The organism is Bacillus sp. sid0103 (genome assembly GCF_019219025.1).
Genome location: NZ_JAHUWN010000006.1, coordinates 1 through 115343 on the forward strand (window position 1 = coordinate 1; position 115343 = coordinate 115343).

The window sequence follows — 115343 nt, forward strand, 5'->3', positions numbered from 1 at the left end:
TCATCCGAACCAGCAATCCCTACAGAGCGAGCTCCCTTGATATTTGCAATTTGTCCTACTACCGTACCTACGGCACCCGCTGCACCAGATACGACCACGGTCTCCCCCTCTTTGGGTTTGCCAATGTCAAGCAATCCAAAGTAGGCAGTTAGTCCTGTCATCCCTAGAACACCGAGATACGTTGTAATAGGTGCGATACTTGCATCGATTTTGCGCAAACTGTCAGCGCTCACGACTTCATATGTTTGCCATCCATAACCGCCGAGTACGATATCACCAACATCGAACACTGGTGATGCAGTCTCAATTACTCGACCTATAACCCCCCCGAGAATAACACCATCGATTGGATACGGAGCTACGTACGATTTTCCGGCATTCATTCGTCCGCGCATGTATGGATCAACCGAAATGTATAGACTTTGGACAAGCACTTGCTCATTTTGAAGCCCAGGAATTTCTACTTCTTCCATCCGGAAGTTCTCTGCGGTAGCCGTCTTTTCCGGTCTGGATGCCAGCACAATTCGTTTCTTGTAGGCTGGGCGTACTAAACTCATTTTCCACCTCTTACTGGGTTCTTTACCCACTTTTTTAGTGCAGCATCGATACATAGATCGATCTCAGCATACCACACGGAATGTCAAAATCTCACAATATTTTATATAACCTTGTGAATTGAATTTTTCCAATCCACTCCTCATAGGGTACTCTGATTCACCCTCAACCATACGGGTTGCCTTTTGTCTCTAACCGATTTAAATTAGTACTTTTTTGAGTTATTATAATTCAAGAATAACTTACTTAAAGAATTATTCGGAGTTTACAAGCAAAGAAAGAAAAATTTTCAAAGAAATGAAAATGAAAAGATGGAAAGTAAATAAAAATTTTTAATCATCAGAATCATTTGAGAAACTTAGAGTTCTAATTTCTAACCGTGATGTAATTGTTAAACGTCTCGTGATGTCTATTAATCAAGTAAATCGATGGGTGGATGTTGTTTTTCCAGAACTTAGACAAGTGTTTAAAGATGTTTCTTGCAAAGGGGCCATCGCAACCCTTCGTTTATTTCCTACACCGGATGAAATATCTTCACTAGAAACTCTAGATGTCATGAGGGGGTGGAAGTCTTTAATGAAACGACAACTAGGACCCAAAAAGGCTCAATTACTAATCAATCTAGCAAAAGCCTCTATTGGAACCGGACAAGCCCTTGATACTTATAAATTCCATTTAGAACAATTATTAGAGGAATATGACCTCGCTGTAAAACAACTCGAAAGAGTTGAACAACAAGTTAAAGAAGTTCTCTATACAATACCATTTGCAAAAAAACTACTCATGATTAAGGGAATAAGTGAAATTTCATTAGCCGGGATATTAGGTGAATCAGGCGATCTAAGTGGTTTCTCTCACGGAAACTCTCTATTACGTCATGCGGGATTACATATAGCTGAAGCAAGTTCAGGCAAATGGAAAGGTCAGATTGTCATTTCAAAACGTGGAAGGTCTAGACTACGACGATTCCTCTACTTAGCAACTATGAGCCTTGTGATGAATAACCCTGAATTTAAAGCCCTCCATTCCCAAAATGTGAAAGTAAAGAAGTTAAAGAAAATGAAATCAATCATGAAATTGATAGGTAAATTAGCAAGGATTTTTGTAGGAATAGCACGACGAAACGAGTCTTACTGTCCAAATAAAGTCCAAGTATTAATCCCTTTAGCAGCATAGAGTTAAAACATTATTTATATTAAATGTATCTTTTAAAAAAGGTAACTTTAATTTTGAATGTTGTCTTATTCGTAGGATTTCAAATATGTACGGAGTACCATTATTTATTCAACAAAAGGGCACAGTGACCCATCAGGATAGCATAACTGGCCTCCACCCCTTGGATAGGCATGACGAAGGAATGAGAGGGCAATTGACCCGTTGAGACATGGGAGGGAAAGCCTCCAGGGGCGGCGTGGAGATGTACATCATATGGTAAAATATGGAGTGGTAGCTGACTCCTTTATTTAACTATACCTTCACGAAGCCAAAATGATCTGGACTCATTTCATTTATCCGAAAATCCAATTAAAAGGGTTATGAAATCCTCCGAATTAGGGAGCATTCGAGAGATATTCGTATTAAACTGAGGGAGTTGAATAAGAACAGGGACATTTAATAAAATATTGAATAATAATTTTGTATATAATTTCTTAATTAGTTCATCAACTAACTTAGTGAAAATGATGTATATTTACAAAAATACCATCAACGGGGTGTATTTATCTCAATAATCGAGTGCAATTTAAAATATAGTTAAGAACAAAAAGGGGATTTTGATATACAAATTGAAGAAAGAAAGTAGGTAAATTAAAAACCACTCTCTTGACATATCATCTCGAATTAAATACAATATTTCTAGAAATACTGAAATAAGAAAATAAGAATTACTGAAATGAGGTTTTTAGTGGTGAACGATGATAATGCAGTAAAAATCTATAAGGCACTAGGTGAATCAACTCGATTACAAATCGTAAAATTACTTGCACAGCAATCAGAGTTAGCTTGCCTGGAAATGGCAAATCAATTAAAAGTTCCTGCCAATTCGACATTAACGCATCATTTAAAACCATTGCTTGATTGCGGATTATTAACAGTTCGCAGAGAAGGAACCTTCAGATATTACAGTTTACAACGAGAAGTACTTGCACAACACGCACCCGCTTTACTTTAATGATAAAGCGGTCAAATTATATTTTTAATTTCAGTATTTATAGAAATATAGAATAACTAAAATGAATGGAGGAAGAATAAATGAGTCAAATTAGCAATGAAATAAATTCTTGGGGTTATTTAAAAGATAGTTTAGAAAGTAAATTGTTTGAACCGATAAAAATCGGAGCTTGGAATTTAAGATCACGTATCGCAATGGCACCTTTAACAAGAATGTTTGCAGATGATCAAACAGGAGTAGTAGGAGAGGATATTGTTGAATATTACCGAAAACGTGCTGCCGATGGAGTTGGTTTAATCATTTCAGAAGGAACGGTCATTAGTTCACGTGGAAAAGGATATCCTGGAGTTCCAGGCATTTATTCGGACGAACAAATTAAGGGATGGAAAAAAGTGACTGATGCCGTGCATAAAGAAGGAGGAACAATGATCGCTCAAATATGGCATGTTGGTCGTTTATCACATCACGAGCTTGCTGGAAATCTGCCTCCTCAAGCACCATCAGCTATTCCAGCTGAAGGTCTTGTCTCACGATTCCGTAAACCATATGATATTCCCGAAGAAATGACAATCGAAGATATTAATGAAGTAATCAATCAATATGCGCAAGCTGCGAAAAACGCAATAGCAGCAGGGTTTGACGGTGTTGAAATTCACGGTGCCCACGGATATTTAATTGACCAATTTAATTCAGATATAACTAATCATCGAACAGACAAATATGGTGGCGACCTTGCTCAAAGATTAACGTTCATGAAGGAAGTAATTAAAGCTGTTATTGACGCAATCGGTACAGAACGAACAATGATCCGATTCTCTGCTTTTAAAGTAGATATACCTAATTACATGTGGGAAGATCCAGAAACGGCTATTCGTACATTTGTTGAGGCATTTAAGGAAGCGGGTGCAACAATGATTCACCCATCAATTATGCAATTTGATCGAGTGCTTGCAGATGGAAAAACGATGCATCAATTAGTCCGAAAATACTGGGATGGTATCTTGATTGGGGTAGGTGGATTTAATCCAGAATTGGCGAATCAGGCGATTGAAGAAGGAATAATTGATGTCGCTGCTTTTGGACGTCCATTTATATCTAATCCAGATTTTATTCATCGTTTAAAAAATGGTATTGAAATAGAAGAATACGATGTTAAGAAGCATCTTTATACATTAATTTAATGCACTAAAACAGAAAGAAACTTATAAAGATTTTTCCATGTTCGAGTTGCAGGGAAATGCGTAGCTCATTCTATTGTAATTCCGATATATGCATCGCAGTAAATCAATAACGTCAAGCATCTTGCCATGTTAAGACAGTAACGGACAGAGAAAAATTACGCCAAATTATTGAAATGAACATGTTAGTCTTGGAATGAATATTTGTTTTTTCATTTGATAACGATAAAAGAATCAACAATATAGAGAAGAAAGAAATGATGAAAGCAGTTTGGATGGGTTTTAAATTTTAAATTAAGGAGGTGTCGGCATGATTGAACACGTTGTAATCATCAAGTTCGATAAAATGACCACAATGGAACATAAGGATAATGTGATTCAACAGCTTCGAAGTTTAGCAAATTCCATACCAGGCATTGTTGATTTGCGTTGTAATCACAATTTTTCCGAACGGAATCAAGGATTTGATATTGGTCTAACCGTTCGATTTGAAAGCATGGAAGCACTAAAGGCCTATGGTCCTCATCCAGAACACCAAAAGGCAGTTTCGTACATGATTGAAGCTGGAATGACTGACAGTATTATGGTCGATTTTGAAATTTAGCTGTATTAGCTTCCATAGTAATGAAAAATCGGTATTTTATGAAGTTTACCAAAAGCTTCTAAATTGCAGGACATAATGAACCAACAAGGAGGGATTAGCTTGAAAACATTAGTCATCGTTACTCACCCTAACATCAAACAGTCCAGAATTAACAAGACTTGGATGGAAGCCGGACAAAATCAAGATAATGTTACGATTCACCAATTGTACGCAACTTATCCTGACCAAAAAATCGATGCTGCTAAAGAACAGGAGCTGCTTTTGGCCCATGACCGCATTATTCTTCAATTTCCGTTCCAATGGTACAGCACACCGGCTTTGTTGAAGGAATGGTTCGATGTCGTACTTCTTGGGGATTTCGGAATACGCGGCGACAAGTTGCGCGGCAAACAACTGGGAGTAGCGACTTCTACGTTCGGTCCTGCGGAATCGTATCAGCCTACCGGTTACAACCGTTACACGATGGAGGAATTGTTGAAGCCGATTCAGGCTACGAACAATATACTCGGTATGACCTTTATGACACCGTTTATTTTGCACGGGGTTAGTAACGTAACCGATGAGCAATTGGCACAAAACGCTGCCGAATATGTAAAATACGTAACAAAGATGTCAGTAACGGTTTAAGCTGAAGTAATTGTAATAATTAACATAAAAAAGATCATTCTTTTGAAAAGGATTTTTGTTTTTCTTGTTCAACTAACGCATGCTTTAGTTGAACAAGACATTTGTATTTTATGTCGTCAAAAAGACTATATAAACCAGAAAATGGCTTGCCAAAACTGATGTCAGTTAGCAAGCCATTTTTATTGTCATTTATATGATATGCAACTCAAAACGGAACCCTTTTTTTTTCTATAAGGATGGGTTTTTTGATAAAAATTCGAATAAAACAATGATGTCAAATTAAAAAACGTTCCGTCACCTTTAAGTCTTTAACTTTGACATCCCTGTATTCGTAATCTCAACTTCCACTTGAATGTCTCTTAGTGAATTCTGTGTGAAGGGGAATGACTTTCTGCTTGTCAACCGCTTCCAATCTGCATATCGATGGCGGAACATGGTTTCCTCCAAATGGTAGACGTCTACATTATTTTTCAAACCTGCGGTATACGTTGAGCGAATCTCAGCCTTGATTCTTGCTTCGGCTTCTGCTTTCAACTTTTTAGTTGTCATTGGGACGTTCAACTGGTTTAATTCACCGTGAACTTTGATGTGCAGGTTGTAGACGGGCTCTCCATTCGCCGAAAGCTTAGATTTCACGCTTACCTTAGGCTTCTCAAAGTACAGGACTGCTTTAATGTCCCCTTTGTCATCATTCAAAGCAAGTGGTGTATGAGTGGTATTCTCTTCCAACCACCGCACCCCCAGTAAATCATCCTTGGACATCCAGCGCGGCTTCTTCTTTGTATGGTAAATAATCGCTCCGTTAATTGTCATCTCAGGCATTTTTTTCTTTTTTTGTTTCCAATTATTCTTGTCGATTGAAAGTGTCGGCACAATAATTGAGGTACTTGGTTCCGAATAAAGTGCTATAAATTCCAAAAACTTCAGCGGCCGGATCATGGAATGCTGCTTGTAATTGCTTTCTGGGGAGTTCAGTTTCGTAAAAAGCGGAGACGAAGGAAACATTGGTGTGATGGAGAAAAGATCATCCATCGGTTCCTCTGTTGTAAAAATCCAAGGCGTTAACCTTGCCTCAGAACGTTCAAACATATCTATTGTTTGATTCAGATGCATTTGCATCGCTTTCTGTGTGAACACCACCGACGATACTTGCCCAATATGAACTTTTTGCTGTATGCTATTGTACAAATTATTCCACGCTAACAAAAATGTGGAGCCAGTGGCCTTGCCCACCCATATGTTGGAGGAAGCTTCCTCACTGCTGGCACCTTCCACTTTACCTACAGAAGCAAAGTCGACCATCTGGGTGTACACGACAAACTGATTATCTACGTAATCAATGCCAACTGATGAGACGTATGACATGTCTTTCAACACCTTGTAATCCCAGCACCCAGTCAAACTAGGCACCACGAATAGCAAAATCAGCAAGAGCAATAGGCGATACTTTTCACGCTTCATTCTGAATCATCCCCTTGCTTATGCGTTTTTTTCGTCCGCAGAAACTTCGGTGGCGTTCGTTGAAAAGGTTTCGGAAATTGAATGAGCGATTTGATCGAGTCAGCGTCGAGTGGATCGATCAATTCAGAAAAGAAAGGCATACCAAACGATTTTAACGTCGACATGTACAGTATGATAGAATAATTAGCTATTAAAAACCCAAAAAGGCCGAGAACGCTCGACAACAGCAGCACGAATTGCCGCATAAAAATGATCGCCGATGAATATGATTGGTTGACTAGTATTAACTGCGCCATAAACGATATCGCTACGATTACAATAATGTTAGGAGAAGTAAGTCCTGCACGTATAACTGCATCGCCGACGATTAATCCTCCGACAACCGAGACGGTTTGTCCTACCTGCTTTGGCAAAAGTTTACCAGCCTCACCAAACAGTTCATACAAAAAGAGCATAGCAAATAGTTCAAAAGGTGGAGAAGTCGGGATACCAGAGCTATTTAACGATATTGTTGCCATTAGAGGAAATGGAAGATGCTCCGAATGATATGATACTAGCGAGATGTACAATCCCGGTAGCATCACAGTTATGAAATAGGCGAGATATCTCATCAACCGCTCAAACGTAACAAAAAAATACGGCATGTACATATCTTCAGCCGATTTTACCAAATACTGAAAATTGATTGGGGCGACCAAAGCGGCAGGTGCCCCATCAATCAAAATGCAGAACCGCCCTCGCTGTAACGATTCCACCACATAGTCGGGCCTCGTACTGTAGGAAATTAACGGCAGAAACGAAAAAGGCGAGTCGGCAAGCAAATCCTCTAGCGGGGAGATGCCGTTGACAATGTCCACGTCAAGGGAATTTAGCCGCTTTCTTGCCTCTTTCAACACTTCCTCGTTCAGTACATCGGAAAGGTACATCAGGGAGATTTTGGTCTGGCTTCGTTTCCCGACCACAAACGATTCATTGCACAGTGTCGTACTCCGTACCCGCTTCCGAAGCAGAGCTACGTTGGTCTCCACTGACTCCGTAAACGAGTCGCGTGGTCCTTTCACTGACACTTCATAGGTGGATTCTTCCGTCTGGCGCTGAGGAAGTTTAGCGACATTCAGCGAGAACAACTCGCCTGACCCTTCAAAAAGCAGCAAAAGTTCCCCCGCAAATACCTTCGTAACAATCTCCTGCTCTACCGCATATCGACTCCCTTCCAGCGAGATAGGAAGCAAAGGTAACGATTTGTTTTGCTCCAACTGTGGAAACACCACTTGATTAATTTGCACAGGATCAGCCAGTCCTGTGCAAAAGAGGAGCAGTACCTTCTCGACATGAGGCTCTGTTCCATATTCATGTAACTGGACTTGTACATCGGCACAAGCGGTGAACAGGCTGCGTAATTTCTGCTCTTGAATTATAAAAGACATGGAGATTCACCCTCGTTTAAATTGGATTGTGTAGCTAAAGATCAGGAGAACTAGTGAGATTAGAATGACCATAGCAATAAGTAATGGAAAATAATGATTTTTCAACATGCCATAGTATTCCGTATCGGAGATCGGTACCAAAGCAAGTACCAACACTGCACAGCTAATTACCCACAGCGTACTATTCCTTACTCGTTTACTCTTGAAATTTAGCACATCCACACATAAATACAACGACATTGCAATGCGGATTACTGCCCCTGACATCCATTGGAATAATGATATAAAGTCAAAATGTGAAATATATGTAGTTAGTTCCGCCAAACGCCATTCCTCATAAGCCGGGTGTCTTTGCTTTATGGCGAGATGCGGCCCGAACTCCGCAATGGCTGCAAGAAGCGGTCCAAGTGTAAGCCCCACAAGGATTATTCCAATCATAACTAAATGCCAAAATTTTACCTTCTGTTTTATGTGATGCTGAAATAGTAGAAGAAACAAAATCTCCACTAGGCCGCCAGCCGAGTACAAACTGCCTTTCCAGACCGGACCCCAGCCGTTTTGCATCATAGGCAGCAACCAAGAATAATGCTTGTATGGCATGTTAGTCAACATGACAAAAAAACCGAACAAAACCACCATTGGCAGGAAGAGAGCAGACATTTGTGCAATCGAGGAAATCCCCGCAAGAGCTGTCATTGAACAGAGGAGCATGATGCAAAATGCAATGACAAAGATCGGTGTCGCTTTCAAAAAGTCGATGGAAATCCAATACGTTGTTTCTTTTAGCGTTATTATCGTAATGGCCAGCAGGAAAAGCTCTAACGGGATAACAATCAAAAGAAAAGCCAAATTTCCAAATTTCTGTTGAATCAATAGCATTAACGATTGCTGATTCGTTTTTCGCATGATGTAATATAGGACACCAAGCCACAAAAAAAAGGGCGGAATGGACACGAGTACCGAGATCCACGCATCTCTTCCTGCTTGGTCGAGAAGAAGTGGTAACACGAATACATGATTCATCAATCCAGTCGAGAGAATGACGATCATCAAAGCTGGACTTATGAAAATTTTCGTAGTATTCATTGCTTACAAATTTTCATTCCCTTGCATCAGTTTTAATAATGGTAGATTTTCCTTAAAACTTCCACTTTATTCCTTATACCGAAAGATAGTTTTTTTGTTCGATATTACTTAGAGGGATGACCGTACATACAAAAGTTTCCAGACATGATTTCTTACCACTAAAGGATCTGTTATAGGCTGATTCGGACAGAAAGTTGAATGAAAAACCATCTTTTGTAGCTGAATAAAAATAATCAGAATCTTGTTACTATAAAAACAGTTAAAAAACTCAATAAATTGGAGAATTTCATCGAAAGATTCTCTCTCCTTTAATTCGAATGCCCAATTAAGGGTGGAGAGAAGGACGGAGAAGATAGATGTTACCTTCAAATGAACGAGGGTTTATCTTATCTAAGTTCACCAAATCTGAGCTTGCGGCTAATTCAAAGAATAAATAATTATCAATTGGAGGGCTATCCATGCAAGAAAGTATTGATTCACGATTCTTTCGTAATGCCTGCGGTCAATTCTTAACGGGTGTAACGATTGTGACTACTACCGGGGAGAATGGAAAGCCCGTGGGAATAACGGCAAACTCATTTACGTCGGTTTCTTTAGGTCCTCCACTTATATTAGCTAGCTTGGATAAAAAACTAGGATCCTATAGTGCGTTTATGAATTCCGAAGGGTATGCCGTCCATGTACTGGCAGAAGAGCAACAAGAATTATCAGGACACTTTGCCAAACGTGGTATAGATAAATTCCAGGAACTTGACTATAAGGAAGGATTGTATCATGTGCCTGTTATTTCGAATGCCTTGGCTGTGTTTGAATGCAAGGTAGACCAAAAAGTGGATGTAGGAGATCACACATTATTACTCGGCAGAGTGGAGAGAGTCCAAATTAACGATCCAACTCGGCGCCCATTAGGTTATCTACGTGGACGTTATACCGTACCGGAACAGGAAAAAGTGCTAACAAAATAAGGTATTTTAAATCCTGCCTCATCAAAGCATTCTCCTCTTTATTTCAGGTCTAAATTTTAGGAAATGCATGTCTATGAAAAAATTTTTGATAGAGGAGCGTATCGTTTATGAATACTAGACTATCTGACATTACTGCAAAACTGACCCGTCACCTTCATGATGTCATACAGGAATTTCAGGTTTGCCTTATGCATTGCTTGATGTTCGGCAAGCAAACGAACATGGAAATTATGAAAATGAAGACCCGGAACAGCCGGACTATAATCTTAGGGGCCGAATCCAATGCGATATGAATGGTCGATTTGAAATACAAACCATGGTCCCTGCTGCTTATGAAATTGGAAAACGAGGACCAGTTGGACAACTATTAAAAAGTACCGGCAGGCATTCCTGGCGTCCGGCACATATTCATTTTAAAGTAACGGCTGCTGGATTCGAACCGGTTACCACTTAGTTATTTATTCCAGATGATCCATGGATCGAATCCGATTCAATTGGTGCAGTAAAGGAATCACTTATCTTAAAAAAGGGCAAATGCGACGACCCTAGAGAAATATTAAATCGAGGTTTTGACAAACCTTTCAATACCTCACATTATGATTTTATTCTTCGTCCAAAAGTACTTTCACCAATGAATACGGAGACGTTTTCCAAATAGTATTTTAAATCTACCACGACCTAAAAATATTTGGTTATTGTGATCAATGCTAGATTTCTTAAGGAGAACAGTTTTAGGGTCTGTTGGAATGGCTTTGCATCATAAGTTATGTCATGTATTAGGTGGAAGTTTTGGGCTTCAGCATGCTGAGACCCATACTGTCATTTTACCTTATGCGGTTTGGTATAATGCAAGTTCTATTCCTGAAGCCATTAAGATCATGGCACGTGCACTTGGTACGGATTAAGAGGATGTAGCTGGATTCCATTTTGACTTCAGTAAATCTCTAAATGCCCCAACTTCTTTAGCGGAAATTGGCATGAAAGAACAGGATTTGAATCGAGCTGCAGAGCTTGCTTTAAAGAATCCTTATTATAACCCAAGGTCGATCACAAAACAGTCCATTAAACAATTACTCGAAAGTGCATTTAAGGGTGAGCGTCCTCCTAAAGGAATGGAATCTCAAGTTGGAGCAGATCATTGGATGTTGGATCTGCCATTCTAAATTTTTTCGGGGATTCAATCAAAAAAATAATGTTGTCCCATAAACTGGCAAAACTTATTTATGGTACGAAAGTCTAGCGCTTGTTTAATATAGCGGTAGGATAAGGAATGGCCGCGATTATCAAGAGAGTCGATATTTAATAGAGGAAAAGTGCATTGTTTTATTAATACTCTACTTGTACATCGGAAAAATTTTTAAGAAGTTGCAATAGAATATGGTGCAAGTACTAACACCACTGAATAAATCAGATATTGAATTTCATCCGGGCCAAATCAGGATTATAGGGGAACGTTTTATTCTGATGAATGCCGAAGCATTAGGTATGTCAGTCGTGACCTTATTTCTACCTTAGGGCGTGAAAGAGCAAGGCGTTTTTCCCAATGTTAGGAATGAAATCATTTCGAACGGCCTAACAGATTCGTACCGGTATTGAAGCCATGCATATGCTCAAAAAAGAACAACTGGATATTCAGGATCAGTCTGCCCAAAATCAGAAAATATTTATCCATCAGTTGTTGGGACTTTCAGCATAAAGTACTTTCAAGCTAGAAATAGATTTTATTTTTCGTATTTCGTGTATTTTTGCACCTAAAGCCATGAAAATCATGAAAATAGGTTTCCCTGACTTGAAAAGAGGCAACCTCCCCAATCATATTTCATTCTCTGTCGTGCGGGGATGGTTAATGGAAGTATCATTTTTGCAATTGTTGCATCTTGCAGTAAGTCATCGTTTCGCATATGGAGGAATTGACACTTACCTATTAGTAAGTTAGAATTGCCCTAAGGAAAATTGAAAAATACAAATTATTGATTTAGCAATACAGTTAATTCAATAAAAAGGGTATGTAGAGTTTAACAACGCTAAATTGGGATATTTATGAAAAAAGTGATTAAGCTAATTATTTTAACTTTATGATATTGTATAATAATTTTATTTGTTCCGAATGTTATCTGAATATTTAGATTATTAAGCAGTACATTAGTCCAATTTATTAAAATGAATAGAAAAAGGGGAATGAAAACTTGGAAAAAATTTATTCTATGAAGGAAGCACTTATTTTTAGTCAAAGAGTGGCTCAATTAAGCAAGGCACTTTGGAAAGTGATTGAAAATGATTTACAACAATGGATAAAACCATTTAACTTGAATATTAATGAATACCATATTTTATGGGTTGGCTATCATTTACACGGTGCATCTATCTCCGAAATTGCGGAGTTAGGAGTCATGCATGTTTCTACCGCATTTAATTTTTCCAAAAAGTTAGAGGAACGAGGGCTTCTACAATCTCTAAAAAGAGAAGATAATAAAAGAAATACGTATATTCAACTTACTGACAAAGGAAAAGAAATTATCACTAGCTTGCTCAAATCTTACCAGCCAGAAGAAAATGACCTTGTTTCAGCAAGCCTCCCATTAAGGAATATATATGGGAAATTCCCTGAGCTGCGTGAACTAAAGGCCATTATTCGAAATACCTTCGGTGAAAAATTTATTAATACTCATGAACAGATGTTTCAGCATTTTGAAAAAGAATTTATTGATGAGAAGGAAAAGTGTAACCTCAAGAAGATTGAAGGAGCGCGCATAAGAAAGGTTTGGCATTCATGAAATGGATGTTTTTTTACTAACTTTTAGATGCAAATTGAATTCATTTTGCCATTCTTACTCGTAAGTAATGGTTGTTGGTATAAAATTTTCTCGGATTTCATGAACGGGTAAGCCAATATTATAAAGTATGGATAGATTGTCATTAAAACTTACCCACTAGTAGGTGATAACTCTAATTTCCTTTTCATTCTATATTTTATTGAAATGAAGAACCATCCTACAAACAATTTTACCTATTAGTAGGTAGATGCCTGTTTTAGTTTAAACTTCCATTACTTTGAAAAAGGGGAAATCACTCTATTTTTTCATTGTAAGTTTTTATGATTGGCTCAGAAACTAAAACTCACTTAATAAGGCGGGAGAATATGGAGCAAGTACTAACATCACTGAATAAATCAGATATTGAATTTCATCCGGGCCAAATCAGGTTTAAAGGGGAACGTTTTATTCTGATAAATGCCGAAGCATTAGGAATGCTCAGTCGTGACCTTATTTCTACATTAGGGCGTGAAAGAGCAAGGGCGTTCCTCCTTCGTTATGGGTGGGAATGTGGATATAAAGATTCGATTTCAATTAAAAAATTATTTCCTAATGCTTCACTTGAATTTCTCCATCAACAAGCTCCAATTTTTCATATGCAAGAAGGCTTTGTTCAAGTTGATTTACAAGGTCTTAATGTGGATTATGAACAGAATAAGTTTTATATGGAAGGAGTTTGGTTAAATTCATTTGAAGTAGATCAACATATTCAACATTTCGGTATAGTCAAAGATCCGGTGTGCTGGACATTAATAGGTTATGCAAGCGGGGTCTCAACGGGAATTTTTGGAAGGAAAATATTGTATAAAGAAGTGACTTGTGTTGGTAGAGGGGATGCTGAGTGCCGGTTTATTGGAAGAACTGTAGAGGAATGGGGAAATGAAATTGAACAGGAACTATCTTATTATGGTCAAACCAAAATTGCCGAAGAATTAGAAGAGGCACATCAGCACATTCAAAAACAGCATACGATGTTACAACGAATTATGGACATACATGAACAGCTTAACAGGATGGTTCTTTCAGGGCAGAGCAGGCAAGCTGTCATAAATACAATCGGGCAAATGCTTCATTCACCTGTAATTGTTCAAGATAAATATTTTCGTCCGCTTTCTTGGTGGCTGCCAAACAAGGAAAATTCAGGTATAGACCCATACCTTATCAAACCGGAAAAGGATCCTTCTTCAGAATTTTATCTGAAGCTTAGACTGTTAGATGAGGAAAAATGTGCGAAGGATTTTATTGTTTCGGATGAGCCAACGTTTCTAAACAGGACAATTGCCCCAATTGTTCTTGGCGATGAGATAATGGGCTATTTATCGGTCATCCATGTTGAAGGAACAGATAGTGAACTAAGACAAATAATTACCGAGCGAGCTGCTGCTGCAATGGCAGTAGATTTATTGAAAGAAAAAACGGCATTGAATACAGAACATAAATTAAAAGGTGAATTTCTTGATGAATTGTTATCCGGTACAACACCTATTGAACAACTAGGTAAACGAGCAAATTTTATGGGATATGATTTTGGAAAGCCACACCGATTTATGCTGGTGAAAATTATTCAACCGGGAACAGGTAATGGCTTGATAGAAGATCAAGATCTGCCTATGAATCTTTGTAATGAATTATTAAATATTGTTCAAACCAAACTTCACTCTTCTTCGAGAAATGCTTTAATTGTAGAGCGAAGAGGGGAGATTGTCCTTTTGGGGCCCTCAGATCCACAAGGATTAGATTTTCAAAAGGTAGCAAAAATCCTACAAGACCGGCAACAGCAATTATTTGTAAATATTAAAACTACCATTTGTATTAGTCGTGAGGCGATGTCCATTGAGGTACTTCAAGCCTTATTTGAAGAATGTTCAAACATGATGAAGGTCATGACGCGCTTAGGACGGACAAGTGAAATATTTTTAGTGGAAGAAATGAACATATTTGACTTACTTTATGCAGGCTCTGCACAGGAACAACTTCTTACGTATGCAACACGAACGCTCGAAAAGCTTCTCAAATATGATGAAGAAAGTGGTGGAACTACTCTTATCTCTACTCTTCACATCTTTCTTGCAAATGAATGCCATCTTCAAAGAACAGCAAAAGAACTGAATGTTTCGCTAAGTGGGTTGAAGTATAGAATTCAGAGATTAAAAGATATCGGAGAGATTGATTTTAAACATGCCGATCAAAAATTTAATCTTCAGCTTGCTTTAAGAATTCTGAATGCCAATGGGAAGATCAACTTATTAGAAGTATAAATCATATGGATCAGGTTAAAAGGAGAAAAATTTTTGTTTTCTCCTTTTTGTCTGTGCGCCCAGCATGGGTGCAATCTATAGGGTGCAAGTCCCGAACCGTGAGGGTAGAAGTAACGGTTAGCTTAACACAAGGGTGTCCATGGTGACGTGGAATCTGAAGGAAGTGAGCGGCAAACCTCCGGTCTGAGGAACACGAACTTCATATAAGGCTAGGTATCATTGGGTGAGTCTGCAGAACAAGACAAAACCCTTTCTACCGAAGGTGGTACAGAGTAAATGAAGCAGATAGATGGAGGGAAAGATTGCACTCTTACCTGGGGAGGTCTGATTGTCATGCCAAGTACACTTGGTAACCTATCTAGCGATAGATAGCTGAACAGTCAGAAGTCAGCAGAGGTCATAGTACCTTACCTACTCGAGATGGTAAGGGAAGGACTGAACAATTAGGAAGAACGAGAACTAGGCATACAATTCCTGTATAGAAGCAGACAATCCGAAAGGACTTACTTGAAGGAGGAAGTGGTGAACCCCACTGGGGACTTCATGAGGGTGGAGCAGGAATAACATAAATAGATTTCTACGTTCACGTCGAAAGGAAATATCAAAATGTTAATGGATAGGGTTTTGTCACGGGAAAACTTAATAGAAGCACTTAAACGTGTCGAGAAGAATAAAGGGAGTCACGGCATAGATGGAATGTCCGTAAAATTCCTACGAAGACATCTCTATGAAAACTGGGATTCACTTTGTACTTCTATAAGAATTGGAACCTATGAGCCGAATCCAGTCCGTCGGGTCGAAATCCCAAAACCGAACGGTGGAGTAAGATTACTAGGTATACCTACCTGACAGATCGTTTCATTCAACAAGCTATTGCTCAAGTGTTAACATCACTATTTGACCCAACCTTTTCAGAATATAGTTATGGATTCAGACCAAATAGGAGAGGACATGACGCAGTTCGAAAAGCAAAAGAATATATAAGTGAAGGTTACAGTTGGGTTATAGATATGGACTTAGAGAAATTCTTTGACAAAGTGAATCATGATAAGTTGATGGGGATATTGGCTAACAGAATTCAAGACCGTATGGTCTTGAAACTAATTAGAAAATACCTTCAAGGAGGAATCATGATTAATGGTGTAACCTATGATTCTGAAGAAGGAACACCACAAGGAGGTCCACTAAGTCCTCTTCTTTCCAATATACTGTTGGATAAACTTGATAAAGAATTGGAAAGAAGGGGTCATAAGTTCATCCGCTACGCCGATGACTGTAATATCTACATGAAGTCAAAGAAAGCGGGAGAAAGGGTTATGAACTCTATTACAAACTTTATAGAAGTGAAATTGAAACTTAAAGTAAATAGAGAGAAATCCGCAGTTGACCGTCCGTGGAAACGAAAGTTTCTGGGCTTTAGTTTTACTTTCCACAAGAAACCGAAGGTTCGGATATCTAAGGAAAGTATCGAAAGACTAAAATCGAAAATACGTGAACTAACTTCACGTTCAAAATCCATCCCAATGGAAACAAGAATACAAAAATTAAATCAATACCTAACGGAATGGTGTGGTTACTATGCTTTAGCGGATACACCTAGTAAGTTTAAAGAATTTGATAAGTGGATAAGAAGAAGACTCCGTATGATTGAATGGAAACAATGGAAAACCCCAAAAACAAGAGTGAGAAAACTCAAAGGTTTGGGAGTACCAACAAACAAGGCTTACGAATGGGGAAACTCCAGAAAGAATTACTGGAGAATATCTAATAGTCCGATTCTACACAAAACCCTCGATAACTCTTATTGGAGTAACCGAGGGCTCAAAAGTCTATATCACAGATATGAATTTCTTCGTCACACTTAGTTGAACCGCCGTATACCGAACGGTACGTACGGTGGTGTGAGAGGTCGGGGGTTAGTCACCCCCTCCTACTCGATTATTAAGGCGGATTTTTTCATTAAGAACAGTAGGAAATGGCTAGTCCTAACTGTAGCGGTAGAATGTTATGATAATAAAAATATCAAAATAAAATAAGGAGATACAGTGCAATATAGTATTTAAATCAAATAAAAAACAGTCATTATATTATGAGTGGAAGGACAAACACGATGAAAAAGTTGATAATGAAAATGATCTCCATTTTGATTATATTATTACTTATTAATGGTTGTTCACAGAATATTACAAATAATATTAGTAAAAAAATGGATAAACAAAAAGAGATTAATATTAGCCAAACTAAAGGTAGCCAAAATACCCATACTAAAGGTACCCAAAAGACCACATTACCACCTAAGATAGATCCCATTAAAGAGCAACTAAAAAAGATGACTTTAAATGAGAAAATCGGGCAAATGATCATCGCAGGATTTGATGGTACCACTGTTAACACAAATACACAAACTCTTATAAATAAATACAAGGTGGGCGGGTTAATCCTATATCAAACGAATGTTAAGGATGCTGCTCAATTAGTACACTTAACAAATGCAATTAAGACTGCAAACAGCAAGAATAAAGTACCATTATTTATATCCGTCGACCAGGAAGGCGGCAGGGTACACCGAATGCCAACATCAATCAAAAACACACCAAGTGCAAGAATCATTGGTAATAAAAATGATGAAAAATACGCATATAATATCGGTAATGTAATCGCCTATGAATTGAAATCATTCGGATTTAACACAGATTTCGCTCCCGTTCTAGATATCCAAAGTAATCCTAATAATGCTGTTATCGGGGACCGTTCATTTGGATCAAATTCCAGTATTGTTTCAAGACTAGGAGTTAGCATGATGAAGGGTATTAGTTCTGGGAATATCATTCCGGTTGTAAAACATTTCCCTGGTCACGGTGACACTTCCGTTGATTCTCATTTAGAACTTCCATTAGTTCGGAATAATCTTACAAGACTAGAAAAGGTTGAATTAGTTCCTTTTAACAATGCTTTCAAAAATCACGCTGATATGGTGATGGTCGCACACATATTAGTTCAAAAAATTGATCCTAATTATCCTGCCTCTATGTCAAAAGCCATTATTACAAATCTATTGCGTAAACAATATGGATTTGGAGGGGTTGTCATTTCAGATGATATGACAATGGGTGCGATTGCAAAACACTACAAGTTGAAAGACGCAGCCGTAAGGGCGGTAAACGCGGGGAGCGACATTATTTTAGTTGGTCATGGAATGGATAATGTGGCTACTGTCTACAACAGTATTTATTCAGCAGTTAAAAATCATACTATTTCTGAAGATACGATAAATAACAGTCTATACAGGATATTAACTTTAAAACATAAATATAATCTTAATAATAATAAAGTTTCACTTGTAAATGTAAGTAATCTAAATAATCAAATAACCAAAGCAATATCAAATGCTTCAGTGCCTGCGACAAATAGTACAAAGAATAAATTGCTAATAAATATAAGAACTAAAGCAAAAGTAGGTTCAATAATAAACGCTGATTTTCATATAAAAAGCACTACAATTGATGAAGTAAGAAAGAGTTGGGGAAAAGAAGATAAAAGAGAGTATGTTGCTGCAGCAAAAGGCACCTATTGCACATATAGTAAAAAAAATGTAGTTGTGGCTTATAATAAAGGGCAGCAGCTGTTTGAGATTCGATCTTATGATCCGAGTTTAAAAGCCTTAACCATTCAGGATATTAAGTATTATTTTGGTTCTCCGAAAACAGATGTTAAAACCACTAACAAGGAAGAAATTATCAGCTATACAGTTGGAACCAATACCTTAAAGTTTGTATTTCCTTTAGGGACTCAAAAGATGTATCTTGATCATTACTCTATCTATAACGCATCCTTAGCTAGTAATAATATGGCTGGTTAAAAAAAGATTGGTAAAACATTTTGATGTTGTAAGTTAATTTTAGAAAAATTTTTATTAATTAGCAGAAAATGTATGAAAGGGTTTTTTTAAAATGCTATAAATAGTTCAAGGGTAAGGGGGCTATGTTATGGGAAACCACACAGAATTGAATACTGTACTTGTCACTGCATATTCTAAGGCACCTCAAGGAAGTGCTATGTACGAAGCATATAAACATACAGGAATTATATTGGAAATTGATCCTGCTACTAATGGAATTATTAATGTGGAATTCACTTTTTTGGCAGATTTAACAAAGGATTTTTTTAGACGTATGATGGTCGGTTATGACTTATCCAATGGGATTGATGAACTAATTCAGAGAGTTGAGAAGCATTACTTTGCTCCTTCTACGAATTCCGTAATTGTGGCATTAAAAGCAGCCTATAAAAGGTACATGGAAAGACTTAATCAAGTAAAATAAAAATTAATTGCCTCATTCTAAATTCTGACGATACCGGCTCTTGCGTTTTAAAAGTTAAAAATGAAGAACATTAAATAGAATACCGTTGTTATGAAGTTAAGAGATGGGAATTCTTTCTACTTGTAAGTTATTAATAAAGTAGTAAAATAAATTCAACGGTAAATTTTATAAATGTAAATTCTTAATCAATTACTGATTACGATGGTGGAAAGATGAAGTCTTAATGTTGAAAACTCACCGTTTTCATTAAATTTAAGGTAGCCCAGTCTTTCCAAAGGAAAAAGCACTATGCTTATTTCCTTTGGATTGGCTGGGCTTTTTGCTTTGTCAAAATAAGTAGGGAGTGAAATCTATGCAAAAAGTAAAAAGTGCAAAAGAAATCATTACAAAAGTAAATTCAAGTGACACCATTATGGTTGGAGGATTTGGTTTAGTTGGTGCTCCATTAAGTTTAATTGACGAATTGACACACCATGATGTGAATGAACTTACCGTAATCAGTAATAATCTTGGTGAACAAGGAAAAGGCCTAGGCATTTTATTACGACAAGGAAAAATTAGAAAAGCTATTGGTTCGTATTTTACTAGTAATAGGGAAGTGGGAGATCAGTATATTCAAGGTAAACTTGAAATTCAGCTTATGCCTCAGGGAACGATGTCTGAATCAATAAGAGCTGGAGGAGCCGGTATTGGCGGCTATTATACAAAAACAAGTGTTGGGACTCAATTGGCAGAAGGGAAGGAAGTACGCGAAATTAATGGAGAATGGTATGTATTTGAAGAGCCGCTGCGAGCAAATGTTTCACTGATTAAAGCTGCAAAGGCAGATACTCTCGGGAATTTAGTGTATTACAAAACGGCTCGCAATTTTAATCCGTTAATGGCCACAGCAGCTGACTTCGTCATTGCTGAGGTTGACGAGATTGTTGAGGCAGGCGAGCTTTCACCCGAGGAAATTGTCACCCCTCATTTATTTGTCGACGCCATTGTAGAAAGCCATCTGATTCTAACTAAGGAAGGAGTTGTAGCAAAAAATGCAATCAAATAAAGACGTTCAAGAGTTAATAGCGAAAAGGGCAGCGGCTGAACTGCAACCAAATTCAGTCATTAATTTAGGAATCGGAATACCCACACTCATTGCCAAATATGTGGAGTCAGAGTTCGTTTATTTCCATACAGAAAATGGAATGCTTGGGGTTCAAGAGTTGAATAGGGAAGAAGATTTTGATCCAAACCTAGTCAATGCGGGAAAGCTGCCAATTAGTGAGGGAATGGGTGCTTCCTATTTTAATAGTGCAGACTCTTTTGCCATGATCCGCGGGGGACATGTGGATGTTGCCATACTGGGAGCACTGCAGGTTGATGAACAGGGGTATATTGCAAACTGGGCGATACCTGGGAAAAATATCATGGGAGTAGGAGGGGCTATGGATCTTTTAAGCGGGGCCAAAAAGATTATTGTTACGACCAATCATACCGCCAAAAATGGAGATTCTAAAATAGTTAAAAATTGCACATACCCGATTACATCCATTCGTAAAGTTGATTGGATTATTACAGAATTAGCTGTTTTTGAATTCCAGAATGATCAGTTAGTATTAAAAGAATTAATGCCTGGTGTCACTTTGAAAGAAGTTCAAGAAAAGACGGATGCAGACTTTAAAGTTATGTCAGTAAACGATGGAGGACATCATGAATAATAAAGTTTATATAGTAAGTGCACAACGGACAGCGGTGGGAAAAATAGGCGGAGCTCTAAAGGACTTACAGCCGGATGATCTATTACTTCCATTATTTCAGAATTTAAAAGAAAAGAATTTGCTGCCTGAAGAAGTGATTGATGAAGTGATTATTGGTCAGGCAAAACAGAGCCAAGACCAAGCTAATATTGCTAGAGTGGCTCTTTTAAAGGCAGACTTGCCGGAGTCAATTCCAGGGTACACCGTAAATCGCCAATGTGGATCGGGTATGCAGTCTATTCATAATGCTTTCTTGGCAATTCGAGCTGGTCTAGGTCATGCCTATATTGTAGGGGGGGTAGAAAGCATGAGCAATGCCCCTTATTATATTCGAAATGGACGTTATGGCTTTCTTTCAGGAAACAGTGAAATTCTCGATCCGAATAAGGAAAGTCAACCGGGTTCCCAGCCTGTAGAGAAGTACGGAAAGCTTGTAATGGGAATGACAGCAGAAAATCTGGCTGAAGATTATTCGATCTCCCGTGAGGAGCAAGATTTATTTGCATATGAAAGTCAGCAAAAGGCACTTAATGCCAATGAAGATGGCGGTTTCCAGAACGAGATTGTTCCTGTAAAAGTTCCACAAAAAAAGGGAGATTCTATTATTTTTTCTAAAGATGAACACCCAAGGAAAACAAATTTAGAAAAATTAGCGGCTTTAAAACCTGTGTTTAAGAAGGACGGAACAGTCACAGCGGGGAACTCATCTGGATTAAACGACGGTGCCTCTATGTTGTTACTGGTTTCCGGTGAAATGGTGGATCGATATCAATTAGAGCCTTTAGTAGAAGTTGTAGGACTTGGAGTTTCAGGGGTAAAGCCAGATCGGATGGGAATTGGGCCTGTTGAGGCAACAAATAAAGCGTTAAGCATGGCAAATATACAAATTGAGGATTTAGATTTAATTGAACTTAATGAAGCATTTGCTGCTCAATCGTTAGCTGTCATAAAAGAACTGGGTTTACCAATGAATAAAACGAATGTAAATGGCGGAGCCATTGCACTAGGGCATCCGATTGGAAACAGTGGTGCTAGAATTAGTGTGACACTTATACACTCCATGTTGAAAAGAAAGGCGAAGTGGGGGCTTGCTACCCTTTGCATGGCTGGTGGACAGGGTATCGCAACAGTATTTCGGGCGCCGGTTTCCCCACAAAATTAGGTTTAAAGTGCTGTTAAATACCGGTGGAATTCACTCCCTTGCAATCACTGTATCAATTTAAAATGAATTCCAACAAAAATACAAATTGAGACTATTGTTTTCGGATCATTTAATAAAACGAAACACATACATCTGGAGGAACTATCATGCGTAAAACGAAAAAAATATCATTTCTAGAATTAGTACAGGAAAACAAAAAGAACCTTCTTAACAATAACGAGGAAATAGAAAGAATTGAAAAACGTATTGAAAAACGCCATGAAATAAAACGATATAAGCAAAAATAATAAAATAATATGGATGGTCATTTATGATATTTAGGGTAAGAATATTTGATCAAAAAGGACAAGAACTTGAAATTGAAAATAAAGTGATTGGTGGTATCCTATTTGAATCTGAAGAGGCAATTGAATTTTTTATTAATGCAATAAGAAGTAGTTTGCCACCAAATTTCCTGTATAAAGTGATTCCCGAAAACCAGGCTGATGTTCACTAAAAAAATGGATATGTTACCATTTCCCAAAGGAGGAATATATGATGCGAACAATTTTTTTGACATTCTGTAAATCATTTTATACAATTGTCTCGAATTAAAAATAATAAAATCCGAGAATTATTATTTATTTTATTTTTGATTCAAAATAAAATTCTGGCTTTCGAAGGGCTATTTGTAGAAGGACATAATGCAATGCCAGATAAAGCACAGGAAATAAAAGAAAATGCTATTGCCCGTGCTAAAGACCTTGCTCATACTTTCTAGTTTTATAAAGTCGAAGAGATAGACCCATGTCGGGTCTGTCTTTTTTAATAGTGTGAAAGGGTATTAGTTAACAATATAAAGTATGAAACTAAAAAAACGTGAGCCATTTCGATAGAAACGGCTCACGTTTTTTTTACTTCTCAACTTTTTGGGGGGAATGGCCACAAATTACTGGCTTTTCATATTGAATATTGCGGCGAATTCATCCCATCATCAATCATTCTAAATGGACATTATTTAATTAGGTTTAACGATAACAGGAATAATGATTTTAAATCCCCCATATTCCGCAATGATAACAGCGGCTCCTTCAGACTTCGTTAGGATCTTATGATCAGCGGTCACTTCAGCTACTTCCGAATTAGAACTATTCCATTTGACATCAGCTGTAACGTCTTTTATCGTTCCATCGCTGGACATAGCATTTATGACTACCTCATTTGTTGAGCCTGCTGAATTTACGATATAACCCGGCGAAGAACTTATCCCCCTAATAAATGTAGGATACTTTGCTACAACTTCAACATCAATTGTCTTTGACATTCCAAAAACAGTAGCAGTTATTGTCGTTTTTCCTACAGAGTGAGCGATGATATGTCCATCAGCAGAAATCGTTGCAACCGATTCGTCCGCCACCGTCAATTTTGCTTTGCTAGTAAGATTATAACAATCACAATTTCCATCTCTGCCATGATGACCAAAGAAGCCATTAATTGAGATGTCAGTGGACTTATTAGGTTCTAACATTACATTTCTAGTTGTCCATTTATTGTTTTCAGCCCAATATAAATCTACAGGTTTAGTGTTTCTTACCCAAATAGCATCTCTCAAACCATAATAATTGAACCAGATGTATGCTTCACCAGGGCCGACCCATGTAATGACTCCGTTCTGGTCAACAGTTGCTACACTTTCGTCGGAAGATTCCCATTTCCCTTCTGTATCAACCTGAACGATATTATGATCTGTATATTCAGCAAACGCGTTCGCATCAATAGTTCCTTCTTCAGGGTGTAATATCATCCCATTGCTATTATTAGTTATCGCTTCTACTATATTTCCTGCTTCAGGCTGTATTATCATCCCCGCGCTAACAATTCCTACTAAATTTACTGGTCCAGCTTGATCTTGTACTTTTACTGGAATTTTAATAGAAGAGAAACCTGCAATTGTTGCACTAACCGTCGTTTTTCCAGTATTCATTCCAATAAATTTCCCGTCTTTAACACTTACAACTGTAGGTTCATCTGTTGTCCATTGAATTGAATTCGTTATTTCTCTTTGAGTTCCATCATTGTATTGAGCAAAAACATGTACTGGATAAAGCTTATCTTTTTGAACAACAACATCCAATGAGGAAACAAGTAATGACTCAATTTTTAAATCTTTAATTGATGCATCATTCCCAGAAAGGATTGAAACATTCAAGATTTTTGTGCTTGTACCGTAATCGATAAGTACCTGTGTTGTTCCTGCTGCTACTGCTGTAAGAACACCATTCTTAACTGTAACTTTGTCTGGGTCTAATGATGTGAATCTTGTGTCTGATGTAACGTCAGCTGTTGAACCATCCTTATATTTTGCTTTTACAGAGAACGAATGCGTGTGCTCAGATAAACTAAAGGTGATGTCATTTTCACTAGGAATCAGATCAACAATTTTATTTGCAAAATCTATAGAAGGTTCATTTGAAACGACAATTGAAACCTGCTTTGAGTATCCAGAGCTATCTACGGTAATGATTGTTGTACCAGTACCTACAGCAGTAAGCAGACCATCCTTATTTACTTTAACAACATCAGGATTAGATGATTTATATACCGCATATGAAGTCGAATTTGATCTGTCTGAATAGGTCGTTTTTACCTCTAATTGCTGCTGTTGATTTACTACCATATTTTTCATATCTGGTGTAACAGAAATTGATTCAGGGTTTGGAGCCTGCTTCTGACCGTCTTTATCCGTGACTGCCACCGGGATATCTACAAAGTAACGAAAATTATCATAGATAGCATGCAAAACAGTTGTGCCACTCAATTGACCAATAACCTTTGGTGCTCCACCATATTTTCGCTGAGTTGAAGCTACTTTGGAATTTTCAGAGTAAAATTCAACGGAACCTGAGACATCCTCCGTGCTCCCATCACTGTAAATCGCTGTTATTGCAACTGGCGATTCATCTCCTACACCTAAAGAGAGATTTGATGGAGAAGCTGTCAAACCAATCACTCTTGGAGTAGTAAGCTTATTGGTGACAGTAACCTCAATTTTAACTGGAGGAAGAACATCTGAACGATAGGAAGCTGTCACAATGGTTTTACCGGTCTTACCTCCAATGATATTTCCTGAATCAGTAACCGTTGCAATGCTGTTATCATCGACTGTCCATTTGACATCATAAGGATATACATTTTCACGTAAATTCAAATTACCTTCTGATATTCCGTTTGTGAATACTTCGGTTAAATTAACAGGCCAATTTTGACCTGGCAATAATTCAACTGTAGGTTCATCAGTTACAAGCTTTGTAGGCTTAACAACATTAACAAGTACAGCACCAACCAATTTATCGTATTTAAAATATATATATGCTTGGCCTATTCCAACTGGGGTAATCTGACCATTATTACTAACGGTAGCAACATTACGATCTGACGTTGTCCAACTTCCTGAAGAAGTAACCGCTTTATTCCCCAACATGGGGTTCTTTATAAAGGCTCCTACTTGAACCGGCTTATCTGAGGTTTCTAACCTAAAACTGTCAGCCGAAAGGTACAGCCCCGTTATATTTTCAGGAATATCTCCTATCGAAGCAAAGAAGTTTATTTGTGGAAAATTTGCGTAAGTTACCTTCATTGGAACATTACCTGGTGATATTCCTTTTATTACGCCCTTTTCAACCTTTGCAATCGACGGATCTCCTGATTCCCATTTAGCTAATTTAGTTACGTCTTCCATCGAACCATCGTTATAAAGCGCTTTCAAAGCGATAGGACGCTCTTGCCCTTCATCTATGTAGGTAATTTGTTCAGCCTCTAAAACAAGCGATACAATTTTTTTACTTTCTGAAGGATTTGACAATTGACTTAAAACACGCGCATCTTGTGTAGTAACATTTACTTCAACATTTAACACCGTATTACGGAGACTGAATTGTACATGTGTAGAGCCTGCATGCACAGCTGTTAGCATTCCACTAGCAACTGTTACAACTTTCTCATCTAATGAAGTCCATTTTCCTTCTGCTGTAACATCCGCTTTGGAACCATCCTTATACTCTGCTTCAGCCTTTAATACGTGTTTGCCTTTAGACAGAGAGAACGAGACTTTCGATTCACTTGGAGTAAGTTTTACGATCTCCTTTGAGGGCGGTTCCTTTGTTACCTTTTCTGCCTTTTCAGATGAGGCAGAAGCCAAACTGCTGAATAGAGACAGTATTACGGTAAAGATGAGAGTTAATGCTGTAATTCGTTTTTTCACCTTTGTTGTCATTTGTAAACCTCCTATTTTTTTTTATATTAATCAACCTGTAAATACAGAGCTGCTAATATCAATCTACTAATACTAGAAATCTTCATGTGATTTCATCTTTCACACTGAACTTGTTTAGTGAAAAAGATATCCAATGAAAAAATGACGTAATTTTCATTGGATGTGTATTTTTCATCATTAAAAAATTATTAGATTTTTTCCAATTTTCTCAATTCAAATACTAAATTATGACTAATAAATTGACAACAAAATATTTTTTTAAAAAAGTAACTTTGAACACGTAATCCGCCCATTAAAGGTGGAATTCATTATAAAATTCAAACCATTATTATTGCCAAAGTGCCTTTTTGTTCACTCTTTTCGACCGATTCATACATACATTTATTTAAAATTCGGTCTTTATTATTCAAATAGGAACTTTGATCATTTGATATGCACAAATAAGTGCAATCTTTAATAAAATTTATGCTAGTATTATTGCTCTATCGGCTTTTAATCTAATCTTTTAGGCCGATTCATACATAGATTGTTTAATAATTCAGTCTTTACTGAAGCAACTTCGGTTTTTTATGAGAGAAGAACCTTCTGTAAAACGCTCTGTTTCCTTGGCGGCTTGGCCGGAAACTATTCTAGGTCTGGCGCGGTTAAATTAAGTGCCACCCCTGATATTTGCAAAACCTGTAAAGTGCAATCCTGTTACAGAGGGACCGAGAAGGTAGAAGGCTGTCCAATGTTTCAATTTCCACGGACCATGGATTCCAGTGCGGAATGTAATCTTTGTGCAAACTGTGTGAAAAACTGTCCAAACAACTCTATTAAAATTTCGACCAGAATTCCGTCAAAAGAGCTATGGGGGTTAAAAAATCCAAAGCTTGAGCATGCTTCTCTAGCCGCCGTTATCATGGGGATTGTGTTTGTACAGAACATTACGATGCTTGAACCATGGAAGGATATTCTAAATGCGATCGGAACTGTTACTGGAACGGCAAATTATACCGTTAACTTTACTGTTGCTTTTATTATTGCAATGGCAATACCCATTCTATTATTGTTAGGAACTGCAAAGATTGCCTCATACTTCGGAATGGAAGGTACTGTGAAAAAGAACTTTACCCGATTTGGCTATGCGATTATTCCATTAGATCTAGCCGGCCACTTAGGCCATAACCTTTTCCATATCATCACCGAAGGAAAGGCGATTTGGTTTAATTCGATTGGTTTATTCGGAGTAGAATCCAATCCGGAAAGCTTGAGCCTTGCTTCTACACCAACGGTTCAATTGATTCAGTATAGTATTATCTTAATTGGCTGGATTGGTACCACTTATGTGGTGTACAGAATGGGCAAAAAGTCAAGCTTTAAGGCAGTTTTGCCTTATTATCTGCTCATGGTTGCATTAGCGATCATCAATATTTATTTATTCTCATTACCTATGAGTCACAGAGTCTAGTGATATCATAATAAAAACATTTTGAGAGGAGCCTTTAAAAGGTTCCTCTCAAAATGTTTTTATTATGTATGAGGCTTATGGAAAGAGCTCTGATTATACTCAACATTTTTTAGGTTGTGACGAAATAATGAACAATGAAGGATTTAGTGAAAATAAATATGATATTACATTGGCTCAGCCCAATTAAAAAAATTTTTCTAAATTCCTTCACATACAGTAGGGGGGTATAGTATAATATAAATGTGGAGGCGATATAATGGATCAAAACATAAATCATGAATGTCACCTACCAGAAGGAAGAAAAAGCCATCATTCTGATAAGGTCAAGAAAAATTTGATTACTCGTTTAAATCGAATTGAAGGTCAAATTCGTGGAATTAAAGGATTAATCGAAAAAGACACTTACTGTGATGATGTCATTAACCAAATTGCAGCTACACAGTCTGCATTGAACAGTGTGGCTAAGATCCTTCTGGAAGGGCATTTGAAAACATGTGTATTGGAACGAATTAATGAGGGAGATACAGAAGTATTAGATGAAGTGCTTTTAACAATAGAAAGATTATTGAAAAAATAAAAGGAGTGTTTATAAATGGAAAAAGTAACATTAAAGGTAAATGGAATGTCTTGTGGTCATTGTGTGAATGCTGTTGAAGGCAGTGTAGGTAAATTAGAAGGTGTGAAATCCGTAAAAGTTCATTTAAAAGAAGGAAATGTAGATGTAGAATTTAATCCATCAGAAGTTTCATTAGGTACAATCAAAGAAACAATTGATGACCAAGGTTACGATGTTGAATAAAATGAAAAAGATAACGTGCTTTTAAAAGCACGTTATCTTTAACAAAAAAATATACCCCCCACCAGTATAAGAGGTGATTTTATATGAGTAATGAAGTAAAAGAAACAAATTTTCAAATTACAGGAATGACCTGTGCTGCATGTGCAACAAGAATTGAAAAAGGGCTCAAAAAAATGGAGGGCGTAAAAGAAGCGAATGTTAATTTAGCGCTTGAAAAGTCCACCATCAAATATGATCCTGAAGTGGTATCAGATCAGGATTTTCAAAAGAAAATTCAGGATTTAGGCTATGATGTTGTAAAGGAAAAAAAAGAATTCTATATTACAGGAATGACCTGTGCGGCTTGTGCGACAAGAATTGAAAAGGGATTAAATATACTGGAAGGTGTCGATAAAGCCACAGTTAACTTAGCATTAGAAAGTGCAACAGTAGAATTTAACCCTTCCTTAATTGGTCCACAAGATATTATTAAAGGAGTAGAGAAATTAGGATATGGGGCTATTCCAAAGGAAGAGAAAGAAGAAAATGTTGATCATCGACTTAAAGCAATAAAGAATCAGCAAGGTAAGTTTATATTTTCTTTAATCCTTTCCGTGCCGTTATTATGGGCCATGGTTAGTCACTTTTCCTTTATGTCGTTTATTTATTTACCAGATATGCTAATGAATCCATGGGTACAACTTGCACTTGCTACTCCTATCCAATTTATTATTGGTAAGCAGTTTTATGTCGGGGCTTACAAAGCATTGCGAAATATAAGTGCGAACATGGATGTACTAGTGGCATTAGGTACATCTGCTGCTTACTTTTATAGTTTATATATGACCATTAAATCCATTGGTTCGCATGGACATATGGTTGGACTGTATTATGAAACGAGTGCAATCCTGATTACCTTAATCATTTTAGGTAAACTTTTTGAAGCTAAAGCAAAAGGTCGCTCATCAGAAGCCATTAAAAAGTTAATGGGACTTCAAGCAAAGACTGCTATTGTGGTTCGAGAAGGTATTGAAAAAGAAGTGCCTCTCGAAGAAGTAGTGGTAGGTGACATTGTTTACGTCAAACCAGGTGAAAAAGTACCAGTGGATGGTGAAATTATTGAAGGACGTTCAGCAATAGATGAATCCATGTTAACAGGTGAAAGTGTCCCCGTTGATAAAACAGTGGGTGATTTAGTTATTGGAGCAACCATCAACAAAAATGGTTTCTTAAAAATTAAAGCGACAAAAGTTGGAAAAGAAACAGCATTAGCACAGATCATCAAAGTGGTTGAAGAAGCGCAGGGTTCTAAGGCTCCTATTCAGCGACTAGCTGATAAAATTTCAGGCGTATTTGTTCCGATTGTTGTGGGTATCGCAATTGTGACGTTTTTGATTTGGTTTATCTGGATAAGTCCAGGAGACTTTGCAGCAGCTCTAGAAAAATTAATTGCTGTATTAGTTATTGCCTGCCCTTGTGCACTAGGCCTTGCTACACCAACGTCTATTATGGCTGGCTCAGGAAGAGCAGCTGAATTCGGTATTCTTTTTAAAGGCGGGGAACACCTTGAAACAACACATCACATCGATACAGTGATCTTAGATAAAACGGGAACAGTCACAAAAGGAACTCCACAATTAACCGATGTTATTTTACACGAAAATATAGAGGAAGCAGAGGTTTTATCTCTTATAGGTTCTGCTGAAAATCAATCGGAACATCCATTAGCACAAGCTATTGTTCAAGGAATAAAAGAGAAAAATATTACTTTTAAAGAGGTTCAAGAATTTGAAGCTATTCCTGGTTATGGGGTAAGTGCTGTTGTAGAGAATAAAAGGATTCTAATAGGAACTAGAAGGCTTATGACAAAGGAAAATATCGATATTACAAACGCAATATCAACTATGGAAACCGTTGAAGATAACGGAAAAACGGCAATGTTAGTTTCCATAGATGGAAATTACATTGGTATTGTAGCAGTAGCAGACACTATCAAAGAAACATCAAAAGAAGCCATTCGCCGTTTATTAGATTTGAATATTAAAGTTGTTATGATTACTGGTGACAATAAGAGGACTGCTGAGACTATTGGTAAAGAGGTTGGGATTGACCATGTAATTGCTGAGGTCCTTCCAGAGGGAAAAGCAGAGGAAGTAAAGAAACTTCAAAAAGAAGGAAGAAAAGTGGCAATGGTGGGTGATGGAATTAATGACGCCCCAGCTTTGGCTGTCGCTGATAGTGGTATGGCTTTAGGAACTGGTACGGATGTTGCAATGGAGGCTGCTGATATTACATTAATAAGTGGTGATTTAAATACTATCGCAGATGCCATCATTATGAGCAAGAAAACCATTCGAAATATAAAGCAAAATCTATTTTGGGCTTTTGCTTACAATGTTATTGGAATTCCTATTGCAGCAATCGGCTTTTTGGCTCCTTGGCTTGCAGGGGCAGCTATGGCTTTTAGTTCAGTATCAGTTGTGTTGAATGCCTTGCGTCTCCAACGGGTTAAGCTATAGGCTTTATGACAATTACAACAGGGGAGAAATAAAATAATATGGTGAATGATGATAAAAAAATAAAGATCGCCATTAATGGAGGAATTGGGTTTGGTGCAAAACTCAACTCGAAACAACTTTTTACCATCATTAAATATATGGACGAAAATGAGGAGCTTGAACAAACCACATTTCAACAAATCTATTTAGAAATTCCAGAACATAAAAAAGCAGAAATCATAGAAGAATTCCATAGTGTTGGATTAGAATGTTATCCTGTGGGAAACTTCGTAAAGAGCTTGAGGACCTGTAATTTTTGCAAAGGGGAAGAAGAGGAAGGGATGCCAGTGGCGAAAGAATTAAATCGCCGAATGGCTGGTAAATCTGTCCCCTTCACCCTAAAGGTTTCTTATACAGGATGCCCTATTGGTTGCGGAGAGCCGATGTTAAGCGACATTGGAGTTATGAAAATTGGAGAACATTATAACTTATATGTTGGAGGGAAAGCAAAAGGAAAAGATGCAGAAGTTGGCTCCTTACTATTGGAGAATCTAACACCAGAAGAGTTGTACCATGCCGTAGAAAAGATAATTGCTTTATTTTCACAATTGGGAAAGAAAAGGGAGACATTCTATAAATTTTTGAAACGGATAGACACAAATCAATTGATTAGTATGTATATCTCCTTGAAGTAAAGCAATTTCCTTTAATAGGACTTAATTGAGTATAGATGAATAATCAATACGAGACCTCGGATTCCTTGATTAAACAGGCTGATATGGCTATGTATCACGCAAAGAATCTAGGAAAAAACAATTATCAAGTTTATTATCCTTACAATGAGCTAATCCGAAAAGAAGGTGTTAAGCAATAACACTGACTTTTAGTTAAAAATAATAGCTTGGCCTCCGTGGGCCAAGCTATTTTACTTTTTTATTATTTCTCTCTTATTTTAAGTTTAGATCCGCTTCAGCTATAGCGATGGATAAATCACCAAGTGGTTGACTCAATATTTCTCCATGTCCAACAGCAAGTATGGATGGACTATAGCTCTTTATTTTTCGAGCGCTTTCTAGTGCAATCTCCTTATTCCACGTTCCCTTGGCAGGGAATGGAAACGATGGTCTAATTTGACCAGCCACCGTCAGACCTCCTTCCGTTTGAAAAGCATCTCCTGCTATCAACGCGTTATTACGAGTGTCTATAAATGACATGGAACCTGGTTGTCCTGGTGTAAATAACGCTAGTAGGGAACCAATACGTTCACCATCTTGAAGCAAAATGTCAGCTTTAATGTTATTCTTTTATGGAATATTCCACGAATTGGGGTTTTTGGTTCGTCTGCATATAATGATAAATCTCCACTCATTAATGGCGCTTCTCGCCTAGAAATATAAACTGCACTTTGAGGTATTAATTGTTTAATTGCGTCTGATCCTCCATTATGATCATGATTTGCTTCACTAACACGCATATTCCCCATTTTTACTGGTGCTTTTTTGTATTTTTATTTTGCTGAAAGTTCACTTTCAGTTACCCATTTATGATTTGTCACTTTTTCTCCAGTTGTAGAAGTGTAATCAACGATATACACAGTTGTTTGTTGGGCTGAATCGATTACAGCAGTTGCACCCTTCATTCCTTCCATGTGGTATGCCTCTACGACCACTTCATCACCTGGTTTATAAGGTTTGTCACTTGCATCTTTAATCTCTTCATGAATAATCCATTTATGATTTGTCACTTTTTCTCCACCAGTTGTCGGAGTATACGAAATTGTGTATACAGTAGTCTCGTAGGCTTCTACAATGGTTGCTTCAGCACCTTTCATGCCTTCCATGTGGTCAGAATTAATAATAGCATGGCTTCCAACCTTAAATTTTGGATTTTCTGCTACTTTTAAACCTTCTGGTACATCACCAGAACTGGAATGATTCATGCTACCATGATCCATGCCTTCCATACCTTCTTGGTTATTGCCTGAATTATTTTCTTGCTCTGTCATTTTCTCACCGTGATTCATATTTGAATGTTCATTGTTATCATTAGAACATGCTGCTAAAAATAAGGCAGTAATCACGGTCAGAATAAATAGGATCGTGCGTTTTTTCACTATATTTACCTCCCTAATCTTAGTTACCCAATTATAGTACAATAAGAATGTGCAGAATTTATGCAGAACGCATTAAAAACTCTTTAAGCATAGTCCAGCTTCTCTAAAAATTATTTTTCCTAATAAAAGACAAAGGATGTCACCTTGGACATCCTTTGTCTTTTATTATTATTGAATTTTCCCGTTCTTTATTAACTCTTTCCAGGAACCACCTTTATCTTTGGTTTGATAGATGTCTTTTTTATAAGTAATCACTGTAATTTCGTCTCTGTTTTTAGGGTTAGAAGCAATAAACATAATTGGGTTTTTAGAATTAATTTCATCTGGTATGGAAAGCTTAGTCGCATTTTGGGTGGTTAGGTCCTGTTTGTAAAGTGAAGGGTTATCTCCATCCGTGGTAAAATAAAGCATCGAATCTTCTTCAAATTCTAAAGTGGTAATTGGAGCAGCTTTAGAAACGATCTTAAATTGGTCTCCATTATTGTCTGAAAAATACAAGCCTTTATCTGTTGAGATTCCAATCATATTTTTCTTAGTAGGATGGGTTGCAATATTACCAATAGATTCTGCTGAAAATCCTTGCATTTTACTTTGTTCCCACGTCTTTCCTCCATCTTCAGAGTTATATAATCCAGTGTCTAATTTTGAATTTGGAGTTTCATTAATGGCATAAATCATATGGCTATTAAATCCTGCGGCCAAATAATGAAAATCTGTTTCGCCGTAAAAGGTAAGTTTCTTGAATGATTTTCCCTCATCAGTGCTTTTAATTAAACCAAGAGGGTTTTTTAAATCGGAACCTGGCTCAGGATGGCCACTGGAATAGAAACCTGTATCTACTGCCTGGAATCCCATATAATCATGCTTGTTCCTCGTGATTTCATACCATTTATTATCAGAATAACGTACCAATCCATCATGGGTAGCAAAATACAGTTCATTCTTGTTTTCTGCATATCCTAAACCATGGGTATGCTCAATTTTCACGTCTTTTACTTCTTCAAAAGTTTTTGTATTTTGTGTCTCTTTACCCGTACAAGCAGCCAGAATAACACTGGTTAAGGTAAGCGAGACAATCCATTTAAAATTCTTCACGCTGTTTCCTCCGAAATGTTTTATTCAAATTTTTTTCTTCTTATTTGAATGAGATAAATGAAAAGAATAAAGAGTGCAATTATTGCTAATATCCACTTTACATCATTTGATGATTCCAATACTCGATTAACAGAGTAGGCTTCAATTAAGAGTGCAGGAAGCTTCCCAAAGGAACTTGCAAAAATAAAAGTGATAATACTTGTTTTACTGTTGGATGCTGCTAGATTAATCATCCCAGAAGGAATAAAGGGAAGAATTCTTAACACTAAAATAATGTAAAAAGTATCACAGCCTTGTGTTTTTTGAAGTCTTAATAACCATTTATTTTTGTTTAATATTGTGGGATTTAAAGTTTTAATCCCTTTTCGATATAACCAAAAGCTAAATGATGCACCAACACACTCGCCGATGTAAGAGATGATTAAACCAGTATTAAAGCCAAAAAAAGTGATATTGGCAGCATAATAAAAAAACTGGGTACCATACCTGTAACACTTATTGCAATGTTAATGATGATACTGACAATCATGGCAAAGGGCCCACTGGATATTAATAAATTTTCAAAACTTCAGTCATTGCTCACTCTCAGAACTCCATTTGTATCCGACTCCCCAAACGGTTTTCAGGTGCTCGTCAACTGTGAAACCAACATGACGAAGTTTTTCCCTAATATTTCGGATATGAGAATCAATTGTTCTGTCCTCAACATCCGACTTATAATTCCATATAGTTGTTAATAAATGGTCTCTAGTAAAAACCTTATTATGGTTACTAATAAAAAGAGCTAATAAGGAATATTCCTTCGGTGTTAATGAAATATTTTGTTTTTCAAATGTGAATTCATAGGCTTTTTCGTTCAAAACTAATCCTTTAAAATTCAAATTTTCATCCTTATGACTTTTTGTCCTTCGCATGACAGCTTCCATTCTTGCTAATAGCTCTTTTTCATTAAACGGCTTGGTAACATAATCGTCCGCGCCCATTTTTAATCCCTTTATAACTTCATCTTTGTCATCACGTGCCGTAAGCATGATAACGGGGACATCTGATGTTTCACGAATTTTTTCGCACGTTTTCCACCCATCCATGTCAGGCATCATAATGTCCAAGATAACAAGATCTGCACTTTCATTCCCCAAATACTTAATGGCATCTATGCCTGTTTGTTTCTTAATACACTTATAACCGTGAGGGGCGATATATAATTCTAATAGGTCAAGCATTCTTTTTTCGTCATCAACAAGTAAAACGGTTTTCATCTTATTGCTCCTTCAATACAATTTTAAAACAGGTACCTTCCCCAACTATACTTTCAACGGAAATATTTCCTCTATGAGCTTCCACTATCTCTTTTACAATGGCTAGACCTAAACCAAAACCTCCAGTCGCTCTTGAACGTGATTTTTCTACTCGATATAATCGTTCAAATATATAAGGTAGATCCTCTTTTGGTATTCCAATACCCTCATCTTTAATGATAATGTGAATACTTTCGTCCTTTTTAGCAACCTTTATCTGGGTTGTTGTATTTTCATTTGAATACTTTAGAGCATTATCCAATAGGTTTAGTAAAACCTGGTCGAACCGTTTTGGGTCTATGGAAAAAAATAAGTCATCTGCACAGTCCAATTTTAGTTGTATTCCCTTTTCCTTAAAAGCAGGTAAGACCCTTTCATATATAGCTTGTAAATACGAAGCAATATGAACCCTTTCCTTATCGATGGTAAAAGAGTTTTGGTCCAACCTTGCCAGATCAAATAACTCCTTCACCAAATGGCCAAGATGTTCAGATTCCTCATGTATAATATCGAAATATTGAATCCTTTCTTTTTCCTCAAGAGAAGGTCTTCTTCCAATATCGGAGTAGCCTTTAATATAGGTTAAAGGTGTCCGCAATTCATGAGATACACTCGCTAAAAATTCATTTCTTTCCTTCTTCAAATGATTGAGGTCATTGGCTAATGTTTGAATAGATCTTGATAACTCGCCAATTTCATCTTTTGACATATTAGGTAAGGATACAGAGAAGTCTCCATTACTTAATTTCTTAGTGGCTTCTTTCATGACTATTAGAGGTTTTGTTAAAGCCCTTGATAAAAAGAAAACTGTAATCAACATAAAAAACAAGATTAGAAGTGAGGCTAAAATAAAATGTTTGTTTAACTGTGAAATCAAGGTTTGCACCTGATCGGTGCTTTTAAACATATAAACGTATCCTCTTGATTCATTTCCTCCGTTAACAGGAGATACAGTTGCTATATATTTTTCATCGTTTAAATCTGACTGTAAAATGAGTCCATTTCTCGGTACCATTGAAAGAGGTTGGTTTATTATTTTTTTTATACTTGGATCAATTGGACCAGAGGAGATAGCAATTTTCCCATTTTCCTTTTTAATGACAACTTCTGTATCAGTTTTGGATTCCATCAGGGCAATGTGATGAAGTGTAGAAGGATCCGATGAAATCTCCAAAACATCACGATGGCTATTACCCCTTTCCTTCAGTGAATTGAGCTCTTGCATCGCACGTGAATGAATAACATGGCGATGTAAGTAAACCATGGAAGTGGTTTCGATGATCAAAATACATACAAAAAACCATAACCCAAATTTAAGAGAAATTTTCATGACGAGCTCCTGTTTGTTTTTATAAGTTCATAGTAAAGAAAAAATGTGCAGAAAATATGCATATTAGTAACATTGTACACATTAATACAAGATATTAATTAAAATGAAAAAACAGCATCGGTTAATTCCAATGCTGAATGTTACGAAAATTGACCCTAGTTAAGGTTGTTAATGTTTGGAGAAATTCACCCCAATAAAAGAGACTATCAACTAGTCTCTTTTTTATTCTTTAACATCAATCGTGGTAGAGATGTTACTGACATCCAGTCGTCATTGGGCAATCAGGCGAAGTGGCACATTCCGAAACGCCACGGTTCATTTCTTTTGCACACATTGAAACACATTTACCTTTCTCCAAATGTGCACAATCAGCAACATTTGTACCAGCAGCGAAAACAGAAGTTCCTAAAGCCATTGTTGAAACAAAAGTTAATGTTGCAATGATTTTTTTCATAACAATTGTCCTCCTAATTAATTAAATCCTTATCTTCTCTTATAGACTACAAGAAAAAATTGCAGAAAGTATGGAGAACCTGTAAAAGTAGATATTGTTCACAAAAAATACTCAAATAAGCAAATTCAATTATTTTTCAATAGTTTCCACTAGAACCAAGTTATATAATCTTAGTAAAATTATATTATTAATTTTACTAAGATTTAAAGATAGAGCTATGGAGGAAAACAATTTATGTTGCTTTACGTCAGAATTACTTTAATTGCTCTTTTGACAAGTTATGTCATTTATTACACTTTCAGAAATAAACAAAGGCTTACCTGTATGGCTGGAATGATGATTGCGATGACAAATGCCATGATGGCGAGTATTTTACTAGGTGCTATTCTAGGGACCTTTATCCAGGATAAAGATTTAACTATTCCAACTATAACTTCGATGTCAATTGGTTTGATAGTGGGTATTTAACAGGTAGGCAAGTTTCCCTTATGGCTTCAATTGACGGATTAACTGCAGGAAAAATGGGTGGAATGATGGGGTCAATGTTAGGTGTTATGCTGCAGCCTAAATCCATTGATGTGATGATTTATTTTATAGACGTAGTATTTGTACTGGTAATAGTTTTGCTTATTGGTATGATTGATGAGGAAACAAAATCGCAGAAACAAGAAACTTTGGTTAAGAAGCCTTTAATTGCACTGGTACCATCCTTTCCGATGAACTTGGGTTTAATGTTGCTTTAAAGGAAAATACAAATAACTATGTTAACATCAAAGCTCTAAAACCTGGAACATACGATTATTCATGTGGAATGGGCATGTTCAAAGACACTGTAACAGTAATGGAATAAAAAATTAAAACTCAAAAAGCAACTTTTTTTACTACGGTTGCTTTAGTTGAACAAGTTGTCTATCACTGTGAATGTATTAACAATAGCTCTTTAATAATTTTAGGCGGTGCTTAACTCGCTTTAGTTAAACAAAATTTTGAAGTCGATTCCAATTGGAAGTCGGCTTTTTTGACTTCCGAGTGTCATAACTTAAGGGTTAAGACTATGGTGGTGGACGTCTGTTTCTGGTAAAAACATCATTGAAGAATTGCTTGAGGGGGAAAAATTTAAAGGCACGAGTTCGTCAGAGTGGCTTAAGATCAAGAAATCTTTAGTTATTATGCATCAGTTAGGTAAAGTGACTAAGGCAATGGCGGAGGAAGTTGACAAGTTAAAAAAATATCTTCTTGATTCGAAAGTGAACACTCTAAAAACAAGAATATCTGATGGTGATATTCCGTTAAATGAATTAGATAATATGGTGGAATACATCCATCGTGATTTTGAAGAACTGCAGCTAATGGATGTATTTTGGAATCATTGCTCTGAGGTTGAGAAGAAAGTGATTCTTTTCCTACAACAGAAAACAGCAAAGAATGAATTGACGCTTTCTGATTACTGGGTATGATTTATTTCAGAACTCCGCCTACGTCCAATGGATTGATCAAACGGAAAAGAAACATCCACAGGTCCAGAAAATTTCAACCAATGAATTCTTAAATGCAGTCCGAGCAGCAATCCTAGGACCAGTATTGTTAAGACTACTATCCAAGCTATAGCTAATCTAATATTAAACGAGGTAAACGACCAAACCGACAGGATGCACTATGATAGAAGCACTTACTAGGGAAAGTGAGAAATCACATCCAGAGTAAGTGCTTTTTCTGTATGCTGAGAAATCCTAATTAGCATTAGAAATGAAATGTTATGTTGCTAAATTTTCGTTTTGGGGACAGAGTAAACCACAATGGCGTGTTACTAGTTGACTTACTGCCTCTGTTATCAAAGTAAAACTTACGTTGATTTTAGTTAAACTAAATATTTTTTCTTTAACCACATTTGGCTTTTTTTAATTTATCAAGAAGATATAATGATAAAAATCCTTTTTTCCTATAAGAATTTCCAGTATGATAAAAATAGGTTTAATGCCCATAAAATCAATTAAGGTCAGATAGGTGATTGTGATTGAAACATAATGTAACAGTATATGATATTGCAAAAGAGGCGGAAGTATCGGTATCGACGGTTTCTCGCGTTTTGAATGGGACAGCACCTGTTAAAGAAAGTACACGAGAAAAAATCATGGCTCTGATTAATAAATACCAATTTCAGCCAAATGCGTTAGCCCGAAGCCTTACAAAAAAGGAAACCAAAATGATTGGTGTTATTCTCCCTGACATTACCAACCCCTTTTTCCCCGAAGTTTTTTGGGGGGTGGAAAATGAGGCGAATAGTAAAGGATACACATTTTTTTTATGTAACACTTCTGGCCAGCCTGAATTAGAATCGCAAAGTCTAACTATTCTTAGAGAAAAACAAGTCGATGGGATTATTTTTATGGGTGGACGAATCAACCTGTCCAATTGCTCACAAGAACTGGCAAAAGAAGTGGAAGATATCGCCAAAAAGATTCCAATCGTACTGGTCAATGGAAATCTTCCTAGTAGCTCCTTACACAGAGTAATCATAAATGAGGGAAAAGGTGCCGAAATGCTGACGCAGCATTTAATTGATTTAGGTCATAATGAAATAGCGTTTTTTGGTGGATATGATTATGTGTCTACCACTACACAAAAGGTTAAAGCGTTTAAAAAAATGATGAAAGCCAATGGATTTAAAGTACCAAATGAATGGGTTTTATATGGAGATTTTACTATGGATGCGGGAAAAAAGATGATGGCTGAAATTTTAAAAAGAGAGAAAAGACCAACTGCCATTTTTTGTGTAAATGATGTAACGGCCGTTGGGGCCGTCAAAGTAGCAGTAGAGGCTGGTTTAAAAATTCCTGAAGATATGGCTATCGTTGGCTTTGATGATACGATTCTTGCCAGTACAGTCATTCCCGAACTAACGACAGTCTCACAAAAGAGCTTAGAACTTGGAAAAAACGCGGTGAATGTCCTGCATAAATTAATCAATAATGAAAAAGTAAAAAAGTTAACCGTGATAGAACCTGAACTTGTAATTAGGAATAGTACGTTACCAAAAAGTCGCTAAAATAAACCAAGTTGGATAAATGATATTGACACATCAAAAATCAGCATGTACTATTTACTTATTATTTATTTGAAAATTATGTATATTTAAATCGTGTGTTTGATTTTTTTTGCTTATCAGTGAAACCGGTTTCATGAAATGGGTTTCATTAATAATAGAAAACTAACTTGAAAAGGGGGGGGATACTATAAAGTTGGTCCTAAGGAATTGAACAATAGAAATGGATAAAACATTCCAATGTTGTGGTCCTCTTAGAATAAACATCTATGAAACAATCGGTCTATCGAGGTTTATTGAGAATTGTAAGGAGGGGTACTGTTGTTAAAGATAAACAAAATAATTTCAACTCTTTTGGCTTTGATCCTCATCGTTTTACCCGCGTTGTCAACTAGTAAACCTGTTTCTGCTGAGACTGTGAATATGGATTCAGACGTTCTGTATTTTGTAAATGCAGGTGATGGTACACCTGGCACCGTTGAAGGAACTGACAAAATGGGTCTATATTCTAGTAAAACGGAGCAGATGTATGGTGAAGATGAAGTTACAGGGAAAAAGTGGGGTTTGGTAACCACTACTAGTGGTACTAGTGGTTCTAGTAGCAGTGATAAATTAGGATCTCTTCGATATTATAATGGTCCGCAAGTCCGTGATAAGGCATTAGTATATAAATTCGAATTGCCGAATGGTGACTATGACCTTACTCTAGGATTCAAAAATCCATGGAGTGGACGGAGTGTCAATATTATCAGTGAGGGACAAAATCTATCAAATGGAGATTATGATATTGGAAGCTATTCCACGGTAAAAGAGGTCGATTATCAACAAATTACTGTTAACGACGGAGAATTAGAAGTTAAGATCCAGGGTCCTTCAACAGGCAGCTTATCAAACTATAATGATCCACTCGTTAATTACATGATTGTCAAGAAGTACCAAGCGATTCCTCTTTTTGATTTGGAAACAAAATTAGCTTCTGCAAAAGAAGAAGCGCAAAAAACAGAAACTTACACGAAATACAGTTTAGCGGAACTTAATAAAGCTATTGAACAGGCAGATAATTTGGTTGAAAATATCAATGAAAATGGGTTAGATATTAACACGAAAACAGTTCAGTCACAAATACGGACTAGTTTGAAGAACTTAGACTCTGCACTAGCAGGACTTATCGTATTCACTCCAAACGATTCTTTTCGACCAGGACAGGTTTGGACAGATACATATGGTGCTCCAATCCAAGCACATGGCGGCGGTATCATGTATGACGAGGAAACGAAAAAATATTATTGGTACGGTGAAGATAAAACCAACGGATACCTTCCCGCTAGAGGTGTTAGGGTTTATTCATCAATAGATCTTTATAACTGGAAAGACGAAGGACTCGCTCTAACAGCAATAGAATCGATGGACCAATTTGAAACAGATCCACTTATCTCCAAACTTTATGAAGGCAGAGAAGATAAAGCTGATATTAAGAATGATATCGGTACAGACAGGATTATTGAAAGACCAAAAGTAATCTATAATGATAAAACAAAGAAATATGTGATGTGGATGCATACCGATGGTCCTTCTGCTACGTCAAATGCAAATTATGCAAAGGCGGAAGCCGGCTATGCCTTAAGTGATTCTCCTACCGGACCTTTCGTCTATCAAGAAAGTAACCGTATGGACCGAGTTCCTGAAGGTGCGGAATATAATGGGCAGCCAAACCAGCCTGGTATGGCACGTGATATGAACTTATTCAAGGATGACGATGGTACAGCCTACCTAATTTATTCCAGTGAAGAAAACATGACGATTTATATTTCGAAATTGAATGACTCATATACAGATATTGTTGGCTGGCATAAGGACGGAAAGGTAGAACGCGATACCACATACAAATCTGTCTATGGTGAGGATTATGTAAGAGTATTTCCAGGTGCACAGCGGGAGGCTCCTGCGATGTTCAAATATAATGGAAAGTACTATTTGATTACTTCCGGTGCAACAGGATGGGCGCCGAATTCAGCAAGATATACAGTTGCTGATGACATATTCGGAGAATGGAAGCCTATGCGCGATCCTGCAATCGGTGAGAAAGCTTCCACAACATTTGATTCACAAAGCACCAATGTCATTACAATTGATGCTAATAAAGGAAAATATATATTTATGGGTGATAGATGGAAGGAAAGCGAATTAAAAGATTCTCGATATATTTGGCTCCCAATCGAATTTGGCCAAGATGATGAAATTAGTTTGCAATGGCTTGACGAGTGGAAACTGGATACTTTAGACAGAATGGGGAAAGTCACAGTTAATACGGAGCTGCCAGCCAAGGTATCTGTTGATCAAGTACCTAATTTACCAAATATGATTAATGTGACCAATTCAGAAGGGATACAAATGGACACGCCAGTAACATGGGACGTCAATGTTGAAGCATTCTCGAAACCTGGAACAGTAGTGGTTGAAGGGACACTTTCTGAATTAGCCAATAAAGTGATTAGAACAAAGATATTAGTTTTGCCGGACCATGTAAGATATTTTGTCCATGGCGGTGGGGCGAAAACAAATGATTACGAAACATGGTCGTCTTATATGCAAGGTACACTCCTTAATAAAGATGTCATCGATCAAAAGTATGACCCAGCAAATGGACAAACATGGGGATATATCGGGGATCGTACAAAACCGTCGGGCAGTAATAGTGGAGATTTATTTTCTTCATTACGTTACCTTTTAAGTAATTCCGGTGATGATCTCTCTTATAAGTTTGACTTAAAAAATGGTAAATACACTGTATATACCGGACTCTACGACCCGTGGTATAGTTCAACCAAGGGAAGCAGAAAAGCAGATATATTAATTAACGGTGAAACTAAAACGAAGGGCTATGTATTTACGAGTTCATACGATGTCCAAGGCTATAAAAATGTGAACGTAACGGATGGAAAGCTTGACCTCACTGTTCGCAGGGTAGCAGGTTCACCTGATCCTCAAATAAGCTGGATTATGATTGTGGAAGAAGATACAACATCTCCTGTAATCACAGTAACTGGTAATAAGGAAAGTTATTCTGTTGATTCAAACATATCTATCACTTGCAGTGCAATTGATGATTTGTCTGGAATTGCTTCTGCCGAATGCCCGTCAATAGAAGGGCCGGCATACGAATATAGTGTAGGAGTAAATAAATTCACAGCCAAAGCTATTGATCATGCAGGTAATGCAACAGAAATAGAATTTCAATTTACGATTACTGTGGACTTTGATAGTTTAAGCCGATTAACTGAATCTTTTGTAACGAAGACGGGGGTTGCTCATTCGCTGACTACCAAACTTAATGGAGCAAAAGAAGCAGCATCGAAAGGAAATCAGAATGCAGCAGAAGGTAAACTTAAAGCGTATGTAAATGAGTTGTATGCTCAAAGTGATAAGTCAATTACGAAAGAAAAGGCAAATCTATTAATTTCTTTGTCGGGAAATCTGTGAAATGAAGTAAATGTTACTTGAACATAAAAAAGTGTCAGGCACAATCAAATCTAGATCGTGCCTGACACTTTTTTTATTGTGATTTTTTCAACACAAACCCTGCTAACTTTCCATATCGAGTTTTAAAAAATGTAAGTTCAGTGCCTTGTTTAATCTAACAATGGGCTTTTTTTCAATTACGGTAGAATAGGTCACAGAAATCAGTGCAATATCCCGGGTATCGAAAACCTTTTTGTGGCCGTTACGGATAGTGGAGTAACCCTATCGCCGCTAATGGGAACGCTTATGACTGAATTAATTCTGGATGGGGAAACGTCTATACTAATTGATCGATATTCCATTAGCAGGATTTAATTGGCTATTAGATAAATTAGTGTCATTATAGATATTGTTATATATTTTAAAAATTTATCACACGGTATGGGAGCGATTTGTATGCCACATTTAATCATTAGAGGAGTTTCAGTTGATCAGGTAAAAACGATTAGTACTTCATTAGTACAAGAATTGGCAGATTTATGTGCATGTGGAACGGACAATTTCACTTTAGAAATAGTCAAATCAACTTATGTATTTGATGGAAATGAAGTGCCCGGATACCCATTAATAGAAGTGAAATGGTTCGAACGCGGTCAGGAAATTCAAGACCAATTTGCCAACATTATAACAAAACATATTCAAGCACTCGGAATTCCAGATGTAGAAGTCGCTTTCAGTACATTCCTAGAGTCCGCTTATTATCTGAACGGAAAGAGTTTTGCCTCTTCGTGAAGAAAAGTTTATTAAAATGCGCACAAATTATGCAGCAACTCGTTTTTCTTGTTTCACAACAATATTTCACAACCGTTTTTCGGTAAAGATAAAAATATTGCCAAGCATCATTCAGCAAATGGATGGTTCTTTTTTTGTGCCAGGTTCAACAAATGAAATAATGTTGGACTGGTACTTTTTTTCGTCATAGACGATCATGATTCAAGTCTTTAAAATGGAAAACTAGATTACGATTGCTTTTACTTCTTTAATCGTAGCCATCCTTTCACGAGTGTAAAATTCCTTTAAACTTTCCTATTCGACTTATAAAAATAACTTATTATAACCATCATATTTATCAATTTTACTTCGTACTCACCATCTATTACCTTTAAATAAGAATAGAAACGCTTTCAGATTACTTGCTAAATTAGGCCGAGTTTTTCTTCTAATCCCACTTTGCTTTGTGTTCATGTATTTCATGAGACAAAAACATAAAGTACATAATTCTACCGGGAATCAAATGAAATTCCCATGGTTTTTAATTGGTTTTGTCCTTATGAGCCTATTAGGAACCTATGTAATAGGAAATCAAATTCCTGTTCCTGAAGAAGGTATGAGTGGTATTTCAACTCTTACTTATTGGTGCCTAACCTCAGCTATGGTAGGATTAGGATTAAATGTAAATCTCCGTGATTTACGGACAAAGGCATTAAGACCGTTAATCGTAATATTAATTGTTTCCACTTGTTTGAGTATCTTAGCTTATTTGATCGTTTAATGTTTATTTCAGTAGAAGACATTTACCTCCACAGAAGTAATCCCCCTTACCATTCGTGTTCATTTTTCTATTTAATAGAAATCCCATCATTGTACCTTTAACTATTAAAAAAACTTATTGTGAATATTTAGAAAACTCATTTTATTTATCATTATAACTTTGCTATTATTCTAATAAATTAAATAGTTGATGTTATAGAATCTAACATGGATTCTAATTAACTATTATTTAATTTAGATAGTTTAATAGAAAGGGGAACAATTTCATGGATGTTATTACATTAAGAAGAGATTTTCACCAATTTCCCGAGTTAGGTTTCACCGAATTCCGAACAGCTTCTAGAGTCGTGGAAGTGCTACATTCATTAGGATATAAAGTTTTATATGGAAGAGATGCGATCGATCATAATTCTCGTAGAGGAGTACCATCGAAACGCGAATTAGATGAGGCCTATTCGAGGGCCATAAAATTTGGTGCGAACGAAACAATTATCGAGAAAATGAAAGATGGTAATACAGCCGTTGTTGGGGTGTTAAAGGGAAAAAAAGAAGGTCCAACAGTTGGTTTCCGGTTTGATATGGATGCTTTACCAATTCAGGAAAGTAAGGATGATGATCATTTTCCTCAGTCGCATGAATTTGGTTCCGAAATTACCGGTAACATGCATGCATGCGCACATGACGGTCACACAGCAATGGGACTTGTTTTAGCTGAGAGATTAGCCGACCGAAATTTTGCCGGAACATTGAAGTTAATCTTTCAACCTGCTGAAGAAGGAGGACGTGGTGGTTATGCAATGGCTCAAAAAGGAATTGTCGATGACGTTGACTTTCTTTTTTGCTCCCACCTTGGACTAGATATCCCACTTGGAGAAATCCATGGAGGGAATTCCAAATTTCTAGCTTCCTCCAAAATGAAGGCCTACTTTTACGGTGTCCCGTCACATGCTGGAGGCACACCTGAAAAAGGAAGAAATGCGTTACTGGGAGCAGCAACAGCCCTTTTAAATATTCATGCGATCCCTCGTTTCAGTGGTGGCACAACACGAGTGAATGTCGGAATCCTAGAAGGTGGTTCGGCGGCTAACATTATTCCTAGCGAAGCATCGATGGTCATTGATATCCGCTCCGATGTAGCAGAAATAAAAGACGAATTAGAAGAGCGGGTTAAAACGATTGTAAAACATAGTGCCTATATGCACGGATTGACATCTAACACCGAAATCATTGGAGAGGCAACGACAATTCGACCAGATCCGGAAATGGTATCGGTTGTACTCGAAGAGGCGAAGAAGCTAGAAGGTTTTATCTCTTTTAAGGAAGATTGTGACACAAGTATAGGTAGTGAAGATGCGTCCTTTCTTATTAAACGCGTCCAGGAAAGAGGTGGAAAAGGAACATATATGAATATTGGTTCACCATTACCGGCACCACATCATCATCATAAATTTGATATCGATGAGGCTGTACTTCCACTTGCCGTTAATCTATTAGAAAGAATCGGGAAGCGGATGTTAATTTAAGAGAGAAATACTTTGTATTTTCTGAATTATCAAATATAAATTAAAAAGAGGGGGCTTATTTATGATACAAAAATTTAAAAAGCTAAGTTGGTTGATTTCATCTCTTTTCATTCTTTCCATTGCATTAATAGGGTGTAGTTCTGAAACCTCTAAAGAAACCAATGAAAGTAACAATAATACCGTAACTAAAAAGGGCGGAGACATTCACATTGCCATCGATGCACAACCACCAACTCTCGACCCTCAAATCTCCACTACAACCGCTACAAAAGAAATTGCCAGACATGTCTTTGAAACATTATTAGTGTTGAATCCAAAATATGAAGTAGAACCAATGTTAGCTGAGTCCTATGAAAAAAGTGAGGATGGCTTAACCTACACGTTTCATTTAAGGAAAGGTGTAAAATTTCATAACGGTAAAGAAATGACAGCAGAAGATGTCGTAGCATCAATGAATCGCTGGTTAGTCAAATCAACACGAGCAGCTAATGCAATTGGAAAAGGCCAATTTGTGGAGAAGGATCCATACACGGTTGAATTGAAAATAGAAAAGCCAACGATTGGTGTATTGGATGTTATTGCTTCCACTAATCAGTTTGCTGCCATTATGCCAAAAGAAATCATTGACAATGCTCCAAAAGACGGAATTACTGAAATTGTTGGGACAGGACCGTTTAAATTGGTTGAATGGAAACCAGACCAATATATTAAATTAACAAAATACGATGATTACAAACCAGTCGATGCCCCATCCAATGGTCTAGCTGGTAAAAAAGAAGTATTTGTTGATAATTTAGTTTTTGACGTAGTCACTGATAGCTCGACTAGATTAGCTGGTATTACAACAGGTCAATACCAAATTGCCTACCAGATTTCCTATGATAATTATGATCAAATTAATAGTTCTCCAGATATAAAACCTTCTCTAAATTTATATGGTGGTGTTGCCTTCGTATTTAACAAAAAGCAGGGCCCTTTTACGAATCAAAAACTTCGCCAAGCAGTAAACACAGGAATTAATAATGAGGATGTATTAATGGGTGCTTTGGGAAATAAAAAATTTTACCGCCTTGATAATGGCTTAATGTACAAAGAGCAAGCAAAATGGTACACGGATGCAGGAAAAGAGTTCTATAACCAACATGATAAAGAAAAAGCCAAAGAGCTATTAAAAGAAGCAGGCTATAACGGCGAAGAGGTTCACATTTTGGCCACTCGGGATTATGAGTACATTTATAATACAGCCGTTGTCATGAAACAACAGTTAGAAGCGATTGGAATAAAAGTTAAAATCGACGTTGTGGATTGGGCAACATTAACAACGAAACGAAATGATCCATCAGCATGGGATGCATTTATTACAGGTTTTTCTCCTGTATCCATACCAACTCAAACCTTACCGTTAGATCCTAATTACGCAGGCTGGCCAGTGGATGCTAAACTTCAACAGTTGACGGAAGAAATTCGCACCGCTTCATCAGATAAAGAAGCAATGGCCAAATGGGATGAGTTACAGGCTTATAACTGGAAAGAGTATATGGCTTACATTAATATCGGTGATTTCCTTACCTTCTCTGCCTATAGAGACAAAGAAATTAAAGGTAACGGATATTTTGAAGGAATTATTCTTTGGAATACAAGTTTAACTAAATAAATAGTTGTAAAGCAAAACAACACTTGTGCATAACCTTCTCAATTCATGTGCAAGTGTTGTTGTCTAAAGTTCACATTTTTCCTACCAAAGGAGGTTTGTTTATTTGAAATCCTATATCTTGAAACGGATTTTGTCATTGATTCCCGTTCTAATCATTGTGTCCATTGTGGTATTCATGATTATTCATTTGACTCCCGGTGATCCAGCATCCGTGATGCTAGGACCAGAGGCAAGCCAACAAGATGTTGTTCAGCTAAAACATGATTTAGGATTAACTGCCCCAATTTATCAGCAGTATTTCCATTGGGTTACAGGTGTTTTTCAGGGAGATTTAGGTAATTCATTTTTCATGGACAAACCTGTAACTGTTGCTATATTTGAGCATCTGGGACCTACGCTATCTTTAGCGATATTGGCACAAATTACCGCCATTATGATTGCCTTGCCTCTAGGAATAATGGCAGCCCGAAAAAGGGGCACTATAACAGACCAAACTTTTATGGGCTTATCCTTACTAGGTATTTCCATCCCTCATTTTCTTTTCGGATTGTTCTTAATAATCGTATTAGCGATTAACCTAAAGTGGCTGCCTGTAGCAGGTTACCAGCCATTAAGCGCAGGGTTGTGGGAACATATCAAATACCTTATTATGCCTGCCATTGCCTTGGGGACTGGTCAAGCAGCGTTAATTTCTCGCATGACTCGGTCATCAATGGTCGAAACGTTAAACTTAAATTTTATTAAAACAGCTAGAGCCAAAGGACTTCATGAGAGAAAAGTAATCTATAAACATACCTTAAGGAATGCATTTATCCCTATTTTAACTGTTTTAGGTCAAACTTTTGGGATGTTGGTGGCGGGTGCAGCTGTTACCGAAACCGTATTTAATATTCCTGGCATTGGTCAATTGATTATCAATTCTGTCGAACGAAGAGATTACACCGTCATCCAAGGTACCGTGTTAATGGTGACTGTGGCCTATGTGTTAATTAATTTATTGGTTGATTTACTATATGGAGTCATTGACCCACGAGTCCGTTTAAGAAAAGAATCGTAACGTATCTTTGTGTGAATGGAGGTTATCGAATGGAATTAGTGATTGAAAAAAGACGACAACTGAGCGACTTTAAAAAAGATATTAATAGAGAAAGAAGACGCTTGTTTGTCCGCCGTTTTTTATCTAATAAATTGACTGTTACAGGGAGTGTTATCCTCTTATTTACCTTGGTAATAACCTTATTAGGACCTTTACTTTCGTCCTATAATCCTTATGAAATGGTTGTCACGAGTCGATTGAAAGCTCCAAGTGGTGAACATCTTTTAGGAACCGACAACTTAGGAAGGGATCTTTTTGCCAGGGTGGTTTACGGGGCGCGGGCTTCCATGGGTGTAGGCATTTCGGTAGCGATTATTACTGCGATATTAGGAATGATAATCGGGTTGTATTCTTCTTATTATAAAGTGCTCGATCACATCTTGATGAGAATCTGTGATGGCTTAATGGCTTTTCCAGCTATTTTGCTGGCTATTTCACTAATGGCTGCCCTAGGAACAAATGTTGAGAATGTTATTATCGCCTTAAGTGTAGTGTATTCCCCTTATGTTGCCCGAGTAGTCAGGTCTGCAGCATTAGTGGTAAGGGAGCAAACGTACATTGAAGCGATGAAAGCACAAGGGGCATCCTCGCTGAGAATTATTTGGAAGCATATCGCCCCAAATACACTCTCTCCTTTAATCGTGTACTCTACCTTTATTTTTGCAGATGCCATTATTATTGAAGCAGGCTTAAGCTTTTTAGGTGTAGGGGTTCCGGCACCGGCTCCAAGCTGGGGTAACATTCTATATGATGGTAAATTGGTTATTTTTAATGCTTGGTGGATGACCTTTTTCCCTGGGCTTGCCATTATTATGAGTGTTTTAGGATTGAACCTATTTGGTGATGGGTTAAGAGATTTGTTAGACCCACATACGAACCGGGCGAAAAAGTAATCGTGTGAGCCTATTACTAAAAAGGGAGGATACTAAAGATGGAAGGACATTTGTTAGAAATAAAAGGTCTGAAAACTCATTTCCAAACTGAAAGAGGAAGAGTAACCGCAGTTGATGGTATTTCCTTCCATGTAGATCGTGGTGAAGTGTTAGCTATTGTTGGCGAATCCGGATGTGGCAAGAGTGTGACAGCACAATCCATTTTACGGCTTTTTGAAGAAAATGGTGTGACTACCTATGAGGGCGAAATTAATTTTGAAGGAAAAAATCTATTGGACTTACCGGTATCTGAAATGCGAAAGATAAGAGGAAATGACATTTCGATGATCTTCCAAGACCCCTTAAGTTCCCTGAATCCAGTATTTACGATTGGTGATCAGATTATGGAACCGATTATGCTCCATCAAAAGCTTTCGAGAAAAGAAGCATACCAAAGAGCGCTAGACATGTTGAAATTAATCGGTATTCCAGCTCCTGAACAAAGGATTGAAGAATATCCTCACCAAATTTCGGGCGGGATGCGGCAAAGGGTCATGATTGCGATCGCCTTAGCCTGTCAGCCCAAATTACTAATTGCCGATGAACCGACAACCGCATTAGACGTAACTATACAGTCTCAAATTTTAGAATTGATTGATAGTCTAAGACAGGAATTAGACATGGGGATTATGCTGATTACACATGATTTAGGTGTGGTTGCCCAGCATTGCACCCGGGTTGCAGTCATGTATTTAGGGGAAGTGGTGGAAGAAGGAGATGTCGATTCCTTATTTGAAAACCCTCTACATCCTTATACAAAAGGGTTAATCCATTCCATTCCACAGCTATACGGTGACAGAAATAAAAAACTCTCGATCATAAAAGGCATGGTGCCGTCACTTAATGAAATTCCAAAAGGCTGCCGTTTTGCTCCTAGATGCCCATTTGCAGATACAAAATGTATGGATGAAAAGCCGGAATTAGAATCTTTAGATGATAAGAAACGAATTAAGTGCTGGCACTATAAAGAAATAGAGGGGGCGATGGTAAATGCAACATGAAGCAGCCCATTTCGAGGAACGGCCAGAACAAGAATATGCCAAAAAGAAGCTTCTAGAAATCAAGGGTATAAAAAAATACTTCCCTGTTAAAAATCCAATTGGTGTAACCAAAAAATATGTTAAGGCTGTGGATGATGTATCTTTCCATTTGAATGAAGGAGAGACGTACGGGCTTGTTGGAGAATCAGGCTGCGGTAAAAGTACAATGGGGCGAACCATCCTACGATTAACTGCCCCCACTGAAGGGGAGGTCTTTTTTGAAGGAACTGATATTTTTAAACTATCAAACTCAGAGTTTAGGAAAAAACGTCAAGACCTTCAAATGGTTTTTCAGGATCCCTACTCTTCTTTAAATCCTAGAAAAAGGATTGGAGATAGTATTGCGGAACCTATGGTGATACACAATATTGGAACCAACCAGGATCGGATGGAACGAGTTTTTGCTATTTTAGAAAAAGTCGGCTTACATGCAGATAGCTATTATCGTTTTCCGTATGAATTTTCTGGGGGCCAACGCCAACGGATTGGATTGGCGAGAGCTTTAGTTGTCAACCCAAAACTTATTATCTGTGATGAGCCGGTTTCCGCCTTAGATGTATCCATTCAATCACAGATTATTAACCTCTTAGAAGATCTACAAGAAGAACTCGGTCTGACTTATTTATTTGTTGCACATGATTTAAGTGTGGTGAGGCATATTTCCGATAGAATCGGTGTTATGTACCTTGGCAAAATGATGGAGGAGGCTGAAACAGATGAACTTTTTGCGAATCCTCTTCATCCATATACCCAAGCGTTGTTATCTTCCATTCCACATCCAAATCCTAAAATAAAACAAACGAAGGTCCATTTAAAAGGAGAAATTCCTTCTCCTATTAATCCGCCGTCTGGGTGTAATTTTCATACGCGCTGTCCTTTTGCTACAGACATTTGTAAACAGGCTGTTCCGGAAAGTATCGAGATGGCACCAGGGCACTTTGTGGCCTGCCATCTGCATCAATAAACTTGTTAAAAAAATGAATATAGAAAAGGGTGTGTTTAGATGAAAGTTGATCTTCCTTGTTTAGTAGATGAAATTTTTTCAGAGATGGTGGAATGGAGACGGGATTTTCATAAACATGCTGAATCAGGCTGGCTTGAATTCCGGACATCCACTTTAGTTGCTGAAAAGCTTGAAGCGTGGGGCTATGAAATTAAAATTGGCAAGGACGTCATAGATTCAAAGGCGAGAATGGGTGTTCCATCAGAGGAAGTTCTGCACCAGCATGAAAAACGAGCACGTCAACAAGGAGCAAATGAAAAATGGCTAGAGCTTGTAAAAGGTGGTCATACCGGTGTTGTAGGAATTCTGGATACTAGGCGGCCTGGTCCAACCATTGGACTTCGATTTGATATGGATGCTTTAGATTTAGAGGAATCAAATGATCTTGACCACCTTCCATTTGCACTAGGTTTTCGATCGATAAACCTTGGAATGATGCATGCGTGTGGACACGATGCTCATACATCGATTGGATTAGGATTAGCAAAATTATTCTCTGAAATGAAGGAACAGCTATCAGGAAAAATAAAACTGATCTTTCAGCCGGCAGAAGAAGGGGTACGAGGAGCAAAATCAATGGTGGCTGCAGGAGTATTAGATGATGTTGATGTATTCATCGCCACCCATATTGGTACAGGTGTGCCACTTGGAGAAATTGTTTGCGGCAATAACGGATATCTATCTACTACCAAGATAGATGTTACCTTTTCAGGTGTGGCATCACATGCAGGAGGAAAACCAGAAGAGGGCAAAAATGCGTTACTAGCTGGAGCATCTGCTGTCCTTAATTTACATGGTATTTCACGTCATAGTGCTGGAAATTCACGCATAAATGTTGGTGTACTTAACGCCGGAACGGGCAGAAATATTATTCCTTCCTCTGCGAAATTAAAAATTGAGACACGTGGTGAGACCTCTGAGGTAAATGAGTATATCCTATCCAATGCGTTAAATGTATTAAAAGGAACTGCCATTGCTCATCAGGTTGAGATGGATCTCGATATAGTCGGCGAAGCAAAGTCGTGTGATTGTAGTGACGAGCTGGTTGAGTTTATTCATGACTCGATACAATATATCCAGGAAATCAAACGAGTACAATTACTTTCTAATGAAAGCTCAGGTTCAGAGGATGCAACCTATATGATGGAAAAGGTTAAAAGCACGGGAGGATTAGCTACATACGCAGTAGTAGGAACAACCATTGCAGCAGGTCATCATAATGAGAAATTTGATATTGATGAACTTGGCATGAAAATTGGTTTGCAAGCATTAGCACAAGTGGTGCTTGATAGCAAAAAGCTTTACTTAAAAACAGCTCAGTTAAAGTAAATTTACCTATACTAGTAAAAGGGGTGCGATAACATGAGAGATACAATTTCGTTTACCGCAACAGGTGACTATTTACAAACACGAAGAGTGCCGAGCTATCAAGACGAAAGCTTTACAGGCATCGAAAAGATTGTCAAACAAGCCGATGGAAGAATAACAAATCTAGAGATTAGTATTTTGAAGAATGAAGGTACACCAGGAGCTATTCCTGGTGGGACCCACATTCGAACCACCCCTGATCGATTAGATGACTTAAAAGCCTATGGTTTTAATTTAGTTGGAACCGCGAACAACCATGCATTTGACTATGGCTATGACGGACTAGAAGCAACCAACCATCATCTTGATGAAGCAGGGATTCTCCACACAGGAACAGGGGAGAATTTGTATGAAGCAGGAAAACCAATATTTTTAGATACACCTGCCGGTCGAATTGGCTTTATTTCTGTTTCGGTTGCTTCGCACATGACCCATATGGCAACGGAACAAAGACATAACATTAAAGGAAGACCCGGAATCAATGGACTTCGCCATATTCGCAAACATATTATTCATTCAGAAGAACTGTCTGTTTTGAAAAATATTGCCGAAAAAACAGAGATAAATGCCTTTACCCAAATGGCTATAAATGAAGCGTTTATGCTGCCTTTTCCGGAAGGAACCCTGCCGTTTGGCCGAGATCTATATGGCTATTCGATGGTATTTGAGGTCGGGGATGACGAAGGGCTGAAAACCGAACCCGATGAAAACGATATGAAGCGTATTGAAGGAGTGATTGATGATACACGGAGACAAGCCGATTATGTGATTGTTAATTTTCATGCGCACGAAATGAAGGGAACAGATAAGAGACTAGCAGCTGATTTTGTAGAGAAAGCTGCAAAAAGATTTATTGATGCAGGTGCTCATAGTGTGGTTGGACATGGACCACATACACTGAGAGGCATTGAAATTTACAGTGGAAGACCGATTTTTTATAGTCTTGGAAACTTTATTTTTCAAAACGAGACTGTCGATGCACTGCCTCAGGATTTTTATGATGATCATAAAATCCCAAATCATTTTGGTGCGATGCAGGCCATGGACAAGAAAACGTATAACGGGACCAAAGGATTACTGAGTATCCCTGAGATGATGGAATCCGTCATTCCATACTGGACCATGAAAGATGGGGAGTTAGTGGAAATTACATTGTATCCTATTGAACTTTCACATGGTAAAAAGCGGCACCAAAATGGGTTTCCGGAAATCACTGAGAATGAGGACATTCTAAAAAGATTACAAGTTCTTTCCGAACCCTTCGGTACAAAAATAATCATTAAAGATGGTGTTGGTTATATCTATGGCCATGATGTATCGCCGAAAATAAGTTTAAAAGAGGCCAAGTTTGTATAGTGAGTTTGTAGAATTTAACAAGGGGTGATGTCATTTTGAAACAAGTGGATTGGGTTAATAGTTTTATAGAACAAACACAGGAAAAATGGGAATCGGTTAGCGACTTTATCTGGGAGAACCCTGAAACTAGATTTGAAGAATATGTATCTAGTCGATATTTATGTGAACAATTACAAAAGGAGGGATTTAGAGTAACAAGTGGGGTTGCCGGAATCGGAACTGCCTTTATAGGTGAGTTTGGTGAGGGAAAACCTGTTATTGGTTTCCTAGGAGAGTTTGATGCCTTATCCGGGTTAAGCCAAAAAAGTGAGATTGATTATCAAAAACCTATCCAAAATGGCGGTAATGGCCATGGATGTGGTCATAATTTATTGGGAACTGGTGCATTAGCAGCGGCTGCCGCTTTAAAAAAATATATGGAAGAGAACCAATTAAAAGGAACCGTGCGCTTTTATGGCTGTCCAGGCGAGGAAGGCGGATCCGGAAAAACGTTTATGGCACGTGAGGGTGTTTTTGATGATGTAGACATGGCGCTTACATGGCATCCAAATACTCGGACAGGAGTTGTAGAGGTTAGTTCTTTATCAAATATCCAGGCTTACTTTAAATTTAAAGGAAGAAGTGCCCATGCCGCTTCTAATCCGCATTTAGGCAGAAGTGCCTTAGATGGGGTGGAATTAATGAATGTAGGAGCCAATTACTTACGTGAACATATTAGACAAGAGGCAAGGATTCATTATGCGATCACCAACACGGGTGGTATTTCACCCAATGTAGTCCAGTCAGAGGCCGAAGTCCTGTACCTCGCTCGAGCCCAGAATTTTGAGGATACGAAGCATATTTTTGAACGCCTTTGTAATATAGCCAAAGGCGCAGCCTTAATGACAGAAACGGATGTTGAGATCGTGTTTGATAAAGCTTGTACAAATTACAATCCGAATCATACGTTAGGAAAGGTATTGGCAGAGTCTATTACTGAGGTGGCAAGGCCCTCCTATACACCTGATGAACATGATTTTGCAGAAAAAATCTGGAATACTTTGTCGGAGGCAGAGAAGCAAAGTGCTGAGTATTTAGAGTCGGTATCCGTAAAAAGATTGCCTATTCATCCAGAGGGACCCTTCTTGTCTGCGGAGCCTATTCCATCTGACGGTAAAGGATTCCTCTCCGGATCAACAGATGTAGGTGACGTTAGCTGGATTACCCCTACTGCGCAATGTATGTATACGACCGCAGCTTTAGGAACGGTCCTTCATAGTTGGCAAATGGTAACCCAAGGAAAGTCTTCGATTGCCCATAAAGGGTTGATTCAAGTTTCCAAGGTTCTGGCCCTAACTGCCATTAAAGCATTGGAAAATCAAGAAATAATAGAACAAGCAAAAAAGGAATTACAAGAACAATTAGTCGATCATCCCTATCATTGTCCTATTCCTCTTGACGTTAAGCCCAAAAAGCAAAAGGAAAGTCTCTTAGTTTAATAGAAGTACATTTGGCTGACTTAAGGAAAATCTTTAAGCAGCCTTCTTTTTCTAGGACATCCCTCCACTTTTATCAAAGGAGGGATGTCATAAGTTTTCTATATCATTTTCATTAGTATTATTAATTTTTACTATTGATAAAGATGTCGTATTATTATTTTACAAGAACTAGTAATCTTGCTGTTTATACTAAGAAGGGAGATAAACATATGAAATACAGTTATATTTCACATTTATATTGTCCAAAGTGTAATAACACGTATTCTCACGAACAAACACAGCAATTATGTGCGTGTGGTTCACCGCTATTAGTAGAATACGATTTAGACCTATTAGGCAGGGATCTTTCAAAAGAGGATTTAGTCGGGAGAGAGGCGAGCCTCTGGAGATATCATGAACTGCTTCCTGTTTCCAATGAAAAGGATGTTGTCACACTAGGAGAAGGGATGACCCCTCTTATCACCATGCCTACTCTAGGAACAGATATGAATATAGCAAACTTATGGATGAAGGACGAAGGGATTATTCCTACAGGCTCCTTTAAGGCACGGGGAGCCGCTGTAGGTGTATCAAAAGCGAAAGAATTAGGTGTTAAAGAACTTGCCATGCCTACGAATGGAAATGCAGGAGCTGCTTGGGCACTTTATGCTGCCAGAGGAGGAATCCTATCTACCATTGTCATGCCAATGGATGCTCCAAAGATTACAAGAAATGAATCGGCGATCTCCGGCTCTAACTTATATCTTGTTGATGGACTTATTAGTGATGCCGGAAAAATTGTCGCGCAATCAGTAGCGGAATTTGGTTTATTTGATGCATCGACTTTAAAAGAACCATACCGAATTGAGGGTAAAAAAACAATGGGACTCGAGATTGCGGAGCAGATGGGCTGGAAAATGCCAGATGTAATTTTATATCCAACCGGTGGCGGTGTAGGGATCATTGGTATTTATAAAGCGCTTACTGAACTGAAGAAATTAGGATGGGTGCAGGGTGAACTTCCTCGTTTGGTCGCTGTTCAAGCAGACGGCTGTGCTCCAATCGTTAAGGCCTGGGAGGAAGGGAAAGCAGAATCCCAATTCTGGAATGACTCTACTACCATTGCATTTGGAATCAATGTTCCGAAAGCACTTGGGGACTTTTTGGTACTTGAAGCCATTTACCAAACAAAAGGATGTGCTGTAGCCGTTGAGGATAAAGCCCTACTTGAGGAACAAAAGAAAATCGCTAGTCTAGAGGGTGCATTCGTTTGTCCTGAAGGGGCTGCTACCTTTGTAGCAGCACGCAGATTAAGGGAACAAGGATGGATTAAAGATCAAGATGTAGTTGTTGCCCTTAATACAGGAATGGGAATTAAGTATCCAGATACTTTTTCTGTAGATGTCCCAATTTTACAAAAAAGTGAATCTATTAATAAAGCGATCAAATCTTAAAAATTAAGATACTACTATTATTTCAAAGTACTGGCTGTATGTATGTTATTAAAGTTGCAAAGTATTAAACCCATAGATCACTGGTGTAAGAATTCTGAAGGAATGTTAAAAAGAGATCGACGGATTTAGGCTGAAAGTCCATTTTAGGGATCACATAGCAAAAATTACGAATAATGGGGTTGTCCTTAATCCGCAAGGTTCGTAGTGTTTTTAATTCTAGTTCTTTACGAATGGTATGTATAGATAAAATCGAAATCCCTAAACCGGCTTCAACCGATTCTTTAATAATCTGGGAGCTTCCAAACGATCGGATTTCGTTAGGTGAAAAATTATTTGTTGAAAAAAGTTGATTGATCGCTTGGCGGGTTCCTGAACCTTCTTCTCGAATAATCCAAGTTTCCGAGTCTAATTCATTCAAGTTTATTTCTTGTTTCATTGCTAATGGGTGTTTTGAAGATACAATGAGGACCATCTCATCTTGGGCAAACGGCTGAATATGCAATTTTGGATGTTCCGTAATCCCTTCCACAATTCCTAAATCTAACTCACCACGAAGTAGTTTCGAGATGATTCGACGAGAATTTCTGATAGAAATATTAGGCTTGATTAATGGATATTCCCCATTAAACTGTGAAATGAGTTTAGGTAACAAATATTCCCCAAAGGTATAGCTGGAACCAATGGTAAGGATTCCACTTGCGGAATGAGACAAATCATCGATTAAACGATTCATCCGATCGTAATAGGATAAGATTTTTTTGGCATGATGATATAAGATTTCTCCTGCTTTTGTTAAACGCACATATTTATTATTACGATCAAGTAACTTTAAATCATAATCTTTTTCAAGTGCTTTAATGGATAAAGTAACCGCAGATTGTGAAATATGCAGGGCCTCGGCTGCGCGCGTAAAATTTTTCTTGTCAACCACAGTTACAAAGGTGAGAAGATGATAGTCCATTGGAACCCCCTTAGTAATAGTTCAATACTGAAATTATTTATTGAATTTTCTATTTAGTTAAAATTTTACAGCAATAAAGTGATGAGATAAATAGGTGAAAAGATCTATCAACTATTTGAACCGTCCTCCATTTGGGGGATTTTTTTATTGAGCGCCCTCACAGAAAATATCCTCAATCCTGCATGCTGGAAGCAATACGATCGCTGAAATTACGCCGATCGAGCAGCCTCGGCTATTCATTAGCTTTAGATATTAAATTAATAAAAGCCAACTGAACAGGAAAGGGACATGGGGGCGTACCATGTCCCTGTTTTATCTCATCTAACACGACAAGATCTTTATGGTTTTTTTGAAGAGCCTGGTATTAGGTTTGCCCTATTAAAAGCAGAAAGCAATTGCACCGATAATGATTAATAAAATAAACAACACTATTATTATGATAAAACTTTCACACCCACGAACATTAACATAATGTCCATGAACAGGAGTTGCATAGCCGTAAGACATCGGAGGATGGGGAATAACATTAGAGTGATCAATAAATGTTGGGATCGCGTTATTATACATTCAAACACTACCTTTCAATTGTATGGAGAGGAATTGGGCCAATACCCTATATAATATACTTAGAGGTGAAATTGGAGCCCGTATTTATAAAATTTTTGAGGGAGTGCCTGTCATAACCTGAGTTTAGTAGATTTTTTGTCGAAATACAAAAGTGCAGCCATCATTCAGCAATTGTATGGAGATTGCACTTTTTTTGAAAACTTTTCAAAGGGAAACTGTCATAGAAACAAAACGACATCAATAGTACAATTTAAGTGAAAATGGTGCTGCTAAATGCTTCCAAAAGAAAAAAGAGAATTCTAACCTAATAAATAAACCCTTTATTCATCTATCTCTTTAATAGCAGGACATATAGTCTGAATGATTAGTTTTTTTCAACAGTATTGACAGTTTTTCAACATAATTATAGAATAGCACTGACATATATGAATCTATATATTTTAATACGGTTGAGCGGAGGTTCAACTAGACCAGCTTACTATTACACTTCCAATTCCATAGCATAACATCATACTTTCAAAAGTAGGATTGAAAAATTTCGGGAGTAATGATCGTGATGTAATTGTTTTTTTTTACAATTATTTGAAATCGTTTTCAAGATGTTTTTTAATACTAAATTTCCCGATGAATCAACAGGAGTAGATGTTATGTGGAGAAAGTGAGTGAGGTAATTTATGAGGAGGAATTATTTTGGCAAAAAAGGTTTTAGCAGATTTCTTAACACCCCAACTGAACGAGTTGCGTGAAAACGGCCTCTACAATGTCATTGATACTGTAGAAGGACCAAACGGCCCTATAGTTACCATCAATGGCAAACCATTAATCAATATGTCATCCAATAACTATCTTGGCCTTGCCAATAATGAAAGAATGAAGCAAAAAGCGCATGAAGCAATCGAAGAGTATGGGTTGGGGGCCGGTGCGGTCCGTACCATCAATGGTACATTGACAATTCATAATGAATTAGAGAAAACAATTGCCAAGTTCAAGCATACCGAAGCGGCAATTGCCTTTCAATCTGGGTTCAATTGCAACATGGGTGCCATTTCAGCCCTGATGACAAAGAAGGATGCCATTCTCTCCGATGAATTGAACCATGCATCGATAATTGATGGATGCAGATTATCAGGAGCGAAAATTATCCGCGTCAAACACCAGGACATGGACGATTTGCGCCGAGTTGCGAAAGAAACAGTTGAAAGCGGATTATACGAAAAAGTCATGTACATCACGGACGGAGTTTTCTCAATGGACGGTGATGTAGCGAAGCTTCCGGAAATCGTTGAAATTGCTGATGAGTTTGGTTTAATCACATATGTTGATGATGCTCATGGCTCAGGTGTAATGGGTAACGGTGCTGGTACAGTCAAGCATTTTGGCCTCTCAGACCGAATTGATCTGCAGATTGGGACCCTTTCAAAAGCGATTGGCGTCGTAGGCGGTTATGTAGCAGGTACAGAGCAGCTGATTGACTGGCTGAAAGTCCGGGCACGTCCGTTCCTGTTTTCAACCTCATTGACTCCGGGAGATGCTGCCGGCTGTATCGAAGCGATCAATATCATGACCGAATCGACAGAAAAAGTTGAAACGCTTTGGGAAAACGGAAGATATCTAAAAGAAGGCTTAAAGAAACTTGGTTTCGATATTGGCCATTCCGAAACGCCAATTACCCCATGCATCATAGGAAAAGAAGATCTCACCCAATTATTTTCGCGCAGGCTGATGGAAGAAGGCGTTTATGCAAAATCGATCACTTTCCCAACGGTTCCTAGAGGTACTGGCAGGGTTAGAAATATGCCTACTGCTGCGCATACCAAGGAAATGCTGGATGAGGTACTGGCAGTCTATGAAAAAATAGGCAAAGAATTGTCTATTATTTAATCGTTTGAAATTTTACAAAGAATAACAGAATACTTGCATCAGTTGAAAATTGATAGAAGAAACCTCAGGAGGTCTCGTCATATGAAAAAAATTCTTATTACTGGCAGTCTAGGCCAAATCGGTTCTGAATTGACACACCGTCTCAGGGAAGTGTACGGAACAGAAAACGTTGTTGCAACAGACATCCGCCATATTGAAGGTAATCCAGTTATCGAAAACGGTACTTTTGAAATCCTTGATGTTATGGATTACGAAGCAATGCTAGGCCTTTGTAAAAAATATGAAGTTGACACCCTCATGCATCTTGCAGCCCTATTGTCAGCAGTAGGAGAAACAAAACCAAAATTCGCATGGGACCTGAATATGGGTGGCCTTATGAACGCCCTTGAAGTTTCCCGTGAGATAAACCTGAAATTATTTATACCGAGCTCCATCGCCGCTTTCGGACCAGGAACACCTGCAGATATGACACCGCAGGATACGGTACAAAGGCCTGCCACTATGTATGGTGTCACCAAGGTAGCTGGTGAATTGCTTTGTGACTACTATTTTACTAAATACGGTGTAGACGCACGCGGAGTAAGGTTCCCAGGACTGATTTCGTACAAGACTCTTCCAGGTGGGGGAACAACCGACTATGCGGTAGATATTTACTATGAAGCTCTTAAAAACAAGAAATATACATCTTTCATTGGCAAAGGAACCTATATGGACATGATGTATATGCCAGATGCTATCGATGCAATCATTCAATTAATGGAGGCAGATCCTTCAAGATTGAAGCACCGCAACGCATTTAACATCACTGCCATGAGCTTTGAGCCTGAACAAATTGCTGCATCAATTAGGAAATTCATTCCTGAATTTGAAATCTCATACAATGTTGACTCTGTACGACAAGGTATTGCAAACTCATGGCCAAATAGCATTGATGCCTCCGCCGCAAGTGAAGAATGGGATTTCAATCCACAATACGACCTGGATCGTATGACAAAAGATATGCTGGAAAACTTATCAGAGAAATTAGGCATTCCTTTTAGGGAGCTTGTATTAGCCTTTTAATTTCTGAAAACTGGGTAAAGGGAATAATCTTCCGTCTACCAAACTATTATAATCCATTCGTTAAAAAAAGACAATTGTATTTTTCAGGTGGACTGTTTCGTGGGAATTATGTTATTGTAAGTTATCCTTGCATAACAAAATATGAACAAGGGATGTATATGCATCTTGCTTTGACAATAAGCAGTACAGAGGGGGAAATGAAATGGCAAACAAGGAATTGAGTAGGGGCTTAAGTTCACGCCATATTCAAATGATTGCTTTGGGCGGAACGATTGGTGTAGGTCTATTTATGGGTTCTTCCAGCACAATAGGCTGGACGGGTCCATCCGTAATGTTAGCTTATGGAATTACAGGAATTTTTCTATATTTGATTATGCGCGCCATGGGCGAAATGCTCTATTTAGAACCAAGTACAGGTTCATTTGCAACATTTGGATATAAGTATATTCATCCAATAGCGGGATATATGACTGCCTGGAGCAACTGGTTCCAGTGGGTAGTTGTCGGCATGGCGGAAGTTATTGCAATCGGCACATATATGCAGTATTGGTTTCCAGATCTTCCTGCGTGGATTCCAGGCCTAATCGCAATGATTATCCTTGGAGCGGCAAACTTTATTTCTGTTAAATCATTTGGTGAATTCGAATTTTGGTTTGCTTTGATTAAAGTAGTTACGATTGTATTGATGATTGTTGCAGGTTTCGGCCTGATTTTCTTCGGCTTTGGCAACGGAGGAGAAGCGACCGGACTATCAAACCTCTGGAAAAATGGCGGCTTCTTTACTGGCGGAGTGAAAGGATTCCTTTTTGCCCTATCACTTGTTGTTGGTGCGTATCAAGGTGTAGAGCTTATCGGTATTACAGCTGGTGAAGCGAAAGATCCTCAGAAAACGATAAGGAACGCGATTCAAAGTACAATCTGGCGTATCCTCGTGTTCTATATTGGCGCAATTTTTGTTATTGTCACAGTTTATCCATGGGATCAATTGTCTTCTCTTGGAAGCCCGTTCGTAGCAACTTTTGCAAAAATCGGTATTACAGCTGCAGCCGGAATCATTAACTTTGTTGTTATCACTGCAGCGATGTCTGGCTGCAACAGCGGGATCTACAGCGCAGGGCGCATGCTTTATACTCTTGGAGTCAATGGACAAGCTCCAAAAGCGTTTGCGAAGGTTTCGAGTAACGGTGTGCCTTTATTCGGTACAATTGGCGTACTGATCGGACTTGGCGTTGGAGTTGTTTTAAGTTTTATTGCACCAGAAAAACTGTTTGTGTACGTCTATGCTTCAAGTGTCCTTCCAGGGATGGTTCCTTGGTTTGTCATTCTGATTAGCCAAATCAAGTTCAGGAAGGTCCACGCTGCCAAAATGGCCAGCCATCCATTCAAAATGCCATTTGCGCCTGTCACTAACTATGTGACAATTGCCTATCTGACAGCGGTTCTTGTTGGTATGTGGTTCAACGAAGACACACGTGTTTCACTAATCGCTGGTATCGTCTTCCTGGCTATTGTGGCAATCAGCTTTTATGCTTTTGGAATAAACAAGCGTGTACCTGCAGATCTTCAAGCAGAGGATCTGACAGATAAGAAAGCGATGTAAACTTAAATATCAGAATAGGGACAGTTTTTATAAATTGTCCCTATTTTTATTTGAAGGCTGGACGCTAAGAAATCAAACGTAACAACTAAGTAGAGAATCTTAATCATAGAACTCAGGTGAAAACAATGAAATATCGATCAGCATTTGAAATCATTGGTCCGATTATGATTGGGCCTTCCAGTTCACATACTGCTGGTGCTGTCCGGATTGGCCGCGTTGCCCGAACCCTGTTCGAGAGCCAGCCGAAGAGGGCCGTCCTCTCGCTTTACGGTTCATTTGCAAAAACGTATAAAGGACATGGAACTGACTTAGCTCTTGTTGCGGGCTTATTGGATTTTGATACGTTCGACGAGCGGATACCCGAGGCATTGGAAATAGCGGAACAAATGGGTATGGAGGTCATCTTTCAAGAGGAAGAAGCCATTACAGAACATCCAAACACAGTAAAGATTAATCTTTTTGCTGAAGATAAAGAGTTGGAGATCATTGGCATCTCCATTGGCGGAGGAGCCATTGAAATAACCGAAATCAATTCGTTTAAACTAAAATTATCGGGTGACCCCGCAATACTGGTCATTCATAATGATCGTTTTGGAGTAATTAGCTCGGTAACAACCATTTTTTCGCAACATAAAATAAACATCGGCCATATGGAAGTGGCAAGGAAAGATAAAGGCGACACGGCAATCATGGTCATTGAAGCCGATGAAAAGATAGATGACCAGCTGGTAGGCGAGCTGCAAAAGCTGGATAACGTTTTAAGTGTAATCCGTATGGTTGAATAATAGTGTTTTGGGGCACTAAACATAAATGAATAGAAGATTCAGGGGGAAATGCTATGTTTCGTAATGTAGCTGAACTTGTTTCGCTGGCGGAACAACATCAGGTTAAAATAGCTGAAATCATGATTCGGCAGGAGATGGATGTTACTGGCCTTTCCCGTGAAGTAGTGATTGCCAAAATGGATCAAAACTTGACGGTAATGGAACGGGCTATTGAACGGGGCTTAAATGGAGTAAAATCACGCACAGGGCTCACGGGCGGAGATGCAGTATTGCTTCAAAACTATATTAAGAGCGGAAAGTCACTTTCGGGCACATTGCTGTTGGATGCGGTGAGTAAGGCGGTTGCCACGAATGAAGTCAATGCAGCAATGGGCATCATTTGTGCCACGCCAACTGCCGGGTCGGCTGGAGTTGTCCCGGGTACATTATTTGCGGTAAAGAATAAACTCAATCCAACTAGGCAGGAAATGATTGAATTTTTATTTACGGCAGCGGCATTTGGATTTGTCGTTGCAAACAATGCATCCATTTCTGGGGCTGCAGGCGGTTGCCAGGCAGAGGTAGGTTCGGCTTCAGGTATGGCAGCAGCCGCAATCGTTGAAATGGCTGGCGGTACGCCTAGGCAATCAGCAGAAGCAATGGCCATCACCTTAAAAAATATGCTGGGTCTTGTTTGCGACCCGGTTGCCGGCCTCGTTGAAGTGCCTTGCGTGAAACGGAATGCAATGGGTGCATCGAATGCTTTGACAGCAGCCGATATGGCTCTTGCAGGGATAACGAGCAGGATTCCATGTGACGAAGTCATTGGAGCCATGTATGCCATAGGACAGACAATGCCGGCTTCTTTAAGGGAAACAGCCGAAGGCGGACTGGCGGCTACCCCGACCGGAAGAAGGCTTGAAGCGGAAATCTTTGGCCAGCCAAAAGTAAAACTGATTGATTATTTAGTATAACTACTTCAAAAAGCTGCCCGTCATTCCAGGCAGCTTAATTTATTGGTATCTATGAAAGAGAAACGGAATGTAAAAAGTTCCATTGCAGATTCCTTGAAAATCCTTTGTGTATGTCATCACTTCTTCGATTGTATCTCTAATCACTGAAGTAAACGGGAAGGTTTCGACCCGTTCATGGGAATTGAGAGTGAATTAGTAATAAAGAAGCTTAATAATTAATTGTTTGGGAAGGAAATAACTTACCACAAAGTCTTTTTCGTGATGTAAATCACAAACTCTGTTTGTTAATTACACTATAATGATAGTAGAAACTACATATCAAGAAAAAGAGGGAATGAATGATGACCATGGCATTGGAACAGGAAAAAGTGAATGAATTGGTTGACCGCTTCTATGATAAACTGCTAAAGGATTCCTACTATATTAACATGTTTAAAGAAAGAAACACGGATATAGAACTTCTAAAAAATAGGCAAAGGGTATTTATAAATCGCTTAGTTTCTGAGGCATCTGCTTTGGAAGAAGGGAAGCACGTATCACAGGTTAAAGAAAGTCACCCATTTCAAATAGCTCCAGAAAGGGCCGCAATATGGTTCGCCAAATTGAAAGAGACGATGGAAGAAATGGACCTAGATGTTCGTGTAAAGAACCATCTTATAGAGAAAGTCAATTTTTTGTTGAATAAGATTATATAATACGCCCCCTAAAGTAATGAAAGCGCAAGGAATGATTCAGTTTCAATCGTCACCTGCGCTTTCGTTCATTTCATCCAGCAATAATTCATCCACCTTACAATGAGCATCTCAGGGATAACTGCCTGTCCCCCGACCCTAAATTTGAACTGGAACTTGAATTTCGAATGTAATCTCATTTGGTTTATCTGTGATTGTAATATCGACGTGCATAATTTGCAGCGCATCGCCGGTTATGTGATATCCGGTTTCATCAAGATATTCCAATATCTTACTCAAACTTTCGCTTCGATTCCATAATAATTCCCCGTTATAACGAATACACGCAAATAACCCAGCAGGGACCGTCATTTGACACTGTTTTGGTATTTTTTCTTTATTTTTTGCCACTACAAAAATAATGGATGGTTCTTCAAATCGTTTCGCTCTAAGATCCGCTTCCTGGATGATAATGCCTAGTCTATTACTAGCCAGAATTGGTGTCTTCTCGGTGAGCATATTCTCTAACCTTATAACACCATAACTGAGTTCCAAATTATTATTTATTTTTTCATTTAAGGTAATTAACTTCCTTCTTCCTATTTCGCGGAAAAACACCGATTGAAGTTCTTTTTCATTCGCTACATGCTCCAAGTATCCAATTTTCCCCCGAATATTTTCCTCCAAGTCATGTAACTCGTTCAGTTTTGACACAAGTTCCGTATGCTTGGTTTTCAGAATATCCAAGGACTTATTAAAATTACGTTCATTAAAATAATCCTTTATTTCGTCCGTACTCATCCCAAGTTGCCTCAACTCTTTAATGGTCCCTAAAACTTCATATTGAAAAATAGAATAGTAGCGATACCCCGAATCGGGATCGACATATTGAGGTTTGAAGAGGTCAATCCGATCATAGTGGCGTAAAGTCTCCGTTGATACCCCTCTTAACCTCGCCATTTCACCAATGGTTAATTTTTCCTTTATTTTCAGTGAAATCACCTCCCCTAAAAAATATAATACACCTATTGACCTTTGTGTAACAACAAGGTTTACAATAAAAATACGAAATCTTCTAAATCATCTAAGAATTAAATTTATTAACACGGAGGGAGTTGAGTTATGAAACAGAAAGCGCTTGCAAGAACTCTTACTTTGTCACAGGTTGTTTTTTTAGGAATTGCATGGAATAACCCCATGGTGTTTTTTAATACCTATGGAATTGCTGCCGTTACCTCAAGAGGTGTTATTACGACTGCATACATTATTGCTTTTCTAGCAATACTTTTTACAGCTCTTAGCTATGGCAAGATGGCGAAAGCCTACCCGATCTCAGGTTCAGCCTATTCCTTTACGCAAAAATCTATTAATTCTGAGGTTGGGTTCATTGTCGGTTGGACGATTATGCTTGACTATATATTAACGCCTATGGTTACCTGCTTGATGTCCACTGTCTTTTTAAGTGCTGTATTTCCTGGAATCCCGCATTATGTGTGGGTAATTGTGTTGACTGCAAGCATCGTATCTCCGAGCATACTAGGTGTGGAGATATCAGCAATAACGAGTAAAATTTTTGTTATTGCTCAAGTCATTTTTGTTTGCCTTTTCTGGATATTAACCTTCAAAAGTTTATCAGAAGGAGTAGGGACGGGTAGTCTTTTCTCAATTAAGCCATTGTTTGATGCAGATGTTTCCTTGTCCGTTATCTTGGCAGGTTCTACCATTCTTTGCTTTAGTTTTCTTGGTTTTGACTCACTCACCACTTTATCAGAGGAAACAATCAATCCCGAAAAAACGATCCCAAGAGCCATTATTATCATGCTATTGTTTATCGGAGTTTTGTATATTGGCTCTTCTTACTTAGCACAATTGGTGCATCCGGGCATTTCATTCAAACATGCTGATTCTGCAGCCCTTGAAATTGCAGTGCTTGTCGGAGGAAATTTATTTAAGTCCATTTTTATTACAGCAGTGATTATTGGTAATTTCTCTTCAGGAATCGCTTCAATCACAAGCGCATCGCGAGTGTTATATGCAATGGGACGAGATTCCGTATTACCCAAAAATATATTTGGATACATTCATCCTAAATATAAAACACCGTCACTTGGCATCATTGTGATTGGCGTAGTTTCTTTACTCGCAATTCTATTAACCCTAGAACAAGTTATTAAGTTTATCAATTTTGGAGCGTTAATTGCCTTTACATCTGTAAATCTGTCTGTTATCGCCCATTATTTTATCAAAAATCAAAAACGTTCTTTTATGGATTGTATTCGGTACCTATTATTACCACTCATTGGCGCAGCGTTTACGATATGGTTATGGTCGCATTTAGAAAGGGATGCATTGATTCTCGGGGGCATCTGGATGGCATGCGGCTTGATTTATCTTGTCTTTATGACGAAATGGTTCCGCCAACCACTTCCTGAGTTTCATTTTGATAAAGAAATGATTCCACAAAATGTACAAGACATTGATCGAGAGGTTATCCCTCAACATGTAAGGTAAAAATAACATACTGGAGGTTTGTAAAAATGCTGAAGTTGAAAATGTTTATTAATGGTGAATGGATGGATTCATTAAGAGGAGAAAAGAGTCATGTTGTGAATCCTGCAAACGGTAAAATTATGGCTGAGGCTCCGCAAGGAAGTAGAGAAGAAGCACAAATGGCGATTAATACTGCACGAACAGCTTTTGACTCCGGAATTTGGTCAGACTTACTGGCATCTGAACGTGCAACCTACTTATTTAAAATAGCGGATAAGATTGAAGAAAAGGCAGATGAGCTTAGCAAACTTGAAACTGAGAATACGGGAAAACCCCTTAAAGAATCAGAGTTTGATATTGCTGATACCGTGAATTGCTTTCGATACTATGCTGGGTTAGTGACAAAGCCAAATGGTCAAACGTATTCTGTTGCCGATCCTGTGCAAGCCATGGTTATTCGGGAACCTGTCGGTGTATGCGGACTTATCGCTCCATGGAATTTTCCATTGTTGACGGGAGCATGGAAAATAGCCCCTGCGCTTGCTGCGGGAAATACACTTGTATTTAAACCAGCTGAAATCACTCCGGTCACCACTTACAAATTATTTGAGATCATGGAAGAAGTGGGGATACCAGCTGGTGTTGTAAATCTAGTTTTAGGAGGTGGTTCAACAGTAGGAAATGAAATAGCGGAAAGCCAAATGGTGGATCTGATTTCTTTTACAGGTAGTACAGCAACGGGTAGAAGGATCATGAATTCAGCAACAGGAAATATTAAAAACCTTTCACTCGAACTAGGCGGCAAGTCGCCAAATATTGTTTTCGCTGACGCAGATTTTGAGACAGCCATCGATTATGCTTTGAATGGAATTTTTACCAATGCCGGCCAAGTATGTAATGCGGGATCCCGTTTACTGTTAGATGAGAGCATTCATGATAAATTCATTGCTAGATTGGTAGAAAGAGCGAAAAAGATTCAAGTTGGCCCTGGGGATGATTCGTCAACTGAAATGGGTCCGCTTGTAAGTGAAGACCACATGAAGAATATCCTTGAATATATTCAAATTGGCTTAGAAGAAGGGGCTACATTAGCTTGCGGTGGCAACCGTATCACAAGCAACGGGCTTGAAAATGGTTATTTCTTTGAACCAACAATATTTATTGACACCAAACCTGACATGAGAATTGTTCAGGAAGAGATTTTTGGTCCAGTTCTTGTCGTTCAAAAGTTTAAAGATGAGGCGGAAGCAATCCAGCTGGCAAATGATACTTCGTACGGGCTTGCAGCAGGTGTTTTTTCACAAGATGGCGCCAAAGCTTTGAGGGTTATTAAAAAAGTAAGAGCCGGAATTACGTATGTTAATGCTTATAACCTCGCCTATAATGAAGCTCCGTGGGGAGGTTACAAGCAGAGCGGGATTGGCCGCGGGTTAGGAACCTTTGGCTTGGATACGTTTACGGAGGTAAAACAAATCAATATTAATTTAGATGTTAAGCCAACTGAATGGTTTAGCAATTAATTAAATAAAAGAAAGTATCGAAATTAAATTCAAAATATTTAAAAAAATAAAGGAGGAATTTATTATGTTATGGGATTTTCATTTTAATCTGCCTACTTCTATAGAGTTTGGGAATGGGAGAGTAAAGAATATTGGGAAAAGGGCTAAAGAATTAGGTGGAAATAAAGCCCTCATTATTACCGATAAAGGACTTGCACAAACAGGAATTCTGGAAAAAATCACACAGTCTTTAGATCAAGAAGGTGTCAATTATATTGTTTATGATGAAATATCACCTAATCCAAAAGATGTAGATTGCGAGAGTGCTTATCAACAGTTTAAAAACGAGAACATCGATCTCTTAATTGGTCTTGGCGGCGGAAGTTCAATGGATACAGCCAAAGCAATTGGGACACTTTTTACACATGGAGGAGAGCTAAGAGAACGTTACGGCGTAAATTTACTAGAACGAGAAATTCCTCCACTAATTTGTATTCCAACAACTTCAGGTACCGGTAGTGAAGTTACAAGAGGTTCTGTCATTACCGATACCGTTACGAAACAGAAGGAGGCGATACTAGATTTGAAAATCGCTCCTAAACTGGCACTTGTCGATCCTGAATTGACGTTAACATTGCCTAAATCGATTACAGCAGCTACAGGAATGGATGCACTCACACATGCAATTGAAGCTTATACCTGCAAAGTTGCTCAACCACTTTCAGATGCTTTGGGACTATATGCTATTGAATTAATAGCCAAATACCTTCCATTAGCAGTAGAAAATGGTCATGATTTAGAGGCTAGGAAAAATATGCTTTTGGGCAGTTTAGTTGCAGGTATCGCCTTTGATAACACGGATCTTGGGGCTGTACATGCGATGGCCGAACCACTTGGAGGACTCTATGATACTCCACATGGAGTGGCGAATTCTATTTTTCTTCCACATGTATTTGAATTTAATATTCCTTCAAATCCAGAAAAGCACGCCAAGGTAGCAATCAAGCTTGGGGCAAATCCTGAAGGAAAAACAATAGAAGAAACGGCGTACGAGGGTGTTGTGTTGTTAAAAGAGCTGGCAAATAAAATAGGCATTCCTAGTTTCCGAGATTTAGGCAATGTAAATCCAAAAGACTTCCCTTTCCTAGCCGAAGGAGCCTTTAAACATTTGTGTACACAGGCGAATTCAAGAGATTTGACAAAAGAAGACTATCTGAATTTATTTCAAAAGACTTATGAGGTGAAAACCACAACTTTAATTGAAAATTAATTGTGTATTTAGAAGCAAAATTTAAAATCCTTGGTTAAGAACTGGCCCACCGGCAGAAAACTTTGCATTAGGAACAAGCGAGGATGAAAATCTAGAAGGAGGCAGCATGAATGTCTAATCGTGATGAAAAACAGTTTTTAAATTTACCTTTTACAGGCATTTGTACTTTTGGAAAATACCCAATATGTGCGAACCTGAACCAGCTTGACGCAGATGTGGCGGTCATTGGGGTGCCAAATGACATGGGGACACAATGGAAATCAGGAGCAAGAATGGGCCCTAGAGGAATTCGCGAAGGATCTACATTATATAGTTTCGGTCTTGATGGTGCTTATGATATTGAAAACGATATTATGTACCTTGGGCCTGAATGGAAAGTTGTCGACTGTGGGGATGTAGACATGGTACACGGGGATATTATGCAGTGCCATGAGAATACAGAAGAAGCAATCCGAAAAATTATTTCCAAAGGTGCAATGCCGGTTGTATTAGGCGGCGATCATTCCATCACAGCAGCAGTTGGAAAAGGACTAAAAGACATAGGTCCGTTTCATGTGATACAAATTGATGCCCATTTAGACTGGGCGGATCATCGCTCAGGAATGCGGTATGGTCACGGAAATTGCATTCGCCGCCTATCTGAGCTGGATCATGTTCAGAAAATATTTCAGTTTGGCATTCGCGGGATCAGCAGCAGCAAAAAAGAAGACGTCGAAGCAGCAAGAACATATGGCAGCGTGATCCTATCACCGCGTCAGATGAGAAAGATGGGGCTTAAGGAAGTGCTGGAGCTAATTCCTGCCGGCGAAAAATATTATGTAACGATTGATATTGACGGAATCGATCCGTCAATTGCGCCTGGAACAGGTACACCTTCTCCAGGCGGCTTTCTCTACGATGAGGTTAATGAATTGCTTGAAGGGATTTCCAAAAGAGGAGAAGTCATCGGGTTTGATTTAGTAGAAGTTGCCCCTCCATATGACCCAACGGGCATGACCGGACAAGTAGCAGCCCGTATTGTACTAGACTTACTAAGCTATGTATTAAAAGAAAAAGAGAAGAAAGAGAATAAAAATTACGGAAAAGAAAAAGAAGAAATGCTTTTTTAACTGGGATTAGTTCCTACCGGGACGAATGGATGTCAATAAAAGAGAGGAACGCAAAGCGTTCCTCTCTTTATTTCTATAGACTCTAACCATGTGCCAGACACTTGCTATGTTTCTGTAAATTTATAATAATATTTAAATTCTGAAAATTAATTTGACATCTTGATTTTGATAGACTAGTATAAATTTATATTCATACTAGCGGATGAATATTGTGGGAGAGTCTAAACACATTGTTTAGCACCGAAGGAGCAAGTCCCGAAAATTGGGTTCAATCTCTCAGGTAAAAGGACCACAATAGGACGCGTCTCTGGAGAGCGCCATGTGCCACCAAAGGAGTTATACTCTCAGGTAAAAGGACAGAGGAAAATAGGGAAACGCCTATTTTTCTCTGTCTTTTTTTGTGGAGAAAAATAGGAAAAAACAAAAAAAAGGAGGAGTTAACAATTAGGTTGATAGTTAGATATTTACTTTTCGAAAAATTGTAAGCGCTTATTTCTGCCGAATTGACTAAGGGTATATAAACTTTTATAAGGATATGAATTTGCAATTATTTGATTTTACGTAAGGAATAAATGATTTAAAGCCATCAAAAATTGCAAACATTCTGGAAAAGAGAGAGAGGGAATTCATATGCAGGAACAAAAATTGTCGCGAGGTTTAAAAAACAGGCACGTTCAACTTATCGCTATTGGCGGGGCGATCGGTACAGGCTTATTTCTTGGAGCAGGTAAATCTATTCATTTAGCCGGTCCATCGATTTTATTTGCTTACTTGATTACCGGTGTCATTTGCTTTTTAATCATGCGTGCACTAGGAGAACTGCTTTTATCCAATTTGAAATATCATTCTTTTGTTGACTTTGTTAGAGACTATTTAGGTAATATGGCAGCATTTATTACTGGCTGGACCTACTGGTTTTGCTGGATTTCAATCGCAATGGCAGATTTAACAGCAGTTGGTCTCTATACTCAGTTTTGGTTCCCAAGTGTACCACAGTGGATGCCAGGATTAATTGCACTAGTCGTTTTGCTAATCATGAACCTTGCAACCGTAAAGCTTTTTGGCGAAATGGAATTCTGGTTCGCATTAATTAAAGTCATTGCGATTCTTGCACTAATTGTGATCGGGACTTTCATGATTATTAAAGGCTTCTCCACAAATTCAGGCGCATCCAGTTTCACGAATCTATGGAGCCATGGCGGCATGTTCCCAAATGGCATAAATGGCTTTATCCTCTCATTCCAGATGGTGGTGTTTGCGTTTGTTGGCATTGAACTTGTCGGACTTACTGCAGGTGAAACAGAAGACCCGGAAAAAGTTATCCCAAAAGCTATAAATAATATTCCTATACGGGTATTAATTTTCTATATAGGCGCCCTGATTGTCATTATGGGTGTTTATCCTTGGAGCGCCATCAACCCAACAAAAAGCCCCTTTGTCCAAGTCTTCGTAGCGGTTGGTATCGCAGCCGCCGCTGGTGTCGTCAATTTTGTCGTCCTAACATCTGCAGCTTCGGCATGTAACAGTGCCATCTTCAGTACAAGCCGGATGATATACACACTTTCCAAAGATAAAAATGCACCTGTACCATTAGCAAAACTTAATTCCCGTAAAGTACCTTCCAATGCATTGTTCTTTTCCACTGTTGTCATTCTACTTGCCGTTATATTGAACTATGTTATGCCGGAAGGAGTATTTACGCTGATTACAAGTATTTCTACCGTATGTTTCATCTTTATTTGGGGAATTACGGTCATCAGCCATTTGAAATACCGGAAGACCAGACCAGATCTAGCGAAAGTGAACAAATTTAAGTTGCCGCTTTATCCATTTTCCAATTACTTAATCCTTGTTTTCCTAGCGTTCGTGCTTGTCGTCCTTGCACTTGCGGAAGACACTCGGGTTGCCTTGTTCGTCACACCTGTCTGGTTTATCATGCTGATTGCGATTTATAAGATGATGATAACGAAGGCGGATTATGTGGATCAGGAGAATCAACAAAAATTAGCAGAAAATTTAGTGGCAACCAAAAAATAATGTTTCCGCTTTCAAAAAAGCCTTGACTTCGATTCCTTTAACTATTATTCTGAAAATAATAAAAATTTAATAAGCGGAAGATGGTTGTGGGAGAGTGCAAGTTTACACGCCACCGAAGGAGCAAGTTCCAAAAAGACCCTTGGAACAAATCTCTCAGGTAGATGGAACCACAACTGGACGCAACTCTGGAGAGCGCGTATAGAATTATATGCCACCAAAGGGGAAGGTTCTTAATCGAACTTAAACTCTCAGGTAAAAGGACAGAGAAGGGTAGATGAAAGCTTTTTGCTACCCTTCTCTGTCCTTTTTTGCGTGCAAAAAAAAGGTTTCCTTTCAGATTGTATCTTAGGAATAAACAGATAAAATCTTCGAGGTGATACATAGATAGAGGTAGCTAATACAACGAATCAAGGGGGAAACGAGATGAGTTTACAACAAAATGATTCAACTATTTTTGAAGCCATTCAAAAAGAGCAGCATCGTCAGCATCAAACATTGGAGCTGATTGCATCTGAAAACTTCGTAAGCAAAGATGTATTGGAAGCAATGGGAAGTGTGATGACGAACAAATATGCAGAAGGCTATCCAGGGAAGCGTTACTATGGAGGATGTGAATTTGTCGATGTGGCAGAACAAATAGCAATTGACCGCCTAACTCAGCTGTTTGGTGCTAAATATGCCAATGTTCAGCCTCACTCAGGTGCACAAGCAAATTTTTCTGTCTTTTTCGCACTGCTTCAACCTGGTGATAAAGTGATGGGGATGAACCTCTCACATGGCGGACACTTAACGCACGGAAGTCCTGTTAGTGTTTCAGGAAAATGGTTTGAGGTAGTGTCCTATGGTGTTAGAGAAGATACTCAATTGATTGATTATGATGAACTGGAAGCGATCGCGAAAAAAGAAAAACCGAAATTAATCATTGCCGGTACAAGTGCTTACCCTAGAACGATTGATTTTACACGGTTTAGACAAATTGCTGATCAAGTTGGCGCAAAATTAATGGTAGATATGGCGCATATTGCGGGACTTGTTGCAGCTGGTCTTCATCCATCACCGGTTCCATATGCAGATGTGGTAACGAGCACTACGCATAAAACGTTGAGAGGACCGCGCGGCGGCATTATTTTAACAAATGATGAACAGATGATAAAAGCTATTAATAAATCGGTGTTCCCAGGGATTCAAGGTGGCCCGCTCATGCATATTATTGCAGCTAAGGCGGTTGCATTCAACGAAGCATTACAGCCAAGCTTTAAGGATTATTCGAAACAAGTCATTGAAAATGCTGCAACTTTAGGAAAAACATTAAAAAATCAAGGTGCAGCCCTTGTTTCTGGTGGAACAGATAATCATATTGTCCTTTTAGATTTACGTCCGTGGAATTTAACTGGCAAAGAAGCAGAAAAATTATTAGAAGAAGCTGGAATTACTGTAAATAAAAATACGATTCCATATGATCCCGAAAAGCCGTTTGTTACGAGCGGTATCCGTATGGGAACATCGGCTTTAACGACACGTGGAATGAAGCAGGATGAAATGGTGAAAATCGGGGAAATCATCGCAGCTGTTCTGAAGAGCAAAGGGGACAAAGTCGTTCTTGAGAAAGCAAAAGAAACAACCAAAGCGATTTGTGGTGCCTATCCGTTATTTCAACAGGCAATCACAGTGTAAGAAGGGGGCATGAGGATGGAATTTCAGAGTTGTTTTGACATTATTGGCCCTATTATGGTGGGACCGTCGAGTTCTCATACTGCAGGTGTCGTATCTATCGGAAAATTTATTTATGAACTGTTAGGAGATTGTCCACAAGAGGTCAAAATTGTATTTTATGATTCTTTTGCTGAAACCTATCAAGGACATGGAACAGATAAAGCACTTCTTGGCGGATTGCTTGGGATGGATACCGATGATACACGCATTAAACATTCATTGGAGTGGGCAAAAGAGGTTGGCATGCAGTACCATTTCGAATTTGCAGACATCTGTGAGTACTATGATCATCCAAATACAACAATGGTAACAGTGAAACACGGTGATCGTGTTGTAAAGGTTGGCGGTGCATCACTTGGTGGCGGGTTATCGAAGATCTTTATGATTAACGAGAAAAAGGTAGATATTCGTTTAAGTGCAGGCGATGACTTTACAGTCCTTGCGAGTACTTATCAACCAAGAGGGAAAGCACTTATGGAGGCAATATGATGAAGATACAGTCCATGAAAGAGCTGATTGAAGCTTGTGAAAGAGAACAAAAAACCATTGGTGAAATCATGCTGATGATGGAAATAGAAAAATCAGGAAGAGACCAAGAAACCATTATTAGCATAATGGAAGAGCGCTTGATCAAAATGAAAGAAGCCGTTGATAGCGGTATAAAAGATGCCTCAACCGCACCGAGTGGAATTTCTGGCGGGGATGCCGTGAAAATGTATGATTACGTACATCAAGGGAAATCTCTGTCAGGAAATTATGTGAGCAATGCAATGAGCTTTTCATTGGCAACTTCTGAAAGCAATGCACGGATGGGGGTTATTGTAGCCACTCCAACTGCTGGTGCAGCCGGTATATTGCCTGGTGTATTGTTTTCGCTTCATAAAAACGATGGCACACCTTATAAAGATTTAGTCATGGGATTGTTCACAGCAAGTATGCTGGGGTTTGTCATTGCCAACCGTTCCTTCATTTCGGGAGCAGCAGGAGGCTGTCAAGCAGAGGTAGGATCTGCAACAGCCATGGCTGCAGGAACCATAGTGGAATTAAAAGGGGGCACGCCTCAGCAAGCTGTGAATGCGACAGCCATTGCCATGAAGTCACTCTTAGGATTAGTTTGTGATCCAGTCGCAGGACTTGTTGAAGTGCCTTGCATAAAGCGAAATGTGATTGGAACCTCCATCGCATTTTCAGCGGCTGATATGTCGCTGGCTGGGATTGAAAGTCGCATTCCGTGTGATGAAGTGATTGAAGCGATGTATAGGATCGGAAAAGATATGCCTCGGACACTTCGGGAAACAGCGCTTGGAGGTCTAGCAATAACAGAAACAGGTAAACAGGTGAAGGAAGGACTATTTTGTAAGAAATCTTAAGTAGGGGGTCTATAAATGGGGATCGAAACAGCATTAAAGCAAACACCACTTTTTGAAGTTTATGGAAAGTTTGGTGCGAAGGTCATTGATTTTGGAGGCTGGGCACTGCCAGTCCAGTTTTCCAGTATTTTAGATGAGCATGAGGTGGTTCGTACAAAAGCAGGACTTTTTGATGTTTCTCATATGGGGGAAGTGCTTGTAGTAGGGAAAGATGCAGAGAGTTACATCAACTATCTTGTCACTAACGATGTAACAAAGCTTAGCATCAATCAAGCACAGTATACCGCAATGTGCTATCCAGACGGCGGAACAGTCGATGATTTATTAGTGTACAAATTAGATTATGAAAAATATTTACTCGTCATTAATGCCGCAAACATTGAGAAAGATTTCGAATGGATGAAGCAGCATGTAAAAGGAGATGTGATGCTCCAAAATATATCGAAGTCAATGGCTCAGCTGGCCATCCAAGGGCCAAAGGCTGAAGGTATTTTACAAAAGTTAACGGAAACAGATTTATCAGAAATTGGCTCATTTAAATTTGTTCAACATGTCAACCTGGACGGGATTACAGATGTGATCGTATCTCGTACAGGTTATACAGGAGAAGATGGTTTTGAGCTTTATTTAGCCGCTGCACAAGTTGAAGCACTTTGGGTAAAGCTTTTAGAAGTAGGAAGTGATGATGGCTTAAAGCCATGTGGACTTGGTGCACGTGACACGCTTCGTCTAGAAGCACGACTTGCACTCTATGGTCAAGAGCTATTAAGTGATATAAGTCCCCTTGAAGCTGGAATCGGCTTTGCTGTAAAAACGAAAAAAGAAAGTGATTTTATCGGTAAATCCGCACTATTAGCACAAAAAGAAGCAGGATTAAAACGAAAATTAGTAGGAATTGAGGTAACAGGACGGGGGATTCCGCGCCACGGTTACCAAGTAGTTTCAGATGGTGGAGAGGAAATTGGTGTTGTTACATCGGGAACTCAATCCCCATCTTTAAAGAAAAGCATAGGCCTTGCACTAATTGCAGCAGAACATGCAGAAGTGGGGACACCATTAAAAGTGGTAATCCGCAATAAGCAGATTGATGCCGTTGTCGTTAAAACACCGTTCTATAAAAAGGGTTAATAGAGTGATAGAGTTCTATGGTTAACCCGCATGGATGAGATAGGCATTACGACTGTTACACAAACTTACTTTATATAAAGACTGATAATCAAACTTGAATTTACAATCGGAAGGAAGAGAAACAATGACTAAAGCGACAGCAACTTTACTATATAGCGAAGAACATGAGTGGGTATTACAATTAGACGGAAATCGAGTACGAATTGGAATCTCTGATTATGCACAAAAGCAATTAGGAGATATCGTCTTCGTTGAAACCCCAGAAGTGGATGATGAAGTAACAGCGAATGAATCAATGGGGACCATCGAATCAGTAAAAGCTGTATCTGAACTTTACTCTCCTGTATCAGGGACGGTTGTTACTGTAAACGAGGAGTTAGGAGATGCCCCTGAGACTATTAATGAACATCCATTTGAAGCAGGTTGGTTAGTAGAAGTGGAAATGTCAAATCCAGAAGAATTGGAATCACTTTTAAATGAAGATGCGTACCAAGCATTTATTAATGAAGGAGAGGAATAAAATGACTTCCACTTATCGATACCTCCCTGATACGAAACAAGATCAAGAGGAAATGCTCGCTTTTTTAAATATTTCTTCGATAGATGAGTTATTTGAAGATATTCCAGCTGAAATTCAACTAAACGGTGAGCTACCTATTCCAGAGGCAGTGCCAGAGCCTCTCCTTTTGAAAAAAATGAATAAACTTGCTTCCAAAAATAAAAATGCTAATCATTACCCAACCTTTCTTGGTGCAGGAACCTATGATCACTATATTCCAAGTGTGGTAAATCATATGATTTCACGGTCAGAATTTTACACAGCCTATACACCATACCAACCGGAAATCAGCCAAGGTGAATTACAGGCGATTTTTGAATTCCAAACCATGGTTTGTGAGTTGACAGGAATGGATGTCGCCAATTCTTCGATGTACGATGGCTTTACCTCTCTTGCTGAAGCTGCATCACTTGCTGTTGCATCAACACGACGTTCCAAAGTACTTGTGTCAAAGGCAGTTCATCCTGAATCACGTGCCATCTTAAATACGGTAGCAGATGGCCAAGGCTATATAGTTGAAGACGTCAATCTTACTGATGATGAGACAAGCTTAGTGAAGCTGCAAGGACAAATTGATAAAAACACTGCTGCTGTTATTGTTCAATATCCAAATTTTTTCGGATCCATTGAGGATTTAGCAGAAATTAAGAATATCGCGGATACAAAAGGAGCGCTTTTAATTGTAAGCGCCAATCCATTGGCACTGGCACTCTTGCAGGCTCCTGGTAAACTTGGAGCAGACATTGTGATCGGGGATATGCAGCCATTAGGAATCCCGATGTCCTTCGGCGGCCCACACTGTGGTTATTTTTCGGTAAGTAAGAAATTCATGCGAAAAATCCCAGGAAGAATTGTTGGGCAAACGACAGATGAAAAAGGCCAGCGAGGTTTTGTATTAACCCTGCAAGCACGTGAGCAACATATTCGCCGTGATAAAGCTTCATCCAATATTTGTTCAAACCAAGCATTAAATGCACTTGCCTCTGCGGTTTGTATGAGTGCCCTTGGAAAGCAAGGAATTCGTCATATGGCCCAATTAAACTTTGAAAAAGCCGATTATATGGCAAAATCTCTCGATAAAAAAGGCTTTACTATTATGAATAAAGCGCCATTCTTTAATGAATTCGCTGTCAAGCTTCCTCGTCCGGTAAAGGAAGTCAATGCCAAACTTCTTGAGGCAGGTATCATCGGTGGGTTTGATTTAGGAACGGATTACGGCTTAGAAAATCAAATGCTACTAGCAGTTACAGAGCAGCGGACAAAAGAAGAGATTGACCAATTTATCGAGGTATTGGAGGCAGTTGTAAATGGTTGAATATAATGATCTAATTTTTGAAATCAGTCGTCAAGGACGTGTGGGATCAAGCCTTCCGGAAAGTGATGTTAATCCTGTTGATCTAAATGATAAACTTCCCAAGCACTTGATTCGTGACCTACCAGCAGAACTCCCGGAAGTATCAGAGTTGCAGCTTGTTCGCCATTACACAGCGCTTTCGAATAAAAACCATGGAATCGATAATGGCTTCTATCCACTTGGTTCTTGTACGATGAAGTACAATCCGAAAATTAATGAAGATGTAGCACGTTTGGAAGGGTTTAGCCGCATTCATCCATACCAGCCAACTGAAACAGTACAAGGCGCACTAGAGGTTTTATATGAATTACAGGAAGAGTTAGCTGTCATCACAGGAATGGATGCAGTGACTTTACAGCCTTCAGCAGGTGCTCAAGGAGAATGGACCGGGTTAATGATGGTCAAAGCCTACCATAAGCAAAAAGGAGAGGCGAGAACCAAAGTCCTTGTTCCAGACTCCGCGCACGGAACAAACCCTGCAAGTGCATCGGTTGCCGGTTTTGAAACCATAACGATTCCATCCAATGAGCATGGGTTAGTCGACTTAGAAGAATTAAAGAAGCATGTAGATGATCATACAGCCGCACTGATGCTAACAAATCCGAATACGCTCGGCCTATTTGAAAAAGAAATCGTAGAAATTGCTAAGGTTGTTCATGAAGCAGGCGGCTTACTATACTATGATGGAGCCAATGCTAATGCCATCTTAGGGAAAACAACACCAGGCCAAATGGGCTTTGACATCGTGCATTTAAATCTTCATAAAACATTTACAACACCACATGGCGGGGGCGGTCCAGGTGCAGGTCCTGTCGGTGTGAAAGAGAAATTGATTCCGTTTTTACCAGTGCCGCGAGTCGAGAAAGTAAATGAAGTATATATGCTAGACTCTAACCAACCGCACTCTATCGGTCGAGTGAAAGGATATTATGGAAACTTCGGTATTCTTTTACGTGCTTACACCTATATTCGTACAATGGGACCTGAGGGGTTACGTCAAGTATCGGAAAGTGCCGTACTTCATGCGAATTATCTGCGCAAAAAACTCGAACCATATTTTGATGCACCGTATTCGCAAATTTGTAAGCATGAATTTGTGTTATCTGGATCAAGACAGAAAAAGCTGGGTGTAAGAACACTCGATATGGCCAAACGTTTGCTTGATTTTGGTTATCATCCACCTACCATTTACTTCCCGCTAAATGTAGATGAATGTTTGATGATTGAACCAACAGAAACAGAGTCAAAAGAAACACTAGATGCTTTTGCGGATGTAATGATTCAAATTGCAAAAGAAGTGGAAGAAAATCCAGGTGTCGTATTAGATGCACCACATACTACGGTAATTGGCCGATTGGATGAAGTCCAGGCTGCGAGACAACCAATCTTGCGATACACAAAAGATACAGTGGTAAAAAGAGAAACCGTCACGTCTTAAAAAAATGTTTAACCATGAACCACTGGGAGTGAGGAATAAGAGAAAAAGAATTTTCTCACGATGTCATTCTCGGTGGTTTGAAATAAACCTGACTGTTTATAGGGGTGAAAGATCGATATGTCTATGGACTATGTTCGCAAACCAGAATGGCTAAAAATAAAATTGAATACGAATGAAGAATATACTGGCTTAAAAAAAATGATGCGTGAAAAAAAGCTACATACGGTCTGCGAAGAAGCGAAATGCCCAAACATTCATGAATGCTGGGCTGTACGTAAAACTGCAACCTTTATGATTTTAGGAAGTATATGCACGCGTGCCTGCCGATTCTGTGCGGTTCAAACAGGGCTGCCGACAGAACTTGATTGGGATGAGCCAGAGCGTGTTGCGGAGTCAGTGGAAAAAATGGGACTAAAGCATGTCGTGATTACTGCTGTTGCTCGTGATGATTTAAAAGATGGTGGAGCTCGGGTTTTTGCAGAAACAGTACGGGCAGTAAGACGCCACAGTCCTTTTTGCAGCATTGAAGTCCTCCCGTCCGATATGAAGGGTGAATATGACAACTTAAAAACATTAATGGATGCCGGGCCAGACATTTTAAATCACAATATTGAGACAGTGAAACGTTTGTCACCAAAAATTCGTGCCCGGGCAACATACGAACGTTCCCTTGAGTTTTTAAGACGCGCAAAAGAAATGAATGCTACTATTCCAACAAAATCAAGCATTATGATTGGTCTAGGAGAAACAAAAGAAGAAATTATCGAAACGATGGACGATCTTCGTGCTAACAATGTAGATATTATGACAATCGGTCAATATTTGCAGCCAACTAAACATCATTTAAAAGTCCAAAAATATTGGAGTCCACAAGAGTTTGAAGAACTAAAGATCATTGCTATGTCAAAAGGCTTTAGTCACTGCGAAGCCGGTCCGCTCGTTCGCTCCTCTTATCACGCTGATGAACAGGTTAATGCAGCAAAAGCGAATGCGTAATCAATTAAAATAAGGGGAGAGGTTCAACTATGATAAAAATGACAAAAGAAGCCATGAACAAGTTAAAGGAAATGGTAGTCAATGGAGACCAGACTCCCCGGATTGACGCCGAAGTTGCTGGCGGATGTGGGATGACTGTTAAGTTTTCAATTGTATTTGATGAACCACGACGAAACGATTTTATTATTGATACGGATGGGATTCAGATTCGGATGGATCGTTTTACAAAACGCTATATTAATGAAGAAACAGAAATCGATTATAGTGATGAACAAGGTTTTCTAGTTGGAGAGAGTTTTGCCTCTAGTGAATGTGCAATTGACATAGTTTAATAGGTACATGGTTTATGTGAAATACTGAATGGTGTTTTTGAGCTGTTTTATGATGCTATTAAACTATTTAACTAAGTTTTCCTATAGATATGATTACATATTTTTATATGAGGAGAATCGAAGATGACAAAAGAATATGATGTTGTTATTATCGGCGGTGGAACAGGCGGATACGTTGCGGCCATTCGTGCTTCACAATTAGGGTTAAAAGCAGCGGTAATTGAAAAAGGAAAAATCGGTGGAACATGCCTTCATGCTGGTTGTATCCCTAGTAAGGCTTTATTAAGAAGCGCAGAAGTGTACGCTCAAACAAAAAATGTAGAGAAGTTTGGTGTCATTGCCCCAGAGGTTGGACTTGATTTCTCAAAAGTACAGGCTCGAAAAGAAGAAATTACGGAACGGTTATTTAAAGGTGTCCAACATTTAATGAAAAAAGGAAAGATCGATGTTTATGAAGGGAAAGGAAGCATCTTGCCGTCTAAAGATGTACTAGTGGAATTGAACAATCAGGAAGAGGAAATCCTCTTAAACCCCCGGAATATTTTGATTGCAACGGGCTCTCGTCCAAGAACACTCCATGGCCTAGAAGTAGATGAAAAGTATGTGATGACATCCGATGAAGCCTTGAAAATGGAGGCGCTTCCAAACTCTATTATCATTGTTGGGGGCGGAGTGATTGGAATCGAATGGGCATCGATGCTCGTGGACTTCGGATTACAAGTAACAGTACTTGAATATGCCGATCGTATATTGCCAACAGAAGATCAAGAGGTATCAAAGGAAATCCAGCGTTTAATGAAGAAAAAAGGTGTGAAAATCGTCACTAGTGCAAAGGTGCTGCCTGAGACACTTGAAAAAGGTGAGGGTGTTTCGATAAAGGCGGAGCATAAAGGAAAAGAAACGCCATTTTCTGCTGATAAACTTTTAGTATCCGTAGGACGATTACCAAATACGGAAGCCATTGGGCTTGAAAATACTACCATTGATCTGGATCGTGATTTTATTAAAACCAATGAGTTTTATCAAACGAATGAATCAAACATTTACGCCATTGGTGATGTGATTGGCGGCTTGCAGCTTGCCCATGTTGCTTCACATGAAGGAATGATCGCCATTGAACATATGGCAGGGGAAAATCCAGCCCCACTTGATTCGACGCTTGTTTCAAAATGTGTATACAGCAGCCCAGAAGTAGCAAGTGTTGGACTCACAGAAGAAGAAGCAAAGGGCAAAGGATATCAAGTGAAAACTGGTAAATTTTCATTCCGTGCGATTGGAAAGGCTTTGGTTTTTGGTGAATCGGATGGTTTTGTCAAACTGGTTGTTGAAGAAGGATCTAATAAGCTGTTAGGAGCCCATCTGGTAGGTCCGCATGTAACGGATATGATTACAGAAGTAGGCCTCGCTCGTGTATTAAACGCAACCGCCATGGATATTGCTCATACGATCCATCCCCACCCGACATTGGCTGAAGCAATTGGTGAAGCCGCACTTGCCGTAGATGGAAAAGCAATTCATGGCTAATACAACATATATTTTAACCCTAAGGATGGTGGAAGAGTAATGATCATAAAGGTAAAGCATAACCGTGCAAAATTATTAATTTCTTGTCCAGAAAGGCCAGGGATTATCTCGACTGTAACGAATTTTTTATTAGAACACAAAGCAAATATTGTCCATTTTGACCAACATACTACTGATCCACAAGCAGGTATATTCTTTATGCGGATCGAGTTTGATTTGGAAGAATTTAATTCTACATATGAAAAACTTGAAAAAGATCTACATGATTTGGCGCAGGATTATGCGTTGGATTGGCAGTTGAGCAGTAATGAAAGAAGAAAGCGAATGGCCATCTTTGTTTCCAAAGCGGACCACTGTCTCAGCGAGCTTATTTGGCGGTGGAAATCTAATGAAATTCCTGTGGATATCCCTATGGTGATCAGTAATCATGCCGATTTAAAAGAATTAGTTGAGGGTTATGGAATCCCTTTTTATCATATCCCACTGTCTCAAGAAACGAAAGGAGATGCCGAACAGAAAGCATTAGAACTGTTGAAAGGGAAAGTAGATTTTATTGTTCTGGCCAGGTATATGCAAATTCTTTCTCCTAATTTCATTTCGCATTATCCTAAACAAATCATTAACATCCATCACTCTTTCTTACCAGCTTTTGTTGGGGCAAATCCTTATGTAAGAGCGTTTAACAGAGGAGTAAAGTTAATAGGAGCAACTGCACATTATGTAACAAATGATCTTGATGAAGGACCAATTATTGAACAAGATGTACAGCGTATTAATCATCGCTATACAGTAGCGGATTTAAAGACTGCGGGACGTCATGTGGAAAAAAGAGTTCTCGCCGAAGCCGTTTCCTGGCATGTTGAAGATAAAGTACTTGTTCATGGTAATAAAACGATTGTATTTGCATGAGTTGATTTCATAAGGTAGGTGCCTTTGTTTAAATGATCATTTGTTTTCGGATGATAGAGGCCCAAAAAAAGGTCAAAAGATCAGGAAGATGGGATATCAGGGGATTATCGAGAAACACATGTAGACGAAGATCATAGGAGATGGGCTAATGGCAGGAAATGAACATGTATTGGACTTTATTCATATCCTTTTAGCTATTCTTTGGATATGGATGTTTCTTCAAAATAAACGAAAGCGTACGTTAAACTACATACATATCACGCTGCTGCTTTTTGCCGTGGGTATATTACTTAATTCATTAGTGAAGTGGTCATAAAGGCGTACCTTCCATATGTTAGGGTAGTTTCAAATTTGCAAATGCTCAAATTTAAGAGTGTTAGGTAAATCCTTGGATTTGGATATGCCTAGCACTTTTCTATGATGTTCTATTTAAACTAAATAATTTGTTTTATTGCTCCTGAATTGCAGGAGATTTATTTTGTTTTTTGATATGTAATTTATATTGTTACCTAAAGCAAAGAATTCTTTAGTGGATTAATATTTGTTAAAAATCAATTATAGGCTATAGTGGAATTATTTAATATTGAGTTATTTTTTGTTGACTTTATAAACTGTAAATATTAAAATTACATTAATCTTCTTGAGGAGGAAGCATCAAAGTGAATAGTGATTTTACGATAGCCGTCCATAGTTTAGTCTATTTAGCTTATTTACCAGATCATATGGCAAGCAGTGAGTCAATCGCTACCAATGTTTGTACAAATGCGGCAAGGATTCGCAAAATCATGAGCTGTTTGCGCAATCATGGATTTGTTAAGACAAAAGAAGGTATTGGCGGTGGCTATATTCTCGACTGTAACTCTCAAGAGGTATCATTGGCAGATATTTATCGTACAGTTTCACGCGGAAGCCTAAAACCAAACTGGTGCACAGGTGATCCGGAGCAAAAATGTGTTATATCATCAAATACCCAGGTGGTTATGGATCAGATTTTCAATGATGCTGAATTGTATTTTGAAAAATATTTAGAGAATATTACGCTTAGTACTGTTTTAGAAAAAATTAAACATTGTCCATGATTTAGTTTTTTCTTTTAATTATACTGTATATTATTTTAATACAGTATGAAGCGATATAGATGATATACTTTTTTTAAAAACCAAACTGTAACTTTTTTTATAACATTTAAGGGGTGTAGATGACAATGGCCGATAAATATCGATTTGAAAATGGGGATTGGGTTCAGGGTAGGTCCAGAGATGGAGAATTGATCCACGGGTATATAGAAACCGTAGACACTCACAAAGGAATGCTGCAAGTAAAAGTGGTCGATAGTGACAATGAAAAAGCGATTGGAAAATCGATTTGGATTGTAAATAAACGGGCTGAAAAGCTGCCCGAGACAACTGGTAGAAATGAAAGTGAGCTTTTAGCTTTAATAGATTTGGCTTTACTATTTAAGGATGAGCAGTGGTTTAAGGAATTATCGGCGAAATTAGTATCTATAAAAAAAATTCAAGAAGTGCCTATCAAGAAATCTGAATTTCTAATCAGTGGAAACAGAATGAGGAATTTTGATATAAAAAGATAATTTTCATATATTTGTCAGAGTTAACAACTAAGTTTTTTTAAAATAAAAAAATTATATTGGAGGAAAAGAATAATGGCAATTTCACACGTAACAGATCAAACTTTTGCTGCAGAAATGAAAGAGGGATTGGTGTTAGTGGATTTTTGGGCTCCATGGTGCGGGCCTTGTAAAATGATTGCACCTGTGTTGGAGGAAATCGATTTTGAAATTGGTGATAAAGTTGGGATTCTTAAACTTAATGTAGATGAGAACCCAGAAACAACAAAATCATTTGGTGTCATGAGCATTCCAACGTTGATTCTTTTCAAAGACGGTGTTGAAGTAGATAAGGTTATCGGCTTCCAACCAAAAGAAGCTTTGACAGAATTAATTTTAAAGCACTCTTAATACTGAAAGAATTAGCTTTGAACGAAACCGTAAACGATTGGATGAAGTCGTAGAATGGGCAAAGTTGCCTGTATTATCTAAATGAAAAAGGTGGAGGAGTAAAGACATGATGAATTTAAAATATGCACCATTATTTAAATCATTTACGATAGGAAAGGGGATTCAATTAAAAAATCGCATTGTCATGGCACCGATGACAAATTTCTCATCAAATCCTGACGGGACCGTCTCAGATGCGGAAGTCAAGTATTATGAACGACGTTCCAATGGCGTTGGGATGGTCATTACAGCATGTACCTATGTGACAATGAATGGTAAAGGATTTCATGGTGAATTTGGTGGCGACCGTGATGAGTTGATACCAAGTTTGCGTCGTCTAGCATCAGCGATTAAAGAGAAGGGTGCGAAAGCGATTTTGCAAATCTTCCATGGCGGCCGCCAGGTTCCGTCTGAATTAGTGGATGGTGATGTGGTAAGTGCTAGTGCAATTCCTTCAGAAGGTGAAGGAAAACCCGTTCCTCGAGCTTTAACTGAAACAGAAATCGAATCTATTATTCGTGATTTTGGAGAAACAACTCGACGAGCAATTGAAGCAGGTTATGACGGAGTTGAAATACATGGTGCGAATGGATACCTGATTCAGCAATTCTTTTCCCCTCATTCTAATCGTCGTGAAGACCGCTGGGGTGGCACTCTTGAAAAACGTCTAACTTTTCCTTTAGCGGTTGTTGATGAAGTAAAGAGAGTGGTTGCTGAATATGGGAAAGAGTCTTTCCTAGTTGGATATCGTTTTTCCCCTGAGGAACCCGAAACACCAGGAATCACGATGGCAGACACATTAGCACTAATAGATGCACTTGCAGAAAAAGACCTTGATTATCTCCATGTTTCATTGCTGGATTTCAGGTCAACACCTAAACGAGGAGTTGAGGATACACGTTCACGTATTGAAATCATTCAAGAGCGTGTAGGTGACCGTGTTCCAGTAATTGGTGTCGGTTCGATTTATTCAGCTGACGATGCCTTAAAAGCCTTAGAAACAGGAGTCCCATTAATCGCACTGGGACGTGAACTGATTATTGATCCCGAGTGGGTGCAAAAAGTGGAACAAGGTAGAGAATCTGAAATTGTCACCAAAATAAACAAGAATCATCAGCACGTGCTGGAAGTACCAGATCCCCTATGGCAGGCAATTATTCATTCGCCTGGATGGTTTCCGGGAGTAGAATAGATTAGTTGATTTTTTACAGGACAAAAATACTGTGTACAGGTACGTTATAGTACTGTAATCGTATTAATAAAACTATATAAAAAATAGTCAACTAGAAATTTATAATGTACCCGTTATAAAGAATAGTTTAAAAAGGTTTTGCCACTTGTGGTCCCTTGGCAAAACGGACGTGGATGGATCTAGCTCAGCTTATTTGACGAGGTTGAACTTATATACTGACTGATCGGGAAGAAATTATTAATTAATTTACTATGTGTCAGCACCTTTATTAAGGGTTGCTGGCACTTTATTTACTCCACATGGACAGTTCTCCTGCAAGTTTCCTGGCCGCATTCTCTTTTTCCTCCAAGATCTTCTTTAATTCCACATTTCCGCCGTGAATCGTCTTTGTATACGAGGTGAAACGGCTACTGTATTAGCAAACGTCACAGCCTGTAGGAGTTCCATCAACTATCCTACCTGCAAAAGTAAGCGATTTGAAGTAAAGAAAACAGAAATACTCAAATGCATCTATTAATTTTTTCTTTTGATTCCTTCTTATTGGGAGACAAAAAACAAAAATGGCACAAGGATTTTTCTTGTGTCATTTTTTACCTTTTTTATGTTAAGTAAAGTAACTACAAATGTAGTTATATTATTTTCACTGATAACATGAGTCCGACACTTGTACAATTCGACAAATCTTTGGCCAACAGCTAAGCCCAATCCAGTGCCAACATAATCTTTTTGTACAGCTTTTGCACGATAAGAATATTCAAAGATTTTATCAATTTCATCCTCTGGTATTTCCACTCCTCTATTTCATGTTTTACTCCATCACTTCCGTAATCTGCGACAACTTTTCCTACTAACAACGACTTCTTATACCTTTATTAGAACGTTCTAATTGGTTTCTTACCTTTTTTTATACAAAATGTTAAGTTTTGTAAGCAAATCTATCTAATTGTATTTACCATTAATTAATAATAAATTCATATTCAATTTAAACTCTATTTACTATACATCATTATATTTATATACAGAAGAACTTGTAGCAAGAAATTTATCTGTTATAACACAAATGAAAAGTTAAAATTACTAGTTTAAAGGGGTGAGAAAATTTTGGGAAAAATAGTAACTTGGTTCGTTATTTTATCATGCTTTATTTCGTTTATGCTTCCACCAATTAATGTGTCAGCCCACACAGATAATAGTGAAGGCTATTCGAAGATAACAATGGTAGGGGAGAAGCTGCAAGTGGAGCTGCACATTGATTTTTTCGAACTGGGAAGGTTAATTGATTTAGGTGTCAAACCTGGTGCACCTACAGAACAGCTGAATACGGCATTAGAATATCATCGTGATGCTGTGACTTCATATCTTTCGTCCCATTTCGAGGTATTCACGGATGGAGCGAAAGCAGAAGGCAAAGTAATTTCCACAGACATTAAACGGAGAGTAGGCCGGGATTATGCCAAAATGGTACTTGAATATCCAGCACCAACCTCTAAATCTTCAGTTCAAATACATTATAGTATCTTCTTTGACGATAATGATTCAATGCATCGAAATATCACTACATACGACCTTGAAAACAAAAAAGGTCAATTTGTTTTCCAAGCCGGTGAACGAGAGCTTAACATCGGAAAGGAAACTGTTTTCGGGCAATTTATCCGGTTTGTTCAACTTGGTTTTCACCATATCATGATTGGCTATGACCATATCCTTTTTGTCATGGCTTTATTGTTAGGAACACGCCGTATCTCTGATGTAATAAAGGTGATTTCCGTATTCACAATAGCTCATACTATTACACTCGGCTTAACAGCTTTGAAGTTGCTTAATATTCCTGCCGAGATCGTTGAACCGCTCATTGCGTTAAGCATAGCGTTTGTTGCTGTAGAAAATTATTTTGGATTTTCTGCTAAATATCGGTTCGCTGTCGTCTTTGGATTTGGGCTAATTCATGGGGTCGGATTTGCCGGTGCCCTGCAGCTGTCAAACGATGTAACTTGGCGATCAATTTTGTCCATCTTTTCATTCAACATCGGTGTAGAAGTGGGACAAGCCTTAATCATCCTTCTTCTGTTTCCAATTCTTTTTTATATCCGGCGGTTCAATTGGTCCACTGTCTTCCGTGGAGCCGCAACCGCAGGGATTTTTGGAATGGGATTAATTTGGTACTTCCAACGGTTCCTCGTCTAATTCGAAACCTAAATGCTTAAAATTTACGGACACAAAGGACCACTGAATGTGACCAGGGCAACTGATTTTTATGGTCAAAATGAACCGTCTTTTGTCTAGGGACTTAATTTTTATTAAGGAGGTGGTGAAGCCTTATTTACGCTCCAATATTCCAGAAAATCTAAAACAATTAGGAGGAAAAATTCTTGAAGTCTTTAGAAGGCAAAGGGAGAACCATTAAACAAAAACTCAAACCTGTGGCAGCGGCTGCGATGTGCGGGATGGCTCTAGCTGCTGTGGTAAAACCAGTTGTAGCAGATAATCCTACTGCCACGATTAAGGGGTCGGTTTTCACTGACAAAAACGGGAATGGAACTCGTGACGGGAATGAAGAGGGGATTCCTCATGTGTCTGTATCGGACGGTAAAAATATTACCGTCACAGATAGTCAGGGAAATTATACTCTAACAATCGATACAGACAGGCGTAAGGAAGATATCGTTTTTGTATCGGTTCCAAACGGATACACCGTACCGACTGACAAAAACAAAACACCGCAGTTTTACCAGCAGTTGGGAAATGTTCAGGCAGGGGAAACAAAGGAACAAAACTTTGGTCTTTTACATACGCCAAAGAGCAATAATCCGAACTTTAGCTTTGTCAATATTGCCGATGTACATGTTCAAGACGGTACAGCCAACAACCGTGAGCGCTTCACAGACCAGTTAGCGCAAATTAATCAATCAACAGGAAATCCGGCCTTCATTGCCGTTAGTGGAGATTTAACCAACCGAGCAGACGATACGGAATTCAAGGATTATCAAGCAAGTACGGCTACATCTTCCCTTCCAGTCTACCCGGCAGTTGGAAACCATGATTTTGCCCCGGGTTCGGACTATAAGACGAGAATTGATAAGTACCGCAATTATCTCGGACCGGAGTGGTATTCCTTTGATTATGGCAATCGGCACTTCGTAACATTAGAAAACACTCTAGGTTTCAATGAATCCGACCAGTTTGAGTGGTTAAAGCAGGATCTCGCTCAGAATGCGATCAACAAGGAAGTAGTTGTATTTGTTCATAAACCTATGAATACTCCGGAAACCCCGTCACCGGATAACACGAAAAAATTTATTGAACTACTTAGTCAATATAATACACGCTTGGTGATGGTGGGACATACGCATGTTAACGATGTAGCACAGGATACAATTCCAGGCGCTGACCATGTGACCACGGTTTCCAGTGCTTACACAATTGACCAGATGCCAAACGGGTTCCGAATGGTTACGTTCCAGGGTGGCAAGCAGGAAGAGAAATATAAAATGTATGACGTTAAGCAAAGTGCGGCAATCGTTCATCCAGCAGCCGGCAGCGAGGTTCCAAAAGGTAAAGTGGACATATTGGTAAATGCCTACAACACTACTAGTAATGTCACGAAGGTTCAATACCGAGTGGATGGCGGTTCTTGGAAAAACCTTAAACAAAGCAGCGGAATGGCTTGGTATGACCAGTGGGATGCTGAGAAAGCAACTAAAGGTCAGCATGCCATCGAAGTTATGGTAACGGATGATGCAGGAAAGGTTTGGGTAAAAAACAACACATTTAGTGTTGTGGATAATGATAAACGGATTGCACCGAAAAAAGGGACCGACTGGCCGATGTTCCACGGCAATGCCCAGCATACCGGAGGGGCAAAGGATACACTCGATGCGGGTCTAAGTCTTGGCTGGACATACCGAACCGCAGGAACAATACTTACCTCCTCCCCAGCCATTTCCAATGGAATGGTTTATATTGGCACACGTGATGAAAATGGCACTGACCAACATGCCATCCATGCGGTTGACCTTGAGACAGGTAACAAGCGCTGGGAAGTGAAGGCAGATGCCCAGGTCCAAGCCTCACCTGCAGTTGCCGATGGGATCGTCTATGCATCTTCCATTCGCGGTACCCTTTATGCGATGAATGCTCAAACGGGAGAGATCATTTGGGAAAAGACTGTTGGGAAAGATGAAGTACAAAGAGCATGGATGTACTATTCTCCAACCGTAAAGGATGGAGTTGTCTACCAGGCGTACAGCACAGGCAGTGGCGGTGCAATGATGGCGCTTGATGCCCACACTGGTGCAGAAATATGGAATGCTCCTTTAGCAGGCGGCTGGATCGTTGAATCCACACCTGTTGTTCAGGACGGCAAGGTTTATGTAGGAGCAGATGGAGGCTGGTTGATCTCTTTTGACGCTTCCACTGGTAAAGAATTGTGGAGGAAAAAACCGGCCGGCGGATGGATGCACTCCATGCCTTCTATCGCTGATGGAAGGTTATATATGGGTTATGGAGGTGGATTGCTGGTTGCACTTGATGCTGCTACTGGAAAAGAGCTTTGGCGTTACAAGAGCCAAGATTCAACCTATATTTACGGTGGTGCAACAGGTTCCTCTCCTGCGGTAGCGAATGGAGTCGTTTATATGGGATTCCCGGATGGAAACGTTGCTTCCTTCGATGCATCCACCGGAACAAAGAAATGGAGTTATCGAACGAAGGCCGGAATTATTTCCTCTGCAGCAGTCAGCGGAGAAACAGTTTTTATCGGCTCGAACGACGGAAATCTTTATGCATTCGACAGCTTAACTGGACAACCTCTATGGCAGCATGAAATTGGAGCATGGGTTGCTTCTTCACCGGCCATTTCTGGAAATACGCTAGTGGTTGGAGCACTTGATGGGAACCTATATGCTTTCACTCCTGGGGGCAGGGCTGCCCAGCGCTGGCCGCGACTATCCGGACAAGTGACAAATAAATTAACAGGCAAACCAATAGGAGGCGCTACTGTTATTGCAACAGACAGTGAGGGGAACCGTCAAGTTTCCACGGTAAATGCTGAGGGGCAATACCTTCTAGGAGTACATCCGGGTAACTATACGCTGACAGCCAAATTTAGAGGCTACCAAAGCGGTACGGCTGTTTCGGTGGAAGTTGCGAACGGAGAAAACCGGACGGTTGCTTTGCAATTAAGTGGAATCACAGAACCCATCGCAGGAATATCTCAGGAAGCACCGGACTTTAATTCAGGCAGCCCGCGAATGGATGCAACAACTGGTAAAACTTTTCACTATGTCATGAATAACCGAATCCAAGCAACGATTTCCTCCCAAATCGCTGCGAACAACTTGCCAGGTACATTCCAGCCAGGATGGCTTGGGGACATTGCCTTGCTTGATAACAATGCAATGGAGACGCTCGATTGGAGTGAATGGATTCTCTCTCCGATAATGAACGATACAAAACGTCCATGGAACCGCGAGGGAGAATGGTTATCGCTTCCGAATATAGAAGCGGTCGGTGATGCCATCCATGCCACCGGACAAGCACAAATTGATCCGTCAATCAAAACTTCGGTTACTTATCGTGCACTTCCGAATGCGCCGGTGGTCAAGTTTACACTAGAATTGGAGAATACCGGAGTGAAAGACTTTAAAGGGTATTTCCAATACCTGCTTGACCCCGACAGCCCAGATGACACGGCCATAGTTCCAGGAATCGCGAAAGTGAATCCAGGCTTCATGACCACCGGATGGACTGGGAACTACATCTATGACGGTCCTAAAACCGCTATTTCCAGCCCAGCCCATGGGATTGCTTGGGTAAAAGACAAACCTGCTGGATTAAGTTCTTTCGGTTATATTTTTGGTGCCTCATTTGATGCCAGTGTGAAAGTCGGAGAAAAACGCACGATTAGCTGGTACCATATTACTGACTACCCTGCGGACGGAAGCAATCCAGAAGCTAATATCGCTCAGTGGGCATCCCAGCTGAGTACCCTAGACACAGATGAAGCAAACTAATCTTGGTCTTGAATGAATGAGCAAGAATTAAAAGATAAATGGAAAGAATGGGTGGTACCTGGCACGACTAGAGTATTGTAGAATTGTATGGAAACGCACGTTCTTATTCAATTAAAAATATTCTTCGTACTTTTTTATAAGTTGCCAATTTTCAATGGCAACTTTTTTCACGTATTTAGGGAATTTGCACACCAATAATTAGATAGTTCCAAAGGAATGGATCAACTTTTACTATTTTACCAATAATTAGGGTTGGAAAAAGGTGATCGGATTATTAGTTCCAGGTAATAGTAGATTTCCATATAGATATTCGGCAAAATGAAAGAGACTATGGAAGAAATGGACCTGGATATTAGTGTCAAGGAACATCTTATAGAGAAAGTAGATTTTTTGTTGAATAAGATTATAAAATAAGTCCCAAAAATCTATGGCACCATCCGATTTCCAGGATGGTGCCTATTTACTAATTTGGGTCCCCGTTACCTCAAGTTTTTCAGACTGCATCTATATTGATTATACCTACCAACAACGTAAAATAATTGACGTTGTTGGTAGGTATAAGTTAAACTCCTATTAAAGGAGGAAAGAAACGTGCCTGTTAAAAAGTCTGAAAATATAGAATATTTGATTTCTGATCTGGTTGAAGAATTCGGTATTAGTCAGCGCTCTATCCGTTATTATGAAGAATTTGGATTGATTCATCCGAGGCGAACAGCTGGAAATCACCGAGTATATACAAAGAGAGATCGAGCAAGAATTAAAATGATTCTTAGAGGTAAGCACCTTGGCTTTTCTTTGCAGGATGCTGCCACGCTAATTAGCTTATATGATATTGACACGACTCAACTCAAACAGTACGAAGAAGGGATTAAACTTGCTTATAAACATTTGAAGGAGGTGAGAGATCGACAGAAGGAGTTAGCGCTCTTAGAGAGTGATTTATTGGATGCAATTAAAGAAGCGGAAGCAAGGTATGCAACAATTAAAGGGAAGGGGCAACGGGATGACTAAAAAGGTTTTGGTTGATCAACAGGATGGGGTTATGGTTATTAGGATTAACCGTCCGGAAAAACATAATTGTATTGATGGAGAAACAGCGGCCTTGCTTTATGAAGCCTGGGTTGAATTTCGAGATGATCCTGAAGCAAAAGTGGCTATTTTAACAGGAAGTGGCCCATCCTTTAGCTCAGGTGCTGATTTAAAGGCGATTGATTCATTAGGTCCCAAAAATCAGTATGATGCGGATTTCGCTTATGATGGAAAAGGCTATTTAGGATTTACGAGAATGACAGATATCTTTAAACCAACAATTGCTGCTGTCAACGGTTTTTGTTTTGCCGGCGGCCTTGAAATGGCGGCGTGGTGTGATATACGTATTGCTGCCATCAATGCTGAGTTTGGCTGTTTAGAAAGGCGCTGGAATGTTCCTTTGGTCGACGGTGGTACCCAGCGAATTCCAAGAATCGTGGGCTGGGGACGTGGGATGGATCTCATTTTAACCGGAAGAAAAATAGATGCCAAAACGGCATTAGATTGGGGTTTAGTAACGGAATTGGTTGAAACTAATAATCTATTAGATCGCGCTCTCGAGCTTGCCCATCAAATGGCTTCCTATCCACAAGGCTCCTTACGGTCGGATAAACAGGCAGCAGTAAGAGGTTGGGGACTTCCACTAGAAGAAGCACTCCGGATCGAATGTCAATTAGGAATGCCTCATACCAAAAGCGAGGAAACAAGGCAAGGATTAACTAATTTTATCAATCGAAAGGGGTAATAGAATGATTGCTGCTGAGTTAATTAAGCGTGGTGCTAAGTATTATGCGAAAGAAACAGCTGTCATTTATAAAGACCAGAAATTAACGTTTGAAGAAGTTCATAAAAATTCCAATCGCTTAGCCAATGCCCTGTTTAAATTGGGATTGGAAAAGGGCGATCGAATTTCCTTTTTATTTGCCAATTCTCTTCATAGTGTGGAAATTGACTTTGCGATGTTAAAATCAGGACTGGTTCGAGTCCCATTAAATACAAGGCTTTCAGAAGAAGAACATTTGCATATGATCACGGAGACCGATTCGAAAGCCATTTTATTTACCGAGGAATTTTCAGACAGGGTGGCGAGATTGAGAGAAAGACTGCCCAATCAACTATTATTTTTCCAAGTGGACGGGACTGCAAAGTATGAGTGGATGGTTCCGATATACGAAGAAATGAAAACGGTTACTGCTGATGATCCAATCGTTCGATTATCAGAAGAAGATTATGCTACCTTCCAATATACATCAGGTACCACAGGTAAGTTAAAAGCAGCCATCCATACGCAAGGTTCCTGGGCAGCGATGGCAACGAATATCTTGTCAACATTGACGATTAATAGCGGAGATATTATGATGCACGCTGCTCCATTAACACACGCATCAGGCATACTCGTTTTACCACATTGGATACGAGGTGCCGCCAATGCGATTCTACCAACCTTTCATCCTCAAGAATTTCTTCAAGCTGTTGAAACGATCAAACCAACTACGATTAACTTAGTTCCAACTATGATTGTCATGCTTCTCACTAATCCAGAGGTAGAAAAATATTCATTTGACTCCGTTCGAAGTCTGATTTACGGTGCTTCACCGATGCCGCGTGAAGCCTTGAAGAGAGGTCTGGAATTATGGGGGCCAAAATTCATTCAGTATTTCGGTCAAACGGAAGTTCCTCTTATTCTATCTATTTTATCAGTTGAGGACCATCTAGTAGGGTTAGCAAATCCAGTTTACTATGACCGACTGTTATCCTGCGGCAGACCTACGATCACGACAGAAGTGAAAATTGTCAATGAAGATGGTCTAGAGGTGCCGCAAGGGGAAATAGGTGAGATTGTTGTTTCCTCAAATCAAGCAATGGCAGGCTATTGGAAAGAGGAAGAATTGACGGCTGAAACGATCAAAGGTAAATGGGTTTATACGCGGGATATGGGCTACATAGACCAAGAAGGTTACTTGTATTTAATTGATCGTAAGTCAGATATGATCATCAGCGGTGGATTTAATATTTATCCTCGTGAAGTAGAAGAAGTTCTATACCAGCATCCTGCCGTTTTGGAGGCAGCAGTAGTCGGAGTTCCAGACGCAACATGGGTGGAAAGTGTGAAAGCCTTTGTTGTATTGAGAGCGGACCATACAGCGAGTGAAGAGGAGCTTATTGAATATTGCAAAGATCATATAGCGTCCTATAAAAAACCGAAAACTATCGAGTTTATTGATAGCCTACCGAAAAGTGCGGTTGGGAAGGTAGTTAGGAGGATTTTGCGGAAGGAAGAGTTGAGGAGATAGGTTTGTTGCCAATTTTATTCAGTAATAAAAAGTTTCATGCACCATCCAATTCTTTGGATGGTGCCTGAATTTTTTGATTTACTGCAAATAATCTTCTATTGAAAAAGATCATTATTAAAATATTTTTAAGATAAAGTACTGAATCAAGGTTAATAAGGCTAAAAAGGAAAAGTTGTATAGGCTGAATTTAATTAAATATTTTTTACTTTCCTTTGGATTTGCCTGAATAAATAGTTTGTAAGAAATCACACTTGCCAATGATGCAATAATGGTCCCTAGCCCTCCAATATTGACACCCAATAATAAAGGTTTCCAATCCGTTGTGAATTCTGCCAGTAGGATCGAAGCAGGGACGTTACTGATAAATTGGCTTAAAAAAATCGAACTGAAATAGACGGAAATTGGGTCCTTGAGGCTTGTGCTTGCAATGGCTTGTAATGTATTAGAATTGGATATATTTCCGATGAAAATAAAGAAACAGATAAAAGTTAACAGCAACAAATAATCAATCTTAATTAATAATTTTACATTCATAATGATCACCGTCATTAATGTAATCACGAAGGCAACCAGGTAACTGACTACTCCAAAAATGGAAGCAATAATAATGGCTAATACCATTACCCAGACAGCAGGCCTCTTCCAATCGCTAATCGGCATTTGAGTCAGGACAACTTTCAGTTCTCTTTTATGCATTCTATTCATTAGAAAATAAAGCGAACCAATCCCAGTAACAGCCATGAATAAAACGGTTGTAAAAAAGGGAATGGGCTTGATTCCATAATAAGAATAGATGAACAAATTTTGCGGATTACCCATTGGAGTCAAACTACTTCCAATATTGGCAGCAATGGTTTGAAGAATAATCGTCTCCATCATGGGAATCTTAGTCTTTCTACTGACAACCAGAGTCAAAGGTACAAAAGTAAGCAGTGCTACATCGTTTGTAACAAACATGGAGCTAAAAAAACATAACATAATCAGAATAGCTGAAACGGATCGGCTATTATTACATTTATTGATGATGGTAATAGCGAATTTGTCCAGAAATTTAAGTTCTTCCAAAGCCTTAATGGTAAGCATTAGGGTAAATAAACTAATCAGGACTTGAAAATTTATATACTCCAGTTTAGGAGAGTGAATCAAACAGCTAGTTGCTGCCAATAGAAGCGACACAGTAAAGACGATATCTTTTTTCAGAAAACCAATCTTCAGTTTGATTCTTTTGTTTCCTTGGATTAATACAGATTCTTTCACAACACACCACCGGTAATAGATAGAATTTGACAACTATATGATTCTATCATGTACATCTATGGCTTGAAAATACCAAAGTAATGAATCTATAGTTCCCTGTTTAGAAATACTTTTAAAAATCTTGAGATGAATTTCATAAAACTTAAAAAAGTGCCTGACACCATCCAAGCTGGACGATACCTGACACTTACTAGTTTTTACTTTTTTTACTTAAGACTCCTAACTTTGCTTTGACTTCATGTAAATCTCTTCGTACGGCTGGATTACCACAAAGCCTTCACCTTCGAATTTCATTTGTATTGACTCACCGCTGCCTCTTCCAAGAAAAGTCTTTAAACTTATATCAGTTTGAAACACAGGCTGAAGATTGCCAGACCAGGCTACAGTTGCGTTTGGATCCGTAATTACAGGGTTACCAGGTGACACCCTTAAAGTGAGTGGTTCATAATGTGCAGTAAAAGCAATCATACCTGTTCCTTGACAACGTACATTAAATAAACCGCCTGCCATCATCCCAGCAATTTTCTTCATTAATTTGATGTCCCATTTAATACTTGGTTCAAATGCAAGTAAATCATTCCCGTTAATGTAGATGGTTTCGTTTTGTAAATTCAGGATAATGATCTTCTTGCCACTATCCGCAAGATATAACTTGCCTTTTCCGTTAGCTTTCATTAAAGAGGCGCCTTCTCCTGTAAATGCCTTCTTGAACGCGGTTCCTAGACCGTGTTCTAATATTCCTTCACGGACAAATTTCATTTCCCCATGATAAGCAACCATTGACCCTGCTTTAGCCCAAACTTGACCGTCTAAATTTACCTCCAAAAGCCGTGGAGTCTCTAATTCAAAAAAACCCTGCCCTTTATCTTCCTGCTCCGTTTGTTTGATAAATTCTTCAATTGAGTATCTGTTCAATGCTCCCACATCCTTCCTTCACTTTATATACGAGCCCATATCACTTTTGTTTCAAATTTATGGAAGGGACTGAAATTTTATCCTTTCAAGTCTATCTAAGAGCGCCTCAGAATTCAAAATAAGGGAAAGAAATATACGAAAATTGAATAATAACATTGAAGTGAACTTACTAATAATGATATTCAGGGAGAATGTACTATTATTTCCATTGTTGGGGATCCAAATCTTTCTCCTGATGCAGGAATACTTTTAATTAAGGGTGCTTCTAAGACAAATATCGCAAAGGAGTAATGATAATGGATAAGGACAATCATTATGTTGCAGCTTCACTTTCTCCTAATTTGATAAATGAAATTCAAACATTAGATAGTGGTTATCGCGTACTAAAATGATAAAAATTAGATGGGTATATATTTTCTGTAAAAAAGGGCGCCTATTTCTCTTTTGGGAAGGCTGGAGTCATATCTAAGGTCAAAGGCCTTCATAAATTTGAAAGTTTTTCTTTATCGGAGTATTTTAAATTTCAAGGTATTCCACCTATACGCTTCATAAGTTGGCCTTAATGAAGGACGAATCTCTTGTTCATACGGCAGATTTTGTCCTTCATACCGCTGATGAAGGACAAATTTCATGTTCCTGCGTGGACATTTGTCTTTCATACCGCTGATGAAAGACAAATCACATGTACCTGTGTGGACTTTTGTCCTTCATACCGCTGATGAAGGACAAATCACATGGACCTGCGTCGACATTTGTCTTTCATACCGCTGATGAAGGACAAATCACATGTACCTGCGTGGACTTTTGTCCTTCATACCGCTGATGAAGGACAAATTTCATGTTCCTGCGTGGACATTTGTCTTTCATACCGCTGATGAAAGACAAATCACATGTACCTGTGTGGACTTTTGTCCTTCATACCGCTGATGAAGGACAAATCACATGGACCTGCGTGGACATTTGTCTTTCATACCGCTGATGAAGGACAAATCACATGGACCTGCGTGGACATTTGTCCTTCATACCGCTGATGAAGGACAAATCACATGTACCTGCGTGGACATTTGTCTTTCATACCGCTGATGAAGGACAAATCACATGTACCTGCGTGGACATTTGTCTTTCATACCGCTGATGAAGGACAAATCACATGTACCTGCGTGGACATTTGTCCTTCATACCGCTGATGAAGAACAAATCTCTCTCATCCACGATGACTTATGTCCTTCATAATGAAGCTGAAGAGGACTAGGTTTCCCCTTATGTCTAGTAAACATGAAAAGGGTAGTTTACATAATTGGTTAAGTGTCTGGAACTTTTTGGTCATTACCTGTTTTCATCAATCCTACTAACTTTGTAAAACATTAGCTTTTGTTTTTCTGTAATGTGTCTTTAGCTTTTATACATTGATAAATATTGATTGCTAAATGAATATTAAATAATGGTTGACTCTCATTCAAGTCTGTTACTAGAATTTCCTCAATTCGCTTTAAACGGTAGCTTAAAGTATTGGTGTGAATATGTAAAGAATCAGCCGTTTTCTTTATGTTTTGATTTTGGTCTAAATAAACAATCAGAGTGCTTAACAATTCGCCTTTTCTAGATTGTTCATATTGAATAAGCGGACCTAATACTTCTTGAATAAAATCGTTCAATTCTTCCTTTGAGTTTTGTAAAATAAACCTCTGAACACCAAGGTCTGTATAACTAAGGACTCTATGATCAAAAAGATAGTTTTTGAGAAACTTAATGCACTTTGTCGCTTCTACAAATGACTCATGGACAAAAGTAAGCCCCTGCTTAATTCTTCCAATGCCAATCGATACGTCTATCTCTCTATATTTATTTATAATCTCATGTTGTAAATTCTTTGCAAGTTCTTTTATTTCTGCAACAATATTGGACGAAGAAACTCTTGAATGAAAGGATAGAAGAGCAACAATTTGATTTTCAACCCTTACTGCCATTACTTGAGAGTTCCTCCCAAGTAATGTCTTATTGGACATATGGAGTAAATTCCTTAAAACGTGTTCGCCTAAAACCTTTTGCTCATTTAATTTATCCTCAAAATTAATAATCATGGCAACATAGGTCCGGTTAGGGTCAAAATTTAAATTTTTTGCTTTCTGAATGAGTGCTTCATCCATCTGTCCAGAAAAAAGCTTCGTCACGAATTCCCCTCTTAAACGCTGCTGTGTTTCAAAAATGGCTTGTTCTTTTACCAGTTCAAGTGAAATGATCGTACAAGCATGTTCAAGAGCAGCGATATCCACCTCACTCATTTTTTGTTTAGAAAGGATTATGAGCCCGCCTAGAGACTTTAGTTTAGACCCAAGTGATAATACAACTATTTGATAAGTTTCATCATTTATTGTTATATCGGAAACGGTATGTGAATTTTCAAGTGTTAGGATAATTTGTTTGGTATATTGTGTAATATACTCTGTCATCTCAACAGAAAATGAGGAATGGCAGGCAGAAGCCTTAAGTTCTCCTATCTCATTAAAGAGAAACATATGCTGTCCAATTGTTTTATGTATAAAATTCATAATTGATTGAATTCCTTCTCCATTTACAACAAGATTGGCTAAGTTCCTATGTATTTCTATTGAATGGGAAAGCATCCGAACTGTTTTTTCCTTTTCATAATAAAGACTGGATTTTTCTAAGGCAATTGCTGCTTGATGGCCAATCGCTTCCAATAGATTAATATCCTCTTGCTTAAACTGCAAAGATTGTTCAAAAGAGTCCAATGTAATCACGCCAATACATTTTCCCTTTTGTAAAATAGGTGAAGAAATGACAGATGTAAAATGAAAATTACTCGGAATAGCCCGATCCAATAAATCTCTGTTATACGGAGTTAATGTAGACAGTGCTTGTTTAATTTCTACCTCATCCCAAAAAATTAGACATTTTTTTGCAGCAAAAGATATCCCAGTCATGGATTCCCCGCTAACTAGTTCAATTTGCCTAAAAATATGTGGATAAAATAATCCTTGAGCGGATTTTGCGATTAGTCGATTCTGGTTTTTGTCAAAAATCCATATAGAGCCTCCTCCAGCAGCTTCAACGACAGATATCGTTTCATTCATGATAGAATCAAAGATGGTATCAATATCTAATTTGGAATTAATAACGTTGGACACTTGTATTAAGGACTTTAGTTGTCGATGAGTTAATGTATCTTGCAACTTTCATCATCCTTACTCTATGAAATTTATTATTTTACATATCAATCTATTTTTGCATTTTTTGTGTAAAACACACAAATTTTTCATAATAATATTCATGAAAATGTACATAGCATTATATTTCCTAATAGTTATATTATTAATATTATAAGAAAGTTATAAAAATATTGAAAGGGGGTCAGTACATAGAGATTTAGTGAAGGTTTGATATTTGTTACGAAATAAAGGTTAATTATGAGTAATTTTGATGTAAAAATATTTTTTTGTCGAAAATAATCGAAATATTTAGAAAGGAGTTGTAGATAAATGAATTTTGATTTAACGAAAGAACAAGAGATGATACGCAAATTAATTCGAGATTTTGCTGATGCAGAAGTTGCTCCTGGAGCAGATGAACGTGATCGAACTGGGGAATTCCCTAAAGAAATTTTTTCTAAATTAGCAGAGCTAGGGATTATGGGTCTGCCTTTCCCTGAACAATACGGTGGAGGTGAAGCCGACACTGTCAGCTTTGCAATTGTCGTTGAAGAACTTAGTCGTGTTTGCGCATCAACAGGAATTACATATTCAGCCCATATTTCATTAGGGGGGGCCCCTCTTAATTTATTTGGTACGCACGAACAAAAAGAGAAATACCTAACACCAATTTGTACTGGAGAGTCTTTCGGAGCATTTGGTTTGACTGAACCGAATGCAGGCTCCGATGCAGGGGGAACCCAAACAACAGCAGTTCTTGATGGCGATGAGTGGGTCATTAACGGCTCAAAATGTTTTATTACAAATGCAAGCTATGCTAATCACCTTGCAGTGACCGCCGTAACAGACCGCTCAAAGGGAATCAACGGAATCACAGCATTTATTGTTCCTACTAATGCTCCAGGATTCACTGTGGTCAACAACTACGAAAAAATGGGTCTTCATGCCTCAAATACCACAGAACTTATCATGGAGAATGTAAGAGTTCCGAAAGAAAATCTGCTGGGCACGATTGGAAGCGGTTACAAACAATTTTTAGCTACTCTTGATGGCGGAAGAATTGGAATTGGTGCCATGGCTGTAGGTATTGCTCAAGGAGCATTTGAAAAATCCCTTCAATATGCAAAAGAAAGAAAACAGTTTGGAAAGAGTTTATCCAACTTCCAGGCAATCCAATTTAAATTAGCTGACATGGCAATGAATATCGAATTAGCCCGGAATATGGTTTTCAAAGCAGCTTGGTTAAAGGATCAAGGACGAGCATTTAAAAAGGAAGCGGCATTTGCGAAATTATTTGCTTCGGAAATATGCATGCGTGCATGTGATCAAGCCGTTCAAATTCATGGCGGATATGGATATATGAAGGAATATCAAGTTGAACGATTCTTCCGTGATGCGAAACTTTTGGAAATTGGTGAAGGAACATCTGAAGTTCAACGAATGGTCATTGCCAAGCAAATTGGATGTTAAAAAATTTTTATAGGATTGGCCGTGTTAAAGGTCAATTTTGATTTTTATAGCCAAGTTGATTGGAGCGGAAATCAACAGCCAAGTTTAACAGATTTATAGGATTAAATAAAATTGTTAAAGGAGCCATTACATGGATATCAGTGGAATTTTACAAGTTGTTTCAAATAGCAAACTCGTTTATCCAGATCAAGAAAAAGTGCGTTCAACCTCCATTGGGAGCAGCGAAGCTTTTCAAGAACTTCTTAAACAATCCCAAGAAGATCCTGCTACCTTTTGGGATCGTGCAGCCCGTGAACTTGTTTGGTATGAACCGTGGAATGAAACCATTAGTGGACAACTCCCTGATTTTCGCTTCTTTGCCGGCGGCATTAGTAACCCGAGTGTAAATTTACTTGATCGGCATATAGAAAATGGGGCAGGAAACCGGACCGCTCTCATTTGGGAGGGTGAAAACGGTGACACCAAATTTTATACGTATAATATGCTTCTTGCTGAAGTAAATCGATTTGCAAATGTTCTTAAATCATTTGGTGTAAACAAAGGTGATTGTGTAGCTATTTATCTTCCAAACCTGGCCGAAGCCTTTATTGCCGTTTTAGCTTGTTTTCGAATTGGTGCTATTTACAATACGATTTTCTCAGGTTATTCCGAAAAATCCTTGACAGACCGACTCATCAGTTTTGAGCCAAAAGTATTGGTCACTGCAGATGGAACTGAACGACGGGGTAAAGTCATTCGATTAAAAGAAAAAGTTGATAATGTTGTACCATCTATTCCATCTGTCGAAGCAGTCATTGTTGTAGACCGATTAGGTTTAGAGGTTCAAATGAACGAAGGCCGGGATTACTGGTGGCATGAGCAGACAAAAGCAGCAAGTATCGTTTGTGAACCTGAGAGAATAGAAGCTAATGAGAGCGGTATTGTGTTTTATACAAGTGGTACGACAGGTAAACCAAAAGGCGTCGTGCATTCCGGCATGGCTTTTGTCACTCAAAATTACACATATGCCAAGTATCATATGGATCACCATAATGACGATGTTTTCTGGTGTACCGCGGATATCGGCTGGTTAACAATGCATATTTGGGGAATTACAGGTGCCTTAGCGAATGGTGTAACAACCGTTGTCTTCGAAGGGGCAGTTGATTATCCAACAAAAGATCGCTTTTATCAAATCATTGAAAAATACAGGGTGAATAAACTGTTTACTGCCCCAACAGCATTAAGAATGTTAAAAAGTATGGGAGAAAAGGCATTAGAGAAATTTGATTTATCTTGCCTCGATGTCATTTCCCTTGTTGGAGAACCATTCGATCCGGAAACCTGGCATTGGACATATGAAGTTTTAGGAAAGAAGAAGGTATATATCAATAATACTTGGGGTCAAACCGAAACAGCGGGATCGCCTATAGCTGGAGCAGCTTGGCTGACGCCAATGAAACCGGGTTCCTCAGGTACTCCCTTTTTAGGTGCGGTTATGGATATTGTTGATGAAGAAGGCAATCCAGTTGAACCTGGTAGGTTAGGAAATTTGGTTATTAGGAAACCATTTCCTATGCTATGCCGGACACTTTGGAAAGAACCAGAGCGATATTACGGATCCTATTTTAGCCAAGTGGATGGCTGCTACTACGCCAGCGACCTGGCACTAATAGATGATGATGGATATTTATGGGTAGTTGGCCGTTCCGATGACGCGTTTAATGTAGCTGGACACCGCTTAAGTACAATGGAGATGGAAAGCGCTGTACTTGAATGTGAGGGTGTCACTGAATGCGCAATCATTGGAATCCCTGATGAAATAAAAGGAGAAGTTCCGCTTGTATTTGTTCGTCTGGCTGATGGCTATAAAGGAACCGAAGAATTAAAACAACAAATAAACAATCGGATAATACAACAAATTGGTAAGATTGCAGTTCCTAAATCAATCATTTTTACTGATATGTTGCCAAAAACAGTCAGCGGGAAAATCATGCGCCGCTTATTAAAGGAAATTGTTGTATCAGGAAAGGTTAACGGCGACATTACAGGACTAGAAGATCCGGAGGCCGTTGCACAAATACAAAAAATAGTTGCTGAAAAATCATCAGTTAAATAGTTATTAATGAGAGCGAGTCATTTGTCAGGAAAATGATTGGCAAATGACTGGTTCCATTTATAGATTAGGAGTTAAAGATAAACGTATAGAATGTTGCAAAATTAATAATTAGATTTTTACATATTTCCTCAACGATAAAAGTTTAAGCTTGGTAACGATGCCGATGAGTTTTGAACTTACTTAATTAGAAGATAGAAAGGGTGGAAGGGATGTTGAAAAAAGTTTTAATTGCTAATCGTGGCGAAATTGCTGTTCGTGTAATCCGTACATGCAAGGCCTTAGGGATTACAACGATTGGAGTTTACTCAGAAGCTGATGCAGATGCTCCCCATGTAAAAATGGCAGATGAGGCCTATTTAATCGGAGGTTCCCGCGTAGCAGAAAGCTATTTAAATATCAATAAAATTCTAGAGATCGCTCGTTTAACAGAAGCGGATGCTATCCACCCGGGATATGGCTTGCTTTCTGAAAATACTGACTTTGCCCGCCGTTGTGAGGAAGCAGGCCTTATATTCATCGGGCCTTCTCCAGAGGTTATTTCTAAAATGGGAAGTAAGATTGAATCACGCAAAGCGATGGAGGAAGCAGGTGTTCCTGTCGTTCCAGGGATTACCTACCCATTGGCAGATGCAGAGGAAGCGGTAGAAGTGGCGGATCGCATCGGTTATCCCGTTATGCTAAAAGCCTCAGCTGGGGGTGGCGGAATTGGAATGCAGGTGGTCCATAACGGAGATGAAATCCGAAAGGCATTTGAGGGGAACCAAAAGCGGGCTACTGATTTCTTTGGCGATGGAGCAATGTATATTGAAAAATTTGTTGAAAATCCAAGACATATTGAGATTCAAATCTTGGCAGACAGTTTTGGAAATACTGTTTACCTTTGGGAACGTGAATGTTCGATCCAGCGCCGTCATCAAAAAGTCGTAGAGGAAGCCCCATCATCGTTTATTACTGAAATAACTCGTATCAAAATGGGGGAGGCTGCAGTAAAAGCGGCAAAATCAATCGGGTATAAAAATGCAGGAACAATCGAGTTCTTAGTTGATGAAAAGCAAAATTTCTATTTTCTTGAAATGAATACCCGTTTGCAAGTGGAGCATCCGGTGACAGAAGAAATTACAGGTTTGGACTTAGTTGAACAACAATTGCAAATTGCTGCAGGTGAAGTTCTGAAATTTTCTCAAGAAGACGTAAAACGTGAAGGGCATGCAATTGAGGTTAGAATCTATGCAGAAGATCCCAAAACATTTTTCCCATCACCTGGAAAAATAACAAAATTACAGTTGCCGAACGGACCTGGAGTTCGACATGAATTAGCCATTCACGGTCAATCCGTAGTCACTCCTTTTTATGATCCAATGATTGCTAAGCTTGTTGTCAAAGGCAGCAATCGTGGGGAGGCAATAAATCGTCTGCAAGATGCATTAGCTAATTATCATATTGAAGGTATTAAAACAAATATCCCAATGCTGCAAGAGGTTATTGCCCACTCCGCATTCCAATCAGGTGATACGACAACAGACTTTGTTAACAAGTATTTAAAAACTAAAAAAACAAATAACGCAAAATAGGAGGAATCATCATGAGTGAAGTAACTGCAGTTATGGCAGGAAATGTATGGAAAGTATTAGTTAAAGTAGGAGATCAGGTAGAAGAGGGTCAAGATGTAGTGATTTTAGAATCGATGAAAATGGAAATTCCGATTGCCGCTGAATTCGATGGAACCGTTAAAGAAGTGAAAGTGAATGAAGGCGACTTTGTTAATGAAGGCGACGTCATTGTAGAAATTGAATAAAGCCTGGATCAAGGTGGAAAGGAGATGGAACAATGAAGTGGCCGGAAGGTGTAACGATTAAAGAGGTTGGTCCTCGTGATGGATTGCAAAACGAAAAAGCTTTTATTTCAACAGAAGATAAAATCGCTTGGATTAATCAATTGTCAGAAAGTGGACTAAAACATATTGAGATTACCTCTTTTGTTAATCCAAAATGGATTCCTGCACTTTCAGATGCAGTTGCCGTTGCTGCTGGCATTACAAAAGTGCCTGGTGTCACTTATACAGCACTCGTTCCGAACCTTCAAGGTTTGGAACGAGCATTTAATGCGAACATTGATGAAGTAGCAGTGTTTATGTCAGCAAGCGAAACACATAACCTAAAAAATATAAATAAAACGATTGGCGAGACTTTCCCTGTGTTAACTGATTTGGTCAGAGAAACCATTTCGGCAGGAAAATTAAGCAGAGGTTATGTTTCGACCGTTTTTGGCTGTCCATATGAAGGTGATGTTGATATCGATGCGGTCATAAGAGTGTCCGAATCATTATTTGACATGGGTATTGCAGAGCTTTCTCTTGGGGATACAATCGGTGTGGCAAATCCAAAGCAAGTCCAAGAAGTTTTGGAAGTTTTATTAAAAAGATTTCCAGCAGATAAATTAGCGATGCATTTTCATGATACACGAGGAACAGCTTTGGCCAACATCTTAGTATCGTTAGAAATGGGAATTACCATATTTGATTCTTCCCTTGGCGGCTTAGGAGGATGTCCTTATGCGCCTGGAGCATCCGGAAACGTGGCAACAGACGATTTACTCTATATGCTTCACGGGATGGGAATTCACACTGGAGCTGATCAGCAAAAACTGATTCATGCATCCCAATTCATTCAGGAGAAGATTGGCAGACCTTTACCTAGTAAAAGTTTTCAAGCCGCCTGCTCTCAACTGGGTGGAAAGCTTGGAAATACCGTGTGAGAAAGGTGAGATCATGAGTAAAACCATATTAGTTAATAAGTTGAAAAACGGAATCGTGATGATTACTTTAAATAGGCCGGAAGCTGCTAATGCTTTATCAGTACAGATGTTAGAGGGTCTCCGCGACGCAATTCTTACATGTAAATATGATCGATCGGTCCGCTGCCTAGTAATAACAGGGGCTGGGGAGAAAGCTTTTTGTGCGGGAGCTGATTTAAAAGAACGAGCTGGAATGGATCCGGTTCAGGTGAGGAAGACTGTTTCTTTGATCCGCGATAATATCAACTCTTTAGAATTATTACCCCAACCGGTCATAGCGGCTGTAAACGGCGTAGCTTTTGGCGGTGGAACTGAACTGGCGCTTGCTTGTGATATCCGCATTGCCTCTGAAACTGCGAAGCTTGGTCTGACGGAAACATCACTGGGAATTATTCCTGGTGCGGGCGGAACACAGCGTTTACCAAGATTAGTAGGAAAGGGACGTGCCAAAGAGCTGATTTTCACTGCTAGACGAATTGATGCAGAAGAAGCCCTGGAGATTGGATTAGTAGAGTATATGGTCCCTGGTGCAAGCTTAATTGATAAAGCATTAGAAATTGCAGGACAAATTGTTCGGAATGGCCCAATCGCCGTCGCACAAGCAAAGTTCGCAATCGATAAAGGCTATGATTTGGATATAAACACCGGTCTTGCAATTGAGCAAAATGCTTATGAAGTGACGATTCCGACAAAAGATCGTTTAGAAGGATTACAAGCTTTTAAGGAGAAACGCACCCCAATATACATTGGTGAATAAGAAAACTAGATTAATAGAGGAGGAAAAATAATGACAGTGGATATGAAACCTCTACAACAGACACTGCAAGATAGAGTCGAACAGATTAAAAAGGGCGGAGCTCCAAAGTATCATGAAAAAAACCAAGAGCAGGGAAAAATGTTCGTCCGCGATCGTTTATCATTATTATTCGATCCTGGCTTTGAACTGGAGGATGCTTTATTTGCAAACTGCACGGCGGGGGATCTTCCTGCAGACGGTGTTGTGACAGGGATGGGCAAGATTAATGGCCAGCTTGTCTGTGTGATGGCCAATGATTCAACGATCAAAGCCGGTTCTTGGGGAGCTCGGACGGTTGAGAAAATAATTCGAATCCAAGAAACAGCTGAAAAACTTCGGGTGCCATTATTATACCTGGTAGATTCAGCTGGAGCGCGGATAACGGATCAGGTGGAAATGTTCCCGGGGCGTCGTGGTGCAGGAAGAATCTTTTACAATCAAGTGAAACTTTCAGGTAAAATTCCTCAAATCTGTATTCTGTTTGGACCATCTGCTGCTGGCGGAGCCTATATTCCGGCTTTTTGCGACATTGTGATTATGGTGGACAAAAATGCATCGATGTACCTAGGATCACCGAGAATGGCAGAAATGGTTATTGGTGAGAAAGTGACCTTGGAGGAAATGGGCGGCGCTCGCATGCACTGTTCTGTTTCAGGCTGCGGTGATGTTCTTGCGAAAAATGAAGAAGAAGCCATTTCAATGGCTAGAAACTATCTATCTTATTTCCCTGCTAATTTTTCAGAGAAACCACCAGTTCGTGAGGCTGTGGCTCCTAAACAATTGAAGAAACCATTGGAAGAGCTGATTCCGGTTAATCAGAATTCACCATTTAATATGCATGATCTAATAAATGGGATTATTGATGAAGGCTCCTTCTTTGAGATCAAAAAACTTTTTGCTGGCGAACTTATTACAGGACTGGCTCGCATTGATGGGAAACCTGTCGGGATCATTGCCAATCAGCCGCGTGTTAAAGGCGGGGTATTATTCCACGATTCAGCAGATAAGGCCGCAAAATTTATTAATCTTTGTGATGCCTACCATATTCCAATTTTGTTTCTAGTTGATGTGCCTGGATTTATGATAGGTACAAAGGTAGAGCGGGCAGGAATCATTCGCCATGGTGCGAAAATGATTTCAGCGATGTCTGAAGCAAGTGTTCCAAAAATCTCTGTTATCGTACGTAAAGCATATGGCGCTGGTCTTTATGCAATGTGTGGCCCTGCATTTGAACCAGATGCTTGTCTTGCCTTGCCTTCTGCACAAATTGCGGTTATGGGACCAGAAGCAGCAGTTAATGCAGTTTATGCTAATAAAATTGCTGCGCTTCCTGAAGAGGAGCGTACCGCATTCATAGAACAAAAACGTGAGGAATATAAAGAGGACATTGATATTTACAGTTTAGCTTCCGAAATGGTGATTGACGGTATTATTCCAGCAAACTCATTACGCTCGGAGCTTGTAAATCGTTTTGAGGCATATTCTTCAAAATATCTTATTTTCTCAGAACGAAAGCACTCTGTATATCCGGTCTAATTTTTAACAATCTCAAGTTCAAATATAAAAGACTTAATCATATTAAGGAGGCGGATCCTGTGAACAATGGAAAAATAGTGAACTCCTTCGTGGAAGCAATACAAGATATTTCAGATGGCGATACAATCATCGTCGGTGGTTTCGGATTGTGTGGAATTCCGGAAAAAGCAATTCTCGCCTTAAGAGATGAAGGAACGAAAGATTTAACAATAGTTAGTAATAACTGTGGCGTTGATGATTGGGGGCTTGGTCTGCTGCTTGCAAATAAGCAAATTAAGAAAATGGTTTCATCATATGTCGGTGAAAATAAAATTTTTGAAAAGCAGTATTTAAGCGGTGAGCTTGAGGTAGAACTAGTCCCTCAAGGAACTCTTGCTGAACGAATTCGTGCCGGTGGCGCCGGAATACCTGGTTTTTATACGGCTACTGGAGTGGGAACTCCGATCGCTGAAGGAAAAGAGCACAAGGAGTTTAACGGAAGAACTTATTTATTAGAAGAGGGAATTGTCGGCGATTTCGCTCTCGTGAAAGCCTGGAAGGCCGATCCGCTTGGAAACCTTGTTTTCAGAAAAACATCACGTAACTTTAATCCATTGGCTGCAATGGCCGGGAAAATTACAATTGTAGAAGTCGAGGAAATCGTTGGGGTAGGAGATTTAAATCCAGAAGAAATCCATACGCCAGGAATCTACGTTCAACGTGTGCTGCTCGGAAAAAACTATGAAAAACGGATAGAAAGACGTAAAGTAGTACAAGCCTAATAGTTTAAAAGAGACAAGGAGTGAGTGGATTGAAGGATGCGCGATTAACCATTGTAAAACGTGCGGTTCAAGAAATTCAGGATGGAATGAACGTAAATTTAGGGATTGGGATCCCTACCCTTATTGCCAATGAAATTCCAAGCGAATACAATGTCTTGCTTCAATCAGAAAATGGCTTATTGGGCATTGGGCCTTATCCGGTTGAAGGTACAGAAGACCCCGACCTAATAAATGCGGGAAAAGAAACGGTAACTGCTGTACCTGGTGCTTCTTTTTTCGATAGTGCAGAATCATTTGCAATGATTCGCGGTGGTCACATCGACCTTGCTATCTTAGGGGGAATGGAAGTTTCTCAAACAGGAGATTTGGCTAATTGGATGATTCCAGGGAAGATGGTCAAAGGAATGGGCGGAGCCATGGACTTAGTAAACGGCGCAAAACGTGTTGTGGTTATTATGGAACATGTTAATAAGCTCGGAGAATCAAAGGTCAAAAAAGAGTGTACACTTCCCCTTACTGGAAAAGAAGTGGTCCACCGTTTAATAACTGATTTGGCTGTATTTGATTTCACTCCGGAAGGAATGGTTCTCGTGGAAACCCAGAACGGAGTATCGGTTGAGGAAGTTATTGAAAAAACGGAGGCTTCATTTAAAATTGGTGTAAAATTACCTTAAAAAATAGTCCCCTTAAAGAAAAAGGTATAATACCTCATACTATGAGGAAATTATGCCTTCATTTCTTTATTAATAGGGGATGGATTATATGAAAACGTTGTCATAAGAGACTAATAGGACAGGAATAATTCGAGGAGGAAGAAGAATGAATATTTATGTGATCATGAAGCGCACTTTTGATACAGAAGAAAAGATTTCTATTAAAAACGGAAAAGTGTCTGAAGACGGTGCAGAATTCATTATTAATCCTTATGATGAATATGCAGTTGAAGAAGCGATTAAGTTGCGTGAAGAACATGGTGGAGAAGTAACAGTTGTTACAGTTGGCAACGATGAAACAGAAAAACAACTTCGAACTGCTCTGGCCATGGGTGCAGATAAAGCTGTACTTATTAACGATGAGGATATCGAAGATGGAGATCCATTCTCTACCGCAACGATATTGGCTACTTTCCTTAAAGACAAAGATGCAGACATTATTTTAGCAGGAAATGTAACGGTAGATGGCAGTTCCGGACAAGTAGGTCCAAGACTTGCTGAGGAACTTGGAA

At 38.8% G+C, this 115343-nt stretch carries 98 protein-coding genes, 6 pseudogenes and 2 riboswitches (1 of these 106 running past the window's edge); of the genes and pseudogenes, 85 read left to right on the forward strand and 19 right to left on the reverse strand.

Annotated features, from left to right (window positions below):
* A pseudogene (locus tag KW850_RS08345) lies at window positions 1-557 on the reverse strand (NADP-dependent oxidoreductase); the annotation flags it as partial.
* Window positions 558-891: 334 nt separating this feature from the next.
* Here KW850_RS08345 and KW850_RS08350 point away from each other — a divergent pair.
* From KW850_RS08350 to KW850_RS08370, 5 genes and pseudogenes are all read left to right on the forward strand, one after another.
* Window positions 892-1731, forward strand: a pseudogene (locus KW850_RS08350) (transposase); the annotation flags it as partial.
* Between the two features lie 730 nt (window positions 1732-2461).
* Window positions 2462-2725 (forward strand): ArsR/SmtB family transcription factor, encoded by a 264-nt coding sequence (locus tag KW850_RS08355; protein WP_308128768.1) that lies wholly within the window; start codon window positions 2462-2464, stop codon window positions 2723-2725.
* A gap of 80 nt (window positions 2726-2805) precedes the next feature.
* A complete protein-coding gene (locus KW850_RS08360; protein ID WP_218347111.1) occupies window positions 2806-3906 on the forward strand; it encodes an alkene reductase in 1101 nt (366 codons plus the stop codon).
* A gap of 307 nt (window positions 3907-4213) precedes the next feature.
* Window positions 4214-4507 carry a Dabb family protein gene (locus tag KW850_RS08365; RefSeq protein WP_218347112.1) on the forward strand — a complete coding sequence of 98 codons (294 nt, stop codon included), beginning with the start codon at window positions 4214-4216 and terminating at the stop codon, window positions 4505-4507.
* A gap of 99 nt (window positions 4508-4606) precedes the next feature.
* Window positions 4607-5134 (forward strand): NAD(P)H-dependent oxidoreductase, encoded by a 528-nt coding sequence (locus KW850_RS08370; RefSeq protein ID WP_218347113.1) that lies wholly within the window; start codon window positions 4607-4609, stop codon window positions 5132-5134.
* Between the two features lie 300 nt (window positions 5135-5434).
* On the opposite strand, the gene KW850_RS08375 is transcribed toward KW850_RS08370, so the two are convergent.
* Genes KW850_RS08375 through KW850_RS08385 form a run of 3 tightly spaced genes read right to left on the reverse strand, consistent with a single transcriptional unit; the run spans window position 5435 to window position 9108 of the window.
* Window positions 5435-6595, reverse strand: a complete 1161-nt coding sequence (locus KW850_RS08375; protein ID WP_218347114.1) for a Ger(x)C family spore germination protein — start codon at window positions 6593-6595, stop codon at window positions 5435-5437.
* Entirely contained in the window at window positions 6592-8022 is a 1431-nt protein-coding gene (locus tag KW850_RS08380) for a spore germination protein (protein ID WP_218347115.1), read from the reverse strand. The genes KW850_RS08375 and KW850_RS08380 overlap by 4 nt, the downstream gene beginning before the upstream one ends.
* Window positions 8023-8028: 6 nt before the next feature.
* Entirely contained in the window at window positions 8029-9108 is a 1080-nt protein-coding gene (locus tag KW850_RS08385) for a GerAB/ArcD/ProY family transporter (protein ID WP_218347116.1), read from the reverse strand.
* A 458-nt stretch (window positions 9109-9566) separates the two neighbouring features.
* On the opposite strand from KW850_RS08385, the gene KW850_RS08390 reads away from it, so the two are divergent.
* The 15 genes and pseudogenes from KW850_RS08390 to KW850_RS08455 all read left to right on the forward strand — a co-directional run.
* Window positions 9567-10073 (forward strand): flavin reductase family protein, encoded by a 507-nt coding sequence (locus tag KW850_RS08390; protein ID WP_218347117.1) that lies wholly within the window; start codon window positions 9567-9569, stop codon window positions 10071-10073.
* 181 nt (window positions 10074-10254) lie between these two features.
* Window positions 10255-10527: a dioxygenase family protein gene (locus tag KW850_RS08395; protein ID WP_218347118.1), complete on the forward strand. Its 273-nt coding sequence runs from the start codon at window positions 10255-10257 to the stop codon at window positions 10525-10527.
* A gap of 250 nt (window positions 10528-10777) precedes the next feature.
* A pseudogene (locus tag KW850_RS34580) lies at window positions 10778-11236 on the forward strand (dehydroquinate synthase/iron-containing alcohol dehydrogenase family protein).
* Between the two features lie 380 nt (window positions 11237-11616).
* Window positions 11617-11769, forward strand: a pseudogene (locus KW850_RS33250) (IS6 family transposase); the annotation flags it as partial.
* A gap of 508 nt (window positions 11770-12277) precedes the next feature.
* Window positions 12278-12847, forward strand: a complete 570-nt coding sequence (locus KW850_RS08405) for an HTH-type transcriptional regulator Hpr (protein WP_218347323.1) — start codon at window positions 12278-12280, stop codon at window positions 12845-12847.
* 365 nt (window positions 12848-13212) lie between these two features.
* On the forward strand, window positions 13213-15144 hold the full coding sequence (locus KW850_RS08410; protein WP_218347119.1) for a XylR N-terminal domain-containing protein: 1932 nt from the start codon (window positions 13213-13215) through the stop codon (window positions 15142-15144).
* Window positions 15145-15750: 606 nt separating this feature from the next.
* Window positions 15751-17009 (forward strand): annotated as a pseudogene (gene ltrA, locus KW850_RS08415) (group II intron reverse transcriptase/maturase).
* A gap of 245 nt (window positions 17010-17254) precedes the next feature.
* Entirely contained in the window at window positions 17255-19003 is a 1749-nt protein-coding gene (nagZ, locus tag KW850_RS08420; protein ID WP_218347120.1) for a beta-N-acetylhexosaminidase, read from the forward strand.
* A 127-nt stretch (window positions 19004-19130) separates the two neighbouring features.
* A complete protein-coding gene (locus KW850_RS08425; protein ID WP_218347121.1) occupies window positions 19131-19466 on the forward strand; it encodes a DUF3870 domain-containing protein in 336 nt (111 codons plus the stop codon).
* A gap of 352 nt (window positions 19467-19818) precedes the next feature.
* Window positions 19819-20514, forward strand: coding sequence for a CoA transferase subunit A (locus tag KW850_RS08430; RefSeq protein WP_218347122.1), 696 nt, complete (start codon window positions 19819-19821; stop codon window positions 20512-20514).
* Window positions 20501-21166 (forward strand): 3-oxoacid CoA-transferase subunit B, encoded by a 666-nt coding sequence (locus KW850_RS08435; RefSeq protein WP_218347123.1) that lies wholly within the window; start codon window positions 20501-20503, stop codon window positions 21164-21166. Before KW850_RS08430 ends, KW850_RS08435 begins: the two co-directional genes overlap by 14 nt.
* The gene (locus tag KW850_RS08440) at window positions 21159-22367 is read left to right on the forward strand and encodes a thiolase family protein (protein ID WP_218347124.1); all 1209 of its coding nucleotides are present in this window, start codon (window positions 21159-21161) and stop codon (window positions 22365-22367) included. Before KW850_RS08435 ends, KW850_RS08440 begins: the two co-directional genes overlap by 8 nt.
* 146 nt (window positions 22368-22513) lie before the next feature.
* On the forward strand, window positions 22514-22654 hold the full coding sequence (locus KW850_RS08445) for an FbpB family small basic protein (protein ID WP_218347125.1): 141 nt from the start codon (window positions 22514-22516) through the stop codon (window positions 22652-22654).
* Between the two features lie 23 nt (window positions 22655-22677).
* Window positions 22678-22863, forward strand: coding sequence for a hypothetical protein (locus KW850_RS08450; RefSeq protein ID WP_218347126.1), 186 nt, complete (start codon window positions 22678-22680; stop codon window positions 22861-22863).
* Between the two features lie 156 nt (window positions 22864-23019).
* A pseudogene (locus tag KW850_RS08455) lies at window positions 23020-23127 on the forward strand (FMN-dependent NADH-azoreductase); the annotation flags it as partial.
* Between the two features lie 237 nt (window positions 23128-23364).
* Here the strand turns inward: KW850_RS08455 and KW850_RS08460 are convergent.
* Window positions 23365-26619, reverse strand: coding sequence for an Ig-like domain-containing protein (locus KW850_RS08460; RefSeq protein WP_218347127.1), 3255 nt, complete (start codon window positions 26617-26619; stop codon window positions 23365-23367).
* Between the two features lie 730 nt (window positions 26620-27349).
* Between KW850_RS08460 and KW850_RS08465 the strand changes: the two genes are divergently transcribed.
* The 5 genes from KW850_RS08465 to KW850_RS08485 all read left to right on the forward strand — a co-directional run bounded on the left by KW850_RS08465 (window position 27350) and on the right by KW850_RS08485 (window position 32040).
* Entirely contained in the window at window positions 27350-28069 is a 720-nt protein-coding gene (locus KW850_RS08465; RefSeq protein ID WP_218347128.1) for a hypothetical protein, read from the forward strand.
* A gap of 256 nt (window positions 28070-28325) precedes the next feature.
* Complete coding sequence (locus tag KW850_RS08470; protein ID WP_218347129.1) at window positions 28326-28646, forward strand: metal-sensitive transcriptional regulator; 321 nt, start codon at window positions 28326-28328, stop codon at window positions 28644-28646.
* Window positions 28647-28661: 15 nt separating this feature from the next.
* Window positions 28662-28868, forward strand: coding sequence for a copper chaperone CopZ (gene copZ / locus KW850_RS08475; protein ID WP_218347130.1), 207 nt, complete (start codon window positions 28662-28664; stop codon window positions 28866-28868).
* An 83-nt stretch (window positions 28869-28951) separates the two neighbouring features.
* A complete protein-coding gene (locus KW850_RS08480; RefSeq protein ID WP_218347131.1) occupies window positions 28952-31366 on the forward strand; it encodes a heavy metal translocating P-type ATPase in 2415 nt (804 codons plus the stop codon).
* A gap of 38 nt (window positions 31367-31404) precedes the next feature.
* Window positions 31405-32040 carry an NAD(P)/FAD-dependent oxidoreductase gene (locus tag KW850_RS08485; protein WP_218347132.1) on the forward strand — a complete coding sequence of 212 codons (636 nt, stop codon included), beginning with the start codon at window positions 31405-31407 and terminating at the stop codon, window positions 32038-32040.
* Between the two features lie 252 nt (window positions 32041-32292).
* On the opposite strand, the gene KW850_RS08490 is transcribed toward KW850_RS08485, so the two are convergent.
* The 7 genes from KW850_RS08490 to KW850_RS08520 form a co-directional block, all read right to left on the reverse strand.
* Complete coding sequence (locus KW850_RS08490; protein WP_218347133.1) at window positions 32293-32625, reverse strand: MBL fold metallo-hydrolase; 333 nt, start codon at window positions 32623-32625, stop codon at window positions 32293-32295.
* Window positions 32626-32852: 227 nt separating this feature from the next.
* Window positions 32853-33458: a YdhK family protein gene (locus KW850_RS08495; RefSeq protein ID WP_308128769.1), complete on the reverse strand. Its 606-nt coding sequence runs from the start codon at window positions 33456-33458 to the stop codon at window positions 32853-32855.
* Between the two features lie 168 nt (window positions 33459-33626).
* Window positions 33627-34553 (reverse strand): F510_1955 family glycosylhydrolase, encoded by a 927-nt coding sequence (locus tag KW850_RS08500; protein ID WP_218347134.1) that lies wholly within the window; start codon window positions 34551-34553, stop codon window positions 33627-33629.
* A 20-nt stretch (window positions 34554-34573) separates the two neighbouring features.
* Complete coding sequence (locus KW850_RS34235; RefSeq protein ID WP_218347325.1) at window positions 34574-35005, reverse strand: TVP38/TMEM64 family protein; 432 nt, start codon at window positions 35003-35005, stop codon at window positions 34574-34576.
* 120 nt (window positions 35006-35125) lie between these two features.
* Window positions 35126-35812, reverse strand: a complete 687-nt coding sequence (locus KW850_RS08510; RefSeq protein WP_218347135.1) for a response regulator transcription factor — start codon at window positions 35810-35812, stop codon at window positions 35126-35128.
* Window position 35813: 1 nt separating this feature from the next.
* Window positions 35814-37181 carry a sensor histidine kinase gene (locus tag KW850_RS08515; RefSeq protein ID WP_218347136.1) on the reverse strand — a complete coding sequence of 456 codons (1368 nt, stop codon included), beginning with the start codon at window positions 37179-37181 and terminating at the stop codon, window positions 35814-35816.
* Between the two features lie 253 nt (window positions 37182-37434).
* Window positions 37435-37635, reverse strand: a complete 201-nt coding sequence (locus tag KW850_RS08520) for a hypothetical protein (RefSeq protein WP_218347137.1) — start codon at window positions 37633-37635, stop codon at window positions 37435-37437.
* Window positions 37636-37869: 234 nt separating this feature from the next.
* Here KW850_RS08520 and KW850_RS08525 point away from each other — a divergent pair, with 234 nt between their 5' ends.
* The 18 genes from KW850_RS08525 (at window position 37870) to KW850_RS08610 (ending at window position 58571) form a co-directional block, all read left to right on the forward strand.
* Window positions 37870-38103, forward strand: coding sequence for a hypothetical protein (locus tag KW850_RS08525; protein ID WP_218347138.1), 234 nt, complete (start codon window positions 37870-37872; stop codon window positions 38101-38103).
* 20 nt (window positions 38104-38123) lie between these two features.
* Entirely contained in the window at window positions 38124-38378 is a 255-nt protein-coding gene (locus KW850_RS08530; protein WP_218347139.1) for a hypothetical protein, read from the forward strand.
* Window positions 38342-38485: a cupredoxin domain-containing protein gene (locus KW850_RS34240; protein ID WP_218347326.1), complete on the forward strand. Its 144-nt coding sequence runs from the start codon at window positions 38342-38344 to the stop codon at window positions 38483-38485. The genes KW850_RS08530 and KW850_RS34240 overlap by 37 nt, the downstream gene beginning before the upstream one ends.
* A gap of 349 nt (window positions 38486-38834) precedes the next feature.
* Window positions 38835-39092, forward strand: a complete 258-nt coding sequence (locus KW850_RS08540; RefSeq protein WP_218347140.1) for a hypothetical protein — start codon at window positions 38835-38837, stop codon at window positions 39090-39092.
* A 557-nt stretch (window positions 39093-39649) separates the two neighbouring features.
* Window positions 39650-40681, forward strand: a complete 1032-nt coding sequence (locus KW850_RS08545) for a LacI family DNA-binding transcriptional regulator (RefSeq protein ID WP_218347141.1) — start codon at window positions 39650-39652, stop codon at window positions 40679-40681.
* A 318-nt stretch (window positions 40682-40999) separates the two neighbouring features.
* Window positions 41000-44158: a family 43 glycosylhydrolase gene (locus KW850_RS08550; protein ID WP_218347142.1), complete on the forward strand. Its 3159-nt coding sequence runs from the start codon at window positions 41000-41002 to the stop codon at window positions 44156-44158.
* Window positions 44159-44593: 435 nt separating this feature from the next.
* The gene (locus tag KW850_RS08555; protein WP_218347143.1) at window positions 44594-44929 is read left to right on the forward strand and encodes a DUF1904 family protein; all 336 of its coding nucleotides are present in this window, start codon (window positions 44594-44596) and stop codon (window positions 44927-44929) included.
* A gap of 340 nt (window positions 44930-45269) precedes the next feature.
* Window positions 45270-45689 (forward strand): putative sulfate exporter family transporter, encoded by a 420-nt coding sequence (locus KW850_RS08560; RefSeq protein ID WP_218347327.1) that lies wholly within the window; start codon window positions 45270-45272, stop codon window positions 45687-45689.
* 265 nt (window positions 45690-45954) lie between these two features.
* Window positions 45955-47211 (forward strand): amidohydrolase, encoded by a 1257-nt coding sequence (locus KW850_RS08565; RefSeq protein WP_218347144.1) that lies wholly within the window; start codon window positions 45955-45957, stop codon window positions 47209-47211.
* Between the two features lie 61 nt (window positions 47212-47272).
* Window positions 47273-48865 carry an ABC transporter substrate-binding protein gene (locus tag KW850_RS08570; RefSeq protein ID WP_218347145.1) on the forward strand — a complete coding sequence of 531 codons (1593 nt, stop codon included), beginning with the start codon at window positions 47273-47275 and terminating at the stop codon, window positions 48863-48865.
* Between the two features lie 103 nt (window positions 48866-48968).
* On the forward strand, window positions 48969-49922 hold the full coding sequence (locus tag KW850_RS08575) for an ABC transporter permease (protein WP_218347146.1): 954 nt from the start codon (window positions 48969-48971) through the stop codon (window positions 49920-49922).
* Between the two features lie 29 nt (window positions 49923-49951).
* Window positions 49952-50854 (forward strand): ABC transporter permease, encoded by a 903-nt coding sequence (locus KW850_RS08580; RefSeq protein ID WP_218347147.1) that lies wholly within the window; start codon window positions 49952-49954, stop codon window positions 50852-50854.
* A gap of 38 nt (window positions 50855-50892) precedes the next feature.
* Window positions 50893-51894, forward strand: coding sequence for an ABC transporter ATP-binding protein (locus tag KW850_RS08585; RefSeq protein WP_218347148.1), 1002 nt, complete (start codon window positions 50893-50895; stop codon window positions 51892-51894).
* Window positions 51884-52897, forward strand: coding sequence for an ABC transporter ATP-binding protein (locus tag KW850_RS08590; RefSeq protein ID WP_218347149.1), 1014 nt, complete (start codon window positions 51884-51886; stop codon window positions 52895-52897). The genes KW850_RS08585 and KW850_RS08590 overlap by 11 nt, the downstream gene beginning before the upstream one ends.
* 39 nt (window positions 52898-52936) lie before the next feature.
* Window positions 52937-54265, forward strand: a complete 1329-nt coding sequence (locus KW850_RS08595) for an amidohydrolase (RefSeq protein WP_218347150.1) — start codon at window positions 52937-52939, stop codon at window positions 54263-54265.
* A gap of 33 nt (window positions 54266-54298) precedes the next feature.
* Entirely contained in the window at window positions 54299-55660 is a 1362-nt protein-coding gene (locus tag KW850_RS08600; protein ID WP_218347151.1) for a CapA family protein, read from the forward strand.
* A 35-nt stretch (window positions 55661-55695) separates the two neighbouring features.
* A complete protein-coding gene (locus KW850_RS08605; protein ID WP_218347152.1) occupies window positions 55696-57138 on the forward strand; it encodes an amidohydrolase in 1443 nt (480 codons plus the stop codon).
* Window positions 57139-57347: 209 nt separating this feature from the next.
* On the forward strand, window positions 57348-58571 hold the full coding sequence (locus KW850_RS08610; protein ID WP_218347153.1) for a threonine synthase: 1224 nt from the start codon (window positions 57348-57350) through the stop codon (window positions 58569-58571).
* A 64-nt stretch (window positions 58572-58635) separates the two neighbouring features.
* Here KW850_RS08610 and KW850_RS08615 read toward each other — a convergent pair whose 3' ends face one another.
* On the reverse strand, window positions 58636-59532 hold the full coding sequence (locus tag KW850_RS08615) for a LysR family transcriptional regulator (RefSeq protein WP_218347154.1): 897 nt from the start codon (window positions 59530-59532) through the stop codon (window positions 58636-58638).
* Between the two features lie 378 nt (window positions 59533-59910).
* A complete protein-coding gene (locus KW850_RS33875) occupies window positions 59911-60099 on the reverse strand; it encodes a YjcZ family sporulation protein (protein ID WP_308128770.1) in 189 nt (62 codons plus the stop codon).
* Window positions 60100-60789: 690 nt separating this feature from the next.
* Here KW850_RS33875 and KW850_RS08625 point away from each other — a divergent pair.
* The 6 genes from KW850_RS08625 to KW850_RS08650 all read left to right on the forward strand — a co-directional run bounded on the left by KW850_RS08625 (window position 60790) and on the right by KW850_RS08650 (window position 67075).
* A complete protein-coding gene (locus tag KW850_RS08625) occupies window positions 60790-61980 on the forward strand; it encodes a glycine C-acetyltransferase (RefSeq protein ID WP_218347155.1) in 1191 nt (396 codons plus the stop codon).
* 81 nt (window positions 61981-62061) lie between these two features.
* Window positions 62062-63042, forward strand: a complete 981-nt coding sequence (locus tag KW850_RS08630; RefSeq protein WP_218347156.1) for an L-threonine 3-dehydrogenase — start codon at window positions 62062-62064, stop codon at window positions 63040-63042.
* A gap of 202 nt (window positions 63043-63244) precedes the next feature.
* Window positions 63245-64642, forward strand: a complete 1398-nt coding sequence (locus tag KW850_RS08635; RefSeq protein WP_218347157.1) for an amino acid permease — start codon at window positions 63245-63247, stop codon at window positions 64640-64642.
* 125 nt (window positions 64643-64767) lie between these two features.
* Window positions 64768-65427, forward strand: coding sequence for an L-serine ammonia-lyase, iron-sulfur-dependent subunit beta (sdaAB, locus tag KW850_RS08640; RefSeq protein ID WP_218347158.1), 660 nt, complete (start codon window positions 64768-64770; stop codon window positions 65425-65427).
* A 53-nt stretch (window positions 65428-65480) separates the two neighbouring features.
* The gene (sdaAA, locus tag KW850_RS08645; protein ID WP_218347159.1) at window positions 65481-66380 is read left to right on the forward strand and encodes an L-serine ammonia-lyase, iron-sulfur-dependent, subunit alpha; all 900 of its coding nucleotides are present in this window, start codon (window positions 65481-65483) and stop codon (window positions 66378-66380) included.
* A gap of 341 nt (window positions 66381-66721) precedes the next feature.
* Window positions 66722-67075 carry a globin domain-containing protein gene (locus KW850_RS08650; protein ID WP_218347160.1) on the forward strand — a complete coding sequence of 118 codons (354 nt, stop codon included), beginning with the start codon at window positions 66722-66724 and terminating at the stop codon, window positions 67073-67075.
* 135 nt (window positions 67076-67210) lie between these two features.
* Here the strand turns inward: KW850_RS08650 and KW850_RS08655 are convergent, their stop codons facing one another.
* Entirely contained in the window at window positions 67211-68053 is an 843-nt protein-coding gene (locus KW850_RS08655; RefSeq protein ID WP_308128771.1) for a MerR family transcriptional regulator, read from the reverse strand.
* 120 nt (window positions 68054-68173) lie between these two features.
* Here KW850_RS08655 and KW850_RS08660 point away from each other — a divergent pair, with 120 nt between their 5' ends.
* From KW850_RS08660 to KW850_RS08760, 21 genes are all read left to right on the forward strand, one after another.
* Window positions 68174-69562 (forward strand): APC family permease, encoded by a 1389-nt coding sequence (locus KW850_RS08660; RefSeq protein ID WP_218347161.1) that lies wholly within the window; start codon window positions 68174-68176, stop codon window positions 69560-69562.
* Window positions 69563-69588: 26 nt separating this feature from the next.
* The gene (locus tag KW850_RS08665; protein ID WP_218347162.1) at window positions 69589-71061 is read left to right on the forward strand and encodes an aldehyde dehydrogenase family protein; all 1473 of its coding nucleotides are present in this window, start codon (window positions 69589-69591) and stop codon (window positions 71059-71061) included.
* A 64-nt stretch (window positions 71062-71125) separates the two neighbouring features.
* Entirely contained in the window at window positions 71126-72310 is a 1185-nt protein-coding gene (locus tag KW850_RS08670; protein ID WP_218347163.1) for an iron-containing alcohol dehydrogenase, read from the forward strand.
* Window positions 72311-72420: 110 nt separating this feature from the next.
* Window positions 72421-73419, forward strand: a complete 999-nt coding sequence (gene speB, locus KW850_RS08675; RefSeq protein WP_218347164.1) for an agmatinase — start codon at window positions 72421-72423, stop codon at window positions 73417-73419.
* 202 nt (window positions 73420-73621) lie between these two features.
* A riboswitch (glycine riboswitch) is annotated at window positions 73622-73721 on the forward strand.
* Window positions 73722-74049: 328 nt separating this feature from the next.
* Window positions 74050-75456, forward strand: a complete 1407-nt coding sequence (locus tag KW850_RS08680; protein ID WP_218347165.1) for an amino acid permease — start codon at window positions 74050-74052, stop codon at window positions 75454-75456.
* Between the two features lie 77 nt (window positions 75457-75533).
* Window positions 75534-75636, forward strand: a riboswitch (glycine riboswitch).
* Between the two features lie 243 nt (window positions 75637-75879).
* Entirely contained in the window at window positions 75880-77130 is a 1251-nt protein-coding gene (glyA, locus tag KW850_RS08685; protein ID WP_218347166.1) for a serine hydroxymethyltransferase, read from the forward strand.
* Between the two features lie 15 nt (window positions 77131-77145).
* Entirely contained in the window at window positions 77146-77658 is a 513-nt protein-coding gene (locus tag KW850_RS08690; RefSeq protein ID WP_218347167.1) for a serine dehydratase beta chain, read from the forward strand.
* The gene (sdaAA, locus tag KW850_RS08695; RefSeq protein WP_218347168.1) at window positions 77658-78539 is read left to right on the forward strand and encodes an L-serine ammonia-lyase, iron-sulfur-dependent, subunit alpha; all 882 of its coding nucleotides are present in this window, start codon (window positions 77658-77660) and stop codon (window positions 78537-78539) included. The genes KW850_RS08690 and sdaAA (KW850_RS08695) overlap by 1 nt, the downstream gene beginning before the upstream one ends.
* A 15-nt stretch (window positions 78540-78554) precedes the next feature.
* Window positions 78555-79667, forward strand: a complete 1113-nt coding sequence (gcvT, locus tag KW850_RS08700; RefSeq protein WP_218347169.1) for a glycine cleavage system aminomethyltransferase GcvT — start codon at window positions 78555-78557, stop codon at window positions 79665-79667.
* Window positions 79668-79791: 124 nt separating this feature from the next.
* Window positions 79792-80187, forward strand: a complete 396-nt coding sequence (gcvH, locus tag KW850_RS08705) for a glycine cleavage system protein GcvH (RefSeq protein ID WP_218347170.1) — start codon at window positions 79792-79794, stop codon at window positions 80185-80187.
* A gap of 1 nt (window position 80188) precedes the next feature.
* Complete coding sequence (gene gcvPA, locus KW850_RS08710) at window positions 80189-81541, forward strand: aminomethyl-transferring glycine dehydrogenase subunit GcvPA (RefSeq protein WP_218347171.1); 1353 nt, start codon at window positions 80189-80191, stop codon at window positions 81539-81541.
* Window positions 81534-83018 (forward strand): aminomethyl-transferring glycine dehydrogenase subunit GcvPB, encoded by a 1485-nt coding sequence (gcvPB, locus tag KW850_RS08715; protein ID WP_218347172.1) that lies wholly within the window; start codon window positions 81534-81536, stop codon window positions 83016-83018. Before gcvPA ends, gcvPB begins: the two co-directional genes overlap by 8 nt.
* A gap of 117 nt (window positions 83019-83135) precedes the next feature.
* On the forward strand, window positions 83136-84014 hold the full coding sequence (gene lipA, locus KW850_RS08720; RefSeq protein ID WP_218347173.1) for a lipoyl synthase: 879 nt from the start codon (window positions 83136-83138) through the stop codon (window positions 84012-84014).
* A gap of 29 nt (window positions 84015-84043) precedes the next feature.
* Complete coding sequence (locus tag KW850_RS08725) at window positions 84044-84346, forward strand: iron-sulfur cluster biosynthesis family protein (RefSeq protein WP_218347174.1); 303 nt, start codon at window positions 84044-84046, stop codon at window positions 84344-84346.
* A 123-nt stretch (window positions 84347-84469) separates the two neighbouring features.
* A complete protein-coding gene (gene lpdA / locus KW850_RS08730; RefSeq protein WP_218347175.1) occupies window positions 84470-85870 on the forward strand; it encodes a dihydrolipoyl dehydrogenase in 1401 nt (466 codons plus the stop codon).
* 39 nt (window positions 85871-85909) lie between these two features.
* Window positions 85910-86779 (forward strand): formyltetrahydrofolate deformylase, encoded by an 870-nt coding sequence (gene purU, locus KW850_RS08735; RefSeq protein WP_218347176.1) that lies wholly within the window; start codon window positions 85910-85912, stop codon window positions 86777-86779.
* Between the two features lie 148 nt (window positions 86780-86927).
* A complete protein-coding gene (locus KW850_RS08740; protein ID WP_218347177.1) occupies window positions 86928-87095 on the forward strand; it encodes a hypothetical protein in 168 nt (55 codons plus the stop codon).
* A 343-nt stretch (window positions 87096-87438) separates the two neighbouring features.
* Window positions 87439-87858, forward strand: coding sequence for an RrF2 family transcriptional regulator (locus KW850_RS08745; RefSeq protein ID WP_218347178.1), 420 nt, complete (start codon window positions 87439-87441; stop codon window positions 87856-87858).
* A gap of 125 nt (window positions 87859-87983) precedes the next feature.
* Window positions 87984-88370 carry an IDEAL domain-containing protein gene (locus KW850_RS08750; RefSeq protein ID WP_256358152.1) on the forward strand — a complete coding sequence of 129 codons (387 nt, stop codon included), beginning with the start codon at window positions 87984-87986 and terminating at the stop codon, window positions 88368-88370.
* Window positions 88371-88442: 72 nt separating this feature from the next.
* Window positions 88443-88757, forward strand: a complete 315-nt coding sequence (gene trxA, locus KW850_RS08755; RefSeq protein ID WP_026567646.1) for a thioredoxin — start codon at window positions 88443-88445, stop codon at window positions 88755-88757.
* 106 nt (window positions 88758-88863) lie between these two features.
* A complete protein-coding gene (locus KW850_RS08760) occupies window positions 88864-89988 on the forward strand; it encodes an NADH-dependent flavin oxidoreductase (RefSeq protein ID WP_218347180.1) in 1125 nt (374 codons plus the stop codon).
* A gap of 537 nt (window positions 89989-90525) precedes the next feature.
* Here KW850_RS08760 and KW850_RS08765 read toward each other — a convergent pair.
* Complete coding sequence (locus KW850_RS08765; protein ID WP_218347181.1) at window positions 90526-90780, reverse strand: ATP-binding protein; 255 nt, start codon at window positions 90778-90780, stop codon at window positions 90526-90528.
* 309 nt (window positions 90781-91089) lie between these two features.
* On the opposite strand from KW850_RS08765, the gene KW850_RS08770 reads away from it, so the two are divergent.
* The 5 genes from KW850_RS08770 (at window position 91090) to KW850_RS08790 (ending at window position 99322) form a co-directional block, all read left to right on the forward strand.
* Window positions 91090-92172 (forward strand): HupE/UreJ family protein, encoded by a 1083-nt coding sequence (locus KW850_RS08770; RefSeq protein WP_218347182.1) that lies wholly within the window; start codon window positions 91090-91092, stop codon window positions 92170-92172.
* Window positions 92173-92357: 185 nt separating this feature from the next.
* Entirely contained in the window at window positions 92358-95999 is a 3642-nt protein-coding gene (locus KW850_RS08775; protein WP_218347183.1) for an outer membrane protein assembly factor BamB family protein, read from the forward strand.
* A 591-nt stretch (window positions 96000-96590) separates the two neighbouring features.
* On the forward strand, window positions 96591-97010 hold the full coding sequence (locus KW850_RS08780; protein WP_218347184.1) for a MerR family transcriptional regulator: 420 nt from the start codon (window positions 96591-96593) through the stop codon (window positions 97008-97010).
* Window positions 97003-97773 (forward strand): enoyl-CoA hydratase-related protein, encoded by a 771-nt coding sequence (locus KW850_RS08785; protein WP_218347185.1) that lies wholly within the window; start codon window positions 97003-97005, stop codon window positions 97771-97773. The genes KW850_RS08780 and KW850_RS08785 overlap by 8 nt, the downstream gene beginning before the upstream one ends.
* 4 nt (window positions 97774-97777) lie before the next feature.
* A complete protein-coding gene (locus KW850_RS08790; RefSeq protein WP_218347186.1) occupies window positions 97778-99322 on the forward strand; it encodes a class I adenylate-forming enzyme family protein in 1545 nt (514 codons plus the stop codon).
* A gap of 114 nt (window positions 99323-99436) precedes the next feature.
* Here the strand turns inward: KW850_RS08790 and KW850_RS08795 are convergent, their stop codons facing one another.
* From KW850_RS08795 to KW850_RS08805, 3 genes are all read right to left on the reverse strand, one after another.
* Entirely contained in the window at window positions 99437-100579 is a 1143-nt protein-coding gene (locus KW850_RS08795) for an SLC13 family permease (RefSeq protein ID WP_218347187.1), read from the reverse strand.
* A gap of 219 nt (window positions 100580-100798) precedes the next feature.
* Entirely contained in the window at window positions 100799-101494 is a 696-nt protein-coding gene (locus KW850_RS08800) for an AIM24 family protein (RefSeq protein WP_218347188.1), read from the reverse strand.
* A 1364-nt stretch (window positions 101495-102858) separates the two neighbouring features.
* Complete coding sequence (locus KW850_RS08805; protein ID WP_218347189.1) at window positions 102859-104688, reverse strand: helix-turn-helix domain-containing protein; 1830 nt, start codon at window positions 104686-104688, stop codon at window positions 102859-102861.
* Window positions 104689-104994: 306 nt separating this feature from the next.
* On the opposite strand from KW850_RS08805, the gene KW850_RS08810 reads away from it, so the two are divergent.
* The 10 genes from KW850_RS08810 to KW850_RS08855 all read left to right on the forward strand — a co-directional run.
* Window positions 104995-106134 carry an acyl-CoA dehydrogenase gene (locus tag KW850_RS08810; protein WP_218347190.1) on the forward strand — a complete coding sequence of 380 codons (1140 nt, stop codon included), beginning with the start codon at window positions 104995-104997 and terminating at the stop codon, window positions 106132-106134.
* A 130-nt stretch (window positions 106135-106264) separates the two neighbouring features.
* Window positions 106265-108232 (forward strand): acetate--CoA ligase, encoded by a 1968-nt coding sequence (acs, locus tag KW850_RS08815; protein WP_218347191.1) that lies wholly within the window; start codon window positions 106265-106267, stop codon window positions 108230-108232.
* A gap of 209 nt (window positions 108233-108441) precedes the next feature.
* Window positions 108442-109803 carry an acetyl-CoA carboxylase biotin carboxylase subunit gene (locus KW850_RS08820; protein ID WP_218347192.1) on the forward strand — a complete coding sequence of 454 codons (1362 nt, stop codon included), beginning with the start codon at window positions 108442-108444 and terminating at the stop codon, window positions 109801-109803.
* 11 nt (window positions 109804-109814) lie between these two features.
* Complete coding sequence (locus KW850_RS08825; RefSeq protein WP_218347193.1) at window positions 109815-110027, forward strand: acetyl-CoA carboxylase biotin carboxyl carrier protein subunit; 213 nt, start codon at window positions 109815-109817, stop codon at window positions 110025-110027.
* Window positions 110028-110059: 32 nt separating this feature from the next.
* On the forward strand, window positions 110060-110986 hold the full coding sequence (locus tag KW850_RS08830) for a hydroxymethylglutaryl-CoA lyase (protein WP_218347194.1): 927 nt from the start codon (window positions 110060-110062) through the stop codon (window positions 110984-110986).
* Between the two features lie 13 nt (window positions 110987-110999).
* Complete coding sequence (locus KW850_RS08835; RefSeq protein WP_218347195.1) at window positions 111000-111782, forward strand: enoyl-CoA hydratase; 783 nt, start codon at window positions 111000-111002, stop codon at window positions 111780-111782.
* Between the two features lie 42 nt (window positions 111783-111824).
* Window positions 111825-113357, forward strand: coding sequence for an acyl-CoA carboxylase subunit beta (locus KW850_RS08840; protein ID WP_218347330.1), 1533 nt, complete (start codon window positions 111825-111827; stop codon window positions 113355-113357).
* 74 nt (window positions 113358-113431) lie between these two features.
* Window positions 113432-114118, forward strand: a complete 687-nt coding sequence (locus KW850_RS08845) for a CoA transferase subunit A (protein WP_374226298.1) — start codon at window positions 113432-113434, stop codon at window positions 114116-114118.
* 29 nt (window positions 114119-114147) lie between these two features.
* Window positions 114148-114792: a 3-oxoacid CoA-transferase subunit B gene (locus KW850_RS08850; protein ID WP_218347197.1), complete on the forward strand. Its 645-nt coding sequence runs from the start codon at window positions 114148-114150 to the stop codon at window positions 114790-114792.
* Window positions 114793-114937: 145 nt separating this feature from the next.
* Window positions 114938-115343, forward strand: the 5' portion of a protein-coding gene (locus KW850_RS08855; protein ID WP_218347198.1) for an electron transfer flavoprotein subunit beta/FixA family protein. The gene runs 365 nt beyond the window's last position; only the first 406 of its 771 coding nucleotides appear in the window; it begins with the start codon at window positions 114938-114940; its stop codon lies off the right edge, out of view.

Coding starts and splice junctions, on each gene's coding strand:
- KW850_RS08360 (WP_218347111.1), top strand. CDS start 2,806: ATGAGTCAAATTAGCAATGAAATAAATTCTTGGGGTTATTTAAAAGAT.
- KW850_RS08365 (WP_218347112.1), top strand. CDS start 4,214: ATGATTGAACACGTTGTAATCATCAAGTTCGATAAAATGACCACAATG.
- KW850_RS08375 (WP_218347114.1), bottom strand. CDS start 6,595: ATGAAGCGTGAAAAGTATCGCCTATTGCTCTTGCTGATTTTGCTATTC.
- KW850_RS08380 (WP_218347115.1), bottom strand. CDS start 8,022: ATGTCTTTTATAATTCAAGAGCAGAAATTACGCAGCCTGTTCACCGCT.
- KW850_RS08385 (WP_218347116.1), bottom strand. CDS start 9,108: ATGAATACTACGAAAATTTTCATAAGTCCAGCTTTGATGATCGTCATT.
- KW850_RS08390 (WP_218347117.1), top strand. CDS start 9,567: ATGCAAGAAAGTATTGATTCACGATTCTTTCGTAATGCCTGCGGTCAA.
- KW850_RS08405 (WP_218347323.1), top strand. CDS start 12,278: ATGAAGGAAGCACTTATTTTTAGTCAAAGAGTGGCTCAATTAAGCAAG.
- KW850_RS08410 (WP_218347119.1), top strand. CDS start 13,213: ATGGAGCAAGTACTAACATCACTGAATAAATCAGATATTGAATTTCAT.
- nagZ (WP_218347120.1), top strand. CDS start 17,255: ATGAAAAAGTTGATAATGAAAATGATCTCCATTTTGATTATATTATTA.
- KW850_RS08425 (WP_218347121.1), top strand. CDS start 19,131: ATGGGAAACCACACAGAATTGAATACTGTACTTGTCACTGCATATTCT.
- KW850_RS08430 (WP_218347122.1), top strand. CDS start 19,819: ATGCAAAAAGTAAAAAGTGCAAAAGAAATCATTACAAAAGTAAATTCA.
- KW850_RS08435 (WP_218347123.1), top strand. CDS start 20,501: ATGCAATCAAATAAAGACGTTCAAGAGTTAATAGCGAAAAGGGCAGCG.
- KW850_RS08440 (WP_218347124.1), top strand. CDS start 21,159: ATGAATAATAAAGTTTATATAGTAAGTGCACAACGGACAGCGGTGGGA.
- KW850_RS08445 (WP_218347125.1), top strand. CDS start 22,514: ATGCGTAAAACGAAAAAAATATCATTTCTAGAATTAGTACAGGAAAAC.
- KW850_RS08450 (WP_218347126.1), top strand. CDS start 22,678: ATGATATTTAGGGTAAGAATATTTGATCAAAAAGGACAAGAACTTGAA.
- KW850_RS08460 (WP_218347127.1), bottom strand. CDS start 26,619: ATGACAACAAAGGTGAAAAAACGAATTACAGCATTAACTCTCATCTTT.
- KW850_RS08465 (WP_218347128.1), top strand. CDS start 27,350: ATGTTTCAATTTCCACGGACCATGGATTCCAGTGCGGAATGTAATCTT.
- KW850_RS08470 (WP_218347129.1), top strand. CDS start 28,326: ATGGATCAAAACATAAATCATGAATGTCACCTACCAGAAGGAAGAAAA.
- copZ (WP_218347130.1), top strand. CDS start 28,662: ATGGAAAAAGTAACATTAAAGGTAAATGGAATGTCTTGTGGTCATTGT.
- KW850_RS08480 (WP_218347131.1), top strand. CDS start 28,952: ATGAGTAATGAAGTAAAAGAAACAAATTTTCAAATTACAGGAATGACC.
- KW850_RS08485 (WP_218347132.1), top strand. CDS start 31,405: ATGGTGAATGATGATAAAAAAATAAAGATCGCCATTAATGGAGGAATT.
- KW850_RS08510 (WP_218347135.1), bottom strand. CDS start 35,812: ATGAAAACCGTTTTACTTGTTGATGACGAAAAAAGAATGCTTGACCTA.
- KW850_RS08515 (WP_218347136.1), bottom strand. CDS start 37,181: ATGAAAATTTCTCTTAAATTTGGGTTATGGTTTTTTGTATGTATTTTG.
- KW850_RS08520 (WP_218347137.1), bottom strand. CDS start 37,635: ATGAAAAAAATCATTGCAACATTAACTTTTGTTTCAACAATGGCTTTA.
- KW850_RS08525 (WP_218347138.1), top strand. CDS start 37,870: ATGTTGCTTTACGTCAGAATTACTTTAATTGCTCTTTTGACAAGTTAT.
- KW850_RS08530 (WP_218347139.1), top strand. CDS start 38,124: ATGGCTTCAATTGACGGATTAACTGCAGGAAAAATGGGTGGAATGATG.
- KW850_RS08540 (WP_218347140.1), top strand. CDS start 38,835: ATGGCGGAGGAAGTTGACAAGTTAAAAAAATATCTTCTTGATTCGAAA.
- KW850_RS08555 (WP_218347143.1), top strand. CDS start 44,594: ATGCCACATTTAATCATTAGAGGAGTTTCAGTTGATCAGGTAAAAACG.
- KW850_RS08565 (WP_218347144.1), top strand. CDS start 45,955: ATGGATGTTATTACATTAAGAAGAGATTTTCACCAATTTCCCGAGTTA.
- KW850_RS08570 (WP_218347145.1), top strand. CDS start 47,273: ATGATACAAAAATTTAAAAAGCTAAGTTGGTTGATTTCATCTCTTTTC.
- KW850_RS08580 (WP_218347147.1), top strand. CDS start 49,952: ATGGAATTAGTGATTGAAAAAAGACGACAACTGAGCGACTTTAAAAAA.
- KW850_RS08585 (WP_218347148.1), top strand. CDS start 50,893: ATGGAAGGACATTTGTTAGAAATAAAAGGTCTGAAAACTCATTTCCAA.
- KW850_RS08590 (WP_218347149.1), top strand. CDS start 51,884: ATGCAACATGAAGCAGCCCATTTCGAGGAACGGCCAGAACAAGAATAT.
- KW850_RS08595 (WP_218347150.1), top strand. CDS start 52,937: ATGAAAGTTGATCTTCCTTGTTTAGTAGATGAAATTTTTTCAGAGATG.
- KW850_RS08600 (WP_218347151.1), top strand. CDS start 54,299: ATGAGAGATACAATTTCGTTTACCGCAACAGGTGACTATTTACAAACA.
- KW850_RS08610 (WP_218347153.1), top strand. CDS start 57,348: ATGAAATACAGTTATATTTCACATTTATATTGTCCAAAGTGTAATAAC.
- KW850_RS08615 (WP_218347154.1), bottom strand. CDS start 59,532: ATGGACTATCATCTTCTCACCTTTGTAACTGTGGTTGACAAGAAAAAT.
- KW850_RS33875 (WP_308128770.1), bottom strand. CDS start 60,099: ATGTATAATAACGCGATCCCAACATTTATTGATCACTCTAATGTTATT.
- KW850_RS08630 (WP_218347156.1), top strand. CDS start 62,062: ATGAAAAAAATTCTTATTACTGGCAGTCTAGGCCAAATCGGTTCTGAA.
- KW850_RS08635 (WP_218347157.1), top strand. CDS start 63,245: ATGGCAAACAAGGAATTGAGTAGGGGCTTAAGTTCACGCCATATTCAA.
- sdaAB (WP_218347158.1), top strand. CDS start 64,768: ATGAAATATCGATCAGCATTTGAAATCATTGGTCCGATTATGATTGGG.
- sdaAA (WP_218347159.1), top strand. CDS start 65,481: ATGTTTCGTAATGTAGCTGAACTTGTTTCGCTGGCGGAACAACATCAG.
- KW850_RS08650 (WP_218347160.1), top strand. CDS start 66,722: ATGACCATGGCATTGGAACAGGAAAAAGTGAATGAATTGGTTGACCGC.
- KW850_RS08660 (WP_218347161.1), top strand. CDS start 68,174: ATGAAACAGAAAGCGCTTGCAAGAACTCTTACTTTGTCACAGGTTGTT.
- KW850_RS08665 (WP_218347162.1), top strand. CDS start 69,589: ATGCTGAAGTTGAAAATGTTTATTAATGGTGAATGGATGGATTCATTA.
- KW850_RS08670 (WP_218347163.1), top strand. CDS start 71,126: ATGTTATGGGATTTTCATTTTAATCTGCCTACTTCTATAGAGTTTGGG.
- speB (WP_218347164.1), top strand. CDS start 72,421: ATGTCTAATCGTGATGAAAAACAGTTTTTAAATTTACCTTTTACAGGC.
- KW850_RS08680 (WP_218347165.1), top strand. CDS start 74,050: ATGCAGGAACAAAAATTGTCGCGAGGTTTAAAAAACAGGCACGTTCAA.
- glyA (WP_218347166.1), top strand. CDS start 75,880: ATGAGTTTACAACAAAATGATTCAACTATTTTTGAAGCCATTCAAAAA.
- KW850_RS08690 (WP_218347167.1), top strand. CDS start 77,146: ATGGAATTTCAGAGTTGTTTTGACATTATTGGCCCTATTATGGTGGGA.
- sdaAA (WP_218347168.1), top strand. CDS start 77,658: ATGAAGATACAGTCCATGAAAGAGCTGATTGAAGCTTGTGAAAGAGAA.
- gcvT (WP_218347169.1), top strand. CDS start 78,555: ATGGGGATCGAAACAGCATTAAAGCAAACACCACTTTTTGAAGTTTAT.
- gcvH (WP_218347170.1), top strand. CDS start 79,792: ATGACTAAAGCGACAGCAACTTTACTATATAGCGAAGAACATGAGTGG.
- gcvPA (WP_218347171.1), top strand. CDS start 80,189: ATGACTTCCACTTATCGATACCTCCCTGATACGAAACAAGATCAAGAG.
- gcvPB (WP_218347172.1), top strand. CDS start 81,534: ATGGTTGAATATAATGATCTAATTTTTGAAATCAGTCGTCAAGGACGT.
- lipA (WP_218347173.1), top strand. CDS start 83,136: ATGTCTATGGACTATGTTCGCAAACCAGAATGGCTAAAAATAAAATTG.
- KW850_RS08725 (WP_218347174.1), top strand. CDS start 84,044: ATGATAAAAATGACAAAAGAAGCCATGAACAAGTTAAAGGAAATGGTA.
- lpdA (WP_218347175.1), top strand. CDS start 84,470: ATGACAAAAGAATATGATGTTGTTATTATCGGCGGTGGAACAGGCGGA.
- purU (WP_218347176.1), top strand. CDS start 85,910: ATGATCATAAAGGTAAAGCATAACCGTGCAAAATTATTAATTTCTTGT.
- KW850_RS08740 (WP_218347177.1), top strand. CDS start 86,928: ATGGCAGGAAATGAACATGTATTGGACTTTATTCATATCCTTTTAGCT.
- KW850_RS08750 (WP_256358152.1), top strand. CDS start 87,984: ATGGCCGATAAATATCGATTTGAAAATGGGGATTGGGTTCAGGGTAGG.
- trxA (WP_026567646.1), top strand. CDS start 88,443: ATGGCAATTTCACACGTAACAGATCAAACTTTTGCTGCAGAAATGAAA.
- KW850_RS08760 (WP_218347180.1), top strand. CDS start 88,864: ATGATGAATTTAAAATATGCACCATTATTTAAATCATTTACGATAGGA.
- KW850_RS08785 (WP_218347185.1), top strand. CDS start 97,003: ATGACTAAAAAGGTTTTGGTTGATCAACAGGATGGGGTTATGGTTATT.
- KW850_RS08790 (WP_218347186.1), top strand. CDS start 97,778: ATGATTGCTGCTGAGTTAATTAAGCGTGGTGCTAAGTATTATGCGAAA.
- KW850_RS08810 (WP_218347190.1), top strand. CDS start 104,995: ATGAATTTTGATTTAACGAAAGAACAAGAGATGATACGCAAATTAATT.
- acs (WP_218347191.1), top strand. CDS start 106,265: ATGGATATCAGTGGAATTTTACAAGTTGTTTCAAATAGCAAACTCGTT.
- KW850_RS08820 (WP_218347192.1), top strand. CDS start 108,442: ATGTTGAAAAAAGTTTTAATTGCTAATCGTGGCGAAATTGCTGTTCGT.
- KW850_RS08825 (WP_218347193.1), top strand. CDS start 109,815: ATGAGTGAAGTAACTGCAGTTATGGCAGGAAATGTATGGAAAGTATTA.
- KW850_RS08830 (WP_218347194.1), top strand. CDS start 110,060: ATGAAGTGGCCGGAAGGTGTAACGATTAAAGAGGTTGGTCCTCGTGAT.
- KW850_RS08835 (WP_218347195.1), top strand. CDS start 111,000: ATGAGTAAAACCATATTAGTTAATAAGTTGAAAAACGGAATCGTGATG.
- KW850_RS08840 (WP_218347330.1), top strand. CDS start 111,825: ATGAAACCTCTACAACAGACACTGCAAGATAGAGTCGAACAGATTAAA.